The sequence below is a fragment of the Ornithinimicrobium tianjinense genome, assembly GCF_014636495.1.
Lineage (GTDB): Bacteria > Actinomycetota > Actinomycetes > Actinomycetales > Dermatophilaceae > Ornithinicoccus > Ornithinicoccus tianjinensis.
The window spans coordinates 171,251-282,503 of the sequence record NZ_BMEM01000001.1; the positions used below are offsets into that span (position 1 = coordinate 171,251).

Annotated in this window: 111 protein-coding genes, 2 tRNA genes and 1 pseudogene (1 of these 114 only partly in view); 70 read left to right on the forward strand and 44 right to left on the reverse strand. The window is 72.6% G+C overall.

What is annotated here, in order from left to right; all coding sequences use genetic code 11:
• Positions 1–50 precede the first annotated feature (50 nt).
• On the forward strand, positions 51–2,177 hold the full coding sequence (locus IEV65_RS00785; RefSeq protein ID WP_308642541.1) for a methylated-DNA--[protein]-cysteine S-methyltransferase: 2,127 nt from the start codon (positions 51–53) through the stop codon (positions 2,175–2,177).
• Positions 2,178–2,271: 94 nt separating this feature from the next.
• On the opposite strand, the gene IEV65_RS00795 is transcribed toward IEV65_RS00785, so the two are convergent.
• The 3 genes from IEV65_RS00795 to lysS form a co-directional block, all read right to left on the reverse strand.
• Positions 2,272–2,625: a histone-like nucleoid-structuring protein Lsr2 gene (locus IEV65_RS00795; RefSeq protein WP_188427727.1), complete on the reverse strand. Its 354-nt coding sequence runs from the start codon at positions 2,623–2,625 to the stop codon at positions 2,272–2,274.
• 129 nt (positions 2,626–2,754) lie between these two features.
• Positions 2,755–3,030, reverse strand: a complete 276-nt coding sequence (locus IEV65_RS00800) for a hypothetical protein (protein WP_188429613.1) — start codon at positions 3,028–3,030, stop codon at positions 2,755–2,757.
• 1 nt (position 3,031) lies between these two features.
• Entirely contained in the window at positions 3,032–4,492 is a 1,461-nt protein-coding gene (lysS, locus tag IEV65_RS00805) for a lysine--tRNA ligase (protein WP_188429330.1), read from the reverse strand.
• Between the two features lie 318 nt (positions 4,493–4,810).
• On the opposite strand from lysS, the gene IEV65_RS00810 reads away from it, so the two are divergent.
• The 6 genes from IEV65_RS00810 to IEV65_RS00835 are packed head-to-tail and all read left to right on the forward strand — an operon-like array spanning position 4,811 to position 11,531.
• Positions 4,811–6,523, forward strand: coding sequence for a nitrite/sulfite reductase (locus IEV65_RS00810; protein ID WP_188427728.1), 1,713 nt, complete (start codon positions 4,811–4,813; stop codon positions 6,521–6,523).
• Positions 6,520–7,296 carry a phosphoadenylyl-sulfate reductase gene (locus IEV65_RS00815; protein ID WP_229734763.1) on the forward strand — a complete coding sequence of 259 codons (777 nt, stop codon included), beginning with the start codon at positions 6,520–6,522 and terminating at the stop codon, positions 7,294–7,296. Before IEV65_RS00810 ends, IEV65_RS00815 begins: the two co-directional genes overlap by 4 nt.
• Positions 7,293–8,243: a sulfate adenylyltransferase subunit CysD gene (gene cysD / locus IEV65_RS00820; RefSeq protein ID WP_188427729.1), complete on the forward strand. Its 951-nt coding sequence runs from the start codon at positions 7,293–7,295 to the stop codon at positions 8,241–8,243. Before IEV65_RS00815 ends, cysD begins: the two co-directional genes overlap by 4 nt.
• Positions 8,243–9,568 (forward strand): sulfate adenylyltransferase subunit 1, encoded by a 1,326-nt coding sequence (locus IEV65_RS00825; RefSeq protein ID WP_188427730.1) that lies wholly within the window; start codon positions 8,243–8,245, stop codon positions 9,566–9,568. The genes cysD and IEV65_RS00825 overlap by 1 nt, the downstream gene beginning before the upstream one ends.
• A gap of 2 nt (positions 9,569–9,570) precedes the next feature.
• On the forward strand, positions 9,571–10,827 hold the full coding sequence (cobA, locus tag IEV65_RS00830; RefSeq protein WP_188427731.1) for a uroporphyrinogen-III C-methyltransferase: 1,257 nt from the start codon (positions 9,571–9,573) through the stop codon (positions 10,825–10,827).
• Positions 10,824–11,531 carry a sirohydrochlorin chelatase gene (locus tag IEV65_RS00835; RefSeq protein WP_188427732.1) on the forward strand — a complete coding sequence of 236 codons (708 nt, stop codon included), beginning with the start codon at positions 10,824–10,826 and terminating at the stop codon, positions 11,529–11,531. Before cobA ends, IEV65_RS00835 begins: the two co-directional genes overlap by 4 nt.
• 12 nt (positions 11,532–11,543) lie before the next feature.
• On the opposite strand, the gene IEV65_RS00840 is transcribed toward IEV65_RS00835, so the two are convergent.
• From IEV65_RS00840 to IEV65_RS00850, 3 genes are read right to left on the reverse strand one after another with little or no spacing between them, the layout of a single operon-like run.
• Positions 11,544–12,107 (reverse strand): dihydrofolate reductase family protein, encoded by a 564-nt coding sequence (locus tag IEV65_RS00840; RefSeq protein ID WP_188427733.1) that lies wholly within the window; start codon positions 12,105–12,107, stop codon positions 11,544–11,546.
• Positions 12,108–12,138: 31 nt separating this feature from the next.
• Positions 12,139–12,987, reverse strand: coding sequence for a non-homologous end-joining DNA ligase (gene ligD / locus IEV65_RS00845; RefSeq protein ID WP_188427734.1), 849 nt, complete (start codon positions 12,985–12,987; stop codon positions 12,139–12,141).
• Complete coding sequence (locus IEV65_RS00850; protein ID WP_188427735.1) at positions 12,984–13,967, reverse strand: ATP-dependent DNA ligase; 984 nt, start codon at positions 13,965–13,967, stop codon at positions 12,984–12,986. The genes ligD and IEV65_RS00850 overlap by 4 nt, the downstream gene beginning before the upstream one ends.
• An 18-nt stretch (positions 13,968–13,985) precedes the next feature.
• Between IEV65_RS00850 and ku the strand changes: the two genes are divergently transcribed.
• A complete protein-coding gene (gene ku, locus IEV65_RS00855) occupies positions 13,986–14,930 on the forward strand; it encodes a non-homologous end joining protein Ku (protein ID WP_188427736.1) in 945 nt (314 codons plus the stop codon).
• Positions 14,931–14,982: 52 nt separating this feature from the next.
• On the opposite strand, the gene IEV65_RS00860 is transcribed toward ku, so the two are convergent.
• On the reverse strand, positions 14,983–15,627 hold the full coding sequence (locus IEV65_RS00860; RefSeq protein WP_188427737.1) for a hypothetical protein: 645 nt from the start codon (positions 15,625–15,627) through the stop codon (positions 14,983–14,985).
• Between the two features lie 38 nt (positions 15,628–15,665).
• Complete coding sequence (locus IEV65_RS00865; protein ID WP_188427738.1) at positions 15,666–16,418, reverse strand: SDR family NAD(P)-dependent oxidoreductase; 753 nt, start codon at positions 16,416–16,418, stop codon at positions 15,666–15,668.
• A gap of 178 nt (positions 16,419–16,596) precedes the next feature.
• Between IEV65_RS00865 and IEV65_RS00870 the strand changes: the two genes are divergently transcribed.
• Together IEV65_RS00870 and IEV65_RS00875 are read left to right on the forward strand one after the other, a co-directional pair.
• Complete coding sequence (locus IEV65_RS00870; protein ID WP_188427739.1) at positions 16,597–19,170, forward strand: ATP-dependent Clp protease ATP-binding subunit; 2,574 nt, start codon at positions 16,597–16,599, stop codon at positions 19,168–19,170.
• 125 nt (positions 19,171–19,295) lie between these two features.
• A complete protein-coding gene (locus IEV65_RS00875; RefSeq protein ID WP_188427740.1) occupies positions 19,296–20,348 on the forward strand; it encodes a lipid II:glycine glycyltransferase FemX in 1,053 nt (350 codons plus the stop codon).
• Between the two features lie 15 nt (positions 20,349–20,363).
• Here IEV65_RS00875 and IEV65_RS00880 read toward each other — a convergent pair whose 3' ends face one another.
• A complete protein-coding gene (locus tag IEV65_RS00880; RefSeq protein WP_188427741.1) occupies positions 20,364–21,422 on the reverse strand; it encodes a lipid II:glycine glycyltransferase FemX in 1,059 nt (352 codons plus the stop codon).
• A gap of 33 nt (positions 21,423–21,455) precedes the next feature.
• Here IEV65_RS00880 and IEV65_RS00885 point away from each other — a divergent pair, with 33 nt between their 5' ends.
• A complete protein-coding gene (locus IEV65_RS00885) occupies positions 21,456–22,559 on the forward strand; it encodes a lipid II:glycine glycyltransferase FemX (RefSeq protein ID WP_188427742.1) in 1,104 nt (367 codons plus the stop codon).
• Between the two features lie 43 nt (positions 22,560–22,602).
• On the opposite strand, the gene IEV65_RS00890 is transcribed toward IEV65_RS00885, so the two are convergent.
• From IEV65_RS00890 to IEV65_RS00905, 4 genes are all read right to left on the reverse strand, one after another.
• Positions 22,603–23,493, reverse strand: a complete 891-nt coding sequence (locus IEV65_RS00890; RefSeq protein WP_308642542.1) for an iron-sulfur binding domain-containing protein — start codon at positions 23,491–23,493, stop codon at positions 22,603–22,605.
• On the reverse strand, positions 23,493–24,575 hold the full coding sequence (gene disA / locus IEV65_RS00895) for a DNA integrity scanning diadenylate cyclase DisA (protein WP_188427743.1): 1,083 nt from the start codon (positions 24,573–24,575) through the stop codon (positions 23,493–23,495). Before disA ends, IEV65_RS00890 begins: the two co-directional genes overlap by 1 nt.
• Positions 24,576–24,765: 190 nt before the next feature.
• Positions 24,766–26,178, reverse strand: coding sequence for a DNA repair protein RadA (gene radA / locus IEV65_RS00900; RefSeq protein ID WP_188427744.1), 1,413 nt, complete (start codon positions 26,176–26,178; stop codon positions 24,766–24,768).
• A gap of 69 nt (positions 26,179–26,247) precedes the next feature.
• Positions 26,248–27,057, reverse strand: coding sequence for a DUF3109 family protein (locus IEV65_RS00905; protein ID WP_188427745.1), 810 nt, complete (start codon positions 27,055–27,057; stop codon positions 26,248–26,250).
• Positions 27,058–27,087: 30 nt separating this feature from the next.
• Between IEV65_RS00905 and IEV65_RS00910 the strand changes: the two genes are divergently transcribed.
• The 15 genes from IEV65_RS00910 to IEV65_RS00980 all read left to right on the forward strand — a co-directional run bounded on the left by IEV65_RS00910 (position 27,088) and on the right by IEV65_RS00980 (position 39,963).
• Positions 27,088–28,029, forward strand: coding sequence for a Ppx/GppA family phosphatase (locus IEV65_RS00910; RefSeq protein ID WP_188427746.1), 942 nt, complete (start codon positions 27,088–27,090; stop codon positions 28,027–28,029).
• Positions 28,026–28,841: a sugar phosphate isomerase/epimerase family protein gene (locus IEV65_RS00915; RefSeq protein WP_188427747.1), complete on the forward strand. Its 816-nt coding sequence runs from the start codon at positions 28,026–28,028 to the stop codon at positions 28,839–28,841. Before IEV65_RS00910 ends, IEV65_RS00915 begins: the two co-directional genes overlap by 4 nt.
• 32 nt (positions 28,842–28,873) lie before the next feature.
• Entirely contained in the window at positions 28,874–29,839 is a 966-nt protein-coding gene (locus tag IEV65_RS00920) for a proline dehydrogenase family protein (RefSeq protein WP_188427748.1), read from the forward strand.
• Positions 29,840–29,852: 13 nt separating this feature from the next.
• Positions 29,853–30,656: a pyrroline-5-carboxylate reductase gene (proC, locus tag IEV65_RS00925; RefSeq protein WP_188427749.1), complete on the forward strand. Its 804-nt coding sequence runs from the start codon at positions 29,853–29,855 to the stop codon at positions 30,654–30,656.
• 74 nt (positions 30,657–30,730) lie between these two features.
• Positions 30,731–31,270, forward strand: coding sequence for a GNAT family N-acetyltransferase (locus IEV65_RS00930; RefSeq protein WP_188427750.1), 540 nt, complete (start codon positions 30,731–30,733; stop codon positions 31,268–31,270).
• A 22-nt stretch (positions 31,271–31,292) separates the two neighbouring features.
• Positions 31,293–32,483, forward strand: a complete 1,191-nt coding sequence (locus IEV65_RS00935) for an acetoin utilization protein AcuC (RefSeq protein WP_188427751.1) — start codon at positions 31,293–31,295, stop codon at positions 32,481–32,483.
• Between the two features lie 252 nt (positions 32,484–32,735).
• Positions 32,736–32,936, forward strand: coding sequence for a helix-turn-helix domain-containing protein (locus tag IEV65_RS00940; protein WP_058892081.1), 201 nt, complete (start codon positions 32,736–32,738; stop codon positions 32,934–32,936).
• Between the two features lie 161 nt (positions 32,937–33,097).
• Complete coding sequence (locus IEV65_RS00945) at positions 33,098–33,196, forward strand: 30S ribosomal protein bS22 (RefSeq protein ID WP_003792170.1); 99 nt, start codon at positions 33,098–33,100, stop codon at positions 33,194–33,196.
• Positions 33,197–33,283: 87 nt separating this feature from the next.
• Positions 33,284–33,574, forward strand: coding sequence for a glutaredoxin family protein (locus IEV65_RS00950; RefSeq protein ID WP_188427752.1), 291 nt, complete (start codon positions 33,284–33,286; stop codon positions 33,572–33,574).
• Positions 33,575–33,821: 247 nt separating this feature from the next.
• Complete coding sequence (locus tag IEV65_RS00955; protein ID WP_188427753.1) at positions 33,822–34,490, forward strand: redox-sensing transcriptional repressor Rex; 669 nt, start codon at positions 33,822–33,824, stop codon at positions 34,488–34,490.
• On the forward strand, positions 34,487–35,821 hold the full coding sequence (locus IEV65_RS00960) for a glutamyl-tRNA reductase (protein WP_188427754.1): 1,335 nt from the start codon (positions 34,487–34,489) through the stop codon (positions 35,819–35,821). The genes IEV65_RS00955 and IEV65_RS00960 overlap by 4 nt, the downstream gene beginning before the upstream one ends.
• The gene (gene hemC, locus IEV65_RS00965; protein WP_188427755.1) at positions 35,818–36,816 is read left to right on the forward strand and encodes a hydroxymethylbilane synthase; all 999 of its coding nucleotides are present in this window, start codon (positions 35,818–35,820) and stop codon (positions 36,814–36,816) included. Before IEV65_RS00960 ends, hemC begins: the two co-directional genes overlap by 4 nt.
• Positions 36,817–36,818: 2 nt before the next feature.
• Complete coding sequence (locus IEV65_RS00970; RefSeq protein WP_188427756.1) at positions 36,819–38,483, forward strand: bifunctional uroporphyrinogen-III C-methyltransferase/uroporphyrinogen-III synthase; 1,665 nt, start codon at positions 36,819–36,821, stop codon at positions 38,481–38,483.
• Positions 38,480–39,478: a porphobilinogen synthase gene (gene hemB / locus IEV65_RS00975; RefSeq protein WP_188427757.1), complete on the forward strand. Its 999-nt coding sequence runs from the start codon at positions 38,480–38,482 to the stop codon at positions 39,476–39,478. Before IEV65_RS00970 ends, hemB begins: the two co-directional genes overlap by 4 nt.
• Positions 39,475–39,963, forward strand: a complete 489-nt coding sequence (locus IEV65_RS00980) for a MarR family winged helix-turn-helix transcriptional regulator (RefSeq protein WP_188427758.1) — start codon at positions 39,475–39,477, stop codon at positions 39,961–39,963. The genes hemB and IEV65_RS00980 overlap by 4 nt, the downstream gene beginning before the upstream one ends.
• A 12-nt stretch (positions 39,964–39,975) precedes the next feature.
• On the opposite strand, the gene hemL is transcribed toward IEV65_RS00980, so the two are convergent.
• On the reverse strand, positions 39,976–41,307 hold the full coding sequence (gene hemL, locus IEV65_RS00985) for a glutamate-1-semialdehyde 2,1-aminomutase (protein ID WP_188427759.1): 1,332 nt from the start codon (positions 41,305–41,307) through the stop codon (positions 39,976–39,978).
• 104 nt (positions 41,308–41,411) lie between these two features.
• On the opposite strand from hemL, the gene IEV65_RS00990 reads away from it, so the two are divergent.
• Genes IEV65_RS00990 through IEV65_RS01015 form a run of 6 tightly spaced genes read left to right on the forward strand, consistent with a single transcriptional unit; the run spans position 41,412 to position 46,310 of the window.
• Positions 41,412–42,149 (forward strand): histidine phosphatase family protein, encoded by a 738-nt coding sequence (locus IEV65_RS00990; protein ID WP_188427760.1) that lies wholly within the window; start codon positions 41,412–41,414, stop codon positions 42,147–42,149.
• Positions 42,146–42,745 carry a TlpA family protein disulfide reductase gene (locus tag IEV65_RS00995; protein ID WP_188427761.1) on the forward strand — a complete coding sequence of 200 codons (600 nt, stop codon included), beginning with the start codon at positions 42,146–42,148 and terminating at the stop codon, positions 42,743–42,745. Before IEV65_RS00990 ends, IEV65_RS00995 begins: the two co-directional genes overlap by 4 nt.
• Positions 42,742–43,476 (forward strand): cytochrome c biogenesis CcdA family protein, encoded by a 735-nt coding sequence (locus tag IEV65_RS01000; RefSeq protein WP_188427762.1) that lies wholly within the window; start codon positions 42,742–42,744, stop codon positions 43,474–43,476. The genes IEV65_RS00995 and IEV65_RS01000 overlap by 4 nt, the downstream gene beginning before the upstream one ends.
• 1 nt (position 43,477) lies before the next feature.
• The gene (resB, locus tag IEV65_RS01005) at positions 43,478–45,133 is read left to right on the forward strand and encodes a cytochrome c biogenesis protein ResB (RefSeq protein WP_188427763.1); all 1,656 of its coding nucleotides are present in this window, start codon (positions 43,478–43,480) and stop codon (positions 45,131–45,133) included.
• Positions 45,130–46,038, forward strand: coding sequence for a c-type cytochrome biogenesis protein CcsB (gene ccsB / locus IEV65_RS01010; protein WP_188427764.1), 909 nt, complete (start codon positions 45,130–45,132; stop codon positions 46,036–46,038). Before resB ends, ccsB begins: the two co-directional genes overlap by 4 nt.
• Positions 46,035–46,310 carry a DUF4229 domain-containing protein gene (locus tag IEV65_RS01015; RefSeq protein ID WP_188427765.1) on the forward strand — a complete coding sequence of 92 codons (276 nt, stop codon included), beginning with the start codon at positions 46,035–46,037 and terminating at the stop codon, positions 46,308–46,310. Before ccsB ends, IEV65_RS01015 begins: the two co-directional genes overlap by 4 nt.
• A gap of 150 nt (positions 46,311–46,460) precedes the next feature.
• On the opposite strand, the gene IEV65_RS01020 is transcribed toward IEV65_RS01015, so the two are convergent.
• The 6 genes from IEV65_RS01020 to IEV65_RS01045 all read right to left on the reverse strand — a co-directional run bounded on the left by IEV65_RS01020 (position 46,461) and on the right by IEV65_RS01045 (position 51,781).
• Positions 46,461–47,348, reverse strand: a complete 888-nt coding sequence (locus IEV65_RS01020; RefSeq protein ID WP_188427766.1) for a 1,4-dihydroxy-2-naphthoate polyprenyltransferase — start codon at positions 47,346–47,348, stop codon at positions 46,461–46,463.
• A 13-nt stretch (positions 47,349–47,361) separates the two neighbouring features.
• On the reverse strand, positions 47,362–47,637 hold the full coding sequence (locus IEV65_RS01025; RefSeq protein WP_188427767.1) for a PLD nuclease N-terminal domain-containing protein: 276 nt from the start codon (positions 47,635–47,637) through the stop codon (positions 47,362–47,364).
• 34 nt (positions 47,638–47,671) lie between these two features.
• Positions 47,672–48,805 carry an AMP-binding protein gene (locus tag IEV65_RS01030; RefSeq protein ID WP_188427768.1) on the reverse strand — a complete coding sequence of 378 codons (1,134 nt, stop codon included), beginning with the start codon at positions 48,803–48,805 and terminating at the stop codon, positions 47,672–47,674.
• On the reverse strand, positions 48,802–49,464 hold the full coding sequence (locus IEV65_RS01035; RefSeq protein ID WP_188427769.1) for a hypothetical protein: 663 nt from the start codon (positions 49,462–49,464) through the stop codon (positions 48,802–48,804). The genes IEV65_RS01030 and IEV65_RS01035 overlap by 4 nt, the downstream gene beginning before the upstream one ends.
• A gap of 264 nt (positions 49,465–49,728) precedes the next feature.
• Positions 49,729–50,772 carry an L-glyceraldehyde 3-phosphate reductase gene (mgrA, locus tag IEV65_RS01040; RefSeq protein WP_188427770.1) on the reverse strand — a complete coding sequence of 348 codons (1,044 nt, stop codon included), beginning with the start codon at positions 50,770–50,772 and terminating at the stop codon, positions 49,729–49,731.
• 67 nt (positions 50,773–50,839) lie between these two features.
• Complete coding sequence (locus tag IEV65_RS01045) at positions 50,840–51,781, reverse strand: 1,4-dihydroxy-2-naphthoyl-CoA synthase (RefSeq protein WP_188427771.1); 942 nt, start codon at positions 51,779–51,781, stop codon at positions 50,840–50,842.
• Between the two features lie 97 nt (positions 51,782–51,878).
• On the opposite strand from IEV65_RS01045, the gene IEV65_RS01050 reads away from it, so the two are divergent.
• Positions 51,879–53,039, forward strand: coding sequence for an ATP-binding protein (locus IEV65_RS01050; RefSeq protein WP_188427772.1), 1,161 nt, complete (start codon positions 51,879–51,881; stop codon positions 53,037–53,039).
• A 37-nt stretch (positions 53,040–53,076) separates the two neighbouring features.
• On the opposite strand, the gene IEV65_RS01055 is transcribed toward IEV65_RS01050, so the two are convergent.
• The 6 genes from IEV65_RS01055 to IEV65_RS01080 form a co-directional block, all read right to left on the reverse strand.
• Entirely contained in the window at positions 53,077–53,496 is a 420-nt protein-coding gene (locus IEV65_RS01055; RefSeq protein ID WP_188427773.1) for a VOC family protein, read from the reverse strand.
• 518 nt (positions 53,497–54,014) lie between these two features.
• Complete coding sequence (locus IEV65_RS01060) at positions 54,015–54,527, reverse strand: hypothetical protein (protein WP_141336934.1); 513 nt, start codon at positions 54,525–54,527, stop codon at positions 54,015–54,017.
• Positions 54,528–54,948: 421 nt separating this feature from the next.
• Positions 54,949–55,863, reverse strand: coding sequence for a cation diffusion facilitator family transporter (locus tag IEV65_RS01065; protein ID WP_141336933.1), 915 nt, complete (start codon positions 55,861–55,863; stop codon positions 54,949–54,951).
• Positions 55,860–57,848 carry a heavy metal translocating P-type ATPase gene (locus tag IEV65_RS01070; protein WP_188427774.1) on the reverse strand — a complete coding sequence of 663 codons (1,989 nt, stop codon included), beginning with the start codon at positions 57,846–57,848 and terminating at the stop codon, positions 55,860–55,862. Before IEV65_RS01070 ends, IEV65_RS01065 begins: the two co-directional genes overlap by 4 nt.
• A complete protein-coding gene (locus IEV65_RS01075; RefSeq protein WP_229735030.1) occupies positions 57,845–58,267 on the reverse strand; it encodes an ArsR/SmtB family transcription factor in 423 nt (140 codons plus the stop codon). The genes IEV65_RS01070 and IEV65_RS01075 overlap by 4 nt, the downstream gene beginning before the upstream one ends.
• Positions 58,268–58,501: 234 nt before the next feature.
• Complete coding sequence (locus IEV65_RS01080) at positions 58,502–58,903, reverse strand: heavy metal-responsive transcriptional regulator (protein ID WP_141336931.1); 402 nt, start codon at positions 58,901–58,903, stop codon at positions 58,502–58,504.
• 61 nt (positions 58,904–58,964) lie between these two features.
• Between IEV65_RS01080 and IEV65_RS01085 the strand changes: the two genes are divergently transcribed.
• The 3 genes from IEV65_RS01085 to IEV65_RS01095 all read left to right on the forward strand — a co-directional run bounded on the left by IEV65_RS01085 (position 58,965) and on the right by IEV65_RS01095 (position 61,245).
• On the forward strand, positions 58,965–59,279 hold the full coding sequence (locus IEV65_RS01085) for a thioredoxin family protein (RefSeq protein WP_141336930.1): 315 nt from the start codon (positions 58,965–58,967) through the stop codon (positions 59,277–59,279).
• Positions 59,276–60,628: a dihydrolipoyl dehydrogenase family protein gene (locus IEV65_RS01090; protein ID WP_188427775.1), complete on the forward strand. Its 1,353-nt coding sequence runs from the start codon at positions 59,276–59,278 to the stop codon at positions 60,626–60,628. The genes IEV65_RS01085 and IEV65_RS01090 overlap by 4 nt, the downstream gene beginning before the upstream one ends.
• Before the next feature lie 206 nt (positions 60,629–60,834).
• A complete protein-coding gene (locus tag IEV65_RS01095) occupies positions 60,835–61,245 on the forward strand; it encodes a hypothetical protein (RefSeq protein ID WP_188427776.1) in 411 nt (136 codons plus the stop codon).
• Between the two features lie 121 nt (positions 61,246–61,366).
• On the opposite strand, the gene IEV65_RS01100 is transcribed toward IEV65_RS01095, so the two are convergent.
• A complete protein-coding gene (locus IEV65_RS01100) occupies positions 61,367–61,726 on the reverse strand; it encodes a type II toxin-antitoxin system death-on-curing family toxin (protein WP_188427777.1) in 360 nt (119 codons plus the stop codon).
• 3 nt (positions 61,727–61,729) lie between these two features.
• On the reverse strand, positions 61,730–61,933 hold the full coding sequence (locus tag IEV65_RS01105; protein WP_188427778.1) for a toxin-antitoxin system HicB family antitoxin: 204 nt from the start codon (positions 61,931–61,933) through the stop codon (positions 61,730–61,732).
• Between the two features lie 58 nt (positions 61,934–61,991).
• On the opposite strand from IEV65_RS01105, the gene IEV65_RS01110 reads away from it, so the two are divergent.
• Together IEV65_RS01110 and IEV65_RS01115 are read left to right on the forward strand one after the other, a co-directional pair.
• On the forward strand, positions 61,992–62,276 hold the full coding sequence (locus IEV65_RS01110) for a hypothetical protein (RefSeq protein ID WP_188427779.1): 285 nt from the start codon (positions 61,992–61,994) through the stop codon (positions 62,274–62,276).
• A 195-nt stretch (positions 62,277–62,471) separates the two neighbouring features.
• Complete coding sequence (locus IEV65_RS01115) at positions 62,472–63,026, forward strand: DUF2500 domain-containing protein (RefSeq protein ID WP_188427780.1); 555 nt, start codon at positions 62,472–62,474, stop codon at positions 63,024–63,026.
• A gap of 247 nt (positions 63,027–63,273) precedes the next feature.
• Here the strand turns inward: IEV65_RS01115 and IEV65_RS01120 are convergent, their stop codons facing one another.
• Complete coding sequence (locus tag IEV65_RS01120) at positions 63,274–63,516, reverse strand: hypothetical protein (protein ID WP_188427781.1); 243 nt, start codon at positions 63,514–63,516, stop codon at positions 63,274–63,276.
• 112 nt (positions 63,517–63,628) lie between these two features.
• On the opposite strand from IEV65_RS01120, the gene IEV65_RS01125 reads away from it, so the two are divergent.
• Positions 63,629–64,774 carry a tyrosine-type recombinase/integrase gene (locus IEV65_RS01125; RefSeq protein WP_229734765.1) on the forward strand — a complete coding sequence of 382 codons (1,146 nt, stop codon included), beginning with the start codon at positions 63,629–63,631 and terminating at the stop codon, positions 64,772–64,774.
• Between the two features lie 105 nt (positions 64,775–64,879).
• Here IEV65_RS01125 and IEV65_RS01130 read toward each other — a convergent pair whose 3' ends face one another.
• Positions 64,880–65,812 (reverse strand): NADP-dependent oxidoreductase, encoded by a 933-nt coding sequence (locus IEV65_RS01130; RefSeq protein ID WP_188427782.1) that lies wholly within the window; start codon positions 65,810–65,812, stop codon positions 64,880–64,882.
• A gap of 146 nt (positions 65,813–65,958) precedes the next feature.
• Here IEV65_RS01130 and IEV65_RS01135 point away from each other — a divergent pair, with 146 nt between their 5' ends.
• The 5 genes from IEV65_RS01135 to IEV65_RS01155 all read left to right on the forward strand — a co-directional run bounded on the left by IEV65_RS01135 (position 65,959) and on the right by IEV65_RS01155 (position 70,524).
• Positions 65,959–66,969 (forward strand): o-succinylbenzoate synthase, encoded by a 1,011-nt coding sequence (locus IEV65_RS01135; protein ID WP_188429338.1) that lies wholly within the window; start codon positions 65,959–65,961, stop codon positions 66,967–66,969.
• A 117-nt stretch (positions 66,970–67,086) separates the two neighbouring features.
• A complete protein-coding gene (locus tag IEV65_RS01140; protein WP_188427783.1) occupies positions 67,087–68,358 on the forward strand; it encodes an ammonium transporter in 1,272 nt (423 codons plus the stop codon).
• 145 nt (positions 68,359–68,503) lie between these two features.
• Positions 68,504–69,304, forward strand: coding sequence for a hypothetical protein (locus IEV65_RS01145; RefSeq protein ID WP_188427784.1), 801 nt, complete (start codon positions 68,504–68,506; stop codon positions 69,302–69,304).
• 69 nt (positions 69,305–69,373) lie between these two features.
• Positions 69,374–69,775, forward strand: coding sequence for a cold-shock protein (locus IEV65_RS01150; protein ID WP_188427785.1), 402 nt, complete (start codon positions 69,374–69,376; stop codon positions 69,773–69,775).
• Positions 69,776–69,777: 2 nt separating this feature from the next.
• Entirely contained in the window at positions 69,778–70,524 is a 747-nt protein-coding gene (locus tag IEV65_RS01155) for a DUF3027 domain-containing protein (protein ID WP_229734766.1), read from the forward strand.
• 28 nt (positions 70,525–70,552) lie between these two features.
• Here IEV65_RS01155 and IEV65_RS01160 read toward each other — a convergent pair whose 3' ends face one another.
• Positions 70,553–70,798, reverse strand: a complete 246-nt coding sequence (locus IEV65_RS01160) for a DUF2530 domain-containing protein (protein WP_188427786.1) — start codon at positions 70,796–70,798, stop codon at positions 70,553–70,555.
• Between the two features lie 272 nt (positions 70,799–71,070).
• Between IEV65_RS01160 and IEV65_RS01165 the strand changes: the two genes are divergently transcribed.
• The 7 genes from IEV65_RS01165 (at position 71,071) to IEV65_RS01195 (ending at position 77,792) form a co-directional block, all read left to right on the forward strand.
• On the forward strand, positions 71,071–71,499 hold the full coding sequence (locus IEV65_RS01165; RefSeq protein ID WP_229734767.1) for a MarR family winged helix-turn-helix transcriptional regulator: 429 nt from the start codon (positions 71,071–71,073) through the stop codon (positions 71,497–71,499).
• A 5-nt stretch (positions 71,500–71,504) separates the two neighbouring features.
• Positions 71,505–72,791 (forward strand): MFS transporter, encoded by a 1,287-nt coding sequence (locus tag IEV65_RS01170; protein ID WP_188429343.1) that lies wholly within the window; start codon positions 71,505–71,507, stop codon positions 72,789–72,791.
• A 98-nt stretch (positions 72,792–72,889) separates the two neighbouring features.
• Complete coding sequence (locus IEV65_RS01175) at positions 72,890–74,671, forward strand: gamma-glutamyltransferase family protein (RefSeq protein ID WP_188427787.1); 1,782 nt, start codon at positions 72,890–72,892, stop codon at positions 74,669–74,671.
• Positions 74,672–74,725: 54 nt separating this feature from the next.
• The gene (locus tag IEV65_RS01180; protein ID WP_188427788.1) at positions 74,726–75,112 is read left to right on the forward strand and encodes a hypothetical protein; all 387 of its coding nucleotides are present in this window, start codon (positions 74,726–74,728) and stop codon (positions 75,110–75,112) included.
• Positions 75,113–75,131: 19 nt separating this feature from the next.
• Entirely contained in the window at positions 75,132–75,815 is a 684-nt protein-coding gene (pdxH, locus tag IEV65_RS01185; protein ID WP_308642543.1) for a pyridoxamine 5'-phosphate oxidase, read from the forward strand.
• Between the two features lie 53 nt (positions 75,816–75,868).
• Positions 75,869–76,546, forward strand: a complete 678-nt coding sequence (locus IEV65_RS01190; protein ID WP_188427789.1) for an iron-dependent transcriptional repressor DtxR — start codon at positions 75,869–75,871, stop codon at positions 76,544–76,546.
• 439 nt (positions 76,547–76,985) lie between these two features.
• Positions 76,986–77,792: a C40 family peptidase gene (locus tag IEV65_RS01195; RefSeq protein WP_188427790.1), complete on the forward strand. Its 807-nt coding sequence runs from the start codon at positions 76,986–76,988 to the stop codon at positions 77,790–77,792.
• 104 nt (positions 77,793–77,896) lie between these two features.
• Here the strand turns inward: IEV65_RS01195 and IEV65_RS01200 are convergent, their stop codons facing one another.
• Entirely contained in the window at positions 77,897–78,985 is a 1,089-nt protein-coding gene (locus IEV65_RS01200) for a hemolysin family protein (protein ID WP_188427791.1), read from the reverse strand.
• Positions 78,982–80,433 (reverse strand): hemolysin family protein, encoded by a 1,452-nt coding sequence (locus IEV65_RS01205; RefSeq protein WP_188427792.1) that lies wholly within the window; start codon positions 80,431–80,433, stop codon positions 78,982–78,984. Before IEV65_RS01205 ends, IEV65_RS01200 begins: the two co-directional genes overlap by 4 nt.
• 106 nt (positions 80,434–80,539) lie before the next feature.
• On the opposite strand from IEV65_RS01205, the gene IEV65_RS01210 reads away from it, so the two are divergent.
• From IEV65_RS01210 to IEV65_RS01225, 4 genes are all read left to right on the forward strand, one after another.
• A complete protein-coding gene (locus IEV65_RS01210) occupies positions 80,540–80,950 on the forward strand; it encodes a fluoride efflux transporter FluC (protein WP_229734768.1) in 411 nt (136 codons plus the stop codon).
• Positions 80,950–81,309 (forward strand): fluoride efflux transporter FluC, encoded by a 360-nt coding sequence (locus IEV65_RS01215; protein WP_229734769.1) that lies wholly within the window; start codon positions 80,950–80,952, stop codon positions 81,307–81,309. Before IEV65_RS01210 ends, IEV65_RS01215 begins: the two co-directional genes overlap by 1 nt.
• A gap of 123 nt (positions 81,310–81,432) precedes the next feature.
• Positions 81,433–82,617: a metallophosphoesterase family protein gene (locus tag IEV65_RS01220; RefSeq protein ID WP_229734770.1), complete on the forward strand. Its 1,185-nt coding sequence runs from the start codon at positions 81,433–81,435 to the stop codon at positions 82,615–82,617.
• Positions 82,614–85,325 (forward strand): ATP-binding protein, encoded by a 2,712-nt coding sequence (locus tag IEV65_RS01225; protein WP_188427793.1) that lies wholly within the window; start codon positions 82,614–82,616, stop codon positions 85,323–85,325. Before IEV65_RS01220 ends, IEV65_RS01225 begins: the two co-directional genes overlap by 4 nt.
• Before the next feature lie 50 nt (positions 85,326–85,375).
• Here IEV65_RS01225 and IEV65_RS01230 read toward each other — a convergent pair whose 3' ends face one another.
• Together IEV65_RS01230 and IEV65_RS01235 are read right to left on the reverse strand one after the other, a co-directional pair.
• Complete coding sequence (locus IEV65_RS01230; protein WP_229734771.1) at positions 85,376–87,493, reverse strand: heavy metal translocating P-type ATPase; 2,118 nt, start codon at positions 87,491–87,493, stop codon at positions 85,376–85,378.
• Positions 87,494–87,531: 38 nt separating this feature from the next.
• Positions 87,532–88,041 carry an OsmC family protein gene (locus tag IEV65_RS01235; RefSeq protein ID WP_188427795.1) on the reverse strand — a complete coding sequence of 170 codons (510 nt, stop codon included), beginning with the start codon at positions 88,039–88,041 and terminating at the stop codon, positions 87,532–87,534.
• Between the two features lie 101 nt (positions 88,042–88,142).
• Here IEV65_RS01235 and IEV65_RS01240 point away from each other — a divergent pair.
• Positions 88,143–88,215 (forward strand) — tRNA-Arg (locus IEV65_RS01240).
• A gap of 17 nt (positions 88,216–88,232) precedes the next feature.
• Here IEV65_RS01240 and IEV65_RS01245 read toward each other — a convergent pair.
• Positions 88,233–89,375: a tyrosine-type recombinase/integrase gene (locus IEV65_RS01245; RefSeq protein WP_188427796.1), complete on the reverse strand. Its 1,143-nt coding sequence runs from the start codon at positions 89,373–89,375 to the stop codon at positions 88,233–88,235.
• A complete protein-coding gene (locus IEV65_RS01250) occupies positions 89,372–89,569 on the reverse strand; it encodes a helix-turn-helix domain-containing protein (protein ID WP_188427797.1) in 198 nt (65 codons plus the stop codon). The genes IEV65_RS01245 and IEV65_RS01250 overlap by 4 nt, the downstream gene beginning before the upstream one ends.
• A 305-nt stretch (positions 89,570–89,874) precedes the next feature.
• Between IEV65_RS01250 and mobF the strand changes: the two genes are divergently transcribed.
• From mobF to IEV65_RS01265, 3 genes are all read left to right on the forward strand, one after another.
• Complete coding sequence (mobF, locus tag IEV65_RS01255; protein WP_188427798.1) at positions 89,875–93,684, forward strand: MobF family relaxase; 3,810 nt, start codon at positions 89,875–89,877, stop codon at positions 93,682–93,684.
• A gap of 476 nt (positions 93,685–94,160) precedes the next feature.
• Positions 94,161–94,469: a matrixin family metalloprotease gene (locus tag IEV65_RS01260; RefSeq protein ID WP_188427799.1), complete on the forward strand. Its 309-nt coding sequence runs from the start codon at positions 94,161–94,163 to the stop codon at positions 94,467–94,469.
• A gap of 30 nt (positions 94,470–94,499) precedes the next feature.
• The gene (locus IEV65_RS01265; protein ID WP_188427800.1) at positions 94,500–95,090 is read left to right on the forward strand and encodes a hypothetical protein; all 591 of its coding nucleotides are present in this window, start codon (positions 94,500–94,502) and stop codon (positions 95,088–95,090) included.
• Positions 95,091–95,173: 83 nt separating this feature from the next.
• Here IEV65_RS01265 and IEV65_RS01270 read toward each other — a convergent pair whose 3' ends face one another.
• Positions 95,174–95,443 (reverse strand): hypothetical protein, encoded by a 270-nt coding sequence (locus tag IEV65_RS01270; RefSeq protein ID WP_229734772.1) that lies wholly within the window; start codon positions 95,441–95,443, stop codon positions 95,174–95,176.
• Positions 95,444–95,448: 5 nt separating this feature from the next.
• Positions 95,449–95,679: a hypothetical protein gene (locus IEV65_RS01275; RefSeq protein WP_188427801.1), complete on the reverse strand. Its 231-nt coding sequence runs from the start codon at positions 95,677–95,679 to the stop codon at positions 95,449–95,451.
• A 421-nt stretch (positions 95,680–96,100) separates the two neighbouring features.
• On the opposite strand from IEV65_RS01275, the gene IEV65_RS01280 reads away from it, so the two are divergent.
• The 3 genes from IEV65_RS01280 to IEV65_RS01290 are packed head-to-tail and all read left to right on the forward strand — an operon-like array spanning position 96,101 to position 101,249.
• A complete protein-coding gene (locus tag IEV65_RS01280; protein WP_229734773.1) occupies positions 96,101–97,378 on the forward strand; it encodes an MFS transporter in 1,278 nt (425 codons plus the stop codon).
• Entirely contained in the window at positions 97,375–100,968 is a 3,594-nt protein-coding gene (locus tag IEV65_RS01285) for a PDDEXK-like endonuclease domain-containing protein (protein WP_188427803.1), read from the forward strand. Before IEV65_RS01280 ends, IEV65_RS01285 begins: the two co-directional genes overlap by 4 nt.
• Positions 100,965–101,249 carry a hypothetical protein gene (locus tag IEV65_RS01290; protein WP_188427804.1) on the forward strand — a complete coding sequence of 95 codons (285 nt, stop codon included), beginning with the start codon at positions 100,965–100,967 and terminating at the stop codon, positions 101,247–101,249. Before IEV65_RS01285 ends, IEV65_RS01290 begins: the two co-directional genes overlap by 4 nt.
• Before the next feature lie 195 nt (positions 101,250–101,444).
• On the opposite strand, the gene mscL is transcribed toward IEV65_RS01290, so the two are convergent.
• On the reverse strand, positions 101,445–101,846 hold the full coding sequence (gene mscL, locus IEV65_RS01295; RefSeq protein ID WP_188427805.1) for a large conductance mechanosensitive channel protein MscL: 402 nt from the start codon (positions 101,844–101,846) through the stop codon (positions 101,445–101,447).
• A gap of 168 nt (positions 101,847–102,014) precedes the next feature.
• Positions 102,015–102,695 (reverse strand): SAF domain-containing protein, encoded by a 681-nt coding sequence (locus tag IEV65_RS01300; RefSeq protein ID WP_188427806.1) that lies wholly within the window; start codon positions 102,693–102,695, stop codon positions 102,015–102,017.
• A gap of 52 nt (positions 102,696–102,747) precedes the next feature.
• Between IEV65_RS01300 and IEV65_RS15875 the strand changes: the two genes are divergently transcribed.
• Entirely contained in the window at positions 102,748–102,921 is a 174-nt protein-coding gene (locus IEV65_RS15875; RefSeq protein ID WP_308642565.1) for a hypothetical protein, read from the forward strand.
• Positions 102,922–102,935: 14 nt separating this feature from the next.
• Here IEV65_RS15875 and IEV65_RS15880 read toward each other — a convergent pair.
• Positions 102,936–103,076 (reverse strand): annotated as a pseudogene (locus IEV65_RS15880) (FmdB family zinc ribbon protein); the annotation flags it as partial.
• A 59-nt stretch (positions 103,077–103,135) separates the two neighbouring features.
• Here IEV65_RS15880 and IEV65_RS01310 point away from each other — a divergent pair.
• Positions 103,136–105,829 carry a penicillin acylase family protein gene (locus tag IEV65_RS01310; RefSeq protein WP_188427808.1) on the forward strand — a complete coding sequence of 898 codons (2,694 nt, stop codon included), beginning with the start codon at positions 103,136–103,138 and terminating at the stop codon, positions 105,827–105,829.
• 6 nt (positions 105,830–105,835) lie between these two features.
• Here IEV65_RS01310 and IEV65_RS01315 read toward each other — a convergent pair whose 3' ends face one another.
• Positions 105,836–106,477, reverse strand: coding sequence for a 5-formyltetrahydrofolate cyclo-ligase (locus IEV65_RS01315; protein WP_188427809.1), 642 nt, complete (start codon positions 106,475–106,477; stop codon positions 105,836–105,838).
• 65 nt (positions 106,478–106,542) lie between these two features.
• Between IEV65_RS01315 and IEV65_RS01320 the strand changes: the two genes are divergently transcribed.
• From IEV65_RS01320 to IEV65_RS01340, 5 genes are all read left to right on the forward strand, one after another.
• On the forward strand, positions 106,543–107,808 hold the full coding sequence (locus IEV65_RS01320) for a molybdopterin molybdotransferase MoeA (protein ID WP_188427810.1): 1,266 nt from the start codon (positions 106,543–106,545) through the stop codon (positions 107,806–107,808).
• Positions 107,805–108,290: a cyclic pyranopterin monophosphate synthase MoaC gene (gene moaC, locus IEV65_RS01325; RefSeq protein ID WP_188427811.1), complete on the forward strand. Its 486-nt coding sequence runs from the start codon at positions 107,805–107,807 to the stop codon at positions 108,288–108,290. The genes IEV65_RS01320 and moaC overlap by 4 nt, the downstream gene beginning before the upstream one ends.
• A complete protein-coding gene (locus IEV65_RS01330) occupies positions 108,287–108,916 on the forward strand; it encodes a GNAT family N-acetyltransferase (RefSeq protein WP_188427812.1) in 630 nt (209 codons plus the stop codon). Before moaC ends, IEV65_RS01330 begins: the two co-directional genes overlap by 4 nt.
• An 83-nt stretch (positions 108,917–108,999) precedes the next feature.
• Positions 109,000–109,908, forward strand: coding sequence for a SepX/GlpR family protein (locus tag IEV65_RS01335; RefSeq protein WP_188427813.1), 909 nt, complete (start codon positions 109,000–109,002; stop codon positions 109,906–109,908).
• Positions 109,909–109,980: 72 nt separating this feature from the next.
• A tRNA-Ala gene (locus IEV65_RS01340) sits at positions 109,981–110,056 on the forward strand.
• A gap of 63 nt (positions 110,057–110,119) precedes the next feature.
• Here the strand turns inward: IEV65_RS01340 and IEV65_RS01345 are convergent.
• Positions 110,120–110,797 carry an arsenate reductase/protein-tyrosine-phosphatase family protein gene (locus IEV65_RS01345; RefSeq protein ID WP_188427814.1) on the reverse strand — a complete coding sequence of 226 codons (678 nt, stop codon included), beginning with the start codon at positions 110,795–110,797 and terminating at the stop codon, positions 110,120–110,122.
• 46 nt (positions 110,798–110,843) lie between these two features.
• Here IEV65_RS01345 and IEV65_RS01350 point away from each other — a divergent pair, with 46 nt between their 5' ends.
• Positions 110,844–111,253 carry the 5' portion of an aquaporin gene (locus IEV65_RS01350; RefSeq protein ID WP_229734775.1) on the forward strand. The gene runs 349 nt beyond the window's last position, so only the first 410 of its 759 coding nucleotides appear in the window; it begins with the start codon at positions 110,844–110,846; its stop codon lies beyond the right edge, outside the window.

Sequence of the window (111,253 nt, forward strand, 5' to 3'; positions counted from 1 at the left end):
ATGTCGCTTTTCTGCTAGATCACAGGTCCACCACCGGTGATGATGGGGTCATGGACCCCTCGACCTTCCACCTGGACCACGCGCGCTGCGCGGCGGCCGTGAGCAGCAGGGACCGCAGGTTCGACGGCTGGTTCGTGACCGCGGTGCTGAGCACCGGCATCTACTGCCGCCCGAGCTGCCCGGCCATGACGCCCAAGCTCGTCAACATGAGCTTCTACCGCTCGGCCGCGGCCGCTCAGGCGGCAGGCTTCCGGGCGTGCAAGCGCTGCCTGCCGGACGCCACCCCCGGGTCCCCCGAGTGGCACGTGCGTGGTGACGTCGTCGCCAGGGCGGTCCGGCTCGTTGCGGACGGAGTCGTGGAGCGGGAGGGCGTCGGGGGGCTGGCCGAGCGGCTCGGCTACTCCACCCGCCAGGTCGAGCGGCTCGTGGGAGCCGAGCTCGGGGCCGGTCCGCTGGCCCTCGCGCGCGCCCAGCGGGCCCAGGCCGCCAGGGTGCTGCTGGAGAGCACGGACCTGCCGATGTCCGAGGTGACCTTCGCCGCCGGTTTCGCGAGCATCCGGTCCTTCAACGACACCGTGCGCACCGTCTACGGGGCGACGCCGTCCGAGCTGCGCGCCGGCCGCCGGGGGCGCGGGGCCCGGGCGCGGAGGGGGCCAGCCGTGCGTGAGGTGCGGGGCGATCTCCCCGACGCCGGGGCGCTGGTGCTGCGGGTCCGTCTCGCCTTCCGGGCGCCGCTGCACGTTCCGAGCCTGTTCGGTCACCTGGCGGCGACCGCCGTCCCGGGCCTGGAGGTATGGCGTGCCGGTCGCCTCGAGCGCAGCCTGAGCCTTCCGCACGGCTGCGCCGTGGTGCGGCTGGCGGCCCCCGGCCCGGAGGACCGGCACGTGGAGGCCGAGCTGTCCCTGGAGGACGGCCGTGACCTCACGACGGCGATCCAGCGCTGCCGTGGGCTGCTCGACCTGGACGCCGACCCCGCGGCTGTCGATGCGCGTCTCAGCAGCGACCCCGCGCTGGCGCCTCTGGTCGCGGCCACCCCCGGGGTCCGCCTCCCGGGCACGGTCGACGCGGGGGAGATGCTGGTCCGGGCCGTGCTCGGTCAGCAGGTCTCCACCGCCGCGGCGGCCACCCAGACCGCCCGTCTCGTCTCGCGGCTCGGTGCCCCGCTGCCGCCGGAGCTCGTCCAGCCCGGTGGTCCGACTCACCTGTTCCCGACCGCCGCCGCCATCGCCGGCGCCGCCGACGGGGACCTGCCCGGTATGCCGTCCAGCCGGCGCCGCACCCTGCGCGCGGTGGCGGAGGCGCTGGCGGACGGCCGGCTCGACCTCGGGCCGGGCTCCTCCTGGGAGCAGGCCCGCGAGCAGCTGCTCGCCCTGCCCGGCATCGGTCCCTGGACGGCCGAGATCGTGGCCCTCCGCGGGCTGGGTGACCCGGACGCTTTCCCCTCGACCGACCTCGGTGTCCGCCTGGCCGCCCAGGCGGTGGGCCTGCCGTCGGAGAGCCGGGCGCTCACGGCGCACGCCGAGCGGTGGAGACCCTGGCGCTCCTACGCCGTGCAGCTGCTCTGGGCCTCCAGCGACCACGCCGTGGCCCGACTGCCCCAGACCTCGACCGAAGGAGACACCATGTCCACGACGTCCCCCACCCCCAGGCACACCCGGGTCACCATCGACTCGCCGGTGGGCCCGCTCGCCCTGGTGAGCGACGGTGAGCACGTCACCGGCGTGTTCTTCGAGACCCACAAGCACGCTCCTGCCGACCTCGGCACCGAGGTCGCGCTCGAGGACGCGCCGGCGGTGCTGCGATCGGCGGCCGAGCAGCTGGCGGAGTACTTCCGCGGTGAGCGACAGGAGTTCGACCTCCCGGTCGCCGCGGTCGGCACCGAGTTCCAGCGGCGGGTCTGGGCCCTCCTGCGCACCATTCCGTACGGCCAGACCTGGTCCTACGGGCAGCTCGCGACGGCGCTGGGTCAGCCCGGCGCCTCCCGGGCGGTGGGTCTGGCCAACGGCCGCAACCCCATCTCCATCATCGTCCCGTGCCACCGGGTCGTCGGGGCGGACGGGTCGATCACCGGCTACGGCGGCGGCATCGAGCGCAAGCAGCACCTCCTCGACCTCGAGCGCGGCGCCACCACCGCCACTGCCACCACCACCACGGCCACTACCACCACCCTCTTCTGACCGAGCGCGTCACGCGGTCGGTGGAAAAGGAACGGCGGGTCGGCTCTCCCTCCCCCAGGAGAGAAACCGACCCGCCGTCAGGCGTGCCTCAGCGTCAGTGCGCTGCGGCGTAGGCGTCCTGGAGCTCCTGCGGGACGCGGCCGCGCGAGCTGACCTTGTAGCCGTTGTCGCGGCCCCACTCGCGCATCGCGGCGAGCTCCTGCGCCCGCCCGGACGCGGAACCGTTGCTGGCAGCGGCGGCACCGCTGCCCCGTCGACGGGTCTGACGGCGGCCACCTGCACGACGGGCGTCGGCGATCCAGCCGGCCAGGTCGTTGCGCAGGCGGGTGGCGTTCTCGTCGTTCAGGTCGATCTCGTAGGTCACGCCGTCGAGAGAGAATTCGACCGTCTCGGTGGCCTCGCCACCGGTGACGTCGTCCTCAAGAATGACCTGCACACGCTGGACCATGAACCATCTCCTTGTTGCTTGTCCGTCCCGAGCTCGCCACACAGAGATTGTGGCAGGTCAAGTCTAGAGGAAATAGGCCGCACATGGCTAGGCAACCAGAAAACTGTTGAAAAGTACGTGATATCCCGGTCAGCCGGTCGCGTCGCCATTGTGCGGCGCGGACCCGTGTGGTTTGTGGGTGCGCGGCGCGCCGGACTCCTTTTCGGGCGTGCCCTCTGGGCTGATGTCCGCGGCGGAGGGACGCATGGTGTCCCTGTCGCGCTGGGCCTCCCATTCCCGCAGCGCAGCACGCTCCCGTCGGTCACCCTCGACGATGTGCTTGAGAATGACCCAGAAAAGGAAGAGCAGGCCGATGGACGGGAGGAGCGCGGCCAGAATCATCCAGCCGTCATAAAGAATGCCCATCTCAGGCCTCCGGGCGCAGCAGCGGGAAGAGGATGGTCTCGCGGATGCTCGAGCCGGTGAGCAGCATGATGAGGCGGTCGACGCCCATGCCGGTGCCGCCCATGGGCGGCGCGCCGTACTCCAGCGCACGCAGGAAGTCCTCGTCCAGCTGCATGGCCTCGAGGTCCCCACCTGCAGCGAGCTGGGCCTGCGCGGTCAGGCGCTCCCGCTGGATGACCGGGTCGACGAGCTCGGTGTAGCTCGGGGCCAGCTCGACCCCGCCGATGATCAGGTCCCACGCCTCGACGAGCCCCGTCTGGTCGCGGTGGCGACGGGCCAGGGGCCGGACCGACTCGGGGTAGTCGCAGACGAACGTCGGCTGGATCAGGGTCTCCTCGACCAGCTGCTCGAAGAGCTCGAGAATGATCTCGCCCGCGCCCCAGGCGGGCTGCAGCGCGATGTCCCGGTCGGCAGAGAGTCGCCGCAGCCGCGCGACGTTGTCCGGCGTCTCCTCGGCGTCCACCTGCTCGCCGAGCGCCTCGGAGACCGCGTCGAGAATGGGCAGCCAGCGCCATTCTCCCGAAAGGTCGATCTCGCGACCTCGGTAGTCGGTCAGGGTGGTGCCGACACCGACCGCCTCGGCCGCGTCGAGAATGATCGCGCGCGTGCGCTCGGCGGCGGTGAACTGGTCGCCGTAGGCCTCGTAGAACTCGAGCTCGGTGAATTCTGCAGAATGCGTCGAGTCGATGCCCTCATTGCGGAACACACGGCCGATCTCGTAGACCTTGTCGATACCGCCGACGACCGCCTTCTTGAGGGCGATCTCCGTATATCCACGCAGGTACATGTCGATGTCGAAGGCGTTGAGGTGGGTCTGGAAAGGAGCTGCCGCGCCGCCGTGGGTCGTGGACAGGATCGGCGTCTCCACCTCGACGAAACCGAAGCCGTCGAGCGTGGACCGGATCGAGCGCAGGACGGCGGCCTTGGTCCGCACCATCTGGCGCGCCTCGTCGCGGACGATGAGGTCGACGTAGCGCTGACGCACCCGCTGCTCCTCGGAGAGGTCCTTGTGCAGGACCGGCAGCGGGCGCAAGGCCTTGGAGACCATCTGCCACGAGCCGGCCATCACGGACAGCTCGCCGCGGCGCGAGCTGATGACCCGGCCGTGGACGAAGACGTGGTCGCCCAGGTCGACGAGCGACTTCCAGCGGTCGAGCGACTCCTGCCCCACCTCGGCGAGGGAGAGCATCGCCTGGAGGCGCGTGCCGTCGCCGGCCTGCAGGGTCGCGAAGCAGAGCTTGCCGGTGTTGCGGACGAAGACCACGCGGCCGGCGACGCCGACCTCGTCCTGCGTCTCCTCGCCGGTCTGCAGGTGGGCCCACTGCTCGCGGACCTCGGCCACGGTGTGCGTCAGGGGCACGCCCACGGCATACGCGTCACCGTCGGCGAGGAGGGCCTCGCGCTTGCCCCGCCGCACCTTCATCTGCTCGGGAAGGTCGACCTCGGGCACCGGCTGGGGGGACGCGTCACTCACCCCGCAAGGGTATCCGCCCCGCGCGCGGGTCCCGGAACGCTCCCAGGGGCACCGGCGTCAGTAACGACTTGTTCTCAGATTAATAAGGGTGCATGATGGTCCGCATGGATTCCCGGGGTCTGCGCCTCACGCGGCGCTACGAGCTGGACCTGGTGCGCGTCAGCAGCATGCTGATGCGGCCCTGTCGCTGACACCCCGACCCCGCCCGTCAGACCCGGCGCCACGGCCTGCCCGAACCCGCCGCGGACGAGACCCCCGAGGACACCTATGACCATCCATGCCTCTGCACCGCCGCGTGTCCGCCCCTCCCGCAGCACCCGCTCCCAGGGTCAGTGGGCGGTGGACGGCCGTGAGCCGCTCAACGCCAACGAGGAGTTCAAGGCGGCCGACAACGGCCTCAACGTCCGCGAGCGGATCGAGCAGATCTACTCCCGGACGGGCTTCGACTCCATCCCCACCGACGACCTGCACGGGCGCTTCCGCTGGTGGGGCCTCTACACCCAGCGCAGGCCCGGGATCGACGGCGGCCGCACCGCCCAGCTCGAGCCGCACGAGCTGGAGGACAGCTACTTCATGCTGCGCGTGCGCACCGACGGCGCCGCGCTGACGCCCGAGGCGCTCCGGGTGCTGGGCGACATCTCCACCGAGTTCGCGCGCGGCAGCGCCGACATCAGCGACCGCCAGAACATCCAGTACCACTGGATCCGCATCGAGGACGTCCCGGAGATCTGGCGCCGTCTCGAGTCGGTCGGCCTGGAGACGACGACCGCCTGCGGCGACACGCCCCGCGGCTTCCTGGGCAGCCCGGTCGCCGGCGTCGCGGCCGACGAGATCATCGACCCCACCCCGGTCATCGCGGAGATCAAGCGCCGCTTCATCGGCGACCCCGAGCTGACCAACCTGCCGCGCAAGTTCAAGACCGCCATCACCGGGCACCCCAGCCTGGACGTGGTCCACGAGATCAACGACGTCTCGCTCGTCGGCGTGGTCCACCCCGAGCTGGGCCCCGGCTACGACCTCTGGGTCGGCGGCGCGCTGTCGACCACGCCGCGGCTGGCCGAGCGTCTGGGCGTCTTCGTCAGCGAGGACCGCGCGGCGGAGGTCTGGCACGGCGTCGTCCGCATCTTCCGCGACTACGGCTACCGACGGCTGCGCAACAAGGCCCGGCTGAAGTTCCTCCTCGCCGAGTGGGGGACCGAGCGCTTCCGTGAGGTCCTCGAGACCGAGTACCTCGGCTACGCCCTCCCCGACGGTCCCGCCCCGGCCACCCCGACCACGCCCGGCGACCACGTGGGCGTGCACCTGCAGAAGGACGGCCGCTACTACGTCGGCGCCGCGCCCACCGTCGGCCGCGTCGGCGGCGACACGCTCGTTGGCCTGGCCGACCTCGTCGAGCGCGTCGGGGCGGAGTCGGTCCGCCTCACCGCCTTCCAGAAGCTCGTCGTGCTCGGCGTGCCGGCCGACCGCGTCGACGAGCTCGTGGCCGGCCTGGAGCCGCTGGGCCTCACCGCCCGCCCGAGCCTGTTCCGCCGCAGCACGATGGCCTGCACCGGCATCGAGTTCTGCAAGCTGGCCATCGTCGAGACCAAGGCGACGGCCGCCGCGGCGATCGCCGAGCTGGAGCGCCGCCTGGTCGACGTCGAGCCGCTCCTGGAGAGCCCGATCACGCTCAACGTCAACGGCTGCCCCAACTCCTGCGCCCGCATCCAGACCGCCGACATCGGTCTCAAGGGCCAGATCCTCACCACCGACGACGGGCGCCAGGTGCCCGGTTTCCAGGTGCACCTGGGCGGCGGGCTCGCCTCCTCCGACCGGGACGAGGAGGCCGGGCTGGGCCGCACGGTCCGCGGTCTGAAGGTCACCGCCGAGGAGCTGCCCGACTACGTCGAGCGGGTCGTGCGCCGCTACGCCGCCGACCGCGGCGCCGGCGAGGCCTTCGCCGCCTGGGCCCACCGCGCCGACGAGGAGGACCTGACGTGAGCACCGAGCGCCTTCGCGCGCTCGCCCTCGAGGCGCAGGAGAGGTATGCCGATGCCGGCACCGACGAGGTCCTCGCCTGGGCGGCCCAGCAGTTCGGCCGCCGCATGGCCGTGGCGTGCAGCATGGCCGACGCGGTCCTGCCCCACGTGGTCGCCGAGCACGTCCCGGGTGTGGACGTCCTCTTCCTCGACACGGGCTACCACTTCCCGGAGACCCTCCAGACCCGGGACCGCGTCGCCGACCTGCTCGACGTGACGATCGTGGACGTGCGGCCCCGGCTGAGCGTCGCCGAGCAGGACGCCGTCCACGGCAAGGACCTCTTCGCCCGCGACCCGGGTGCCTGCTGCCGGATGCGCAAGGTCGAGCCGCTGCGCGAGGCGCTCGCCGGCTACGACGCGTGGGTCACCGGCGTCCGACGTGAGGAGGGGCCGACCCGGGCGGACACCCCGCTGGTCACCTGGGACGAGAGCTTCGGGCTGGTGAAGATCAACCCGCTCGCGGCGTGGACCTTCGAGGAGCTGCTCGCCTACTCCGAGCGGGAGCTGCTGCCCGCCAACCCCCTGCTCGCGCAGGGCTACCCCTCCATCGGCTGCCTGCCCTGCACCCGCCCGGTCGCCCCCGGCGAGGACCCGCGGGCGGGCCGCTGGGCCGGCTTCGCCAAGACCGAGTGCGGGCTGCACCCCGCCACCGCCACGCCAGCCACCGCCACCGCCGCAGCCACCGCCACCATCCCGACCACCCCGACCCCCCAGACCACCGAGGAGGCGCGATGACCACGCTCACCCGCGAGACGGCATACCTCGAGGAGACCGCGGACCGCCCGACCGCCGGCACGGACCTGCTCGACGCGCTCGAGTCCGAGGCCGTCCACATCATCCGCGAGGTCGTCGCGGAGCTGGAGCGGCCGGTGCTGCTCTTCTCCGGCGGCAAGGACTCCGTGGTCATGCTCCACCTGGCCGCCAAGGCGGTGTGGCCCGCGCGCGTGCCGTTCCCGGTGATGCACGTCGACACGGGCCACAACTTCCCCGAGGTGCTGGCCTTCCGCGACGCCACCGTCGAGCGCCTCGGCGTCGAGCTGGTCGTCGCGAGCGTCCAGGACTACCTCGACGACGGCCGGCTGCGCGAGCGTGCCGACGGCACCCGCAACCCGCTGCAGACCCTCCCGCTGCTCGACGCGATCGAGGAGCACCGCTTCGACGGCGTCTTCGGCGGCGGGCGGCGCGACGAGGACAAGGCCCGCGCCAAGGAGCGGGTGGTCAGCCTGCGCGACGCCTTCGGCCAGTGGGACCCCAAGAACCAGCGGCCCGAGCTGTGGCGCCTCTACAACACCCGTCACCGCCCGGGCGAGCACGTGCGCGTCTTCCCGCTGTCCAACTGGACCGAGCTGGACATCTGGCGCTACATCGCCCGCGAGGGCATCGAGCTCCCCGAGCTCTACTACGCCCACGAGCGCGAGGTCTTCGAGCGCGACGGCATGCTGCTGAGCCCCGGCCCGTGGACCACCCCGCGCAAGGGCGAGGAGGTCACGACCCGGACGGTCCGCTACCGCACCGTCGGCGACATGTCGTGCACCGGCGCCGTGCTCTCCGAGGCCCGCGACGTCGACGCCGTCATCGCCGAGGTCGCCGCGACGACCATCACCGAGCGCGGCGCGACCCGCGCGGACGACCGGATCTCCGAAGCCGCCATGGAGGACCGCAAGAAGGAGGGGTACTTCTGATGAGCACCGCCACCCAGCACCCGACCACGCCCGCGGCGACGGCATACCCGAGCCCGAGCCTGCTCCGCCTGGCGACCGCCGGCTCCGTCGACGACGGCAAGTCGACGCTCGTCGGCCGGCTCCTGCACGACACCAAGTCGGTCCTCGCGGACCAGATGGCCGCGGTCGAGCAGGCCTCGCGGCGGCGCGGCTGGACCGGTGAGCTCGCCGATCTCGCGCTGCTCACCGACGGGCTGCGCGCCGAGCGCGAGCAGGGGATCACGATCGACGTGGCCTACCGCTACTTCGCGACGGCCCGCCGGTCCTTCATCCTCGCCGACTGCCCCGGGCACGTGCAGTACACCCGCAACACGGTCACCGGCGCCTCGACGGCCGACGTCGTGGTCGTCCTCGTCGACGCCCGCAACGGCGTCGTGGAGCAGACCCGGCGCCACCTTGCGGTCATCGGTCTGCTGCGCGCGCCGCACGTCGTCGTCGCGCTCAACAAGATCGACCTCGTCGAGGACGCGGAGGCCGTGCACGCTGGGGTCTCGGCCGACGTGGCCGCGCTCGCCCGGACCTTCGGGATCGAGGACGTGCGGGTGGTCCCGGTGTCCGCGCTGCTCGGCGACAACGTGGTGGAGCGGTCGAGCCGCACGCCGTGGTACGCGGGCCCCACGCTCCTGGAGCTGCTCGAGACGCTGCCCGCGGAGTCCGAGGTGGACGAGCCGCTGCGCTTCCCGGTGCAGCTGGTGATCCGCCCGCAGCAGGGCGCCGTGGACCCCGCATTCGTCGACTACCGGGGGTATGCCGGGCACGTCGCCTCGGGCGCGGTGTCGGTCGGCGACGAGGTCGTGGTGTCCCCGTCCGGCCTGCGGACCACGGTCACCGGCATCGACCGCGGCGGGGTGAGCGTCGAGCGGGCCGAGGCGCCGCTGTCGGTGACCCTGCGGCTGGCGGACCAGCTCGACATCTCCCGCGGCGACCTCATCGCCGGTGCCGCGGAGGCACCGCACCCGGTGCAGCAGGCCGAGGCGGTGCTCTGCTGGCTGGCCGAGGCGCCGCTGGTGCCGGGCGCGCGCGTGCTGGTCAAGCACGGCACCCGCACGGTCCGGGCCCGCGTCACCGCGCTGCACGAGCGCCTCGACGTGGCCGCGATGGAGGTCGTGCCGGTGACGGGGGGCGCCGAGCTCAACGACCTCGTGCGGGTCTCGCTGACGCTGGCCGAGCCGCTGCCGCTGGAGGACTACGCCCTCTCGCGCGACGGCGGGAGCCTGCTCGTCGTCGACCCCCACGACGGCACCACGCTGGCCGCCGGGATGGTCGGTGCGGAGCTGAGGGTCTGACGATGTCCACGACCCTCCTCGCCCTCGCGCTGTCCGGTCGGCGGGTGGTCCTCGTCGGCGGCGGGGCGGTGAGCGCCCGCCGCGCGGCCGACCTGGTCGCCGACGGGGCGGTGGTCACCGTGGTGGCGCCGCAGCTGGACCACGCTCTGGCGCGGCTCGTCGCGGACGGTCGCGCCGGGTGGGTCGCCCGCGGCTATGCCGGTCCGGCCGACCTCGAGGGTGCCTGGCTCGTGCACACCGCCACCGGGGACCCGCAGGTGGACGAGGCCGTCGCGTCCGACGCCGAGTCGGCGCGCATCTTCTGCGTCCGCGCAGGGGCGGCGTCGGAGGGCACCGCCCAGGTGCCCGCCCGTGGCGAGATCCCCACGCCGGACGGACCGGTCCGGGTGGCGGTCCACGCCGGCGGCGACCCACGCCGGGCCGTCGCCGTCCGCAACGCCGTCGTCGAGCACCTCGGTGCCGGCGTGGTCGACCTCCGCGTGCACCGTCCGCGGGCCCGCGGCGGCTGGGTCGCGCTCGTCGGGGCCGGCCCGGGCGACGACGGGCTGCTGACCCGCCGGGCCGCCACCCTGCTCGCGTCCGCCGACGTGGTCGTCGCCGACCGGCTGGTGCCGCAGGGTGTGCTCGCGGCCCTGCCCGAGAGCGTCGAGGTGATCGACGTGGGCAAGGTCTCCGGCCACCACCCGGTCCCGCAGGAGCAGATCAACCGCATCATCGTCGAGCAGGCGCGGGCCGGTCGCGGGGTCGTCCGTCTCAAGGGCGGCGACCCCTACGTGCTCGGCCGGGGCGGCGAGGAGCGGCTGGCCTGCGAGGCCGCCGGTGTCCGCGTCGAGGTCGTCCCGGGGATCACCAGCGCCGTCTCGGTGCCCGCCGCGGCCGGCATCCCGGTCACCCACCGGGGCGTCGCGCGCGGCTTCACCGTGGTCACCGGCCACGAGGAGGTCCCGGCCCTGCCCGGCGGCACGGACCACACGCTGGTCCTGCTCATGGGGGTCGCCGGCCTGCGGGAGACGGCTGCCCTGCTCGTGCGCCACGGGCGTCCGGCCCACTGCCCGGTGGGGATCGTCGAGCGCGGGTGGACCCCCGACCAGCGGGTCACCCTCGGCACGCTCGGCGACATCGCCGACCGGGCCGAGGCCGTCGGCGTCGCGTCCCCGGCCGTGGTGGTCGTCGGCGACGTCGTCCGGCTGGCCCACGCCTGGCGGGCGGCCGACGGGCTGGCGGCTCAGCTCGCGATGTCGGGAGGAGCCGTCGCGTGAGCGCCCCGGAGGGCAGCGGCGTGCCGGTCCTGAGACCGCTCGTGCTCGCCGCCCACGGGACCGCGAGCGAGGACGGCCGCAGGGTCGTCGAGCGCTGCGCGGCCGAGGCCGCGGCGCTGCTGGGTGTCGACCACACGGTCGGCTACGTCGACGTCTGCGGCCCGAGCCTCGAGGAGGCCCTCACGGACCTCGACAGGCCGGTCGTCGTCCCCTTCTTCCTGGCCTCCGGCTACCACGTGCGCCAGGACGTGCCCTCGGCCGTGGCCTCCGCCGCCCCCGGCGCCACGGTCACCCCGGCGCTCGGCGACGCGGACGAGGTCGTGCAGGCGCTCGCGGCTCGTGTGCTCGAGGCGGTCGGGGGAGACGGGCTCGACGCCGTGGTCCTCACCGCGGCCGGCTCGAGCGTCACCGCGGCCCGCGACGAGGTCGTGCGCGTCAGCACCCTGCTGGGCGAGGCGCTGGACGTGGCGACGGGCACGGCATACCTCACCGGGCCGGGTCCACGTCCGGACGAGGAGGTGGCGCGCCTGCGTGCCGCCGGCCACCGCCGGGTCGTCCTCGCCAGCCACCTGCTCTCGCCCGGACACTTCCTGGACCGGGCGCACGCGGCCGCGGCATCCCTTGGCACGATCTCCACGGACGCTCTCGGCACGCACCGCGCCGTCGCCGACCTCGTGGTGAGGCGCTACCGAGACGCGGGCTGAGTTCGCTCCTCCTCAGCGCCGGGTCTCGTACCTGCTCAGCACGACGCCGCCCGGTAAGGTGCGCGTCTCCAGCAGTCGGAGGCTGACCCAGGAGTCCAGGGCGGTGAAGAAGGGGAGCCCGCCGCCGAGCAGCACCGGCACCGTCGCGAGGACGTACTCGTCCACCAGGCCGGCACGCACCGCTGCCGCGGCGAGCGTGGCACCGCCGATGTCCATGCGGCCGTCGCCCTCGGCCTTGAGGCGGGTGATCTCGGCGACCGCGTCGCCGGTGACCACCCGGGTGCTCGGGTCGACCGCGACCTGCGTGGAGGAGAAGACCACCTTGGGCATCGCCGTCCAGCGGCGCCCGAACTCGACCTCCGCCTCGGTGACGCCAGGCTGCCCGGCGACCTCGGGCCAGTAGGGGCTCATGGTCTCCCAGAGCCTGCGCCCGTAGAGCGCGACGCTGGTCTGCGCCACCCGGTCCGACCACCACTGGAAGAGCTCGTCGCTCGGCACGCTCCACGTGAGGTCGTCCCCGGGCGCGGCGACGTAGCCGTCCACGCTGACGTTCATGCCGTAGGTCAGTCTGCGCATCTCGTCTCCTCCTGCTCGTCGGGACGAGGCCTCAGACCTCGTCGATCGTCCGCTGCACCAGCTCCAGCTCGCCCTCCGCCGCAGACTCGACCTCGTCCCACCCGCGGGGCAGCGCCACCTGGGGTCGGGTGCGCCCGCGCATCGACCACGGGCAGATCGTCGTCTTGGCACCGTTGTTCTGGCTCCAGTCGAGGAAGACCTTCCCGGGGCGCAGCGCCTTGGTCATCTTCGAGGTGACCAGGTCCGGGTGCTCGCTCTCCAGATGCTCCGCGAGCGACTTCGCGACCGCGCTGACCTCGTCGGAGGACCGCGTGCCCTCCAGCGCCGCATAGAGCTGCATCCCCTTCGACCCGCTGGTCACCGCCCGCGCGGTCAGCCCGACGGCCTCGAGCCGCCCGCGCACCAGCAGGGCGACCCGCGCGCACTCGGCCAGCCCGGCCCCTGGCCCCGGGTCGAGGTCCACCACCATCCGGTCCGGCGGTCGCGGCACGCCCTCGTCGTCCACCCGCCACTGCGGCACGTGCAGCTCCAGGCTGCCGAGGTTCACCAGGTAGACCAGTGCCGCCAGGTCGGTCACCAGCGGGAAGGTCAGCGTGTCCCGCCCCCGTGAGGACCCCGGCGTCGGCACCGTCACGCGCGGCAGCCAGTCCGGCGCCCCGGAGGGCAGGTTCTTCTCGAAGAAGCTGGCCTTCTCGACCCCCTCGGGCCAGCGGATGCGCGTCACCGGCCGCCCCTGCAGCTCGGGCAGGATCTGCTCGGCGTGCGTGACGTAGTAGGTGAGGACCTCGCCCTTGGTGGTGCCGGTCGCGGGGTAGAGCACCTTGTCCAGGTTGCTGACCTTCAGCGTCCGCCCGGCCACGTTCACCGCCTGCGAGGTCATGACAGCTCCAGCAGGTCGAGCGGCGTGAGGTCGGTGCGCACGCCCTGGTAGGACGGCTGGCGCAGCCGCCCCTCGCCCGGGGTGATCCCGAGCGAGGCGACGTCGATGACCACCCGCGGCTCCAGCCACGTGGACCCGTGCGCCTCCGCGCGCGGGATGTCTGTCGTGAAGGGGTATGCCGTGCGCGGCACCTCCCCGAGCAGCGCCGCGAGCTGCTCGCCGGCGCGTCCGGCCAGCCCCGAGCCCACCCGGCCGGCGTAGACCAGCCGCAGCCGGCCCTCCTCGTCGCACAGCGGCATACCGTCCTCGTCCGTCGTCGGGAGACCGACGTGCACGGCGCCGAGCCGGCCGGCCGTCCCGGTCTGCGGGCGCCACCCGCCGATCACGACGCTCATCGTGTCGCGGTGGGGAAACTTCAGCCAGTCGGGCGAGCGCACGCCTTCGGCATAGAGGGAGGACCGGCGCTTGCTCACCACGCCCTCGAGGCCCTGCGCGGCCGTCGCGGCCAGCAGCTGCGCGCCGTCGTCGAACACCGGAGAGACCTGCACCCTCGGTATGCCGTCGAGCAGGTCCTCCAGCGCCGCTCGTCGCGCGGACCAGGGGAGGGCGTCGAGCGGCATACCGTCCAGGCGGAGCAGGTCGAACGCGACGTAGGTGACCGGCCGGGTGGCGGCCAGCTTCTGCGCGGCGGTCGCCGACATGGTGTGCACGCGGTCCACGACGTGACCGAAGGAGGGCTTCCCGCCCACCATCGCGACCGCCTCCCCGTCGAGGAGGAGGTCGTCCGCGACGTCGGCGAGACCGGCGAGCTCGGGCAGGGCGACGGCGATGTCCCGGCCGCTGCGGGTGAGCATCCGCAGCCGCCCGTCGCGCACCTCAGCGAGCAGCCGGATGCCGTCCCACTTGATCTCGTGCGCCCACGCCGGACCGGTCGGCGGGCCGGTGCGGGAGTCGCCGGAAGTGGCGAGCATGGGGCGCATGGGTCCATCCTGGGTGGTGTGAGAGCGATCTGGAAGGGCGCCGTCAGCTTCGGCCTGGTCAACGTACCCGTGCGGCTGTACTCCGCCACCGAGAACCACGACCTGAGCTTCCACCAGGTCCGCCGCAGCGACGGCAGCCGCATCCGCTACAAGCGGGTGGCGCAGGCCGACGGCGAGGAGGTCGCCTACAAGGACATCGCCAAGGCTTACGAGACCGAGGACGGCAAGACGGTCATCCTCACCGACGAGGACATGGCCAGCCTGCCCAGCAGGTCCAGCAAGGAGATCGCGGTCGAGAGCTTCGTGCCGATCAGCCAGATCGACCCGATCCTCTACGACAAGGCCTACTACATCGAGCCCGACGCGATGGGCGCCAAGGCCTACGGGCTGCTGCGCGAGGCGCTGCGCGAGTCGGAGCGGGTGGCCGTGGTGACGGTCTCGGTGCGCACCCGGATGACGATGGCGGTCCTGCGGGTCGTCGACGACGTCATCGTGCTGCAGACCCTGCTGTGGCCGGACGAGGTGCGCGACTCCGGCCAGCTGGACAACCTCGACGAGGTCAGCGAGCCCAAGAAGGCCGAGATCGCGATGGCGCGGATGCTGGTCGACTCCATGTCGGGCGACTTCGAGCCCGAGGGCCACGTCGACGACTTCAAGGAGGCCGTCGACGCGCTGGTCAGGAGCAAGATCGAGGGCGGCGACGTCACCGAGAGCCCCGACCGCGAGGAGGAGGCGGACAGCGGCGAGGTCGTCGACCTGCTGGCCGCGCTCCAGCGCTCGGTCGACCGGGCCAAGGCCGGGCGCGGCGAGAAGTCGTCGTCCTCGTCCGCCTCCGACGAGACGGAGGACGGCGAGGACGAGAAGCCGGCCGCCAAGAAGGCCGCGGCCAGGAAGACGACCGCCCGCAAGAGCGCCGCGAAGAAGCCGGCCGAGAAGAAGACCGCGGAGAAGAAGGCCGGCTGAGCCCCGGCCGGCGCCCCGCGCCGGTCAGGTCAGTCAGGTCAGGTCAGTCAGGTCAGGGGGCGGTGGTGGCGGCCGCCTGGTCCTTGATGGCCTGCTTCGGCGCGCAGCCGAGGGACTTGTCCAGGCTCTGCGCTGCGCCGGCGAGCGTTGCGCGCAGGTTGGCGGTCGTGGCCTCGTCGACCTCGCCCGAGAGCTGCTCGGCGACGAGGGTGTAGGGCGCCTGGTCGGCGCGGTCGGTGGCGCCGGGCGCCATACAGCTGGTCAGGCCGGTGACCAGGCCGGGGGAGACGTAGGACAGGCCGAGGTACTCCGGCCCCGGGCGGACGCCGTCGGCGGCCTCGGCGCGCTCGCGGGCCTCGGCGCGGGCCTCCTCGCCGATGAGGATGGACACCCGCATCACCGGCTCCTGCTCACCCTTGCCGCCGTTGAGGACCTCGCAGGCCCAGCCGTCCTCGTCGTCCTGCACGACCAGCTCGCGCGGCGACTCCGCCGTCGTGCCCACCGCGGCGTCGATGGCCTTCGGCGCGACGTACTGGCAGAACCAGCCGCTGTCGGGCGCGCTCCCCTCGAGGCCGTCGTCGGTGGTGACCACGGCGTCGTCGGTCGTGGGGGTCTCCCGGGCGGGGTCCTCCGAGGTGCAGGCGGACAGGGCGAGGGCGGCCACGGCGGGCAGCGTGAGCAGGCGGAGCGTGCGCATGGGCCGACATGCTAAGCCGTGCGGCTGGTGGCTCCCGTTCAGCCGCGCCCCAGCAGGGTCCCGCCGTTGACCTGCAGGATCTGCCCGGTCGTCCACCCGGCGTCCGGCGAGGCGAGGTAGGCGACCGCGGCCGCCACCTCCTCCGGCGTGCCGGGACGCCCCGCCGGGATCGGCCGCACGCGGTCGTCCACGATCGTGGGGTCGTCGGCGATCCGCTGCTCCCAGAACTGCGTGTCGGGCACGAAGCCGGGCGCGACCGCGTTGACGGTGATCCCCTCGGGCGCCAGCCGGGTGGCGCGGTCGAGGACCCAGGCGTTGACCGCGGCCTTCGCGGCCCCGTAGGAGCCCGACCCCCGCAGCGCGGCGATCGAGCTCATCGCGACGATCCGGGCCCCCGGCCGGGTGAGGTGGTCGGTCAGCGCGTGCGCGAGCAGGACGGTGCTGAGCACGTTGCCGTCGAAGTCGGCCCGCCAGGCCTCGGCGATGTCGGCCAGCGAGCCCGTGGCGCCCACGCCGTAGTTGCCGCCCGCGTTGGCGACCAGCACGTCGATGGTGGGCCCCTGGCGCAGCGTCGCCGCCAGGCCCTCCACCGCCGCGGGGTCGGTGAGGTCGCATGAGTATGTCGTGACGTCCGCCTGCGGGTCGCTACGCCGCAGCTCGTCCGCGGCGTCGCCCAGGACCTGCTCGCGCCGGCCGACCAGGACCAGGGCGGGCCGCTCGGCCAGCAGCGTGCGGGCGACGGCCAGGCCGATGCCGGTGCCGCCGCCGGTGATGAGGATGCGTCGGGTCATCCCCGGGACGCTAGCGGAGGGCGCCCGGATTCCGCCGGGGGCGAACACGGCATACCGGAGGAACACCTGGGGGTGAACGGGACGTTGTGGCAGGCAGACGCGACGTAGAGTGGATGCACGCCCGTGAGCGGGAGGACCGCCACCCGCCGCGTGCCACGACGGAACTCAAGGAGTGACGATGTTCGAACGGTTCACCGACCGCGCACGGCGCGTGGTGGTGCTCGCGCAGGAAGAGGCGCGGCTGCTCAACCACAACTACATCGGGACCGAGCACCTGCTGCTCGGCCTCATCCACGAGGGGGAGGGCGTCGCGGCCAAGGCGCTGGAGTCCCTGGGCATCTCGCTCGACGCGGTGCGTCAGCAGGTCCAGGAGATCATCGGTCAGGGTCAGCAGAGCCCGACCGGCCACATCCCCTTCACCCCGCGGGCCAAGAAGGTCCTCGAGCTCTCGCTGCGCGAGGGCCTGCAGCTGGGCCACAACTACATCGGCACCGAGCACCTGCTCCTCGGCCTGATCCGCGAGGGCGAGGGCGTCGCCGCCCAGGTGCTCGTGAAGCTGGGCGCCGACCTCAACCGGGTCCGCCAGCAGGTCATCCAGTTGCTCTCCGGCTACCAGGGCAAGGAGGCCGCCACCGCCGGTGTCGGTCCCTCGGCCGGTCCCGAGGGGCAGCAGGCCGGCTCGCTGGTGCTCGACCAGTTCGGCCGCAACCTCACCCAGGCGGCCCGCGAGGGCAAGCTCGACCCGGTGATCGGGCGCTCCGCCGAGATCGAGCGGGTCATGCAGGTCCTGTCCCGCCGCACCAAGAACAACCCCGTCCTCATCGGCGAGCCCGGCGTCGGCAAGACCGCCGTCGTCGAGGGCCTGGCCCAGGACATCGTCAAGGGCGAGGTGCCCGAGACGCTCAAGGACAAGCAGCTCTACACCCTCGACCTCGGCGCGCTGGTGGCCGGCAGCCGCTACCGCGGTGACTTCGAGGAGCGGCTGAAGAAGGTCCTCAAGGAGATCCGCACCCGCGGCGACATCATCCTGTTCATCGACGAGATCCACACCCTCGTCGGGGCGGGTGCCGCCGAGGGCGCCATCGACGCGGCGAGCATCCTCAAGCCGATGCTGGCGCGCGGCGAGCTGCAGACCATCGGTGCGACGACCCTCGACGAGTACCGCAAGCACATCGAGAAGGACGCCGCGCTCGAGCGCCGCTTCCAGCCGATCCAGGTGGCCGAGCCCACGCTCAAGCACGCCATCGAGATCCTCAAGGGCCTGCGCGACCGCTACGAGGCGCACCACCGGGTCTCCATCACCGACGGGGCGCTCGTCGCCGCCGCCACGATGGCCGACCGCTACATCAACGACCGCTACCTGCCGGACAAGGCGATCGACCTCATCGACGAGGCGGGCGCGCGACTGCGCATCCGCCGGATGACCGCTCCGCCGGACCTGCGCGAGTTCGACGAGAAGATCGCGCACGCCAAGCGCGAGAAGGAGTCCGCGATCGACGCGCAGGACTTCGAGAAGGCGGCCCGGCTGCGCGACGAGGAGCACAAGCTCACGCAGGCGCGCGCCGAGCGGGAGAAGGAGTGGAAGAACGGTGACATGGACGTCGTCGCCGAGGTCGACGAGGAGCTGATCGCCGAGGTCCTCGCCGCCGCGACGGGCATCCCGGTCTTCAAGCTCACCGAGGAGGAGTCCAGCCGGCTGCTCCACATGGAGGACGAGCTGCACAAGCGGATCATCGGCATGGACGACGCGATCACCGCGCTGTCCCAGGCGATCCGCCGCACCCGCGCCGGCCTGAAGGACCCGCGCCGCCCCGGCGGCTCGTTCATCTTCGCCGGCCCCACGGGCGTCGGCAAGACCGAGCTGGCCAAGGCGCTGGCGGAGTTCCTCTTCGGCGACGAGGACGCGCTCATCACCCTGGACATGTCCGAGTACTCCGAGAAGCACACCGTCTCCCGGATGTTCGGCTCGCCCCCCGGCTACGTCGGCTACGAGGAGGGTGGCCAGCTGACCGAGAAGGTGCGGCGCAAGCCGTTCTCGGTGGTCCTCTTCGACGAGGTCGAGAAGGCGCACCCGGACATCTTCAACAGCCTGCTGCAGATCCTGGAGGACGGTCGCCTGACCGACAGCCAGGGCCGGGTGGTCGACTTCAAGAACACCGTCATCATCATGACGACCAACCTGGGCACCCGCGACATCGCCAAGGGCGTCTCGCTCGGCTTCTCCGCCGGGCCGGACACCCAGAGCAGCTACGAGCGGATGAAGAACAAGGTCACGGACGAGCTCAAGCAGCACTTCCGTCCCGAGTTCCTCAACCGCGTGGACGACACCATCGTCTTCCCGCAGCTCACGCAGGACGAGATCGTCCAGATCGTGGACCTGATGATCGCCCGTCTCGACGAGCGTCTCAAGGACAAGGACATGGCGATCGAGCTCACCGCGTCCGCCAAGGAGCTGCTCGCCAAGCGGGGCTACGACCCCGTCCTGGGCGCGCGGCCGCTGCGTCGGGCGATCCAGCGCGAGATCGAGGACCAGCTGTCCGAGAAGATCCTCTTCGGCGACATCGGCCCCGGCCAGATCGTGCTCGTCGACGTCGAGGACACCAAGGGCGAGGGCCGCACCTCCGACAAGGTGTTCACCTTCACCGGCTCCCCGAAGCCGGCGGAGGTGCCCGACACCCTGCCGGTCGAGACGGCCGCCACGGGCGGCGGCACGCCGCTCCCGGGCGAGGGCTCGGGCGAGCAGACCGGCTGACGGTCGGCACCGCATACCCCACCAGCGACGGGGCGCTCCGCACACGCGGGGCGCCCCGTCGCCGTGTCATGCCCCGGCCCGCGCGCATGGTCCGGGGGCCTCGCGGGCCCGGTTAGGGTTGCGCCATGACCCTGCGCGACGCGAACCCTGACGAGCTGGCCCGCTGGGACGACCTGGTGTGGGGCGCGCCAGGCGGCGTCGACCTCATGCAGCTGCCCCCCTACGCCGAGATCAAGTCCGGCTCGTGGTCGGCGCACCGCCAGGTGATCCACAGCGTGCCCGGGCACCCGGACGTGCCCGTCCTCTACCTGATCAAGAAGGTGCCCCCGTTCGGCCAGCTCTGGTACGCCCCGATGGGCCCGCGCGTCACCGACACCGCGCACTTCCGCGCGATCTGCGAGGACCTGCGCTCCTCGGGCGCGTTCGCGGTGATCATGGAGCCGTCGATCCCCGCCGAGGGGCCGCAGACGCGTGCGGAGCTGATCGCCTCCACCCCGGGGCTGGAGGACTTCATCTACCTCCAGCAGGGCAACCACACCGTCTTCATCGACCTGACCCCGTCGGAGGAGGAGCTGCTCGCGTCCTTCCGCCAGCGGGCCCGTCGCTCGATCCGCAAGGCCTCCGACGCCGTCATCGAGCACCGGACCGACGACGAGGCGCTCGAGGCCTTCTGGACGCTCTACGCGCCGACGGTGGAGCGCGCCGGACTGCCGCTGCGGCCCAAGGACTACTACCTCAAGGCCTGGCGCCTCTACCGCGACCTCGGCCAGGGCCACGTCGTCCTGGGCTACTCCTCGCCGGAGGTCACCGAGCCCGAGGCGGGCGCCTACATCTGGAAGCACCGCGACCACGGCTACTACCGCGATGGCGGCTCCGTCCGCACGCCGGCAGCCAACGGGCTGCAGTACCGCGTCCAGTGGGAGGCGATGCGCTGGTGCAAGGAGCACGGCGCCACGACCTACGACCTCTTCGGTATGCCGCCCAGCTGGCTCCTCGAGGACGAGTCCCACCAGCTGCACGGGCTCGTGCAGTTCAAGACCGCGTTCAGCACCGAGGTCAGCGATACGGTCGGCACGGTCCGCCTGGTGCTCGACCCTCTGCGCACGAAGGCGTGGGACCAGCTGGGGCTGCGCGTCTACAGCCGTCTCACGCGGCGCAGCAACCCGCTCTTCTACTGATCTCCCGGCGGCGGGTCACCAGAAGGCGTCGCCCGGTTCGCGGCGCTGCAGCCGGGTGACGACCCGCTGCCCGATCCGCTGCCACATGGCATACCGGCGAGGGCGCAGGACGAGGTCCCAGGCGCCGACCCAGTCGGTGACCTCCTTGGTGAAGCCGCGCTTGAAGACGCCCAGCCCGTGGCGCAGGTCGCTCTTGTCGTCGAGCCGCGTGCTGTGGGGGGTGCCGACGAGGTCGTAGGTGCGCGCGCCCTGCTCGATCGCCCAGCGCATCCCCTCGTACTGCACGAGTTGGCTGACGCCCGGCACCGGGCGGTCGCGCACGCTCGCACCCTCCTTGTAGGCCGCGACGTCGCCGATCACGGTCACCAGCGCCCAGGCGACCATCTCGCCGTCCACGCGGGCCACGATCGGCTGCGCCACGCCCGCGCGCACCATGGTCCGCCAGGACTCGACGAAGTAGTCCTTGCCGCGCACGCCGAGCCCCTGGTCGCGGACGACGCCCTCCCAGAGCGTCCACATCTGCTCGTAGGTCTCGTCGGTGTCTGCGGCGCGCTCGACCTCCACGCCGTCACGGATGGCCCGTCGGACCATGTTGCGCGTCTTGGACGGGTAGGTGCCCATCAGCTCGTCCTCGGACCCGGGCAGCGCGTGGACGACCGTGGAGGAGTGCGGCTGGACCGGATCGGTGCGCACCAGACCCAGGGCCTCCAGGGCGGCGACCGACTCCGGCGTCTCCCGGATCTCCGGCTCGACCTTCACGAACAGGACGCCCTCACGCTCGGCGGCCTCGCGCAGGTCCTCCAGGACCGGGCGCAGCGCCTCGACGGTGTCGACGCACGGGCCCTTGGGCAGGTACCACACCGTGCCGAACCCGGGAGCCTTCTTGCTGTGGATCGTCATCGCCAGGGGCGAGCCGTCGGGGAGCCGGCCCACGGCATACCGGGGCGTCCAGCGGGCCATCCGCTTGACCTGGCCGAGCGCATGGCTCTGGTAGACGTTGCCCCCGGTCGGGGTGGCGGCGATCTGCGCGTCCCAGTCGGTCGCCGACGGGGAGCTCACGAAGGTCAGGGGCATGGCGCCACCCTAACGGCCGGGTAGCGTGGGGGCGTGCCCGTCCTCGACCTCACCGACCCCGCCGCGACCGACCGCTACTCGGAGTTCGTGCGCTCCCACCCCCGGCGCTCGCTCACCCAGGACCTGCGGTGGGGGATCGTCAAGGACGACTGGGGCCAGGAGGCGGTCTACGTCGAGGAGGACGGCCGGATCGTCGCCGCGATGACCGTCCTGGTGCGTCGCCTGCCGGGTGGCTTCTCGGTGCTGTACGCCCCCCGCGGCCCCCTCGTGGACTGGGACGACAAGGAGATGGTGCGCCGGATCCTGGCCGAGGCCGACCCGCTCGTGCGCACGCACCGCGCGATCATGCTGCGCATCGACCCCGAGGTGCCCTTCAGCGAGGAGCTGGACACGTGGATGCGGGCCCAGCCGCGCTGGGTCGTCAAGAACGTCGGTGCGGGCAAGGACGACATCATCCAGCCGCGCTACACGATGATCGTCTACCTGCGCGACGAGGACGGTCAGTCCCTCACCGAGGAGGCGCTGATGAAGAAGTACGACGGGAGCGCGCGCAACCGCGTCCGCACCGGGAAGAAAAAGGGTGTCTACACCGTCGACGGCGAGACCGACGCGGACCTGGCGACCTTCCACGAGATCTACAGCCACATGGCGCGGCGCAACGAGATCACCGCCCGGGACCTGCCGTACTTCCACCGGATGCGCGAGGCGTTCGGGGAGCGGATGCGGGTGGTGCACGCGCGGCACGAGGACGACACGCTCGCCTCCTCCGTGACGATCGACTACTACGGCAAGCTCTACTACCTCTACGCGGGGTCCAACGACCTCAAGCGCAACCTGGGACCCAACCAGGTGATGAACCACGACCTCATGGCGTGGGGCCTGACCGTCGGCGCCGAGTCCTACGACATGGGCGGCGTGTTCGCCCTCGACAGCTCCGACGGGCTCTACGTCTTCAAGAAGGCGTTCTGCAAGGGGGACGGCGGCGCGACGGAGTTCATCGGCGAGATCGACATCGTCCACCACCCCGTCCTGTATGCCGTGCTCGCCCACGCCCTCCCGCGCGTGCAGCACGCCCGCCGGGCCGTGTCGGCCCGCGTCTCCCAGGCCCGCAAGAAGCTCGCCGCTCCCCGCTCCTGACCGCCCACCCCTCTCAGCGCCACCGAGCGCGTGGAGTGGTTGGTCACCCGGGGAGCCGGAACCGGTCTCCCTCCAGAGGCTCGACGAGGCCGTCGGCCACGAGGGCGTCCAGACAGCGGTCACGCTGCGCCTCGTCCTCCCACACCGCACGCAGCTGCGCGCCGCTGACCGGGCCGGGGCTGTCGCGCAGCAACTGCACCATCCGGCCACGACACTGTCGGTCGGTGCCCTCCCACCTCTGCCCGCGCCGGGGTGGGCCGTCGTAGGTCGGCGAGCCGGCCAGCCGCCAACGGCACAGGTGGGCGACCGGGCACTCGGCGCACCGCGGAGCGCGTGCGGTGCACACCAGCGCACCCAGCTCCATCACGGCGACGTTCCAGGTCGCGGCGTCGGTGTCGTCGTCCGGCAGCAGCGCCGTGGCCAGGTCGACCTCCGCGCGCGTGAGCGCGGGCGCGGGGAGCGCGTCGCCGGTGACGGCCCGCGCGTGCACCCTGCGCACGTTGGTGTCCACCACCGTGGCGCGCGCACCGAAGGCGAAGGCGGCCACCGCGGCAGCCGTGTAGTCGCCGACCCCCGGGAGCGTCCGCAATGTCGCCTCGTCCCCGGGCACCGCACCGCCGTGCGCGTCGCGGATCGCCGCGGCCGCGGCGTGCAGCCGCAGGGCACGTCGCGGATAGCCGAGCCGGCCCCACTCCCGCACGGCGTCTCCAGGAGTGGCGGCCGCGAGGTCGGAAGGGCTGGGCCACAACGACATCCAGCGCTCCCACACCGGCAGCACCCGGGCCACCGGCGTCTGCTGCAGCATCACCTCGGAGACCAGCACGCCCCAGGGCGAGCGCTGCGGGAGGCGCCAGGGCAGATCGCGCTGGTGCGCGGCATACCAGTCCAGGACAGGGCGGTGCAGCCGCCGTCCGGCGGAGGTCGGGTGCGGCACTAGGAGTAGCGCTCGAGGATGGACGCCTCGGCCAGGCGCGACAGCCCCTCACGCACCGCGCGGGCCCGGGCCTCCCCGACGCCCTCGACCTCCATGAGGTCGTCCAGACCGGCGGACAGGAGGGCCTGGAAGGAGCCGAAGTGGTCGACCAGCCGGTCGACGATCGCCCCGGGCAGCCGCGGGATCCGGTGCAGGAGACGGTATCCGGACGGGGTCAGGCTGTGGTGGTCCATGCCGTCGCCGATAATCGTGATGCCCATGCAGCGGGCCACCGCGCCCAGGTCGAGCAGCTCGGTGCTGTCCAGCTCGCCGAGGGCGGCCATGACCTGAGCGGGATCCGGCTCGCCGTCCCCGCTGGTCGCGTAGTCGCGGATGACGAGCTCGCGGTCGCGGCCGATGCCTCCGGTCAGCTCCTCCAGCTGCAGCCCCACGAGGCGACCGTCGACGCCGAGCTCCACGACGTACTGCTCGATCTCGGAGCTGATCCGGCTGACCATCTCCAGGCGTTGGAGGACGGCCGCGACCTCGCGGACGGTGACGAGATCCTCGATCTCCAGGGCGGAGAGGTTGGCGGTGACCTCGTCGAGGCGGGCGCGGTAGCGCTCGAGGGTCTGCAGCGCCTGGTTGGCCTGCGCGAGGATCTGCGTGCGCGCCTCCAGCACGTGGCGCAGCCCACCGACGTAGAGCGCCACGATGGACATCGACTTGCTCACCGAGATGACGGGCATGTGCGTCTGCTGGGCGACCCGCTCGGCGGTGCGATGACGAGTCCCGCTCTCGCGGGTCTCGATCGAAGGGTCCGGCACCAGCTGGCTCGCGGCCCGCAGGATGCGCGTGCCCTCTCGGTTGAGGATGATGGCGCCGTCCATCTTGGCCAGCTCGCGCAGCCGGGTGGCGGAGAACTCGACGTCCAGCTCGAAGCCGCCGGTGCTGATCGACTCGACCACGCGGTCGTTGCCGAGCACGATGAGCGCGCCGGTGCGGCCGCGCAGGATCCTCTCCAGCCCGTCGCGCAGGTCGGTGCCGGGCGCGACGGCCGCGAGGGTGGCGCGCAGGATGTCCTCGTCGGTGCGTTCTGCCACGTGGGCGACCCTTCTTCTCAGGAGCGCCGGAGGCGCTCGGTCGGCGTCCCCCCGCCGACTGCTCTTCGCACGGATACTAGGCCGTCAGGACCGCCCGCAGCGTGCTCGCGGACCGATCCTGACCGATTCGTGACCAAGATCGCGCTGATCAGGACGTCGGGTCCGTGGCCACGTGGCCGGCGCGGACCGCTCAGTCCAGCAGGGACGGGGCGCGTCGGTCGGTGCTCGCCTGGGCGGCGGACACGACCAGGGCGACGGCGTCCGCGAGCGTGGGGACCTCATGGACGCGCATCCCCGCCGGGGGCTGGCCCTCCGCGAGCGACCCGGTGGGCACGACCGCCTCGGTGAAGCCGATGCGGGCGGCCTCGGCGAGGCGGCGGGGCAGCCCGGTGACGGGGCGCAGGTCGCCCGCGAGGCCCACCTCGCCGACCGCGATCGTCCCGACGGGCAGGGCCAGGTCGAGCAGGGCGCTGGTGAGCGCCAGCGACAGGGCCAGGTCGGCCGCCGGCTCGCCCAGCCGGACGCCGCCCACCGTCGCGGCGTAGCAGTCGTGCCTGGCCAGCGGCACGCCCGCGCGCTGGCCCAGCACCGCCAGGACCATCGCCAACCGGGACGCGTCGAGCCCGCTGGTGGTGCGTCGCGGTGAGCCCGCCGACGCCTCGCTCACCAGCGCCTGCAGCTCGGCGACCAAAGGGCGTCGGCCCTCGAGCGTCACCGTGACGCAGGTGCCCGGCACCGGCCGGTCGCGAGAGGTCAGGAACAGCCCGCTGGGGTCGGGCAGCCCCACGATCCCCGAGTCGCCCAGGTCGAAGCAGCCCACCTCGTCGGTCGGGCCGAAGCGGTTCTTCACCGCGCGCACGAGCCGCAGCCGCGAGTGCCGCTCGCCCTCGAACTGCACGACCACGTCGACGAGGTGCTCCAGCACCCGCGGACCGGCGATCGAGCCGTCCTTGGTCACGTGGCCGATGAGGACGGCGGCGGTGCCCCGCCTCTTGGCGGCCTGGATGAGCGCGGAGGCGACCTCGCGCACCTGACCCACGTTGCCCGGCGCGCCGTCGACGTCGGCGGAGGCGATGGTCTGCACGGAGTCGACGACGACGAGCGCGGGGTCGGCCTGCTCGATCTGGCCCAGCACCGTGCCGAGGTCGGTCTCGGAGGCGAGGTAGAGGGTGTCGGCCAGGGCGCCCACGCGCTCGGCGCGCAGCTTGACCTGGGCCGCCGACTCCTCGCCGGAGACGTAGAGCACGGACGCCCCCTCCCGCGCGGCCCGCGCGGCGACGTCCAGCGCCAGGGTGGACTTGCCGATCCCGGGCTCGCCGGCCATCAGCACGACCGCGCCGGGCACGATCCCGCCGCCCAGCACGCGGTCGAACTCGCCGACCCCCGTCGGCCGGGCCCGCGCCGTCTGCGCGTCGACCTCAGCGATGGGGACGGCCGGTCGCGCCGGGGCCACGGCACCGGTGCGGACCGCCGTCGGCGCGCCGTGCTCCACGACGGTGCCCCACGCCTGGCACTCGCCGCACCGACCCACCCACTTGACCGCCGTCCACCCGCACTCCGTGCACCGGTAGGACGGCTTGCTCCCGGACCTGCTGCTCGCCACGGACCCCACAGTAGGTGCCCCCGCCGACAGGGTGCGCCCTCGCGCTCCGCGCGCGCGGTATGGCGCGGCTCAGGTCGCCCGCGCCGTCGCCGTCGCGGGGTGGACGAGCAGCGGGAGGAGCGTCCGACCGTCCGGACCGACGATGGGCGGGCGCCCGGCGAGGGCCTCCGCCGCGGCGAGGTGGTCCTCGCAGAGGCGGGCGAGCACGGCATACCCCGCCTCTCCGACGAGCTCCACGAGCTCGGCGCGCAGGGACACATAGAGAGGCTCGGCACCCGTGTGCGCCGCGGGCTCGTTCGTGCAGTACCAGTCGAGGTCGTGCCCGCCGGGCCCCCACGCGCGCCGGTCGTACTCCGTGATGGTGACCTCCAGGTATGACGTGCCGTCCACCTCCTCCACCTCCCGGTAGGTGCGGCGCAGCGGCAGCTGCCAGCACACGTCCGGCTTGGTGGTGAGCGGCTCCAGACCCTCGGCGACCGCGTGCTGGTGCAGCGCGCACCCCGGCCCGGCGGGAAAGCCGGGGCGGTTGAGCAGGATGCACGCGCCGTCCAGGACCCGGGTGGCGACGGACCCCTCCTCGTCACGCACGGTCCAGCCCTCCTCGAGGCCGGCGTCGCGGAGCTCCCACTCGTCGGGTCCGAGCCGCTCCACGACCGCCCGGACCCGCGCGAGGTCGTCGGCGTCGGTGAAGTGCGCCCCCAGGGTGCAGCAGCCGGCGTCCGGCTCGCCCGCGTCGATGCCCGGACAGGCCCCCTCCCCGAACAGGCACCGCCACCTGGACGTCAGCCAGGTGAGGTCGAGACGGAGCCGCTGACCGGGGTCGGCGGGGTCGGTGAGCTCGGCCCAGGCGCGGGCCGTGTCGAGCGGGGTCGGGGCCACGGCGCCAGCGTAGGTGGGATACTGGCCGATATGCGCCTGGGTGTGATCGATGTCGGTTCCAACACGGTGCACCTCCTGGTGGTCGACGCCTACCACCCCGGCGCGCACCCCATGCCGGACTACTCCCACAGCACCGTCCTGCGGCTGGCGGAGCACCTGACGCCCGAGGGCGACATCAGCACGGAGGGGGCGGCCACGCTGGCCCGCTTCGTCACGGAGTGCGTCGAGGTGGCCGAGGAGCGGGGCGTCCGGCGCCTGATGGGCTTCGCGACGAGCGCGATCCGCGACGCGGGCAACACCCAGCAGGTCCTCGACCAGGTCCGCGACAGCTCCGGTGTCGACCTGCAGGTCCTCGACGGCGACTCCGAGGCGCAGGTGACCTTCCTCGCGGCGCGGCGGTGGTTCGGCTGGTCTGCCGGGCGGCTGCTGCTCATCGACATCGGCGGAGGCTCCCTGGAGCTCGCGGCCGGCCTCGACGAGACGCCGGACGCAGCGGTCTCCCTGCCGCTCGGTGCCGGGCGTCTCACGCGGGAGCTGGCGGGCGACCCGCCCGACGCCGCGGAGCTGAAGGCGCTGCGCAAGCGGGTCCGCTCCGAGATCGCGAGCGTGCAGCCGCGCCTCGCCCGCGTCGGCGAGCGCCATCTCGCCGTCGGCACGAGCAAGACGATCCGGTCGTTGGCCCGGGCGTGCGGGGCCGCACCCCGCGCGGAGGGGCCCTACGTGCAGCGCACCCTCTCGCTGGCGGACCTCAGCGAGCTGGTGCCCCGGATCGCCGGCATGACCGCGGCCCAGCGCGCCGAGCTGCCGGGCGTCTCCGGCGCCCGCGCGCCCCAGCTCCTCGCCGGCGCGGTCGTCGTGGAGGCCGCCATGGACCTCTTCGGCGTCGAGTCTCTCGCCGTGTGCCCCTGGGCGCTGCGGGAGGGGCTCATCCTGCAGTTCCTCGACAGCCTGACAGGACGGCAGAACCCATGAGCGACCACATCCCGGTCCACCTCTCTTCGTCCTCGGTCTACCCCGAGAACGCCGCCTACTGCTTCGACCTGGCCCAGCGCCTCGGCTACGACGGCGTCGAGATCATGGTCTGGACCGATCCCGTGACCCAGGAGGCCGGCGCGCTGCGCGCGCTCGCCGACCTGCACGAGCTGCAGATCGGGGCGATCCACGCGCCGACCCTGCTCCTCGCGCAGCGGCTCTGGGGCTGGGAGCCGTGGGGCAAGATCGAGCGGGCGCTCGACCTCGCGGCCGAGGTGGGGGCCCAGTGCGTCGTCGTCCACCCGCCCTTCCGCTGGCAGCGGGGGTATGCCGAGGGCTTCGTCGAGGGCGTGGCCGAGCGGCAGGCGCGCTGGGGTGTCCCGATCGCCGTGGAGAACATGTTCCCGTGGCGCTCCGGCGCCCGGGCGATGCAGGCCTACCTGCCGGGCCCCGATCCGCGGGACTTCCCCTACGGGGCGGTCACCCTCGACATCTCGCACGCGGCCACGGCGGGCATGGACGCGCTGGAGATGGCCCAGGACCTCGGCGACCGGATCCGCCACGTCCACCTCGGCGACTCCTTCGGCTCGTTCAAGGACGAGCACCTGGTGCCCGGTCGGGGCAACCAGAAGTGCGCCGCGGTGCTGCAGCACCTGACCGACACGCACTTCACCGGGGTGGTGTCGCTGGAGGTGGGCACCCGCCGGCTGAAGACCCCGGCGCGGGAGGCGGCGCTCGCGGAGTCGTTGGCCTTCGCACGCCAGCACCTGGGCCAGCACGACCTGCCCGGGGCGGTGCTCCGGCAGCCGTGAGCGCGGCCGGGACAGGCCTTAGCCTTGTGCCCATGGACCTCGCCGATCTCAACCCCGCCGTCCTCCTGCGACAGACCATCCTCGGGATGAGCCGCAACGACCAGCTGCGCGACGTCATCGAGAAGGCCCCGGTGAGCCGCGACGTCGTGCGCCGCTTCGTGGGCGGAGTGACCAACCAGGAGGTCCTGGGTGTCGCCTCCGAGCTGGTCGACACGCACCGCCTGGTCACCATCGACTACCTCGGCGAGGACACCGTCGACCCGGCGATGGCCACGCACACGCGGGACTCCTACGTCACCCTGCTCGACGCGCTCTCGGAGGCCGGGATGACCCAGGGCGGCACGGTCGAGGTGAGCCTGAAGCTGAGCGCTCTCGGCCAGGCGCTGGGCAAGGACGGCAACGCCATCGCGCTGGAGAACGCCCGGGTGATCTGCCAGGCCGCGGCCAACGCCGGCACCACGGTGACCCTCGACATGGAGGACCACACCACGACCGACAAGACCCTGTCGGTGCTGCGCGACCTGCGCCAGGACTGGCCCTGGGTCGGCGCCGTGCTGCAGAGCTACCTCTACCGCACCGAGCAGGACTGCCGCGACCTCGCGCACGAGGGCTCGCGCGTGCGGCTGTGCAAGGGCACCTACAAGGAGCCCGAGAGCGTGGCCTTCCAGAGCAAGGCCGACGTCGACCTGTCCTACGTCCGGTGCCTGAGGATCCTCATGGAGGGTCAGGGCTACCCGATGATCGCCTCCCACGACCCCAGGCTCGTCGAGATCGCGACCGTCCTCGCCGAGAAGGCCCAGCGGGGCGCCGACTCCTTCGAGTACCAGATGCTGCTCGGCATCCGTCCCGAGGAGCAGCTGCGCCTGGCCGCCAGCGGTGCGCGGATGCGCGTCTACGTCCCCTACGGCGAGGAGTGGTACGGCTACCTCATGCGTCGGATGGCCGAGCGCCCGGCCAACCTGGCCTTCTTCCTGCGTGGCCTCGCGACCAAGGGCTGAGGTGGGTCCTGGTATGACGATCGCCGTCCTGGGTGCGGGGGTGATGGGCAGCACGCTCCTGGCCGCCCTGGTCCGCTCCGGCCACGACCCGGCCCAGCTGGTCGTCAGCGACAAGTCCCCGGGACGGGCGGAGGAGATCGCGGCGCAGCACGGGGTGCGGGCCGCGAGCTCGACGGCCGCGGTGGAGCAGGGCGACGTGGTCGTGCTCGCGGTCAAGCCGCAGGACATGGAGGCCCTCATCGAGGAGATCCACGACCACGTGCGGCCGCACACCCTGGTCGTCTCGATCGCGGCGGCGATCAGCACCGACTTCCTCGAGCGACGCCTGCCCGAGGGCACCTCGGTGGTGCGCGTCATGCCCAACACGCCGGCGCTGGTGGACCAGGGCATGTCGGGGATGAGCCCGGGCCGGCACTGCACCGCGGTGCAGCTGGACCAGGCCCGGGCCCTCATGGAGAGCGTCGGCCGGGTCATCGTGCTTGACGAGGCGCACCAGGACGCGGTCACGGCGATCAGCGGCAGCGGGCCGGCCTACATCTTCTACGTCGTCGAGGCGATGATCGAGGCCGGCGTGCTGCTGGGCCTGCCCCGCGACACCTCCACCGAGCTCGTCGTGCAGACGCTCTACGGCGCCGCGACCATGCTCCGCGAGACCGGGACCCACCCGACGGTGCTGCGCGAACGGGTCTCCAGCCCGGGCGGGACCAGCGTCGCGGCCCTGCGGGCCCTGGAGGACCACAAGGTCCGCGCCGCCTTCCTCACCGCCATGGAGGCGGCCGCGCGCCGCTCCCGCGAGCTCTCGCCGCCGGCGGGGTGACGCCATCCTGCGGTGTCACCTGGTGTGCACGGAGGCCTGCGCAACGTGTCACGGGCGTATGACACAGTAAGGCCATGACTGAGATCCGTGTGCGCCTCCTCGGCGAGGACGAGTGGCCTGCCTACCGGGATGTGCGCCTCCGGGCGCTCCGAGAGTCACCCGAGGCCTTCGTCGCGTCCGCGGACGAGGAGGCGGCCTTCGACGACACGGTCTGGCAGCAGCGCATGGAGCGGTCCCGTCGACTCCTGGCCGAGGCCGGTGAGGACGTCGTGGGCGTCGTCAGCGTCGGCACCGGCCACCGCACCAACATCCCGGGCGCGGGCGAGCTCTTCGGCCTGTGGGTCGAGGCGGCGCGTCGTGGCACCGGCGTCGCGCGCAAGCTGATGGAGGAGGCGGCCAAGGTCGGCCGCGACGAGGGTCTGCGCCAGCTCGTCTACTGGGTGGGCACCGACAACGGTCGCGCCGTGGCCTTCGCCTCCAGCTTCGGCTTCCGCCCGACCGACGACCGCCGCCCGATGCGGATCCGCGGCGTCGACGACGAGGACGCCGAGTCCGAGGAGATGATGATGGTCTACCCCCTCGGCGATCACGGGGGCGTTCCCACCTCGCTCTGAGCCGAGCGCGTACCGTGAGCCCATGACCGGCTCCTTGGTGATGTGGGACGACCGCTACACCGCGTACGACTTCGGCCCGGGGCACCCCATGCACCCGAGCCGGCTCGACCTGACCTATCGGCTGGCCCGTGGTCTCGGCCTCCTGGACCACGATGACGTGGAGGTCCGCGCGGTCGTCCCCGCGACCGACGAGCAGCTGCTGACCGTGCACGACCCGGAGTTCGTCGCGGCGGTCAAGGAAGCCTCTGCCGACCCGTCCGCCGCGACCGGCCAGTTCGGGTTCGGCACCGAGGACACCCCCGCGTTCGCCGGGATGCACGAGGCGACCGCGCTCGCCGTGGGCGCCACCCTCGGCGCCTGCGAGGCGGTCTGGTCCGGCGAGGTCAGGCACGCGGTCAACATCGCCGGCGGTCTGCACCACGCGATGCCCGGCGCGTCGAGCGGCTTCTGCGTCTACAACGACATCGCGGTCGGCATCCGACGGCTCCAGGAGCTGGGCGCCGCGCGCGTCCTCTACCTCGACCTGGACGCGCACCACGGTGACGGCGTCGAGCGGATCTTCTGGAACGACGACAGGGTCCTCACCGTGTCCCTTCACGAGACGGGTCGGGCGCTCTTCCCCGGCACCGGTTTCCCGGGTGACACCGGCGGCCCGCAGGCGCGGGACAGCGCGGTCAACGTCGCGCTCCCGCCCGGCACGGGCGACGAGGGGTGGCTGCGGGCCTTCCAGGCGGTGGTGCCGCAGCTGGCCCGCGCCTTCCGGCCGGACGTCGTCGTCAGCCAGCACGGCTGCGACTGCCACTACTCCGACCCCCTGGCGCACCTGTCGGTCTCCGTGGACGGCATGGCGACGGCGACCCGCTGGGTGCGTGAGCTGGCCGAGGACAGCACGGCCGGCGGCCGGTGGGTCGCCCTGGGCGGAGGAGGCTACGAGCTCGTGGGTGTGGTGCCGCGCGCCTGGACTCACGTCATCGGCGTCGCCACGGGGCGGCCGGTCGACCCCGCCACCCCCACCCCGCAGGAGTGGCGCGACCACGTCTACGACGTCTACGACCGCGAGGCGCCCGAGCTCATGGGGGACCGCGACGGCCGGCCGATCAGCTACGGCGACTGGCACCAGGGCTACCACCCCGAGGACCCCGTCGACTCCGCCATCATGGCCACCCGTCGGGCCGTCTTCCCCGGCTGGGGTTTGGACCCCTACCTCGACTGACCCCTACCTCGACTGACCCGCCCTCGCGAGCGACCGGCGCAGGCACCGCATACCCCAAGGGAACCACTGCGCACCAGAGGCCTCACGGGTTGCGTCTGTCACACTCTGCGTGTCGCGCTGGACAAATCTTCTGTCACGACTTTCGCAACCACCACATCTGCCCCTAGTGTTGGCCCGACAACACACACGGTGGTGGCGGTCCGGAGGGGAAGCCGAGCCCGCTCCACACCTTTGAGAGACGGGAAGCGTCCAATGGCAGATGAGCGTCAGCTCGCCGAGATGACCTTCATGACCGTGGCCGAGGTGGCCGCCGTCATGCGCGTGTCCAAGATGACGGTGTACCGGCTGGTGCACTCGGGCGAGCTCCCCGCGGTCAGGGTCGGCCGTTCCTTCCGCGTCCCGGAGAAGGCCGTGCACGCCTACCTCGAGGAGTCCTATCACGGGACGGCCTGAGACCGACCCGGCGTCGCCGGGCGCCGTTCCTCGAGTTTGGGGCGGCCGGTGCGCGCGCGCTATCCTGACCCGCATCCGTCGTGCGGGCTGAGACGTGGCAGTCGCCGCCACTGCGCGCGACACGCTGGCATGACCCCGACCGACAAGAAGAAGGACAGCCCATGGGCTCTGTGATCAAGAAGCGCCGCAAGCGGATGGCGAAGAAGAAGCACCGCAAGCTGCTGCGCAAGACGCGTCACCAGCGTCGCAACAAGAAGTGACCGGCTGACGCCGCACGAACGTCACGAGGGCGCCACCCCGCACGGGGTGGCGCCCTCGTCGTGCGTGGGGGCTGGCAGGATCCCGGTATGACCTGGTGGCGGCGCTCCCCGAGGCGGCTGGTGATCTGGTCGCGGGCCGGCTGTCACCTGTGCGACGACATGGAGCGGACGGTGCGCGGCCTGATGGGGACGCGCGGTGTGCCGCCGCTGGAGCTGGAGGTCCGGGACCTGGACGAGGCAGGCCGCGAGGACCCCGAGCTCCTCGCGCGCTGGACCACCAAGGTCCCCGTGCTCACCGTCGACGGCGTGGAGGCCGCTCACTGGGCGGTGGACGAGACGGACGTGCGCCGGCTCGTGCGCCGTCGGCCCCCACGGTGAGCAGAGCCGGGGCGCCCGTATTTGACGGAAAACGGGGTTTCTCTTGACGTGGCGGCACTCCGGGCGACGTCGCAGGTGGGGAGCGGTGTGCGGGCTACCGGAGGGTAATCTGTGCCGGTCGCCGCCTGTTTTGGTCGAATCGGGATCAACGCCTACAGTGAAGGGGTACGTGCCGACCGGGTCTGCAGGTCTGATATAAGCCTCCCCGCGGTCGGTACTCCCACCTGAGAGGAGCCGGTGCGCCGTGATGGCCGAGTCCCCCCGACGAGGTGTGCCGGAGGCCACCGTCGGACGACTCCCGGGCTACCTGCGTGCGCTGACCGAGCTCTCCGAGACCGGCCGTGACTCGGTGTCCAGCGACGAGCTGGCGGAGAAGACCGGTGTCCGCGGGGCCCAGGTGCGCAAGGATCTCTCGATCCTCGGCTCCTACGGCGTGCGGGGCGTCGGCTACGACGTGACGCGCCTCTCCGACCAGATCGCCGCCGAGCTGGGCCTGAGCCAGGTGCGGCCCGTGGTCATCGTCGGGATCGGCAACCTCGGCCGAGCCCTGGCCTCCTACTCCGGGCTGGCCACCCGAGGCTTCCGTGTCGTGGGGCTGGTCGACAACGACCCGGCCGTCATCGGCAGCGTGGTGGACGGGCTCGTCGTCCGACCCGTCTCCGCGCTCGACACCTTCACCGAGCTGCCCGACCCGGTCGCGGTCGGCGTCATCGCCACGCCCACCGCGGCCGCCCAGGAGGTCGCGGACCTCCTCGTGCGGCACGGGGTGCGCTCCATCCTCAGCTTCGCGCCCGGCGTCCTGCGGGTGCCCGCCGACGTCCACGTGCGGGCGGTCGACCTGGCCACCGAGCTGCAGATCCTCGCCTTCCACGAGCACCAGCGCGAGCTCGCCGACGAGGGGCAGGACGCCGGATGAGCGTGCTCGTGGTCGGGCTGAGCCACCGCTCCGCGCCGATGGACCTGCTCGAGCGCGCCGCGCTGGGCGACGCCGGTGCCGAGGCCCTGGCGGGCCGTCTCCACGCCGCCGACCACGTCAGCGAGTCGCTCGTGCTCTCCACCTGCAACCGCCTCGAGGTGGTCGTCGACGCGGGGACCTTCCACGGCGCCGTCACCCAGGTCGGGGAGGCGCTCTGCTCCGTGACGGGCCTGACGCAGGAGGAGCTGACGCCGCACCTCTACGTCCACTACGACGAGCGCGCGGTCTCCCACCTCTTCTCCGTCGCCTGCGGCCTGGACTCGATGGCCGTCGGGGAGAGCCAGATCCTGGGCCAGCTGCGTGCCGCCCTCGCCGAGGGGCAGCGCACCGGGCGGATCGGCTCGGCGCTCAACCCCCTCCTGCAGCAGGCGCTGCGGGTCGGCAAGCGCGCGCACGCCGAGACCTCGATCGACCAGGTGTCGCGCTCCCTCGTGGGCACCGGCCTGGAGCGCGCGCAGTCGGTCCTCGGCGATCTCACCGGGTCCAGGGTGGTCGTCGTCGGGGCGGGGGCGATGTCCGGCCTGGCCATCGCCTCCCTGGTGCGCGAGGGGATCACCGACGTCACCGTCGTCAACCGCACGCGCCGCCGGGCCGACCGGCTCGCCGAGCTGCACGGCGTCCGGGCCGCCGACTGGGACGACCTCGCCCACCTCGTCGGTGCGGCCGACCTGGTCCTGACCTGCACCGGAGCCCTCGGGTATGTCGTCCGGCCAGACCGTCTGGCCCAGGCCCGTGTCGACGGCGGACGGTCCGGGGCCCCCCTGGTCCTCCTCGACCTGGCCCTGCCGCGCGACGTGGACCCGGGGGTCACCACGCTGGCCGGCGTGCACCTGTGGGGTCTGGCCGAGCTGCAGGACGAGCTGGCCTCGCAGGCCGCGCGCGAGCTGGACGGACCCGTGGAGGCCGTCCGCGAGCTGGTGACCGGCGAGGTCGCCGCCTACCTGACCGAGCTGCGCGCCGCGCGCCTGGGCCCCACGCTCGCCGCGCTGCGTGAGCAGGCCAGCCGCGTCGTCGACGCCGAGATGACGCGCCTCGACCAGCGTCTGCCGCACCTGCCCGACGACGAGCGCGCCGAGGTCCGCCAGGCCGTGCAGCGCGTCGTGGACAAGCTGCTGCACACCCCCACGGTGCGCGCCAAGCAGCTGCACAGCGCCGACGCCACCAGCCCCGGTGACTACGGACAGGCCCTCCGCGAGCTCTTCGGCCTCGACCCGCACGAGGTCGCCGTCGTGTCGACACCTCCCGCCGCCGGACCCGGAGGTGCGGCATGACCCGCGCCCTGCGCCTCGGGACCCGCGCCAGCGCGCTCGCGACCAGCCAGTCGGGCTGGGTCGCCGACCAGCTCCGGGCCGCCGGTCACGAGGTCGAGCTCGTGCACGTGCGGACCGAGGGTGACGTCTCGCGGGCCAGCCTCAGCGAGATCGGCGGCACGGGCGTGTTCGCCTCCGCCCTGCGTGACGCGCTGCGTGCGGGCCGGATCGACCTGGCGGTGCACTCGCTGAAGGACCTGCCCACCGCGCCGGAGCCGGGCCTGGTCGTGGCCGCGGTGCCCGAGCGTGAGGACCCCCGTGACGTCCTCGTCGCGCGCGACGGCCTCACCCTCGAGGGGCTGCCGGCCGGGAGCGTCGTCGGCACCGGCTCGCCGCGCCGGGCCGCCCAGCTCGCCGAGGCCCGCCCCGACCTGGTCGTCCAGGACATCCGCGGCAACGTGGACACCCGCATCGGCCTGGTCCGCTCCGGCGAGCTGGACGCGGTCGTGCTGGCCCGCGCCGGCCTGGCCCGGCTGGGCCGGCTCGAGGAGGCCACCGACGTGCTGCCACTGGAGACCATGCTCCCCGCGCCCGGCCAGGGCGCGCTCGCGGTCGAGTGCGCCGAGGCGGACACCGAGCTGCGCACCCTGCTGGCGGACTGCCTCGAGCACGCCCCCACGCGGGCCGCGGTCGAGGCCGAGCGGGCCGTGCTGGCCAGGCTCGAGGCCGGCTGCACCGCACCCGTGGCCGCGCTGGCCACCACCGCGATGACTACCACCCCTGGCACCCCCTCCACCCACCGTGAGCCCGTTCGGGACGACGAGCTCACCCTCACCGTGTTCGTGGCACTTCCTGCCCTGCAGGGCCGCCACGTCGCGACCGGGAGCTCAGCCTTCCCGGTCTCGCTCGGACGCGCTGCGGCCGAGCACCTGCTGTCCCGACTCGACCCCGTCGACGCGGCCTCCGGATGTCCCGCCGGAGACCCCTCGCGTGGATCACTAGCCCACGGAGCATGACCATGAGCACCGACGCCGCCGCACTCACCACCGCACCCCTGCCCGAGCAGGCCCACGCCGCGAGGGTGGCGTTCGTCGGCGCCGGCCCGGGAGACCCCGGCCTCCTCACCGTCCGGGCGCGCGACTATCTCGCGGCCGCGGACGTCGTGGTGCTCGACACGCTGCACCGGGCCGACCAGCTCGCCCCCTGGGTCCGCGAGGACGCGGAGTTCGTGCTGGCCGCGCCGCAGGTCGCCGGCGGCAAGGCGCTGACCGAGGCTGCGCGCGCCAAGCTCCTGGTCAAGACGGCCAAGCGCTTCGCCGCGCCGAGCCACCTGGTGGTCCGGCTCATGGACGGCGACCCGAGCGCCTTCAGCGGGCTGGCCGCCGAGGCCCTCGCCTGCCGCCAGGCCGGCGTGGCCTTCGAGATCGTCCCGGGCGTCAGCACCGCGTGGTCGGTCCCGGTGTACGCCGGGGTCCCGCTCAGCGCGCACGAGGGCAGCGGAGAGCTGCACATGGTCACGGCCGGGGACAGCTCGATCGACTGGAGCCTGTCGGTCCGCGAGGAGATCACCGTCGTCGTCCTCGGTGGCGGCAAGGCGCTGCTCGACGCCCTGCGCGGCCTGGTCGCCGCAGGTCGCCCGGGCAGCACGCCGGTCGCCCTCACCGAGCACGGCACCACCGTCACCCAGCACACCAGCGTGCTCACCCTGGACGAGGCCGTCGCCGCCATGAGCAGCGGCACCAGCGAGGTCCCGGACGCCTCGGTCGCGGTGGTCGGGCCGCAGGTCCAGCTGCGCGCCGAGCTGAGCTGGTACGAGACCAAGCCGCTCTTCGGCTGGTCGATCCTGGTCCCCCGGACCAAGGAGCAGTCGGGCCCGATGACCGACCGCATCGCCGCCTACGGCGCGACCGCGTCGGTGGTCCCCACCATCAGCGTCGAGCCCCCGCGGACGCCACAGCAGATGGACCGGGCGATCCGTGGCATGGTCACCGGCCGCTACGAGTGGATCGGCTTCACCTCGGTCAACGCCGTCCGCGCCGTCCGTGAGAAGTTCGAGGCGCTCGGCCTGGACGCCCGCGCCTTCGCCGGGCTGAAGATCGCGGCCGTGGGCGGGGTCACCGCCGACGCGCTGCGCGAGTGGGGCCTGCAGCCCGACCTCGTGCCCTCCGTCGAGCAGTCGGCCCTGGGCCTGCTGCAGGAGTGGCCGCCCTACGACGAGGTCCTCGACCCGATCAACCGCGTCTTCCTCCCGCGGGCCGACATCGCCACCGACACGCTCGTGGCGGGTCTGCAGGAGATGGGCTGGGAGGTCGACGACGTCACCGCCTACCGCACCGTGCGCGCGGCCCCGCCGGCCGCCCCGGTCCGTGAGGCGATCAAGACCGGCGCCTTCGACGCGGTCTGCTTCACCAGCTCCTCCACGGTGCGCAACCTCGTCGGCATCGCCGGCAAGCCCAGCCCGAGCACGGTCGTGGCCTGCATCGGCCCGGCGACCGCCAGGACCGCCGAGGAGCACGGCCTGCGCGTCGACGTCATCGCCCCGGAGGCCTCGGCCGAGGCACTCGTGGACGCCCTGGCCCAGCACGCCCGCGTGCTGGCCGCCCAGGCGGAGGCCGACGGCGAGCCGGTGCGCCGCCCGAGCCAGCGCCGCGGCACGCCCCGACGCACCCGCGCCAAGCGGTGACGGCATACCCCGTCCCCGCGGAGCGACCGCGGCGGCTGCGCACGACACCGGCGCTGCGCCGGCTCGTGGCGCAGACCCGTCTGCACCCCGCGGACCTCGTGCTCCCGGTCTTCGTCCGCGACGGCATCGACGAGCCCCAGCCGGTGTCCTCGATGCCCGGCGTCCTGCAGCACACGCCGGACAGCCTGGTGGCGGCGGCGCGTGAGGCCGTCGATCTCGGCGTCGGCGGGATCATGGTCTTCGGCGTGCCCCGCGAGGCGGACAAGGACGGCACCGGCTCCTGCGGGCTGCGGCCCGACGGCGTCCTCAACACGGCGCTGCGGCACCTGCGCGACGAGCTCGGGGACGAGACGGTCCTGATGAGCGACCTGTGCCTCGACGAGTTCACCGACCACGGGCACTGCGGCGTCCTCGACGACCGGGGGCGGGTCGACAACGACGCCACCCTCGAGGTGTATGCCGAGATGGCCGTCGCGCAGGCCCGCGCCGGTGCCCACGTGGTCGGGCCGAGCGGGATGATGGACGGCCAGGTGCGCGTGGTGCGTGAGGCGCTCGACGCCGCCGGGCACCTGGACGTCTCCGTGCTCGCCTACACCGCCAAGTACGCCTCTGCGGCCTACGGCCCGTTCCGCGAGGCCGTCGCCTCCACCCTGCAGGGCGACCGCAAGACCTACCAGCAGGACCCGGCCAACCGGGCCGAGAGCCTCCGCGAGCTGCGCCTCGACCTGGAGGAGGGCGCCGACATGGTGATGGTCAAGCCGGCGCTGCCCTACCTCGACGTGCTCTCGGACGTGGCTGCGGTCGCGGACGTGCCCGTGGCGGCCTACCAGGTCAGCGGGGAGTACGCCATGATCGAGGCGGCGGCCGCCCAGGGCTGGGTCGACCGCGACCGGATGGTGCTGGAGACGCTGACCTCCATCCGCCGGGCGGGCGCGCAGATCGTGCTGACCTACTACGCCACGCACGTGGCGCGGATGCTCGGAGGGGGACGATGACCGGCGCCGTGGAGCCGCGCTGGCTGGACGAGGAGGAGCAGCACGCCTGGCGGGCCGTCCTCCGTGCCGGGCACCTGGTGCGCCTCGCGATGGAGGCCGCGCTCGACGCGCACGACGTCAGCCTGGGCGAGTACGAGCTGATGTCGATGGTGTCCGAGGCGCCCGGCATGCGGATGCGGATGGCCGCCCTGGCCGAGCTCGTCGTGCAGTCGCGCTCGCGGGTGAGCCACACCGCCAGCCGGCTGGAGCGGCGCGGCTGGGTGCAGCGGGTGCCGTCCGTGGAGGACGGGCGCGGTGTCGTGCTGGTGCTGACGCCAGAGGGTCGCGAGGTCCTCGAGGCGCTGGCGCCGGTCCACGTGGAGAGCGTGCGCGCCGCGCTGCTGGACCACCTGACCCGCGAGGAGTTCCTGGCCTACGGCGAGCTCATGAAGCGCGTGGTCCTGGCCAACCGCACGAGCGACGAGCAGGCGACCGACGCCGTCTGAGGCGCGCCGGCCTCAGGCGATCTCCGCCGCGCTCTCCGCGATCGCCTGCACGGTGTGCTCGACGGCCTCGTCGTCGTGCGCGGCCGACAGGAACCAGGCCTCGAAGCTGCTCGGCGGGAGGTGGACGCCCCGGCGCAGCATCGCGTGGAAGAACCGACCGAAGCGCTCGAAGTGCTGATCGCGCGCGTCGTCGTAGTTGACGACCTCGCCCTCGCGGAAGAACACGCTGAACATCGAGCCCGCACGCTGGATCCGGTGGGGGATGCCGTGGCGCGTGAACGACTCCTCGACCGCGGCGGTGAGCGTGTCGGAGACGGCCGCGAGACGGGCATACACCTCGTCGGTGCACTTCTGCAGGGTCGTCAGACCGGCTGCCGCGGCGACCGGGTTGCCCGAGAGGGTGCCCGCCTGGTAGACCGGCCCCTCCGGTGCGAGCATCGCCATGACGTCGGCGCGACCGCCGAAGGCCGCCGCCGGGAAGCCGCCGCCCATCACCTTGCCGAAGGTGAACAGGTCGGGAGCCCCGCCCGCCGGGATCCCCTCGAGCCCCAGCCAGCCGGTCGACGAGCAGCGGAAGCCGGTCATCACCTCGTCGCTGATGAGCAGGGCGCCGTGGGCGGAGGTGATCCGGCGCAGCGCGTCCGTGAAGCCGGGCGCGGGCGGGACGACACCCATGTTGCCCGCCGCCGCCTCGGTGATGACGGCCGCGATCTGCTGGCCGCGCTCGGCGAAGACCGCCTCGACCGCGGGGACGTCGTTGTAGGGCAGCACGATCGTCTCGCCGGCCGCGCTCGCCGGGACGCCGGGGGAGTCGGGCAGCCCGAAGGTCGCCACGCCCGAGCCCGCCGAGGCCAGGAGCGCGTCGACGTGCCCGTGGTAGCAGCCGGCGAACTTCACCACGACCGAGCGGCCCGTGAAGCCACGGGCCAGCCGGATCGCGCTCATCGTGGCCTCGGTGCCGGAGCTGACCAGCCGCACCCGGTCGAGGGGGCCGATGCGCCGCACGAGCTCCTCGGCGAGCAGCACCTCGCGCTCGGTCGGGGTGCCGAAGGAGAAGCCCGAGGACGCGGCCTCGATGACCGCCCGCAGCACGTCGGGGTCCGCGTGGCCGAGGATCATCGGTCCCCATGAGCAGACGAGATCGACATACCGCGTGCCGTCGGCGTCCCACATCCACGGCCCCTGCCCGCGCACCATGAAGCGCGGCGTGCCGCCGACCGACCGGAACGCCCGGACCGGGGAGTTGACCCCGCCGGGGATCACCTCGCGGGCGCGCTCGAGCAGCGCTGCGGAGGCGGGCGCGTCCGCGCCCTGGAGGTATGCCGTGTCGGTGCCGGTCGTCATGCTCCTAGCGTCGCACGCGGCGCCCGGCGCCCCTGCCGCAGGCCGGACCGGTCGCACTCCCGGCAGTCAGGAGGCGCACAGGATGGCGTGGGAGAATCCCGCGCATGCCCCAGCCCGACCGTGAGCCCAGCGAGCCCGCGGCCCCGCCGTCTGCCGCCGAACCGCGGCGGCTGCCCGACGGACGCGCGGTGACGGTCGTCCACGTCGTCCGGCACGGCGAGGTCCACAACCCCGGCGGCGTGCTCTACGGCAGGCTGGCCGGCTACCCGCTGTCCGGCCGCGGCCAGGAGATGGCGCGGGCCACCGCGGCCGCGCTGGCCGAGAAGGACATCACCTTCGTCGTCGCCTCGCCCCTGGAGCGCGCGCAGGAGACCGCCGCCCCGATCGCGGCCGCGCACGGGCTGACCGTCCACGCGGACGAGCGCCTCACGGAGTCGGCGAACACCTTCGAGGGGCTGACCCCGGGCCGTGGCGAGGGCGCGTTCTGGCGGCCGCGGCACTGGCGCGCCTACACCAACCCGCTCACCCCCTCCTGGGGCGAGCCCTACACCGAGATCGCGGCCCGGATGCGCCTCGGCGTCGAGGCCGCCCGGCAGGAGGCCGCCGGTCACGAGGCCGTGGTGGTCAGCCACCAGCTGCCGATCTGGACGCTGCGCCGCTTCATCGAGGGCCGTCGCCTCTGGCACCACCCGCGCCGCCGCCAGTGCACCCTCGCCTCGGTCACGAGCATCCTCTTCCACGGCAGCGACCCCGTGGGAATCACCTACACCGAGCCGGCCGCGCACCTGCTGGCGGGCGCCCTGGACGTCACGGGCACGTCGACCGAGGTGATCGGCGAATGAGGGTGCGGCACGGCATACCGGCGCTCGGGATGGCGCTCGCCCTCGCCCTGGCAGGCTGCTCCGACGACGGCACGAGCATCAACGCCCAGATGCGCCAGGGCGACGAGAAGGGCTACGTCGCCGGCGACGGCACCATCCAGCAGCTGACCCCGGACCAGCGCGACACCGTGATCGAGCTGACCGGCACCACCCTCGACGACGAGCCGTGGGCCGCGACCGACCACCGCGGCGAGGTCGTCGTCATCAACGTCTGGGGATCCTGGTGCGGGCCGTGCGTCGCGGAGACGCCCGCGCTGGTCGAGGTGTCCACGGCCTTCGCGGAGGCCGGCGAGCCGGTGCGCTTCATCGGGATCAACTCCCGCGACACGGTCGCCAACGCGCTCGCCTTCCAGCGCGCCCACGACATCCCGTACGACTCCCTCCAGGACGACGGCGGCCGGACCCGGGCGCAGCTGGGCGGCCTGGGCATCGCCACCCCGTCCACCGTGGTGCTCGACGGCCAGGGTCGGGTGGCGGCGCGCGTCAGCGGCGAGGTCGACGCCGCGACGCTGCGGGGGCTCGTCGAGGACGTGCTCGCGGACGAGGCCGCCGGGTGAACGAGCTCGTCCTCAGCGGCCCCCTGCTCCTCGCCGCCGTCGTCGCCGCCCTGGCCGGGCTGGTGAGCTTCGCCTCTCCGTGCGTGCTGCCCCTCGTCCCGGGCTTCCTCGGCTACGTCGGGGGTATGGCGTCGCCCACCCCCTCCTCGCGCCGTCGGCTGCTCCTCGGCGCGGCCCTGTTCGTGCTCGGCTTCACGGCGGTCTTCCTGCTCATGAGCGTGGTGATCTCCGGCCTCGGGCTGGCCCTCGTGCAGCACCAGGGGGTGCTGCTCCGGGTCGCCGGCGTCGTGGTGGTCGCGCTCGGGATCTTCATGCTGGTGCGGCCCGACGTGTCCTGGCAGGTGCGCTGGCGCCCGGCGGCCGGGCTGGCGGGTGCTCCGCTGCTCGGGGTCGCCTTCGGCCTGGGCTTCAGCGCCTGCACCGGCCCTGCCCTCGTGGCGATCCAGACGCTCGGCACCTCGATCCTCCCCGGCGACGACCAGGTGGGGCGCGCCCTGGTGCTGGGCACGGCATACTCCCTGGGCCTCGGGGTGCCCTTCCTCCTCATCGCGGCCGGGCTGGGCTGGGTCAGCCGCGCCTCGCGGGCGGTGCGCGACCATCACGTGCTCATCCAGCGGGTCGGCGGCGGGCTGCTCGTCGTCCTCGGCCTGCTCATGGTCAGCGGCGTGTGGGCCGGCCTGACCGCGTGGATCCAGGCGAGCCTGGTCAGCGGCTTCGAGACGGTGCTCTGAGATGACGACGGACCAGCAGGCGGACCTGCAGCCCGAGGGCAGCGAGCGGATCGAGCCCGACTACCCCAAGGACCGCACGACGATCGGCGGGCCGCGGCTCGGGCTCGTGGGCTGGGTCCGCTGGGTCTGGCGCCAGCTGACCAGCATGCGCACCGCGCTCGCGCTGCTCCTGCTCCTGGCGGTCGCGGCCCTGCCCGGCTCGGTGTTCCCGCAGCGCGGCGTCGACGCCGCCCGCGTGCGCCGCTACCTCGAGGACCATCCCGACGCCGGCCCGTGGCTGGACCGCCTCGGGATGTTCGACGTCTACTCCTCGCCCTGGTTCGCCTCGATCTACCTGCTGCTGATGATCAGCCTGGTCGGCTGCATCATCCCGCGCATCCGGCAGCAGGTCCGCTCCCTGGGCGCGCCCCCGCCCCGCACCCCGCGCAACCTCGAGCGCCTGCCGGTGCACCGTCATACCCTCCTCGAGGCGACACCGGCCGAGGCCGTCGCTGCGGCCCGGGCGGCGCTGGCAGGTCGCCGCTTCCGCCTGCGGGCCGAGGAGCCGGGCGCGCTCGTCGTCTCCGCGGAGAAGGGCTACCTCAAGGAGACGGGCAACATCCTCTTCCACCTCGCGATCCTCGGGGTGATCGTCTCGGTGGCGGTCGGGCACCTGTTCGGCTGGCGCGGGGAGATCATCGTCAAGGAGCGGGAGACGTTCACCTCCGGCGCCGGGGCCTTCGACACCCTCCAGCTCGGCCCGCTCGTCGACGAGGAGGACCTGCCTGTCTTCTCGCTGCGGCTGGACGATCTCGACGTGCAGTTCGAGGCGGAGGCGCAGGGGGCGCAGTTCGGCCAGCCGCGCGTCTTCCGCGGGGTCGCGACGGTCCAGCAGGGGGACGAGCCGGCGCTCGGCGAGGAGTTCGCGGTCAACCACCCGCTGCACGTCGACGGCACCTCCGTCTACCTCCTCGGCAACGGGTATGCCCCGGTCGTCACCGTGCGCGACGCGGACGGCCAGGTGGTCTACCAGGACGCGGTGACCTTCCTGCCGCAGGACAACACCTACTCCTCCTCCGGGGCGATCAAGGTCACCGGGCTGGAGCCCAACCTCGGCTTCGTCGGCGGTTTCTTCCCGACCTTCGCCGCGGACCCGACGCTGGGGATGGTCTCCTCCTTCCCCGACCTCGTCGACCCCGCGCTCGTGCTCACCGCCTTCGAGGGCGACCTCTTCCCCGAGGGGCGGGCCCAGTCGGTCTTCTCGATCGACACCGAGGGCATGACGCAGCTGATGAAGGACGAGGACCCGCAGACACCGTTCAGCGTGGCCCTGCGGCCGGGGGAGAGCGTCGAGCTGCCCGGCGGGCGGGGCACGATCGAGATGGAGTCGGTGATCCGGTGGGGCGGGCTGCTCATGCGGCACGACCCCGGGCGGCTGCCGGCGCTGCTGTTCGCCGGGCTGGCGCTCGTGGGCCTGGTCCTCATGCTCGGCGTGAAGCGGCGGCGCGTGTTCGTGCGGGTCGGGGCCGGCACGCATACTGAGGTGACGGTCGCGGGCCTGCCCAAGGGCACCGACCCGGGCCTGGAGGAGCTGGTCGAGCGGATCCTCGCCCAGACCGTGACAGCGGCGGGCGGCCGTGCCGTGCCCGCCGACGACGTGACGAAGGACGACAGATGACCGACCCCACCCTGGCGATGGCCTCGGACTACGCCGTCTGGGCCTCGACCGCCGTGCTCGCCCTGGCGCTGCTGGCCTTCTGCGCGCACCTGGCCGTGACCGGTGCCGCGCCCGCCACTGCCGCGGGCGCGCCCGTCACTGCCGCGGCCGCCCCGTCGCGGCGCTGGGGCGTCGTCGGGCTGCAGCTGACCTGGCTGGCCACCTTCCTCGTCGTCGGGGGCACCGCGCTGCGGGCGCTCGCGGTGACCCGCGCCCCGCTGGGCAACATGTACGAGTTCGCGCTGATGACCGCCTCGTTCGCGCTCGTCATCTACTCCGTGTGGAGCCTGCGCAAGGAGCGCCTCTGGCTGGGTGCCTTCGTCGTCCTGCCGGTCCTGCTCATCGTCGGCGCGGCGCGGCTGGGCTGGTACACCGAGGCCTCCCAGCTCATGCCGGCGCTGAAGAACGTCTGGCTCGTCATCCACGTCACGATCGCGACCCTCTCGGTCGGCCTGTTCACGATCGGGGCGGCGCTGGCCACGGCATACCTGCTCCGGGACCGGGCCGAGGGGCGCGGCGAGGTGCGCGGCTGGCTCGCGGCACTGCCCGGTGCCCAGGCGCTGGAGCGGATGACCTACGGCATCCATGTCTTCGCCTTCCCGCTGTGGACCTTCGCGGTGATCTCTGGCGCGATCTGGGCCGAGCAGGCCTGGGGGCGCTACTGGGGCTGGGACCCCAAGGAGACCTGGAGCTTCGTGATCTGGGTCGTGTATGCCGCGTACCTGCACGCGCGCGCGACCACCGGCTGGACCACCCGCCGCTCGACGTGGATCGCGATCGCCGGCTTCGTCTGCGTCGTCCTCAACTTCACGGCCGTCAACCTGCTGATGACCGGTCTGCACAGCTACTCAGGAGTGAGCACGTGATCGCGTTCCGTTACACCGTCATGCGGCTGATGGTCTTCGCGGGGTTCCTCGCGCTGCTGACGCTGCTCAAGGTGCCGATGCTGTGGGCCGCCATCGGTGCGGCGCTGCTGTCGGCCCTCGCCTCCTTCTTCCTGCTCGCCCGCGACCGGGAGGTCCTGGCCGCGGGGATCGAGCGCCGCGTGGAGGACCGGGTGGCCCGTCGGCAGGCCAAGGTGGACGCGGGTCGGACCGCCGAGGACGACGAGGACGACGAGGTCGAGGGCCGCGCGTAGCGGCTGGCTCTGCGCGGCCTTCGGCGTGGACCGCCAGGCGCGCCGCGGGCTCGCCGCGGGCTGGCGAGAGAGACAAGATGATGCACCTGATGCGCCGTCGTCGACGCTGCACCAGGTGCAGAATCTTGTCTCTGCCGCGCGGGTGTGCGCTCAGCCCAGCAGCAGCGGTGCCAGCACGAGGCCGAGGCTGAGGGCCACGGCATACCCGAGCTGGAGGACGCCCGTCTGGGCGAGGGCGGGCAGCAGGTCGCGGCCGTAGGTCTCGCCGCGGACCACCCGCACCGGCCGCACCGCGAGCGGCGCGGCCAGCAGGCCCAGCAGCGCGGTGGGGTGCGAGAGGGCGGCCACGCCCAGCATGAGGAAGGCGATGACGATCAGCCAGGTGTAGAGGCTGCGCGTCCGGCGGAAGCCCAGCCGCACCGCCACGGTGCGCTTGTCGACGGCGCGGTCGCCCTCGAGGTCGCGCAGGTTGTTGGTGACCAGGATCGCGCAGGCCAGCGCGCCGCAGCCCACGGCGCCCCCGAGCGTGGCCCAGTCCAGCCGCTGGGCCTGCGTCCAGGTGGTGCCGAGCACGGCGAACAGCCCGAAGAAGATGAAGACCATGACCTCGCCCAGGCCGCGGTAGCCGTAGGGGTTGGACCCGCCGGTGTAGTTCCAGGCCGCCCAGATGGCCGCGGCGCCCAGGACCAGCAGGACCCACGAGCTGGACAGCGCGACCAGCGCGAGGCCGAGGACCGAGGCGCCGAAGAAGCACGCGAACGCGGCCGCCTTGACGTTGGCCGGGTCCGCGAGCCGCTGCCCGACGAGCCGCACCGGCCCGACGCGGTCCTCGTCGGTGCCGCGCACGCCGTCGGAGTAGTCGTTGGCGTAGTTGACGCCCACCTGGAAGCCGACGGCGACGAGCAGCGCCAGCAGCGCGAACGTCGCGTCCGCCGCGCCGAGGGCGTAGGCGGAGGCGGTGCCCACCATGACGGGGGCGACGGCGGCCGGGAGCGTGCGGGGGCGCGCTCCCTCGATCCACTGGGCGAGGGTTGCCACGTATCTGTTTCCTTTACAGGCCCTTGAGGAAGGTCGGGTCGTCGTCAGGACCGATCGGTCCCTGCGGCGGCCCGCCCTTGCGCCGCCCGTCCAGCAGTGTGTCGAGGATGCTGGTCGGCCGCCCGGCGATGAGCCAGGCGCTGCCCCCCACCAGCGGGAACAGCAGGATCATCAGCAGCCACAGCGGCTTGGGCAGCCCCCGCACCCGCTCGTCCTCGGTCTGCACCGCGTCGACGACGCAGTAGATCGTGAAGGCGAGCAGCGCGACCGCCGCGATGACGCGGAGCACGTGGACACCTCCTGCCGGCCGGGGACTGAGCCCCCTATTCTGCCACCGCTTCCTGAGGGGCTCCTGCGGCGAGGTCCTCGCGCGCCGTCGCCCGGTCCGGCTTGCCCGGCCCGAGTTGGGGTATGGCGTCGCGCCAGGCGACCTGTCGCGGCAGGGCGTGCGGGGGCAGGGTGGGGGAGAGGGCGATGCGCAGCTCGTTGAGGGTAGTGGGGGTGCGGGCGCTGTCGGCCACGAGGAGGGCGGCGACCCGCTGGCCCCACTCGGGGTCGGGCAGGCCGACGACGAGGGCGTCGCGCACCTGGGGCAGTCGCCGCAGCGCGGCCTCCACGTCGCGCGGTTCCACCTTGTGGCCCCCGGTGACGATGACGTCGTCGAGGCGGCCCAGGACGGTCAGCCGGCCCTCGGCCTCGTCCCACCTGCCGCGGTCGTCGGTAACGAACCATCGGGTGCCCTCGGCGTCGACGAGGAACCGCTCGGCCGTGAGGCCGGGCCGGTCGAGGTAGCCGCCGGCGACCACCGGTCCACCGAGGTGGACCCGCTCGTCGGCCGGGTCGATCCGGACCCGGACGCCGGGCAGCGGCACGCCGTCGTAGACGCAGCCGCCGCAGGTCTCGCTCATCCCGTAGGTGGTGTGCACGCGCGCACCCGCCGCGCGTGCCCCAGCGAGCAGGCCCGGGTCGGCCGCCGCGCCCCCGAGCAGGACGGTCACCCGCTGCAGCGCGGCGACGCCGACCGGGTCGTCGAGCAGCCGGGCGAGCTGGGTCGGCACCAGCGAGGTCAGCACGGGGCGTGCGTGGTCCGTGCGTGTCCCCTGCCCGGCGTGAGCCTCCGCCACCGCCGCGGCGAAGGGGGCGGGGCGGAACGGCATACCCGGGTCCAGGGCGACGGGGACAGGACTCGTGCCGGCCAGGACGGACCGGGCCAGCACCTGCAGGCCGGCGACGTGGTGGGTCGGGAGCGCGAGCACCCAGCGGCCGTGGCCGACGAGCCGGGCGGTGGCCTCGCCGGAGGCGCGCAGGGCGGGCCCGGGCAGGCGGACCCGCTTGGGCTCGCCGGAGGAGCCCGAGGTCTGCACCACGACCGCGTCGTCGGCCGAGTCGAGGACGCGGCGCAGCAGCGGCGCGAGCTCGGCCCAGGTGGCGCCCTGGGCGATGAGGTGGTCGGTCACGGTGCGGTCGTCTGGAAGGAGCGGTCGAGGTCGACGTACCAGGTGCCGTCCACCTTGCGCAGGGCGATCACCTCGTCGCCGAGGACGTCCTGGAGCAGCTCGGAGAGGTTGTCCCTGTCGACGACCGCGGAGTCGCCGTCGACCGCGGCGCCCCGGATCTGCGTGGCCTCGAGGATCTCGGCCTGCTCCTGGGCGTCCACCTGCTGGGCGTCGACCTCCCCGCTCACCGCGGCCGGCAGGACCTCCCGGCACACCTCCAGGTCGTCCTCGGCGTCGGCCATCGGCACCGACGGGTCGGAGAAGGACAGCAGGAGGTCGCAGGCGTCGGGGTCGGCCTGGATGTAGGCCACGAAGAACGCCTGGGCCACGTCCGCCGCCGCCTGACCCTCCTCGCCGCCCTCGGCCTCGCCGCCCTCGCCGTCGGAGGGTGCCGCGGTGCTCGCTGTGGCGTCGCCGGTGGGTCCGCCGGTGGCGGCGGTGTCGTCGGCGGTCTGCGTCGCCCCGTCGGTGCTCGGGGGATCGACGGTGACAGCGGTCCCGTCGCTCGTGGAGCTCGTCGAGCTTGCCGGGGGTGGCGTCGTGCCGCCGTCGTCGCCGTCGCTGCAGGCGGCGAGGAGCAGGGTCGGCACGGTCAGGGCGGTGGCGATGGCTCGGCGCATGGTCCCCTCCTGAGCAGGTCGGTCGAGGCTCCGGCCAGTGTCGCACGGCCGGTCGGGCGGGCCCTCCGGACGCGAGGGCTCGTGTGGGGCCTCTCTCGCAGTCGTCTCTCTTGCCGTCGTCTGCGTCGCGTAGTCCCCCGCGCGCGCCTGGCACCGGGCCATCCCATGCTTGTGCATTTCTGTGGTGTCACATCGGTTGCTCTGGCGATGAATGTGACACGACAGCGGTGCACATCCATGCTCCGCCGGGCTGTGCCGCGTGGCTCAGGCCTGGGACGAGCGGCGCCAGAGGTCGATGCCGGACTCGACCGCGTGCTCCTCGATGCGCGCCAGCTCCTCGGCGGAGAAGTCGAGGTGCTGCAGCGCGCCGAGCGAGTCCTCCAGCTGGCGCACCGAGCTGGCCCCGACGAGGACCGAGGTGACCCGCTCGTCCTTCAGCAGCCAGGCCAGCGCCATCTGGGCCAGGGACTGGCCGCGCTCGCGCGCCATACCGTCAAGAGCGCGCACGTGGGCGAGCGACTGCTCGGTGAGCAGCGCCGGGTCCAGCGACTTGCCCTGCGCGGCGCGGGAACCCTCGGGGACGCCGTGGAGGTACCTGTCCGTGAGCATCCCCTGCGCGAGCGGGGAGAAGGCGATGCACCCGGTGCCCGTCTCGCCGAGGACGTCGAGCAGCCCGTCCTCGACCCAGCGGTTGAGCATCGAGTAGGACGGCTGGTGGATGAACAGGGGCGTGCCGAGCTCGCGCAGGATCTCGTAGGCCTCACGCGTGTGCGCGGGGCCGTAGGAGGAGATGCCCACGTAGCGCGCCTTGCCCTGGCGGACGGCGGTGTCCAGGGCGCCCATCGTCTCCTCGAGCGGGGTGTCCGGGTCGTAGCGGTGGCTGTAGAAGATGTCCACGTGGTCCAGCCCCATGCGGGTGAGCGACTGCTCGAGGGAGTCCAGGACGTACTTGCGGCCGCCGCCGCCCTGGCCGTAGGGGCCCGGCCACATGTCGTAGCCGGCCTTGGTGGAGATGACCAGCTCGTCCCGGTAGGGGGCCAGGTCCTCGCGGAAGAGGATCCCGAAGTTGCGCTCGGCCGCTCCGTAGGGCGGGCCGTAGTTGTTGGCCAGGTCGAAGTGGGTCACGCCGAGGTCGAAGGCGCGGCGCACCGTCGCGCGCTGGCGCTCCAGCGGCACGTCGTCGCCGAAGTTGTGCCACAGCCCGAGGCTGATCGCAGGCAGCGCCGTGCCGCTGCGACCCACCCGCCGGTAGGTCATCGAGTCGTAGCGGTCGGCGGCGGGGGTCCAGGGCTCGGAGTAGACGTGCATGGACCCATCGTGCCGGACGGCCCTGCGGGCCGGTCTCCGCCTCAGCGGGCAGGGAGCGTCGGCGGACTCAGAAGTACCAGGGGAACGGCGACCAGTCCGGCGCCCGCTTCTCCAGGAAGGACTCCTTGCCCTCGACGGCCTCGTCGGTCATGTAGGCCAGGCGGGTCGCCTCGCCGGCGAAGACCTGCTGGCCCATGAGCCCGTCGTCGGTGAGGTTGAACGCGAACTTCAGCATCCGCTGCGCGGTCGGGCTCTTGCCGAGGATCTCGCGGGCCACCTGGATCGACTCCGTCTCCAGCTCGGCGTGGTCGGCGACGATGTTGACTGCGCCCATCCGCTGCATCGTCTCGGCGTCGTAGGCGCGGCCGAGGAAGAAGATCTCGCGCGCGAACTTCTGCCCGACCTGCTTGGCGAGGTAGGCCGAGCCGTAGCCGGCGTCGAAGCTGCCGACGTCGGCGTCGGTCTGCTTGAAGCGCGCGTGCTCGCGGGAGGCGATCGTCAGGTCGCAGACGACGTGCAGGCTGTGCCCGCCGCCGGCCGCCCAGCCGTTGACGACCGCGATGACGACCTTGGGCATCGTGCGGATGAGCCGCTGGACCTCCAGGATGTGCAGGCGCCCGCCCTCGGCCTTGACCCGCGCCTCGTCCACGCCCGACGCGGTGTCGTCGGCGGTCCCCTCGGCGGCGTACTGGTAGCCGCTGCGCCCGCGGATCCGCTGGTCGCCGCCGGAGCAGAACGCCCATCCGCCGTCCTTCGGGGAGGGGCCGTTGCCGGTGAGCAGCACGACGCCCACGTCGGGCGTCATCCGCGCGTGGTCGAGCGCGCGGTAGAGCTCGTCGACGGTCCCGGGCCGGAAGGCGTTGCGCACCTCGGGCCGGTCGAAGGCGATGCGCACGCAGCCGAGCTCGACATGGCGGTGGTAGGTGATGTCGACGAGCTCCTCGAAGCCCGGGACGACGCTCCACTGCGTCGGGTCGAACGGGTCCTGCGTCTGGGGTGTGTCGGTCACGCCGACCACACTATCCAGCAGTCCGCGGATAGGTTTGGACACCTATCCAGAAGTATGCGAAGCCAGAAGTATGCGAAACCGCTCGGGAGGAGCCGCCATGGAGCCGAACCCCTACACGCCGGGCGACATCCCGCGCTACCTGGCCGGGCGCGACAACGAGCTCGCCCGCGTGGAGGTCGTTCTGGACCGCGTCGCCGAGGGCGGCCCCGCCGGTGCCCCGCTCGTCTTCGTGGCGCCGCGCGGTCTCGGCAAGACCTCGCTCCTGCGCGCCTCGGAGGACCTCGCCCTGCCCAAGGGGTATGCCGTCGCCTGGGTCCCGTGCGTCAAGGGCCAGCCGGTCCTCGCCGACCTCGTCTCCGCGGTCGAGCGAGGTCTGGAGCAGGTCGGCATCACCCCCGGTATGACGTCGCCCCGGTGGGAGTCCCTGCGCGTCGAGGTCGGTGGTCGGGGGCTGAAGGCGACGGGTGAGTGGGTGCGTCCGCCCCAGGAGGAGAGCTCGCCCGGCCGGGTGCTCGCCACCGAGGAGGTGCTGCGCTCGGCGGCGCGCACGGTGCGCGAGCGCGGGGGAGCCGGCCTGTTGCTCTGCCTCGACGAGCTGCACGCCCCGGCCCTCGACGAGACCGGCGTGCTCCTCAACGCACTGCAGGCCCTGGCCAACGAGCGCGACGTGAACCCGCTCGTCGTCCTAGGGGCCGGCCTCCCGTCCACCCCGGGACACCTGACCTCGGCGGCGACCTTCGCCGAGCGCTGGGACTATGCCGTCCTGCCCGCCCTCGACGCCGGGGCGTCCGCGCGGGCCCTCGTGCAGCCGGCCGCCGAGGCCGGTGTCCGGTGGGCGGCGTCAGCCCTCTCGCTCGCCGAGGGCTACGCCAACGGCTACCCGTACCTGCTGCAGCTGGTCGGCGCCGCGACCTGGGACGTCGCGAGACCCGACGCGGGAGGCTCGATCGGGCCACGGCATACCGAGGAGGGGTGGGAGGTGGCGCGGGAGCGGCTGCGCACGCTCTTCCAGGGACGCTGGGACGCCGCGACCGCGGCGGAGCAGGCCTTCCTCACCGCGATGGCCACCGCCGGCGTCTCGCCCGTGCCGCGCTCGACGGTGGCTGCGGCGCTGGGCGTGCCGACGAGCTCGATCAGCCAGACGCGCGCGAGCCTGATCAACAAGGGCATCATCGCCCGCGTCAGCCACGGGCATCTGGAGTTCACGATGCCCGGCTTCGCCGAGCACGTGCGTGAGGTGTCCGGGAACGGGGGCTAGAAGCCTCCCAGCCCTCATCGCCCGGCCGTGCCGGCGGTCACTGGTCGCGGCTGGACAGCACGCAGAACTCGTTGCCCTCCGGGTCGGCGAGGACCGTCCAGCTGACCTTGTCGACGTCCTGGCCGACGTCCACCTTGGTGGCGCCGAGCTCAAGCAGCCGCTGGATCTCCGCGTCGCGGTCCTGGGACGTGTGCGGCGCCAGGTCGATGTGCAGGCGGTTCTTGAGCGTCTTGCCCTCGGGGACCGGCACGAAGACCAGGCCCTGGCCCCGCCGCATCCACGTGTCGAGGTGGGTGACCGGCCCCTGCTCGTGCTCCTCCAAGGCGTGCCGGGGGACGATGACCGCCTCGTCGGGGGTGTCGTAGACCGTGGTCCAGTCGAGGACCTGCGCCCACCACCGAGCCTGGGCCTGAGGGTCGAGGGAGTCGACGACGATCGTGTACCACTTGAGTGCCATGCGCTCAGCCTGCCCTGCGATGCGGACAGCAGGTGTCCGCCACGTGCGCGGCCCGTCGCTCTCGATGCTTCTTGTGCCCTCGGGCGCGAGGGCGGCTATCCGTGCCAGCGCCCCTGCGTTTCTCTTGAGGCCGAGGCCATGAAAGTCACGCGCTCCGCGTCAGCGCTTGGCCAGGTGACGAGGACACCCGCGGGAGGGTCGTGACAGACCGGATCCGCCGAGAGTCGGATGCTTCGGCAAGGGCCTGACCACGGCCGGCCACGCCGAGTAGCGGACGCTTCTGTTGAGCCCTGGATGCAGTTTCCGGCAGGGCAGTCGGTTCATAGACGAGCTAGTCCTACGTGATGTCGTAATTATCACACCCCATGACGGTTCGATGCCCTATCGCACCGCCCAAGAGGGGAGGATCGTTGGAAGTGACCGGATTCCAGAGGTCTGGTCACAGCCAAGGAGCAGTCATGAGAACCCCCACCCTCCCGCGGACCTGCGTTGCGCTCGCTGCGGCGATCATGAGCGTCTCAGGCGCCACTCCCGTGGTCGCCGTCCAGGCCGACCTTCCGGTCGCGGAGGCGTTCGCACCGGGGCCGCACCATCCCGACTCTGGCCTCGTGGAGGGACTGCACATCGGACAGGGATCCTGTGCCGACAGTCTCGTGGACTACGAGCGGCGTCACGTTGAGATGTTGGAAAGGGACGGCGGCGGGAGCACCGACTCTCCGGTGTGGCACCACCTCGACGCTGACCTCGTCGAGGGACTGCATATCGGACAGGGATTCTGTGCCGACAGTCGCCTGGACCACGAGCAGCGTCACGTTGAGATGGCCGAAACGCAGGGCCGCGGCATGGCCGACGCTCCCGTGTGGCACCACGACGGCGCGCCAGCCCCTCAACGCGACGACGCTCCAGCGTGGCACCACGAAGACGCGCCAGACCGCCAACGCGACGACGCTCCGGCGTGGCACCCCGACGGGGCTCCGGGCGCGGGTCACGACGAAAGGCCCGCTGACCACCACGGCGCCACCGGACGTCACGGCTGACCTCGCCTCCCGCCCTGACACGCTGCGCAGCGGTCAGCGCGCGCAGACGGTTCATCGCGACCGCGCCGGGGCCGCCGACCGCCGGACCCGTCATCCTCCCGCAGGGGTCAGGTTCAGGTGGTCGTGTTCCTCCGGATCACAATCCGCAGGTAGGGCCGCCACCCTGTTGGGACCAGTTCGGCGGGGCTCTGCTTCACGCAGCGCCCTTTGTGGCGCAAGCCATGGGGGGTAGGTCTGGTGTGCCGGCAGCCTCCCACGCGGTAGAAGAGCCACTACAAGACTGTGGGGCAAGATGTGACTGGCCGTCGGGGGCGGGCAACACGGAGCGCGTCCCGTCCGCCGGTCGAAGGTAGCGCGAAGTGTTCGGGGCCCATGAGAAGGACCGTAGTGAGCGTCACGGACTGCTCTCGCAGGGTCAGGCGTGGGCGGTGTGTTCGCGATCGGCGTGGCCGGGTGGTTCGAGCTGGAAGGTGGAGTGCTCGATGCTGACCTCGAAGTGGTCAGCCACGCAGTCCTGCAGACGGGCCAGCATCTCGGCGGCGTGACCGTCCGTGAAGCACTCCTCGTCCAGGACGACGTGAGCCGTCAGCACGGGTAGGCCGGTGGCGATGGTGGAGGCATGCAGGTCGTGCACGTCCTGCACGTGCGGGACCGCCAGTACGTGAGCGCGGACGTCGTCGAGGTCCAGCCCCTTGGGGGTGGACTCCAGCAGGATGTGGCCCGCCTCGCGCAGGATGGTGACGGCGCGGGGCACGATGAGGGCGGCGATGAGCATGCCGGCGATGGCGTCGATGCGGACCCACCCGGTGGTGGTGATGACGATGGCGCTGATGATGACGGCCACCGACCCCAGGGCGTCGTTGACGACCTCCAGGAACGCGGCGCGCATGTTGAGGTTGGCGCCGCGTCCGGAGCTGAGGACCAGCACGGAGGCGATGTTTCCGGCAAGGCCGACGATGCCGAAGATCAGCAGGCCGGTGGAGCTGACCTCATGCGGCTCGTACAGGCGGCGGACGCCCTCGACGAAGGCATAGATCCCGACACCCAGGAGCACGGCCGCCTGCGCGCCGGCGGCGAGGACCTCCGCCCGGCGGAACCCCCAGGTCCGCTCGGCGGTCGGTGGGCGCAGCGCCACCGACGCGGCGACCAGCGCCATGCCCAGCCCGGCAGCGTCGGTGAGCATGTGCCCGGCGTCCACCAGCAGGGCCAGGGAGCCCGTCCACAACGCTCCGATGACCTCGGCGACCAGGATGGTCGCGGTGATCGCGAACGCGACCGCCAGCCGGCCCCGGTGGGTGGTGACGGTCCCGTGGTCGTGACCTGCGCTCATGCGTGAGCTCCTTCCAGGTGGGCGCGGTCCTGCGCCGCGCCGGGGGCGACCAGGTGTCTGCTGCGGCCGGCACGGACGCCGTTGGCGATGACCAGGACCTCGGCCAGCTCGTGGACGAGGACGACCGCGGCCAGACCCAGCACGCCGAGCAGGGCCAACGGGATCAGGACCGCGATCAGGACCAGGGAGACCACGACGTTCTGCAGCATGATGGCGCGGGTGCGGCGGGCGTGCTCGAACGCATACGGCAGCAGCCGCAGGTCATCACCCATGAGGGCGACGTCGGCGGTCTCGATCGCGACGTCGGTGCCCATCGCGCCCATCGCCACGCCGACGTCCGCGGTGGCCAGCGCGGGCGCGTCGTTGACACCGTCACCGACCATCGCGGTCGGCCCCTGGGCGCGCAGGCAGGTGACCACCTGCGACTTGTCCTCCGGGCGCAGGTCGGCGTGCACCTGCTCGATGCCGGCCTCGGCGGCCAGGGCCCGTGCGGTGACCTGGTTGTCCCCGGTCAGCATCGCCACGGTGTAGCCGTGGTCGACGAAGCGGGCGATGACCTCGGCGGCCTCGGGCCGCAGCTCGTCCCGGACGGCGATGGCACCGACCGGCTGACCGTCGACCTCGACCACGACCGCGGTCGCGCCGGCCTGCTGCATCCGCCGCACGTCACCCGCCAGGTCACCAGGGTCGACCCAGCCCGGTCTGCCGAGCCGGACCCGCGCACCGTCGACCGTGCCGACCAGGCCGGCGCCGACCACGGCCCGCACGTCCTGCGCGGCGGGCACCGTGGCGGAGGCGGCCAGGATAGCTGCCGCCAGCGGGTGCTCGCTGCGGGCCTCCAGCGCGGCCGCCCACCCCAGCACCTGGTCCCGGTCGCTCACCGGTGCGGTAGCGACGTCGACCACGGCCGGCCGGTTGCGCGTGAGTGTGCCGGTCTTGTCCAGGGCCACGGTGCGGACCCTGCCCAGGGCCTCCATCGCCGCACCGCCCTTGATCAGGATCCCGCGGCGGCTCGCCGCGCCGATCGAGGCCACCGCGGTGACCGGCACCGAGATCGCCAGCGCGCACGGGGAGGCGGCCACGACCATGACCAGGGCCCGGTGCACCCAGACCGACGGGTCACCGAGGAGCGCGCCGAGCAGCGCGGTCAGGAGCGCGGCGACCAGGATGCCGGGCACCAGCGGGCGGGCGATCCGGTCCGCGAGCCGCTGCGTGGCGCCGCGCCGGGACTGCTCGGTCTCCACGACGTGCACGATGCGGGCCAGGGAGTTGTCCTGCGCGGTGGAGGTCACCGTGACCTCCAGGGCGCCGGTGCCGTTGATCGAGCCGGCGAAGACCTCCTGACCGGGGCCTGTCTCCACCGGCATCGACTCCCCGGTGATGGCCGAGGTGTCCATGCTGCTGCGCCCGCTGCGCACGGTACCGTCGGTCGCCAGCCGCTCCCCGGGCCGGACGACCATCACGTCCCCGATCGCCAGCCGGGCGGGGTCGAGGACGACCTCGCGGCCCCCGCGCAGCACCGTCGCCTCCTTGGGCACGAGGTCCAGCAGCGCCCGCAGGCCGTGCCGGGTCCGGGCCAGGGAGTACTCCTCCAGGCCCTCGCTGAGGGAGAACAGGAACGCCAGCGCGGCGGCCTCCTCCACCTGCCCCAGCAGGGTGGCACCCACGGCACCGATGGTCATCAGCAGACCGACCCCGAGCTTGCCGCGCGCCAGCCTCCGCAGCGCCCCGGGCACGAACGTGGACCCGCCCACCAGCAGCGCCGCCGCGGCCAGCACCAGTTCCACAGTCTCCCAGCCGCCGAGCCCGGCCAGGAACCCCGCTCCGAGCAGGGCGCCGGAGAGCAGGCCCAGCTGCACCTCCCGCACGTCCCACAGCCGGGTGACCGGCTCCTCGACATCCCCACCGCCGGTGGCTGGCGGCGGGATCTCGCACCCGCACGCGTCCACGACCACCTCCCGCTGCGGGGTCTCCTCGCGGCTCACGCGCCCTCCCCCTGCCCCGTGTGCGTGCGCAGCTGCTCCGGGGCGGGGTTGCCCTCGGTGCCGATGCCGTAGTTCGGGCACAGCGCCACGGCGGACCCCGTGGAGGCGAGCAGCCGCTCCGCCGCGTCCAGCACGCCCAGCAATTCGGGGGCACTGGTCAGCGAGAACATCGAGGCCCGGCCCTGCGGCCGGGACACCACCAGGCCGCAGTCGCGAAGGCACGCCAGGTGGGCGCTCACGGTCGACTGCGCCAGCCCAAGGTGTTCCGTGAGGTCACGCACCCGGTGCTCGCCCAGGCTCAGGTGCTGCAGGATCGCCAACCGCGACGGGTCCGACAGGCCGTGGAACAGCGCAGCCGCCACGGGGAGCCCTGCATCGCGCTCCGGACCTTCATGGCCGATCGGGACCTTCGCTGTCATCGTCATAGAGCGATGTTAGCGCACTGCCGCGTGCCGTGCGTCACGGGGGGCCAGGTGGACTGGCGTACCGCGGCGGGCCGCGACAGACCGGCCCCCTGTGGATGCACACTCACCTGCTGCGCCCGCGCCATCGGCCATGCTGGTGCTGCAGTGGGCGGACGGGACAGCCCGCCTTGTTCCGGCGTGTTATGGCTGGCGCGCGAGGTCGGGGTCCGGGTCGTGCCTGGGCGAAGACTACTGCGACGGGGACAGGATGTGGCAGATGTCCTGGTCTGCACAGTCGCCGGGGTCTAGCAGTCGGCTGCGCTGGAGCAGGGTCTCGAGCTCTGTCTGCAGCGTGAGGAGGTCGCGGATCCGTCTCCGGACGTCGGCGAGTCTGGTGTCCAGGAGTGTGGTGACGTGCTGGCAGGGGGTGGTCCCTTGGTCACGCAGGTCCAGGATGCTGCGGATCTGGGACAGCGTGAGCCCGGCGGCCTGCGCCATGGCGATGAAGCGCAGCCGTGTGGCTGCGGACTCCTCGTAGACGCGGTAGCCGTTCGCCCCGCGCGCGGGCTCGGCCAGCAGGCCCTGGCGCTCGTAGAAGCGGATGGTCTGACTGCTCACTCCGGCCGACTCGGCCAGCTCTCCGATCCGCATTCGCGCTGTCCTACTCTCACGCTTGACCTTGTACCAGGGTACAAGGTCTAGCGTCGCGGGTATGGACGTCTGCCTGCTCTACTTCGAGGACTGCCCCAACTGGAAGGTGACTGACCGCAGGTTGGTCGCGATCGCGGCCGAGCACCCGGAAGTCAGGATCCGGCGTCAGCGCGTCGAGACCCTCGAGCAGGCCCAACAGGTGGGCTTTCGCGGCTCACCCACAGTGCTGGTCGACGATACCGACGCGTTCTGCGCCCCAGACTCAGCAGGGGGCCTGTCGTGCCGGGTCTACCACACGGCGGACGGCCTGGCTGGGGCACCGACCACGGGACAGCTGTACGCAGCGCTGGGGCTGGCCCAGGAGGCCACGCGATGACCTACGACTACGACCTGATCGTCATCGGTGCCGGCATGGCCGGCGTCACGGCGGCGAACAAGTGCGCCTCCGCGGGGTGGAAAGTCGCGATCGTCGACGCCCTGCCCTACGGCGGCACGTGTGCCCTGCGCGGGTGCGACCCCAAGAAGATCCTGCGCCGCGGTGCGGAGGTCATCGACAGCGCCCGCCTGATGCGCGGCAAGGGCATCGACGACGACGGCCTGTCGATCAACTGGGCCGACCTCATGGCGCACAAGCACGGCTTCACCGACCCCGTCCCCGCGCAGATGGAGGAAGGGCTGTCAGGCAACGGGGTCACCACCTTCCACGGGACGGCGCGGTTCACCGGTCCCAACACCGTGGCCATCGACGACGCCCCCTACACCGGCCGACACTTCCTCATCGCCACCGGTGCCCGCCCGCGCCCGCTGGACCTGCCCGGGCACGAGCACCTGGTAGACAGCACCGGGTTCCTGGACTTGCCCGAGCTGCCGCGACGGATCCTGTTCGTCGGCGGTGGCTTCATCTCCTTCGAGTTCGCCCACATCGCCGCCCGGGCCGGCAGCACCCCGGTCATCCTGGACCGCAAACCTCGACCGCTGAAGGCCTTCGACCCCGACCTCGTCGACCTCCTCATCGACCGCAGCGCCCAGGTCGGGATCCAGACCTGGCGCTCTGCGACGCTCACCGCGGTGGAGACGACCGCCACCGGCTATCAGGTAAGCGTGGATGAATCAGGGCGGTCAAGGACAGCCGAGTTCGACCTGGTCGTCCACGGCGCAGGCCGGACCCCCGAGCTGACGACCCTGGACCTGGACGCCGCCGGCGTCCAGTCGGACGAGGACGGGGTCCGCGTAGCAGCCCACCTGCAGAGCACCAGCAACCCGGCGGTCTACGCCGCCGGCGACGCGGCCAGCACCCCCGGCATGCCACTGACCCCGGTCGCCGTGTTCGAGGGCAAGGTCGCCGCGTCGAACATGCTCAAGGGCACCACGACCGCCCCGGACTACACCGGCGTGCCCACCGCGGTGTTCACGATCCCCGAACTCACCCGGGTCGGCCTGCTCGAAGACGAAGCCCTCGCCCGGGGCATCGACATCAACGTCCGCTACTCCGACACCAGCAGCTGGTACTCCAACTACCGGATCGGGGAGACGACCGCCGCGGCCAAGATCCTGATCGACCGCTCCACCGACACCATCGTGGGAGCCCACCTGCTCGGCCCCGAATACGCCGAACTCGTCAACACCCTGGCCCTCGCCATGAAGCTGGGACTCACCACCCGCCAGCTGAAGTCGATGACCGCCGCCTACCCCACCGTCGGATCAGACCTAGGCTCCATGCTCTGAACCAGGACCAACCAGCGACCCCCAGATCGCGGACCAGGGGACAAAGGCCAGTCGGACCGGTCTTGCCCGCCCGCTTCGCGATTACCGGATCTGCCGCAGGTCGCTCGAGGTCGGAGGTGTCAGTCCCAGCACGGGACCGGCGCCGCCGTCTCAGGGTCGCTGTTAATGCACGTGCTTGGCCATCGCGCTCCCGCCAGACTGGGCAGGTGAGCATTGACATGAACGCCCTCCTTCTGAGGGTCGCTGGAGACGTCTTCGGCGACCGCGTCTCGATTGAAGCAGAGGGCAACAGCCCGTCGATGCCGCACGCGTATGTCGTGCGCCGGCGCGAGGGCGGCCGAAATGCTGTCCTGGTCGCCAGTCACGAGTGGTCCGAAGCACACATCGTGGACTTCAGGGTCACTTGCACGGTCTTCCACTACGGCGATGACGAGATGGAGAAGGAGTCTGCCCTCAGGGCGCTGGCAGTGGTCCTGCGCGCCTACATGGCCGGGCAGGGCCAGGTTGAGCACCGTCCTAGCCTCCTATGGTGGCGACCCGACGTGCCGCGATACACGGTGACGATCGACGGCTTCGAGTGGCGGCTCGGTCGTCACGGCTGGGTCACGCCCATCTAGAGGACTACAAACTTGTCAGCTGGCGAAGACGACCACCTGCTCGGCCGAGGTCCGCGAATCACTGGCGCTCACCCAAGCCGGCGTCGACCCATCCGCTCATGCCGCGAGCCGATCACCGGCACTAGTGCCACTTGGCCAAGTGGCGAGCTGCCACCTGGTGATCGGCCGTGCCGCTGGCGACAGCGATGACCAGGTCGTAGGCGTCGTCGTCAGGCGCCTCGAGATCGACGCCGTTGATGCCGTAGAACACGACTACCGCGAGCCACCCCAGCCGCTTGTTGCCATCAACCAGCGGGTGGTTGACGACGATGGATTCCAGCAGCGCACCCGCCTTTGCGTCGATGCCGGGGTAGGCGTCACGACCGAAGACGCTGGCGCGGGGACGGTGGGCGGCGGAGTCCAAGAGGCCAAGGTCCTGGATCGGGCCTACGCGCAGGTCCGATGCCAGGGCGAGCAGGTCCTCCGTAGTCAGGTACTCCAAGGGTCAGCCCCCGAGACGCTCGAGCAGATCGGCGTACCGCTCTCGCCCACGTGCGGACAACTCGCGCACACGCTCCTCGTGCCCACGTCGCGCGGCCGCTTCACGGATCGCCCGCACCGTCGCCTCCTGCTTGCTCACACCCTCGGCCTCGGCCAGCGCCGCCAAGGCTCGCTCGTCCTCCGGAGACAGCCGCAGAGTCATCGCCATCCCCTGACGGTATCACTCTGGTATCTAACGCTCATGCCGCCGTGCGCAAAGATGTGGCATGGCTCGAGTGGTCCGGTTCATGTTCGACCACGGACACGTCTGGCCGCTTTGGGAGGACGGCACCGACAAGTACGCCATGGAACCCGCCGATTACGGATTGTCACCCGAACTCACGGAGCGGTTGCACTCCTGTTACGCGTACTGGGAGGCCCACCGCAACCTTGACGGGCAGTGGGATGCACCCGAGAACCGTCACCTGTGGCACGCTGAGGCGGACCAAGCCATCGCCATCCTGCGGTGGGAGGTCTCCGACCTCGCAGACGTCCGAGACGAACGCGACTGAACATTCCGTACCCATCCGACTTTGCCGCTTGGAGGGCGTTAGGTCTTCGGGGCGTCCGCCTGGCCGAACACGTGCTTGGCCCGGCACGGACAGCGCTTGCCGGGGACCCAAGAAAGGTTCTTGACCCGATCGGGGGGTGCTGGCCGTGGGAACCCGTCGCCGGACGGTAGCGTCCGACCTGGGCCGAGTTGAACCTTGGCACTCATCGAGGAGGTGGGCCTGATGCATACGACCATGTGGCGGCCGCTGTGGGCAGGCGCCAACGGATCGGGCCCGGCCATGGATGCTGACGTGCAGTTCGATCCGGGGGTGTCTCTCGACCCTATTGCTGGACCGGGCGAGGGGTTGTTCTCCGCAATGCCGGTGCTCATGGGCATCTTCTTCATCATCTTCGTAATCGTGGTCGTCGTGAAGCTGGTCCAAGCCGGGCAGACCTTCGCCAACAATTCCGCGTTGCCCGAGCAGACCGTCGCCGCACGGGTGGTCGGAAAGCGGACCCACACCGAGGGTGGAGCGGGCGACAGCGCGGTGCAGACCGCTTACTTCGCCACGTTCGAGGTTGGGAATGGTGAACGCATCGAGGTCAAGATCCCACCACGCGAGTACGGCCAGTTCGCGGAGGGGGATCAGGGGCAACTTACCCATCAGGGCACGTGGTATCGCGGGTTCGAGCGCAGGCGCGTCATCCCAACGGACGGCTCGTGGGAAGCGCCCGGCGGCCCCTCCCTCCGGCCGCCGAACACAACCTGAGGCCAACCGCAACGTTTCCCTGAACCACTCCGAGCGGCCAGCCTCGCGCCGTCAGCTCTTGCCGCGTGGAGGACGGCTACGCTCGTCCGACTCTGCCGCGTGGAGCCTGCCGCTTGGGGTACGTCGTTGGACCAGCGGCCGAGCAGTCGGTAAACCACTCGGGCCTTCCCTCAGGGGGTAAGAGAAGGGCCCGCAGTAGACCCCGGTGGTGCGCCGCTCCACATTCACATGCCGCTGCCCGAGTAGGTTAATTTCCCCCGAATCGTTGCTGGGCTGCCTGTCGGGTGATGTTCAGAGCGGCGCCAATGATGGTCCAGGAGTCACCTGCGTCGCGGGCGGCCTGGACGGCTTCGCGCAGGTCGTCCTCGGCGGCGCTCAGGTTGGCGCGGGCGGTCTGGATGCGGCGGAAGTGGACGGCGTCGCGGGCGGGGTTCATGCCCGGGTCCAGCTCGTCCAGACCGGTCTCCTCGGGGCGGGTCCTTGTGCTCATGTGCTGCTTCACCTCATCTCAGGTAGTCGTAAAACTTGGGTCGTAGTCGGTCGGCGTGGATGATGCGGACCGGTGCATGAGCGGGCACAGCGACCAGCTCCAGCAGCCGGCCGTGACGGTCAGGGCCGATCACCAGGAGGCGGTCCTCACCCAGGTACTCGTACTCGACCAGGCGCATGGCGTTCCTCCAGGCGTGCTGGATGTCCGCGTCCTCGACCTCGGTTTGCGAGCCGACGGCGTGACCTCCACCCGTCAAGTGTCTCTTGACGGCAGGCGGGGCGTCAAGCCCTCCTTGACGGCCGGAGATGCGGTGGCGGCACGATGGTTCATGACCACAACCCAGCCCTCCTCCGCCCTCGTCCCCGTGAGCGTCATCGACCCCGCAGATGCCGCGCTGCGCCAGGCCGTTGCCGCCCACCTGGCCCGCTACACCGGCCAGACGCGCACCCACACCGAGTCCGACCTACGTGCCTTCCTGAACTGGTGCGCCCAACGGGGCCTGGACCCGCTGGCCGCCCATCGGGTGCACGTCGAGCTGTACGTGCGGTGGATGCAGGAGACCCGCCGGTACAAGCCGTCCACGATCTCGCGGCGGCTGTCGGTGGTGATCGGTTTCTACCGCACGGCCGTCATCGACGGCGTCCTGACCGCCTCCCCGGCCGACCACATCCGCCGCCCGCACGTGCCACCCGAATCACCTACCTTGGGCCTGTCCCACCTGCAGTTCGAGGCGATGCTGCAGGCCGGCCGGGCCAGCGTCAACGTCAACGACTTCGCCCTCGTCACCATGCTCGGCCTGCTTGGACTGCGGATCTTCGAGGCGTGCGGCGCGAACGTCCAGGACCTTCGCGAAGAGCACGGCCACCGGGTGCTGAAGGTCCGCGGCAAGGGAGGCAAGGTCGTCCTGACGCCCCTGCCGCCTGCGGTGCAGCGCGCGATCGAACGCGCCGTCGACAACCGTGAGGAAGGGCCGATCCTGCGCAACCGGCAGGGAGGCCGGATGGACCGGCACGCCGCGACCCGGCGGCTGCATCACCTGGCCGACGACGCCGGGATCACCATGCCGCGGATGCATCCACACATGCTCCGGCACACGTTCGTCACCACGATGCTCGACGCCGGCGTGGACCTGCGCGACGTCCAGATTGCCGCTCGTCACGCCGACCCCCGCACCACCATGCGCTACGACCGAGCACGCAAGAACCTTGACCGTCACCCCAACTACATCCTCGCCGCCTACATGGCCTCCGGCACCTGACCAACGGCCGGTCCGTGCGCCGGCGAGCCGGGTTCCGGCCGGGACCCTTGCCTGCGTACCACCTCGTCAGGGAGCCCGGCCGACCACGTCCGACGGCCTACCTGCCTAGATCTGGTCGCCCACGGTGATGGCGAGCTTGCCGCGCACGTGTCCCTCCATGCTCCTGCGGAAGGCGTCGCTCGCGCGCTCCAGCGGGAAGGTGTCGGCGAGGATCGGCTTCACCCGCCCGGCCTCCACGAGCTCGGTGAGCGCAAGCAGGTGGACAGGGTTGGGACGGACGAACACGTAACGACCACCGTGCTCCTTCACCGTGTTGTCGGCCACGGACGCAACGCGCTCGGGTGTCTTCAGGTGCGGTAGGGAGGCCCTCCAGTCGTCGCCTCCGACAAGGTCGACGACGGCGTCAAGGCCCTCGGGTGCCGCCTCGACGATGCGCTCCCCGAGCCCCTCGCCGTACGTCAGCGGTTCGGCGCCCAGCGAGCGCAGGAAGTCGTGGTTCTTCCCGGACGCAGTGGCCAGGACGCGCGCCCCCCGCGCCGCGGCGATCTGGATGGCGTAGGTCCCCACGCCGCCGGCTCCGTTGTGCACCAGGACGGTGTCACCCTCGGTCGCGCCCACCGCCTCGAGTGTCTGGTATGCCGTCAGTCCCGCCAGGGGAATGGTGGCTGCCTCGGCCCAGGACACGTTGCGCGGCTTCCTGGCAAGGCCCCGCACCGGAGCCGCGACCCGCTCGGCGAACGTACCCAACCCCACCGTGTCCATCCGGGCGTAGCCGATGACCTCGTCACCGGCCTGGAACTCGGTCACCGACGCTCCAGGCTTGACGACGACCCCAGCCAGGTCCCACCCCGGGATCACCGGGAAGTAGGTCGGCAGGGCCGCGTCCAGGTACCCGGCGGTGATCTTCCAGTCGACCGGGTTGACCGAGGACGCCCGCACCTCGACGAGCACGCTGTCCGGCCCCACCTTCGGCTCAGACTGGTCGCCGTACTGCAGGACCTCAGGGCCCCCGTACACGTCGTAAAACACGGCCTTCATCGTTCTCCCTCTCTGAAAAATGTGCCCTTGACCGGGCTCCTGATTCTTCCGGCGGCAGCAACCGACACTTCCCGGTGCGCATTCCCGGCGACGGCCCGCTCACGACGGCCCGGCTCGTCACCACCCGACCCGCCTACCCTGATCGGGTGCTGCCCGACCTCGCCGACCTCCTCGCCGCCGCCCACGTCGTGACCCTGCCGATGCGGGTGCGCTTCCGCGGGGTGACCGAGCGCGAGGCGGTGCTGCTGCGCGGGCCGCGCGGCTGGGCGGAGTGGGCGCCGTTCCCGGAGTATGACGATCACGACGCCTCGCGCTGGCTCGAGGCCGCCGTGGAGCTGGGCTGGGGCGAGGTCCCGCCACCGGTGCGCACCGAGGTCGGGGTCAACGCCACGGTGCCGGCGCTCGCGGCCGACCAGGTCGAGGGCGTGCTCGCCCGCTACGACCTCGCGGCGGACCCGGCCCGCCGCACGGCCAAGGTCAAGGTGGCCGAGAGGGGCCAGACTCTCGACGACGACGTGGCGCGCGTCACCGAGGTCCGCCGCGTCCTCGGCCAGGAGGCCCGCATCCGCGTCGACGCCAACGGCGCCTGGTCGGTCGACGACGCGCTCGCGGCGCTCGCCCGTCTCGCCCCGCTGCACCTCGAGTACGCCGAGCAGCCCTGCGCCACCGTCGAGGAGCTCGCGGAGCTGCGCGTGCGGCTCGCCCGCACAGGCGTCGACGTGCCGGTCGCCGCCGACGAGTCGATCCGCCGCGCCGAGGACCCGCTGCGCGTCGCCCGCGAGCACGCCGCCGACCTCGTCGTCGTCAAGGCGGCCCCCCTCGGCGGGGTCGCGCGGGCACTGGAGATCGTCGACGCCTGCGGCCTGCCGGCCGTGGTCTCCTCGGCGCTGGACACCTCCGTCGGCCTGGCCGCCGGCGTCCGGCTCGCCGCGGCGCTCCCGCGGCTGGACCACGACTGCGGCCTGGGCACGGCCGCGCTGCTGGCCGCGGACGTCGTGCCCGACCCCCTGCTCCCGCACGCGGGGACGCTCACGACGGACCGGGCCGACGCGGCCCGGGACGGGGTCGACCCCGCCAGCCTCGCGGCATACCGGAGCAGCGCGGAGCGCGAGACCTGGTGGCGGGACCGGCTCACCCGCGCCCACGCCCTTCTCTGAGAGGTTTTACGCGCTCGAAACGTGCGCAACGCAACGTTTACACGCAGGGGGCGGCCACCGAAACATCTCTCACCTTGACTGGGGCGATCACGCACCACCCCCGTGAAGGAGACAGAGATGGAACTCACCGCAGGCGATGTCTGGGTCATGGTGTCGGCGGCGCTCGTGCTGCTGATGACGCCCGGGCTGGCGTTCTTCTACGGCGGCATGGCCCGCGCCAAGGCCGCCCTCAACATGATCATGATGAGCTTCGTCAGCGTCGGGGTCGTCGGCGTCGTCTGGGTGCTGTGGGGCTACGGCATGACCTCGGCCCCCGGCATCCTCGGCGGCCTCGTCGGCAACCCGGTCGCGGACCTCGGGCTGGCCGCCCACGTCGGGACGGGCGAGCTGATCGGCATCGGGTATGCCGCCACGTTCGCGATCATCACCGTCGCCCTGATCTCGGGCGCGGTCGCGGACCGGACGCGGTTCGGGTCGTGGTCGCTCTTCGTGCCGGTGTGGGTCACGCTGGTCTACTGCCCGCTGGCGTTCATGGTCTGGGGCGGCGGGCTGCTGTCCGCGGACGGTCTGATCGGGCGGACGTTCGGCGAGGCGATCGACTTCGCCGGCGGCACCGTGGTGCACATCAACGCCGGCCTGGCCGCGCTCGTGCTGGTGATGATCATCGGCTCGCGCGCCGACTTCGGTCAGACCAAGGGCTACCACCGGCCGCACAACGTCCCGCTCGTGATGATCGGCACCGCGATGCTGTGGTTCGGCTGGTTCGGCTTCAACGGCGGCGCCGCGGGGACCGCCGAGGAGGCCGGGCTGATCTGGGTCAACACGATGGTCGCCCCGGCCGCGGCGATGCTCGCCTGGCTGCTGACCGAGCGGGTCCGCGACGGACGGCCCACCTCGATCGGCGCCGCCTCCGGCGTGGTGGCCGGGCTGGTCGCGATCACGCCCGCCTGCGCGTCCGTGTCACCGCTCGGGGCCGTGGTGATCGGCGCCCTCGCGGGGGTCGGTTCGGCGCTCGCGGTCGGCTGGAAGTACCGGTTCGGGTATGACGACGCTCTCGACGTCGTCGGCGTGCACCTGGTCTCCGGTGTGATCGGCACCCTCGCCATCGGCTTCCTCGCCCTGCCGGTGGACGGCGAGGGTGGCGGCCTCTTCTACGGCGGCGGAGCTGGGCAGCTGGTCGCGCAGGTCGCGGCGACCGTGTTCACGCTGGTCTTCACCGGCGTGATGACCGCGGTGATCGGCCTGGCGATCGCCCGGACGCTGGGCTTCCGGGTCAGCGCCGAGGACGAGGCGCGGGGCGTGGACCTGTCGGAGCACGCCGAGTCGGCCTACAGCTTCGGTGAGGAGTCGGCCTCCTACGAGCCGCTCGTCGAGGACGCCCGCGCCTGAGGAGGATGTGCGGGTGGGGGACGGTGGCGCACCGCAGGGGGGGCGTGGCGTCCCGCGGAGACCGTCACGCGAGAGTCGGGAGGGGTCCTGACTTCCGCGTGACGGTCTTTGCGGGACGTCGGCAGGAGCGTGGTGGACTGGTCGCATGATGATCCGGCCGGCCGAGCTCGCGGCGATCAAGAAGGGTGAGATCGACCTGGCGTTCCGGCGCTGGGACCGGCCGCGGGTCAAGGTCGGCACGAGGATGCGGACGGCGGTCGGGGTCGTCGAGGTGACCGACGTCCAGCAGGTCACGCTCTCCTCGCTGCGCGCCGAGGACGCGCGGCGCGCGGGCGCCTCCTCCCTCTCGGCGCTCAAGGAGGGGCTCAGCGCGAAGGCCGACCGGCCGGTCTTCCGCGTCCAGCTCAGGTATGCCGGGGCCGACCCTCGCGAGGCGCTCCGCGAGAAGGTGCCGGACGAGGCGGAGATCGGCGAGATCCTCGCCTGGCTCGACCGGCTGGACGCGGCGTCGAAGCACGGCCCGTGGACGCGGGCGACGCTGGCGATCATCGACCGCTCGCCCGAGGTCCGGGCTCCCGAGCTGGCGGCGGAGCTGGGCCGGGAGACCCTGGAGTGGAAGGCCGACGTCCGCAAGCTCAAGGAGAAGGGGCTGACCGAGTCCCTGGCGATCGGCTACCGGCTCTCCCCGCGCGGCGAGGCGGTCCTCGACCACGGCGGCCCGCGGCGCGAGCGGGCGCCCCGGCCCACGGGCACCCCGCTGCCGCGCACGATCGGCGCCCCGGCCACCCGGGCGCTGCGCGCCCAGGGCGTCACGACCCTCGAGCAGGTCGGGCAGTGGTCCCTCGAGGACCTGCGCGCCCTGCACGGCGTCGGACCCGTCGCGATCCAGCGCCTCGAGGAGGCGCTCGCCGAGCGCGGGCACGGCATACCTCACCGAACGCGTTAGGCAGGCTGGCACGGGGGCGATATCCTCGGGTGACCCATTTTCCACCCCCACTACTTCGTGAGGTGCCCCGTGCCTAGCGGCAAGGTCAGGTTCTACGACGAGGAGAAGGGCTTCGGCTTCCTCTCCAGCGACGAGGGACAGGATGTCTACGTCCCTCGCTCCGCCCTGCCCCAGGGCGTCTCCGCCCTCCAGCGCGGTGCCCGGGTCGAGTTCGACATCGTCGCCGGCAAGCGCGGCGACCAGGCGCTGCACGTGCGACTGCTCGAGCCGGCCCCCTCGGTCGCGCGCGGTCTGACGCTGCGCGACCGCAAGCCGGCCGAGGACATGGTCGTCGTCGTCGAGGACCTCATCACGCTGCTCGACCAGGCCTCCAACAGCCTGCGCAGGGGCCACTACCCGGACCGCACGCACGGTTCCGCCATGGCCAAGGCCCTGCGTGCCGTCGCCGACCAGTTCGAGGCAGGCAGCTGACCGTGGCCTCCGTCAAGCCCGACGCCGTGCTCACCTCCGCCGTGGAGATGGCGCGGGCCGCCGCCGAGGAGATCGCCGAGCCGGGGACGGTCGGCGAGCACCAGGGCGCGGTGATGGAGGGCGACCGCGTCGCGACGCACTCGTTCGCGTGCACGGCCGCCGCCTACCCGGGCTGGCACTGGGCGGTGACGCTCTCGCGCGTCCCGCGGGCACGCAAGGCGACCGTGAGCGAGGTGCACCTGCTGCCCGGCACCGGGGCGCTCCTCTCCCCGGCATGGGTCCCGTATGCCGAGCGCCTCGCCCCGGGCGACATCGGCGCCGGCGACCGCACGCCCTACCTCGAGGACGACCCGCGGCTCGAGGCCGGGTGGGAGGCCACGGGCGAGGAGGACGTCGACCAGGTCGCCCTCTGGGAGCTCGGGCTCGGGCGTGAGCGCGTGCTGTCCGCCGAGGGTCGCGACGCGGCCGCCACCCGCTGGGTCTCCGGCGACCACGGCCCCGACAGCGAGACGGCGCGGAAGGCCCCCAAGCCGTGCTCCACCTGCGGCTACTTCGTGCCGATGGCAGGGGCGCTCCGGTCGGTCTTCGGGGTGTGCGCCAACGAGTGGTCGCCCGCCGACGGCACGGTCGTCGCCCTGGGTTTCGGCTGCGGTGCGCACAGCGAGGTCGACGAGGAGAAGCGTTCACCGGAGCGGATCGACCCGCCCGTCCTCGACGACTCCCGCGAGATCGAGTTCGTCGAGCGCTGAGGCGCAGTGTGCCGGGCGCGGGGGCGACTCAGGCCATAGCGGCGTTGCCGCGGCCACGGCGTAGGTAGACGTAGCCGGCGGCGCCGAGCACAAGTCCCGCGACGGGGACCCACACCCACCAAGACCGCTCGCCCGTGCGCAGCGTGGGCACGACGAGGATGACCAGCAGGGCGACGGCCCAGGCGACCAGGCCCACCTTGGCGAGCGTGACCGTGCGCAGAGGCACCTCCGGGGGAACGATGCCGGTCGCTGTCGGGGTCGTGCGCTCGTCCACGCAGCCCACGCTAGCGCCCACCGCTGCTGGGAGCGTGCGCAAGCCACTCCGGTGAGCGGGTCGTGCACGGCATGCGCACCCAGAGCGTGCGCAAGCCACTCCCGTGAGTGGGTCGTGCACGGCATGCGCATTCAGAGCGTGCCCAAGCCACTCCCGTGAGTGGGTCGTGCACGGCATACCCACCCAGAGCGTGCCCAAGCCACTCCCGTGAGCGGGTCGTGCACGAGGACCAGCAGGTCGTTAGATCAAGTAATGAGTTAGACTAACGAACTGTGCCGCCCGATCTCACCCCTGCCCCCGCCCTCGCCCACGACCTGCGGATCGCGTGCATGAGGGTGGCGCGGATGGTGCGTTTCGACGGCGACAACCTCATCGCACCGCACCTCTTCTCGGTCCTGGCGCGACTCGCGGACGGGCCTCGCACGGTCGGCGAGCTGGCCGCGGCCGAGCTGATCACGGCTCCGAGCATGAGCCGCTCCTGCACCCAGCTGTGCGAGCTGGGGCTGGTCGAGCGGCACTCGGACGAGCACGACGGCCGCCTCGTCCGCCTGTCGCTCACCGACGCAGGCCGTGAGCTCGTGGCCGAGGAGCGGGCCCGGCGTGACGCGTGGATGGGCGAGCGCCTCGAGGGGCTCACCCAGGAGGAGCGTGACGTCCTCGAGCGCGCCACCGTCATCCTCGGGGCGGTGATCGCCCGGTGAGCGCGATGTTCAGCGCCCTGGGCGTGCGCAACTACCGGATCTACGCGACCGGCGCCCTCATCTCCAACACCGGCACCTGGATGGGCCGCGTCGCCCAGGACTGGGTGGTCCTCACCGAGCTCACCGACAGCTCGGCGACCGCCCTCGGCGTCGTCACCGGCCTGCAGTTCCTGCCGATCGTGCTCCTCACACCGGTCGCCGGTGCGCTGAGCGACGCCTTCCCCAAGCGCAAGGTGATGATCGCCAGCCAGTCCCTCATGGCGTTCTTCGCGCTGGTGATGGGGCTGTGGGTGATGCACGGCTCGATGGAGCTGTGGCACATGTACGTCCTGGCCTTCCTCTCCGGCTGCGCCGCCGCCATCGACGCCCCGGCCCGGCAGGCCTTCGTCTCCGAGATGGTGCCGCAGGACAAGCTCACCAACGCGGTCGGCCTCAACAGCGCGTCCTTCCACTCCGGCCGGCTCATCGGGCCGGCCACCGCGGGGCTGCTCATCGCCTGGCTCGGCACCGGCCCCACGCTCGTGGTCAACGCGGCGACCTTCCTGGGCACGATCCTGGCGCTGCTGCTCATGGACGTCCGCCGCCTCGCGCCACCCCCGGACCGCACCGGTCTGGGGCGCGCGCGGGTCCGTGACGGGGTGGCCTACGTCGCCCGCCGTCCGGACATCATCCTCATCATGATCGTGGCCTTCATGCACGGCACCTTCGGCATGAACTTCCAGATCACCAACGCCCTCATGGCCACCGAGATCTACGGCAAGGGCGTGGAGGAGTATGGCGTGACCGGCTCGGTGATGGCCGTGGGCTCCCTCGCCGGGGCCCTGCTCGCCGCGCGTCGGGAGCGGCCGCGCTGGCGCCTGCTGCTGGGCTCGCTCGCGGCCTTCGCGGTCTTCACCTTCTTCCTCGCGATGGCGCCGAGCTCCACGGCCTACCTCATCCTGCTCGTGCCCACCGGCCTGACCGCGCTGACCGTGATGGTGAGCGCCAACGCCATGGTGCAGCTGTCGGTCGACGCGGAGGTGCGGGGCCGGGTGATGGCGCTCTACATGGCGGTCTTCTTCGGCGGGACGCCGCTCGGCTCGCCGATCATCGGCTGGATCGGCGAGGTGCTCGGGGCGCGCTGGACCATCCTCGTGGCGACCATCGCGTGCGGTCTGACGGCGGTCGCTGCGATCATCTACGTGATGCAGCACGACAACCTGCGTCTGCGCCTGCGCGCCAGCTGGGTCCGCCCGCTCGTGCTCGAGCGGGGCGACGTCGTGCTCGAGCCCCTCCCGGAGAAGGTGACCTGAGCTGTGAACGCCCATACCCGACGGATCGTCGTCCTCCTCGCCCTGGCGGCCCTCATCCTGGTCCCGATGCTGGGGGCCATCGGCGGCGCGCTCCGCTGATGACGTTCACCACCAGGCCCACGCTGACCGGCACGTTCGGGATGGTGTCGAGCACCCACTGGCTGGCCTCGCAGGCCGCGATGCGGATGCTGGAGCTGGACGGCAACGCCGCCGACGCGGCGGTGGCCGCCGGGCTCGTGCTGCAGGTCGTCGAGCCGCACCTCAACGGCCCCGGCGGCGACCTGCCGCTCATCGTCGCCTCGGCGGACGACCCGACGCCGCGCGTCCTCTGCGGCCAGGGGCCGGCGCCCGCCGGGGCCGCGCCCGAGCACTTCGCCGCCGTCGGGCTCGACCGCGTGCCGGGCTCCGGTCCCCTCGCGACCGCCGTGCCGGGTGCGTTCGACGCGTGGATGGTGCTGCTGCGCGACCGGGGCACGATGACCGCCCGTGAGGTGGCCGGCCCGGCGCTCCACTACGCCCGCCACGGCCACCCCTTCCTGGCCCGGGCCAGCGCCACGGTCGCCGCGGTGGCCGAGCTCTTCACGCAGGACTGGACGACCTCGGCCGACCAGTGGCTCGTCGACGGCCGGCCCCCGGCGCCCGGCTCGCTCGTCACCAACACCGCCTGGGCGGACACCCTGGACCGGCTGCTCGGCGAGGAGGACGCCGCGTCCGGCACCCGCGAGCAGGGCATCGACGCGCTCCGCCGCGCCTGGTCCCACGGCTTCGTGGCCCAGGCCCTGGAGGACTTCCAGCGGCGGGACTTCCGGCACAGCGGCGGACAGGTGCTCCCCGGCGTGCTGACCGCCCAGGACCTCGCCGAGTTCGAGGCGACCTGGGAGGACGCCGTCACCCTCGACTGGCGCGGCCACACGATCGCCAAGACCGGACCGTGGGGTCAGGGCCCGGCCCTGCTGCAGGTGCACCAGACGCTCGACGTCCTCGCCCCGGACGGCCCGGACCTCGACACCGCCGACGGCGTCCACACGCTCGTCGAGACCTGGAAGCTGGCCATGGCCGACCGCGAGGCGTGGTACGGCGACAGCGCCGAGGTGCCCCTCGACGAGCTCCTCGACCCGGGGTATGCCGCGCAACGCGCCTCGCTCGTCGGGCCGACCGCCAGCCGGGAGGTGCGGCCCGGCGCGCCGGGCGGACGCACGCCCCGGCTCGCGGCCCAGGCGCTGCGCGTCCACGGCGCCGCCGACCGCGACGCGACCGTCGGTGAGCCGACCGTGCAGCGGGACGGCCGGACGCGCGGCGACACCTGCCACGTCGACGTCGTCGACCGCTGGGGGATGCTCGTCTCGGCGACCCCGAGCGGCGGGTGGCTGCAGTCCTCGCCGTTCGTGCCCGAGGTGGGCTTCGCCCTGGGCAGCAGGCTGCAGATGGCCTGGCTGGAGCAGGGCCTGCCCGCCTCGCTCGTCCCGGGCCGCCGGCCACGGACCACCCTGACGCCCACGCTCGTCCTGCGTGACGGCATACCGGTCCTGGCGTGCGGGAGCCCCGGGGGCGACCAGCAGGACCAGTGGCAGAGCGTCTTCCTGCTCCGCCACCTCGTCGGTGGCGCCGGGCTGCAGGAAGCCATCGACGCCCCGTCCTTCCACACGACGAGCTTCCCCGGCAGCTTCCACCCGCGCGCGACCGAGCCGGGCGTCCTGGTCGCGGAGTCGCGGCTCGGCGAGGAGATCCTCGACAGCCTGCGCGAGCGCGGGCACGAGGTCGTCGTCGAGGGGCCCTGGTCCCTGGGCCGGCTCTGCGCCGTAGCGCGCGACCCCGGGACCGGCGTGCTGTCCGCCGCCGCGAACCCGCGGGGAATGCAGGGGTATGCCGTCGGGCGTTGACCCTCTGCATCACCTAGCGTGGTGCTCGAGCACATCCCCCGAGCAGGAGAACCCGTGGCAGCCACGAACCTCGCCAAGCTGGCGCTGAAGTACGGCCCGATCGTCTACACCCTCGCCCAGAAGTACGGCCCCCAGGTGGCCGAGCAGCTGCTGAAGCAGCGGGAGCCTGCGCAGCGCCTCGTCGCCGCGCGGCGCGAGCGGGGCACCGCGCGCAAGCAGGCCCTCGCCCACGCCGACTCCGTCGTCGAGGGCACCGTCCAGCAGGTGTTCCACGGCGGGCAGGCCTACTGGGTCGTGTTCTCCCGCAACGAGCCTGTGGGCACGCACCCGCACACCAACATCCCGTTCGACGCCCTGCTGCTCAACGCCGACCCGGCGCGCCGCGCGCGGCCGGAGGAGCTGCGCCGGACGGTCCACCTGCCCAGGCGTCCTGGGCGCTGACGGTCGAGGGAGGTATGCCGTGCAGCTGAGGCACGTCCGCACCGAGTACGACGCTGAGGGGCTCGATGAGTCGGTGTGCCCCGAGGCCCCGCTCGAGATCCTCCGCGCGTGGGTCGAGGCCGCGATCCAGCGGCAGGCCGACCACGGCGACGTGCCTGAGCCCACCGCGATGGCGGTGGCCACCGTCGACGCTGCCGGAGCTCCCGACGTGCGCACGGTGCTCATGCGTGGGCTCGACGCGCGCGGCGTGTGCTTCTACACCAACACCGCGTCCGCGAAGGGGGAGCAGCTGGCCGCGAACCCGGCCGTCGCGGCGACCCTGACGTGGGCCGGCCTGCACCGCGCCGTGCGGCTGCGGGGCAGGGCCGAGCTGCTCTCCGAGGCCGAGGTCCACGACTACTTCGTCACCCGGCCGTGGGGCTCGCGGGTCGGCGCGCACGCCTCGGCCCAGTCGCGACCGGTGCCGGACCGCGCGAGCCTGGAAGCGGCATACCGGGAGAGCGCGGAGCGCTTCCCCGACACGGGCAGCCCTGAGGACGTGCCGGTGCCGCAGACCTGGGGCGGCTACCGCATCGTGCCGGAGCGCGTCGAGCTGTGGGCCGGGCGGCGCAGCCGGCTGCACGACCGGATCGTGTGGGAGCGCGTGGGCCCGGGCGGGCTCGACGACCCCACGGCCTGGAGACGCTCGCGGCTCGCGCCCTGACCCCTGGACGCTCGGGCGGGTCGGTGTCGGTGCCGCCTCCTAGAATGACGCGTGTGAGCGAGCTGATCGACACCACCGAGATGTACCTCAAGACCATCCTCGAGCTCGAGGAGGACGGGGTCGTCCCGATGCGTGCGCGGATCGCCGAGCGGCTCGCCCAGTCCGGCCCCACCGTGTCGCAGACCGTGGCCCGGATGGAGCGCGACGGGCTGCTGGAGCTCGCCGAGGACCGTCAGCTGCTGCTCACCGAGCGGGGGCGGCTGGCAGCCGTGCGTGTCATGCGCAAGCACCGGCTGGCCGAGCGGCTGCTGACCGACGTCATCGGGCTCGACCCTGCCCTCGTCCACGACGAGGCGTGCCGCTGGGAGCACGTCATGAGCGAGCAGGTCGAGGCCAAGATCCTGGTGCTGGTCTCGGACCCGACGACCTCTCCCTACGGCAACCCGGTCCCCGGGCTCGAGGAGCTGGGCCACACGGCCGCCCCGGCCGCCCAGGGCCGTCCCAGCCACGAGCTCGCCGCTGCGGGCGGACGCGTCGAGGCGACGGTGTCCCGGATCGGTGAGCCCGTCCAGGTCGACCCCGAGGTGCTCGGCCTGCTGCTCGACTCCGGGATCCGGCCGGGCGCCCGGGTCGTGGTGTGGGCCGAGGACGAGCGCACGATCGTCGAGTCGCTGGACGGCGAGGCCGTCTCGCTGCCGACCGACGTGGCGGCGCACATCTTCTGCCTCTGACGACGCTGGTGCCGACAGTCTCCTGGGTCGGCGATCGAGTCTCGGGCGGATGTTTCCCAGCGGTAATGTGACATCTGTCACGTAGACGCGGAGCCGGGAATATGCCTGCGCGCGGCCCTTCCCCAAAGTCGCAGGTGGGCGGGCTGGGTCGCGGTCCGTCTCCACCTTTGGTCGTCCACAGGTCTCCGACCCCGGTATGACGCGGGGGGCCTCAGGTGTGTACGGTGGCGACTGCTCCTCTCCCCTGGAGGAGACCCCAAGCGCGTGCCGCCGAGTCCTGTCTGCGCGCATGGGACCTGCCCGAACGACCCGCAGACAGGAGCGGGGGACCCACTCCCGGAGCCGTGAGGTTCCTCGGGGCTAACGGTCCGGCGCCCACCGGATCGGGGTTTCTCCACCCAGCCCGACAGCTGACCCCGCAGGCACTGGAGGATCCCACGTGACCCATCGCCATGTCGCCCGGCACCGCAAGCCGGGACGCATCAGCACGGCCAGTACCACCCTGTCCCGCACCGCTGCCGTCGCTGCGACGTCGACCGGTCTCATCGCCGGCGCCGCCGCGTCCGCCACGGCAGCGCCCGCCCCCAGCGACCAGGCTCCCGGCCTGGCAGGCGGTTCGCAGGCCCTCCTCGATGTCGTCGACAAGGTCGTCGCCGCCGAGCGTCCTGCGGTCGCCGCGAAGGCTCCCGCCGAGGTTGACGCCGCTGTCGCCTTCGGCACCGCGGGCTTCACCGGCTCCGAGGTCGTCCAGCAGCAGGCCCAGACCGCGCTGGCCGACCGTGAGTCCGACGCCGCGAGCCGCACCTCGCAGGAGCGCACCGCAGCCCCGGCCCCGGCCGCGACCCCCGCCGCCCCCGCTCCGGCCGCGACCCCCGCCGCCCCCGCTCCGGCCCCGGCTCCGGCGCCCGTCGGCGGGAGCGTCCTGGACGTCGCCGCCGCCTACACCGGCATCTACTACGTCTGGGGCGGCACCACCCCCGCAGGCTTCGACTGCTCCGGCTACACCCAGTGGGTCTTCCGGGAGGCGCTCGGGATCGAGCTGCCGCGCACCGCCGCGCAGCAGCAGGCCTACGCCACCCCGGTGAGCAACCCGCAGCCCGGTGACCTGGTGTTCTACGGCTACCCGGCCTACCACATCGGCATCTACGCCGGGAACGGCATGATGTACGACTCGGGCAAGCCCGGCATCCCGAGCCAGCTGCGCCCGATGTTCGACGGCGTCTCCGGCTTCGGCCGCGTGGGCTGACCGAGAGCAGACGCACCAGCAACGACGACCACGCCCCGGCGGTCCTGGACCAGGACCGACCGGGGCGGAGTCGTCTGCGCGCCCCTCAGGGCGCGACCGACGGGTCAGGCGGGGGAGTCCTCGGTCTCGACGGTGGCTTCGTCCGACTCGTCGTCGAACTCGCCGAGGATCTGCTCGAGGATGTCCTCCATCGAGGTCATGCCGACGACCCGGCCGTTGTCGTCCCGCACGAGGGCCAGCTGCGCCCGCTGCTGGCGCAGGCTGGAGACGGCGTCGATCAGCGGGATCGTGGCCGGCAGCGAGGCCACGGGCTGGATGAAGTCGCCGACGCCACGGCGCAGGCCCGCCTCGCCGTCCGCGCTCGCCAGGATGGCGTCACGGACGTGGACGATGCCGCGGATGCGGCGGTGGCCCTCGCGACCGACCGGCTCGACCACGAAGAGCCGCGACCGTCCGCTCTCGCGGCTGATCCGCTCCACGTCGGCGGCCGTGGCCGTCCGGGGGATCGTCACCGCGGCCGTGGTCGGGAACATCACCGAGGCGACCGTCTCTTCCTCCAGGCGGAGCGCGCCCGTGAGGATCTGGTGGTCGGCGTCCTCCAGCACCCCGTGTTCGTGGGACTGGGCCAGGAGGAGCTGCAGCTCGGCGGGGGTCTGCGCGGTCCCGAGGGCGTCCACGGGGTCCACGCGCACGAGGCGCAGCAGCAGGTTGGCCAGCGCGTTCATGAGCCACAGGACGGGACGGACGATCCAGGCGAAGGCTCGGAACGGCAGGGCCAGCAGCATCGCCGAGCTCTCGGGGTGGGAGATGGCCCACGACTTCGGGGCCATCTCGCCCACCACCATGTGCAGGAAGACGACGATCGACACGGCGATGACCACGGCGATCGCGTGCACCATGACGTCCGGGACGCGGAGCGCATGGATGAGCGGCTCGAGCAGCGTGGCGACGGCCGGCTTGGCGAGGGCACCCAGCGCCAGGGTGCACAGCGTGATGCCGAGCTGGGCGCCCGCGAGCATCAGCGAGAGCTCCTTGGACGCGTCTACCGCGGCGCGCGCGGCCCGGCTGCCCTCCTCGGCGCGCTCCTCGAGCCGGTGGCGCTTGGCCGAGATCACCGCGAACTCGGCACCGACGAAGAAGCCGTTGGCCACCAGGAGCAGCAGGCTCACGAGCAGGGCGGTGGGCGTGCTCACCGGCTCACCTCCGTGGTCCGGTCCTCGGCGTCCGAGGGGATCACCATCGTCTCGTCCGTGGACAGGCGGACGCGCTCGTCCTCGGTGAGCTGGGCCCACTCGTCGGCGGTGCGGGTCACGACGGGGTGCAGCGCCACCGTGTCGGGGACGTAGCGCTGGACTGTCACGACGTCGATCCGCGTCTGGTGGACGTACTCGTCACCCTCCCCGTCGCGGCTGGTCCAGCGGACCAGCACGCTGTCGCCCTCCTCGGCGGTCCGGCCGAGCCGGTCCAGCACCAGCCCGGAGAGCGTGTCGTAGTTCTCGTGCTCGGGCAGCTCGACACCGGTCACCTGGGCCGTCTCGTCGATGCGCAGGCGGGCCGACAGGTCCCAGATGCCGTCGCCGCGGACCTGGCTGGTCGACTCGTCGTCGTCGTCCTCGTCCCAGATCTCGCCGACGACCTCCTCGGCGACGTCCTCGAAGGTGACGATGCCGGCGAAGCCGCCGTACTCGTCGACGACGACCGCCAGCTGCGTGTGCCGCGAGCGCAGCGCCTCCAGCACCTTCGGCAGCGGCAGCGACTCCGGCACGATCAGCGCGTCGTCCGCCAGGTCGCGCACCAGGGTGCTCGTCCGGTCGGCGGGGTCCACCTGCAGAAGGTCGTGCAGCCCGATGACGCCGACGACGTCGTCGATGTCGCGCCCCACGACGGGGAACCGGGAGTGTCCGGTCTGGAGGGCGACGAGCACGGTCGCCGCCGTCTCGTCGGCCTGGATGGTCTCCACCGACGTGCGCGGGGTCATGACCTCCTCGGCGACGCGGTCGCGGAAGGCCAGGCCGCGCTCGAGGAGGGTCGACAGGTCCTCGTCGAGGGTGCCCCCGCTGTGCGACTCGGCGATGATCCGGGTCAGGTCCTCGGTGGTCGCGCCCTGCGGCAGCTCCTCGACCGGCTCGATCCCCACCGAGCGCAGCAACGCGTTGGAGGCGGCGTCGAAGAGGCGGATGACCGGACCGAAGACGGTGAGGTAGACCAGCGTGCTGGCCGAGAGAGCGCGCGCCAGCGGCACCGGCCGGGCGATCGCGAGGTTCTTCGGGCCGAGCTCGCCGAGCACCATCTGCAGGACCGTCGAGAACACCAGGGTGCCGATCGAGAACAGCGAGATCATCGCGGCCCGCGCGAGCCAGCCGATGTCGGCATACTCCTCGGTCAGACCGCGGACCAGCAGCTCCTCGCCGAGGTAACCGACCAGCAGCGCGGTCACGGTGATGCCGAGCTGGGCGCCCGAGAGGGTGAAGGACAGGCGCGAGGTGATCCGCAGCGCCCTCTGGGCGGCCCGGTCACCCTCGTCGGCGAGCGCGCGGAGCCGACCGCGGTCGACGCTCACGTACGCGAACTCCTGGGCCACGAAGTAGCCGGTCAGGAGCGTCAGGACGAGGATGACGACGAGGCCCGTCGCGATCAGCACGAGGTGCCCCCTGCACCTCCGGTGAGCCGGGCACTGCCCGGCCCAGGACTGTCAGACACGTCGGAAGTCATGGGGTCCAGTGTACGGGCGGGATACGCTCCCGCCCGTGTCCTCGTCCACAGGTGCCCACCACCACTGGCACCCCAGCCACCCGCGCACGCTCCTGGCGGTGGCCGCGGGCGGTGCCGTCGGGGCCGTGCTGAGGTGGGCGCTCGAGGTGGCGCTGCCCACCACGGGTCTGCCCTGGGTCACGCTCCTCGTCAACGTTGTGGGCTGCGCGGCGCTCGCCGTGCTGGTGGTCCACGACGACCGGCACCGTCACCCGCGCTGGCTGCGCCCCGGGGTCGGGACCGGGCTGTTGGGCGGGTTCACCACGTTCTCCACGTATGCAGTGCAGGTCGCCGCGCTCTCCGGTCCGCAGCCGCGGGTCGCGCTCGTCTACCTCGTGGTGACGCCCGTCCTGTGCGTCGCGGCCGCCGGCGTCGCCGGTGCTCTGGCTCTGCGGGCAGGTCGTTGATGGGTATGCCGTGGGCCTGGGCCGCGCTCGTGGTCGCCGTCGGCGGGGCGCTGGGCGCGGTGGCCCGGCACCTGCTGTCGATGCCGCCGGCGGGGCCGTTCCGCGGGGTCCTCGTGGCGAACGTGGTGGGCGCGGGGGCGCTCGGAGCGTTGGTCGCGACGGCCGATCGCGTGCCGCCTGCCGTGGTCCTGCTCCTGGGCACCGGGCTGTGCGGGGCGCTCACGACGTGGAGCACGCTCGCGGTGCAGACCTGGGAGCTGGGGCGGCGCGACGTGGGACGGGCCGCGGCATACCTGGCCCTCACCCTGGCGCTGGGGCTCGCGACCGCAGCGACGACCTACGCCGTGCTCGCCCGCTGACGCGCGGGCCTGTGACCGACACGGCAGGCGTCCTCCCGGGGTCTGTCGGCGGTCTCTCCTACGGTGGTCGCAGCAGTCAGGACACGCCGACGGACGAGAGGAGGGGCCGCGATGGTGAGGTTCGTGCACACCGCCGACTGGCAGATCGGGATGACGCGCCGGTTCCTGTCGCCGGAGGCCCAGGCCCGGTTCGCGGCCGCCCGCATCGACGTCGTGCGACGCCTCGGGCGGCTCGCGAGCGACGAGGGGTGCGACTTCGTGCTCGTGTGCGGAGACGTCTTCGAGCACGACCAGCTGACGCCGCAGACGCTGCGCCGGACCCTCGAGGCGCTGCGCGCCGTGGAGGTGCCGGTCTACCTGCTGCCCGGCAATCACGACCACCTGGGCCCCATGTCGGTGTGGTCGACGTCGTTGATGAGCGAGGAGCTGCCCGACCACGTGCACGTCCTCGACCGTCCCGGCGTGCACGAGGTCCGTCCCGGGGTGGAGATCGTGGCGGTGCCCTGGCAGGGCAAGCACCCGCAGGAGGACCTCGTCGGGCCCGTGCTGGACGACCTGTCCGACCCGGCGGAGGGGACGGTCCGGGTCCTGGCGGCCCACGGGATCGTCGACCTTCTCGACCAGGAGCGGCGCCACCGGGCGGCCATCCCGACGGACGTCCTGCGCAGCTCGCTCGACTCCGGCCTCGTGCACTACGTGGGGCTCGGTGACCGGCACTCGCGCACGGAGGTGGCGGACGGTATCTGGTACTCCGGGGCTCCCGAGCCGACCGCCTGGCGCGAGGTGAGCCCCGGGGACGCGCTCGTCGTCGAGGTCGAGCCACCCGCCTCCGGGAGGGGTCGTGGGACGGTCAGGGTCACCCCTCACCACGTGGCGGCCTGGTCGTTCGTCACCGTCGAGCGCCGGGTCGACGGCGACGCCGACATCGACGCCCTCGACGCCGAGCTCGCGGCCCTGCCGGACAAGGACCGCGTGCTGGTGCACCTGGGCCTGCGCGGCACGCTCGGCCTGGCCCAGCACGCCAGGCTGGAGGAGCTGCTGGCGCGCCACGAGGACGTGCTCGGTGCACTGCACCGCCCGCCCCAGCACTCGGACCTGGTCCTGGCCGGCGACGACGACATCGCCGAGCTGGGGCTCGGGGGCTTCCTCGCCAGCGCGGTCGAGGACATGCGGTCGATGGCCGGCACCGGCGACCAGCCGGACCCCGAGGACGAGGCGGCCTTCGCGGCTGGACGTCCTGACGACGGCAGCAGCGCCCGCGACGCCCTGCAGTTGCTCTACCGGTTGGCGCGGGGAGGTGCCCGATGAGGCTGCACCGGCTCACGCTGCGCGACGTCAAGGGCGTGCGCGAGCGCACCGTCGACCTGCCCGACGAGGGGGTCGTGGTCCTGGAGGGTCCCAACGAGGTCGGCAAGACCACGATGCTCGAGGCCTTCGACGCGCTGCTCCGCTACAAGGCGAGCTCGCGGGCAGCGGAGGTGCGGGCCCTCCAGCCCGTCGACCGTGACGAGGCCCCGTTCGTGGAGGCGGAGTTCACCGTCGGCTCGACCCGGCTGCGCTTCGCCAAGCGCTGGCTGCGGCAGCCCTCCACGACCCTGCACGTCCTCTCCGGCCGTCCCGAGCAGCTCACCGGCGACCAGGCTCAGCAACGGGTCGACGCCCTGCTGCAGCAGCACCTCGACCGCACGCTGTTCGACGCGCTGCGCTACACGCAGGCCGGCGACGGCACGGTCGCGCCGCTCGTCGCCAGCACGGTCCTCACGGAGGCGCTCGACGCCGCGGCCGGCGCGAGCCAGCACGCCGACGGTGCCGACGCGATCCTCGACGCCGTCGAGAAGGAGTACCGCCTCTACTTCACGCCCACCGGTCGGCCCACCGGCGACTACCGCGCGGCGATGACCCGTCACACCCAGGCACAGCAGGACGTCGTCGAGGCCCACCGGCGCGTGGAGGAGGCCCGGGAGCTCCTGGATCGTCACCAGGCCGCCCGACGGCGGGTCGCCGAGGTCGAGCCCCGGCTGGCCGCCGCTCAGGCCGCGCTGGAGCAGGCCGAGGACGCTGACGCCAGGGTGGAGCTGGTCGTCAGCGCCCATCGGGAGGCCGTCGAACGGTCTGCGCAGGCTCAGGAGCTGCACCGCGCTGCTGAGCGCGGGGTCGAGCAGCGTCGGGCACTGGCCCAGGAGCAGCAGGACCTGGCCGCGTCGCTTGCGCGCGCCCGGGCCGCGCAGCAGCAGGACGCGCGCGCCGCGGAGGTCCGCGGCACGGCGTCGGTCGCGGCCGAGGAGGAGCTCGCCAGGGCGGCGACCGCCGTCGAGGAGTCCACCGTTGCGCTCGACGAGGCAAGGGCGCACGCCGACCACCTGGCGGACGTGCGCGAGCTGGCCTCGGTCGAGGAGCTCTTCGCGCACACGACGGCGCTCGTCGGGGATCTGGACCGGGCTCGCGAGGCGCTCCCGGCCCGGCCCGTCACCCGCGAGACGGCGCGCGGCCTGCGCCGTCTGCAGGACCGCTACGACGCCCTCGTCGCTCAGCACTCAGCCGCCACGCCGGTCGTCGAGGTCGAGTCGCTCGGCGCCTCGATCGAGGTCACCGTGGGGCAGCGCGAGCGCGGCACCGCCGTGGGCGCCGGTGAGCGCGGGCGGGTCAGCGTCTCCCACGACACCACCGTGGAGATCCCCGGACAGGCGCGCCTCCGGATCTTCCTGCACGAGGAGGCCCTGGGTCGTGCGAGCGAGATCCACGGACTCCAGGAGCAGCTCGCCGCCGCCCTCTCCGACCTGGGCGCGGCCGACGTCGACGGGGTGGACGCGCTCGCCGACGCCACCGAGGCAGCGGAGAGCGCGGTGCGCGAGCGGCAGGGTGAGCTCGGTGCCCTGCTCCGGCCGTTCGGTGCCGCGGTCGCCGCTGAAGCCGCTCGGGGCGCCGTCCCGGGCGCGATCGACGAGCGGGTCGAGCTGGCTCGCCGACGGGTGCGCGAGCACCGGCAGGGGCTCGGCGACCGGCCCGGCCAGGCAGAGCAGGGGGAGGCGCTGCCCAGCGACGAGCCGGCGGCGCGTGCGGCCGTCGACCGTGCCACGGCAGCGCTGCGGGCGGCGCGTGAGCGGCACCGGGCGGCAGGGTCGGTGGCGGCCACCACGCGGCAGGAGGTGGCGGCACTGACCCGGCGGCTCGACCACGCACAGGGGAGGATCGACGCCGACTCCGCCAGGTGGGAGGCGCTCGGTCAGCACCTGGCCTCCGTGCGCGCCGAGCGCCCGGACGACCAGCTCGTCGCCGACGCCCAGGCCTGGGCTGAGCGGGCCCGGGCAGCTGCGGTGCAGGTGAGCCAGGCCGAGGCCGCCCTCGTGGCGGCGGACGTGGCCGCGGTTCGAGCGGCTCTGAGCCGGGCCCGCGACGAGGTGCAGTCGGCCGCCGCCGAGCGCGACGACGCCCGTGCGGCGCTGCATACCCTGGCGGGGCAGGTCGAGATGGTCGCGGGTGAGGGCCGGCAGGAGCTCTACGACCTGGCCGTCGCCGACCTGGGCGATGCGGAGCGCGAGCTGCGCGCCGTGGACCGCCGTGCGCGTGCTGCGAGGCACCTGCGGGAGTCGCTGACCCAGCACCGGGACGCCGCGCACCGGCTCTACGTCCGTCCTTACACGCAGGCGATCGAGCAGCTCGGCCAGCGGGTCTACGGCCCCAGCTTCCGGGTCACCGTGGCGGAGGACCTCAGCCTCGCTGCCCGCACCGTCGACGGTGTCACGGTGCCCTACGCGCAGCTGTCGGGTGGGGCCAAGGAGCAGCTGGGGATCCTGGCGAGGCTCGCGGTGGCGCGGCTGGTCGACCCTGAGCACGGCGTGCCCGTCGTCATCGACGACGCGCTGGGCTACTCCGACCCGGTGCGGCTCCGGCAGATGAGCCAGGTCCTGGGTGCCGCGGACGGCGACGCCGCGGGCGTGCAGGTCATCCTGCTGACCTGCACGCCCGAGCGTTACGCCTCGATCCCGCACGTACGGACCGTGCGGCTCACGGCCTGACCCGGTGTCCGGGGCCGTCGGGAGGGGCCGGTGCAGGGGCCGCCGCCCGGTCAGCTCGACAGGATCTCCCGCGCGCTGACCTCGGGGCGCAGGTCCAGACGTCGCAGCAGCTGGGCGTTGAGCGCGACCACCACGGTCGAGACCGACATCAGCATCGCGCCCACGCTCATCGGCAGGACGAACCCCACCGGGGCCAGGATGCCTGCAGCGAGCGGCACGGCGGCCAGGTTGTAGCCGGCGGCCCACCACAGGTTCTGCTTCATCTTGCGGTAGCTGGCCCGCGACAGCTCCATGACCGACAGCACCGAACGGGGGTCGGAGCTGGCGAGGATGACGCCCGCGGAGGCGATCGCCACGTCCGTCCCGGCACCGATCGCGATGCCGACGTCGGCCTGGGCCAATGCGGGAGCGTCGTTGACGCCGTCGCCGACGAACGCCACCGACAGACCCTCGCGCTGCAGCTGGGCGACCTTGGCGGACTTGTCCTCGGGACGGACCCCCGCGAAGACGCGGTCGATGCCCAGCTCACGCGCCACCGCCTCGGCCACGGGCTGCGCGTCGCCGGTGATCATGACGACCTGGACCCCGAGCGTGTGCAGGGCCTCGACCGCCTCGCGCGACTCCGGGCGGATCTCGTCGGCGACCCGCAGGGCCCCGACCACCTCGCCGTCGACCACCACGTGGAGGACCGTGGCACCCTCCGCGTGCCAGGCCTGCGCCACCGGCAGCTCCTCAGCCTCGTGCTCGGCGAGCAGGTAGGGGCCACCCACCCGGACCGTGCGGCCCTCCACCGTGGCCGTGACACCCACGGCGGGGGAGGAGGTGAATCCGCTGGAGTCCAGGATGCTCAGCCCGCTGCTCTGTGCCGCGGCCACGATGGCCCGCGCGAGCGGGTGCTCGCTGTCGCTCTCGGCCGCGGCGGCCAGCGCGAGGATCTCCTCCACCGTGCGCCCGTCCACCGGCTCGGTGGCCGTGACGGCCGGCTCGCCCTTGGTCAGCGTGCCCGTCTTGTCGAAGAGGACCGCCTCGACGGTGCGCATCCGCTCCAGGGCCAGCCGGTCCTTGACGAGCACGCCCCCACGGGCCGCGCGCTCGGTCGCGATCGAGACGACGAGCGGGATGGCGAGCCCGAGGGCGTGGGGGCAGGCGATGACGAGGACCGTGATCGCCCGCACCACCGCGCTGTCCGGCAGACCTACCAGGCTCCAGACCACCGCGGTGACGCCTGCGGCGACCAGGGCGAACCAGAACAGCCAGCCGGCGGCGCGGTCGGCGAGCCGCTGGGCGCGCGACGACGAGCTCTGGGCGTCAGCCACCAGCCGCTGGATGCCGGCGAGGGTGGTCTCGTCGCCGGTGGCCGTGACCTCCACACGCAGGCCCGAGTCAGTGGCGACGGTGCCCGCGACGACCGGGTCGCCGACCTGGCGCCGCACGGTCACCGACTCTCCGGTCACCATGGACTCGTCCATGCTCGCGCTGCCCTGCACGACGCGTCCGTCCGCCGGGACCGACCCGCCCGGGCGCACCAGCACGACATCGCCCATCTGCAGGTCGGCCGGAGCGACGCGGACGACCTGATCGCCCTCGACGCGCTCGGCCTCGTCGGGCAGCAACGCCGCCAGGGAGTCCAGGGCCGACGTGGTCTGCGCGAGCGAGCGCATCTCGATCCAGTGCCCGAGAAGCATGATGACGACCAGCAGGGTGAGCTCCCACCAGAAGTCCAGCTCGTGGTGCAGCACGCCGAGGCTGGCGCCGACCGACGCGACGAAGGCGACCGTGATGGCCAGGCCGATCAGCAGCATCATGCCCGGCTTGCGGGAGCGGATCTCGGAGATCGCGCCCGTCAGGAACGGCCGGCCTCCCCAGAGGTAGACGACAGACCCCAGCACCGGCGAGATCCACGTCGTCCAGCCGTCGTGCGGGAGCTCGTAGCCGACCAGGTCCGCGAACATCGGGCTGAAGGTGACCACCGGCACCGCGAGGGCGAGCATGATCCAGAACAGCCGACGGAACTGACCTACGTGGTCGCCATGACCACCGTGACCCGCGTGCGCGTCGTGACTTGAGTGCGCGTCGTGACCGGCGTGCGCGTCGTGACCGGCGTGCGCGTCGTGACCGGCGTGCGCGTCACTGGGGTCCTTCTCCGCAGCGTCCTGGACGGTTGGCATGGGGGGCACGTGCCCCGCTCCGTGGTGCTGGTGCTCGCTCATATCTGCTCCAACCGCATACCCCTGGGGGGTATTCCTTCGGACGTGGCGACGAGGGTCTCGACCTCGTGCTCCACGGGGAAGTTCACCGACGAGGCGATGAAGCAGGCCCGGTTGGCCTCCTCGTGCAGCTGCGGCATGAGCCTGACGTGCGCCGCCTCCGTCACTGTCACCGTCGGGCGCAGCAGGACGCGGGTGAAACGCCCGCCGATCCCCTCCTGCTCCATCCAGCCCAGGGGCCGGTCCTGGTATGCCGTGACCGTCACCCCGTGCGTGACCGCGACGTGGAGCAGCGAGAGCAGGTGGCACTCGCTCAGCGCGGCCAGCAGGAGGACCTCGGGGTTCCACCGGGCCGCGTCGCCGCGGAACGGCCGGTCGGCGGAGAGCTCGAGGTCGGGCCGCCCCTCGCTGCGGGCCAGCACCCCCCTCCCGTAGTCGCGGTAGCCGGACGTCCCTGTCCCGGTGTTCCCGGTCCAGGTGACGGAGAGCTCGTAGGTGTGCGTCGCCATACCTCCACTCTCGCAGGGCAGAACTGCGGCTGCAGGTGTCCGCAGGAGCCGGCCCGGGGTCATGAGACGATGTTCCTTGCGTCCGGCGCCACGCCGGGCACGCCCTCGTAGCTCAGGGGATAGAGCACCGCTCTCCTAAAGCGGGTGTCGCAGGTTCGAATCCTGCCGGGGGCACTTTGTGTTTCTGCAGTTCAGATGCCTTCTCCCGTCTGCAGTGGCAGTGGTCGGCCTGAGGTTTGGCCCGGACTGGTGCCTGATTGGTGCCCGAAGGCGCGGTTGATCCGCTCGATGGCGGCCCGCTCGGCGTCGGTGCCCATGAGGTGCCCGTAGGTGTCCAGCGTCAGCTTCGTGGAGCTGTGACCGAGCCAGACCGCGATGGTCTTGATGTCCACGCCGGCCGCGATCCACAGGCTGGCAGCCGTGTGCCGGAGGTCGTGCGGCCGGCGGCCGTCGGTCGTCTCGTTCCACCGAACAGCGCGCCGCCAGTTCTGGGCGTGCAGGTATCCACCCTGGCTGGCCGGGAAGAGCAGCTCGTCGGGGCCCAGTCCCTCAACACGTGCCTTGACCAACGGAAGCGCCAGCGAGAGCAGCGGCACTATCCGGCTGCGCCCGCTCTTGGTGCTGGTGCGCTCGATCACCTTGCCGGTGCGCCCGGACTGAGGCAGCGACCTGGCGACGACGACCGCCGGGTAGGGAACGTTGGTGACGTCCCGGGCTCGAAGACCGCGCAGCTCGCCGAAGCGGAGCCCGGTCAGCCCGAGGAACAGCGTGACGTCCGCCTGGGCGCCTGCGTGCTGGCGCTGCTCCTCCACCACGGCCAGCAACTCGTCCATCGTGAAGGGCCTGAACTCCCCGCGGCGGCCGCCGGAGTCCGGGCGGGGCAGCCGGACCGCCGCCGCTGGGGAATCGCGGATGACCCGTGACCGCACGGCGTAGTCGAACAACCCTCGTAGGGTCGTCCGCACGCGTGCCGCCGTTCCCACCGACCGAGTGCTCGCGACCGTGCCCAGGAAGCGCTCGATGTGGACGCGGTTGACGGACCCGATGGGGCGATGCCCCAGCGCCGGCACGATGTGGACACGCAGGGCGCTCTCGTCGGACTCCCAGGCGCGGACCGAGACCTGGTCGCGCCTGGCCTCGAGGTAGGTCTTGGCCAGCTGGGCCACCGTGACCCGGCCGGCCGAGGGAGGCACGAAGTCGCCCATGAGGATGAGCTGCTTCTGCTCGCGCTCCCAGACCAGCGCGTCGGTGCGGCGCTCGAACGACCGGTCGGCGACGACGATGCCCCGGTGCTTGACCTGGACGCGGTAGCGCCTGCCCCGCTTCTGGATCACTCCGGCTCCTCACGCTGGGCCTCCAGCCAGTCGTTGAGGTCAGAGGGCGTGAAGAAGACCCGCCGCCAGATCCGGATGGCGGGGGCGAACCGGCGCTGGACCCGCAGGTAGTTCAAGGTGTTCGGGGAGATGTGGCACCAGCGAGCGGCCTCCTCGACGGTGAGGAGCTCGATGGGGCTGACGGTCTGAGACATGATCTTTCCTTCCGTTCACTCGTGATCAGCGAAGAACCGCTGTGTCCCCTAAAGCGTCGAGACCCACCCCAGGGACTCACGGTGCCTCTTCATTCAGTCACTTCTTCTCGTCCGACGCACGACCCTCCCCCAAGCCTGTGGACAGCCCCACCCGCCGACCCAGCGCGTCCCCGACCACCAAATCCGCACCTCTGACCGCGTCCCCGCCCCATAAGGATCTGCCGAGGCAGATCCAGGACACACCCGGTGCACTCGGTCGCCGTGGTGAGACCCTGGGCCTCGCTCGTCCGCTTTGTATAAGCGTGATGACGTTGCACAAGCTCGCCGCAGGGAGCGGGTACACGTACCTGACGAAGCAGGTCGCCGCTCACGATGCCACCGAGAGCCGGCAGGCCGGCCTCGCCTCCTACTACGAGGAGAAGGGCGAGGCGCCGGGTCGGTGGCTGGGCACCGGCCTCGCCGGGCTCGACCTCGCCGTCGGGGACGTGGTGACCGAGGAGCAGATGAAGCTGCTCTTCGGTCAGGGTCGCTACCCACGCTCCGACGAGCCCGGGGCGACCGCGAACGGGTGGGGCGCGCTGGGCCGGGCGTTCCCGACCTTCGACGCCACGACCCTGCGCCAGGTCACGGCCCGGGCCTTCAGCGAGCACAACACCTCACGGGGCCTGCCGTGGAACGCCTCCATCCCGGCGCAGGAGCGGGCAGCGATCCGCACCCGGGTCGCCCTGGAGGCGTTCGAGCAGCGCCACGGCCGCGCACCCGTGGACGAGGGCGAACTGACCAGGTTCATCGCCAGGGCGTCACGGCCGGCGCAGGTGCCGGTTGCAGGGTTCGACCTGACGTTCTCCCCGGTGAAGTCGGTCTCGGCCCTGTGGGCCCTCGCCACTCCGGAGGTCGCCCGGCAGGTGGAAGCCGCGCACCAGGACGCGGTCCGCGCCACGCTGGCGATGCTCGAGGCCGAGGTCGCGTACACCCGGGTCGGCAAGGGCGGCATCCGCCAGGTGCCCGTCACCGGCCTCATCGCAGCAGCCTTCGACCACCGCGACTCACGCACCGGCGACCCGGACCTGCACACCCACGTCGTCGTCTCCAACAAGGTCCAGTCCCTGCCCGAGGAGGGCGGCCGCTGGCTCACCCTCGACGGACGGATGCTCTTCAAGGCCAAGGTCATGGCCTCCGAGCACTACAACACCCACCTCGAAGCCGGGCTCGTCGACCGGCTCGACGTCCGCTTCAGCGAGCGTCCGTCACCGGAGGGCAAGCGGGCGGTGCGCGAGATCGACGGCATAGACCCGGCCCTGCTGGACGCGTGGTCGTCCCGTCGGCAGGCGATCGAGACCCGCCAGCGCGAGCTCGCCGCCACCTTCCGGGCCGACCACGGCCGGAATCCCACGACTGTCGAGTCGCTGGCGCTGGCGCAGCAGGCGAACCTGGAGACCCGCCCGGGCAAGCACGAACCCCGCTCGGAGGCCGAGCAACGCCAGACCTGGCGGGCGCAGGCCACCGCCGTCCTCTCCCCCGCGGGACGCAGCCCGGAGGAGATGGTCGCCAGTGCGGTGGGGGCGGGGTGGGGACGCACCCGGGAGCGTGGTGGAGACGTTCGTATTGCCGCAGGTCAGCGGGTGGAGACGCTCCAGGGACGCATACCTGCGCTCAGGGGTGGGGGCGTGCGCCCCCAGCTCCTCGCCGCCCGCGTCGTAAAGGTGCTGGAGGGGTCGCGGGCGACGTGGCAGGTGTGGCACGTGCGGGCCGAGACGCTGCGCCAGCTCCGCACCGCCCAGGTCCCCCTCGCCCGGATCGAAGAACACGCGCGTGAGGTCGAACGCTGGGTCCTGCACCGCTTCTCGGTGCCCGTCGGGGTGCCACCGGAGCTGGGTGAGCCGGAGGTGCTGCGCCGCCCGGACGGCCAGTCCGCCCACGTCGTTCACGGCAGCCAGGCCTACACCTCCCGGGCAATCCTGGCCGCCGAGGACGAGCTCCTCGCCCTGGGGTTGCGGCGCGACGGCCGCCAGGCAGACCCAGTCGTCGTGGAGGACGTGCTGGCCGCCCAGTCTGCGGACGGTCCGAGCCTAGACCGGTCGCAGACGGCGATGGTCCGCACCCTGGCCACGAGCGGGTGCCGGGTGCAGGTCGCCCTCGCCCCGGCCGGCGCCGGCAAGACCGCCGCCCTACGCGTCCTCGCCCGGGCCTGGGAGACCTCCGGCGGCACCGTCCTCGGATTGGCACCCACGGCGGTCGCGGCCGAGGAGCTCGGCCACGCCACCGGCATCCATGCCGACACCCTTGCCAAGTACCTCCACCAGACCACCGTCGCAGGTGCTTCACCGGGAACGAGCACGACGACTGCCGTAGGTGGAGCGATCGGCCCAGGGACGTTGGTGCTGATCGACGAGGCCGGGATGGCCGGCACCCGGAACCTCGCGGCCGTGGTCCGCCACGTGGTCGACGCCGGTGGCAGCGTGCGCCTGGTCGGGGACGACCAGCAGCTGGCCGCAGTCGCGGCCGGCGGGATCTTCCGGGACCTGGCTGAGCAGGGCTACGCGCACGGCACCACCGCCACGCTGACCGAGCTGCACCGGTTCACCGACCCCGCCGAAGGCACCGCCACCCTCGCGATCCGCGACGGCGACCCCACCGCGCTGGAGCACTACCTCGACCGAGACCGGGTCCACGCCGGCGACACCGGGGACGTGGTCGAGGCGGCGTACGCCGCCTGGGCGGCCGACCAGCAGGCCGGGCTGTCCAGCCTGCTGCTGGCCGCGACCCGCGACACCGTGCGCGAGCTGAACCAGCGCGCCCGGACCGACCGCCTCGACACCACTGGGCAGCCGCCTGGGCGCGAGGTGACCCTGAGCGACAGCACCCGCGCCAGCGCCGGGGACACCGTGATCACCCGCCGCAACGACCGCAGTCTGCGTACCGCCGACGGGTCCTGGGTCAAGAACGGTGACCGATGGCACGTCCTCGAAGTCCGCCCCGACGGTGCCGTCCTGGTCGAGGGCCACTCTGCCCGGCGCGAGAGCGAGCCGGGTCACGTCACCCTGCCGGCCGGGTACGTAGTCGAGCACGTGCAGCTGGGGTACGCCAGCACCATCCACGGCGCCCAGGGCGCGACCGTCGACACCACGCACACCGTCCTCGCCGGCTCCGAGTCGCGCCAGGCGTTGTACGTCGCGCTCTCCCGCGGGCGTCAGACCAACCACCTCTACCTCGCCACCCCTGCCGCCTCACTGGACGGTGTCGGGCCCGAGGTCCCGGACACCACGGTGGAGCCGCGTCAGATGCTCACCGACATCCTCGCCCGCGACGGCCGCGCCCCGTCCGCCACCACGGTCGAGCGCGGCGACGCCGCCCAGCTGCTACGACAGGCGGTGCTGGCCTACCAGGACGCCCTACCGGTCCTGGCCCAGCAGCACCTCGGACACGAGCGCATGGCGCACCTGGACGACGCACTCGAGCGGAGGATCCCCGGCCTCACCGAGCAGCCTGCCTACCCGCACCTGCGGGGCCAGCTCGCGCTGCGCTGGGTCGACGGCACACCACCGCAGCAGGTGGTGGAAGAGGCGACCTGGTACCGCGGCACCCAATCGCTCACCGAGGCCGACGACCCCGCCGCCGCCCTCGCCTGGCGGGTCGCGGGCTCCACCTCGCCGTCCCACCGGGACGCCCCCCTGCCCTGGCTACCGGATGTCCCACCGGCGCTCCGGCAGGACGCGGGCACGAGCGACTACCTCGACCGGCTCACCCAGCGGATCGACGACCTGGAGCAGCGCGTCGCCGACGAAGCCCGGCGGGCGGGCACCTCCGACCGGGTGCCCTGGCATCGCACACTCCCCCCGCACGTCGACGGCCAGCTCATCGGCGACCTCGCCATCTGGCGAGCCGCCCACGACATCCCACCCACGGAGCCGAACCCGACGGGGCCGCCGACCAGAGAACCCCAGGAAGCCAGGCACCAGTCCCGGCTCATCCGCCGACTGGCAGTACCGTCACCCGTCTCCTCTACGGCCACCGCAGACGCCGCCACCGAAAGGCTCCGAGCCAGTCAACGACGGGCAGAGCGTCAACGACTCCATGACGGCACTTCCCGCCACCTGCTTGGTCCGTCACGATGACCGTATCCACCACAAGAGTGCGGAAGGGCACGGTCGATACATCGCTGTAACGCCGAATACAGGACGGTGGCCGCTGACAGACCACATGTGCTACCGTAAGAAGCCTCTGCCGAGGGGCATGGGACAATATCAGACATTGCGATCGAGACGCCGCTCTTCGAGGCCGAAGAGTAATGATTGCGGTAGGTCATATGCTTCGGCACTGCGCGTTCCTCGAAGGAGTAGTTGTGGTCATTCGATGGCAAGGGGTAGCGATAGTCGGCAGCGTTGTAGCAGCCACCGTTATTCCGGCCGGGCCAGCCAGCGCCTGGGTAGATAGCAGGTGCGGTCTGTGGACTGCGACGGCGTCTTACCGTCACGCATCTGGGCTGTCAAGCGTTTACATCACGGCGAACGTTGACGCCAAGGGCCTGTGGAATAGCAACAGTGACGTCAATTTTGTACCAGCCGCCAGTGGTCAGACGGAGAAGGTTTACATGACGGCCTATAACGTGTGGAGCGCTGACTACGACGGTCTTTGGACTGCTGACGATTGCAACGCAAATGGACACTCCATCGGCACCGTGAACGTGATGTTGAATCGGGTATACACCGACTCATACTCGTCCAGCGGTAAGAAGCAGGTGATGGTGCACGAACTTGGCCACGCCATCGGCTTAGGTCACACCGGAAGTGCCTCGTGCTCTGGTCAACCGATTATGTATGGCTCAAGCGACCGATACTTCACCTGCGGGCATATTGCACCGCAAACCGACGACATTAACGGAGCCAACGCTCTTGTCTGAGATGAGAGAATGATGTCATGCTCAAGAATCGTGGCGGTGCCCATCGTACTCCTTACAGCACTGACCTCTGCATGTTCGACAACGAGCGAAGAAACTGTTTCGGAAGAGTGGGGTGCCACGCCGACGACCGTCCAACAGATCAATCCGAGATCCAGCGGGAGTCGTGCGTTCTATGTTGAGTCCATCGAGGAGTTGGCAGCGCGTGCCGATGTAATTGTTGTCGCCAGAATGGGGGACGATGTCATCGAGGAGCCCGCTGACGAGGAGGGGAAAAGCGGCCTGACCGCGCTGACGACGAGCGCTGATGTTGCCGAGTGGCTAAAGGGCGACGGTGCAGCTAATCTTCCCGTCACGCAACTGCCGTTGGGCGACATGGCTCATGAGATTTCGCGCCTCGATCCCGGCTTCACCTACGTGTTTTTCATGCATCAGAGACGTTTTGAGGGCTCCTCACGCTACATTCTCGTGGGAGGGGTCGGGGCGTACAGGTTTGAGCCTGACGGAAGTTTGGTGCGGTCGGACGAGTCTTCCCATGATACATTCCCGAACCGCTATGCCTCGCTAGAGGCGCTGAAGCAGGACTTGTCTGACGCGCCGGCAAGTTGGGTTGGGTCGCCCTAGTAACTATACCGCCCGCGAGCGACTGCCACCTTTGGCTTCAGTGGCTCCTAGGCCGAGGGGCGCCCTCCGGCGCGCTGTGCCAGTCAAGCGACCTTGCCGCCGTAGCGCTGGCGCGCCGCTTCACCGGTAGTCCCGACCAAGGAGCCGATCGCAGACCACGACAAGCCGGAATCACGGGCGGCGCGGACCGCCTCGAACAGGTGACGCTCGGCCTCTGACCGTTCGGCGACCGCGGTGCGCAGCATCGCGACCGCACCTGCGTCCAGCTCGTTGTCAGGGTTCGGCTCGTAAGACTCGAACCGTGCGGCCAGCTCATCGGCGTGGGCCAGGATCTCTTCAACGGTGCGCGGCATGTTCATCACCTCAGGAACTTCTCTCGGGCCACCATCGCGTGGACGATGACCTGGGTCTGGTCGCCATCGACGTAGCCGACCTCCAAGAAGATCGCCGCCTGGTTGGGGCCGACGATCATGGTGAACCCGTCGCCCAGGTCCCAGACCCGGACGGGGTTGCGGTAGGCGTGGAGGATGTCGTCTTCTCCGAGTCCGTGTTTGAGTGCGGACGGGGCGATGATCGGATCATCCGTCACTCTCCCAAGGTAACTTGCCTTAGGGTGCGGGTCAATGGGTCGGTCGCTCGCCGAGCACGCACTGACGGACTGGTGCCTCAGTGGTGCCCGGCGGGCCGCACGGCCCCGCCGGCAGTCACAATGGCGCACCACCGCAGCCCAGTAACCACGCGGAAATTGCCCGATGCCGTGCGGTCTTCTTCGACCCCGGTCGCCCTCCTAAAGCGGGTGTCGCGCGTTCGAATCGCGCCGAGGGCACCGATGTGCCGCGGCACCGGGACGGCACTGGTCACCCATCGGTCCGTGCCGTCGACACGCCGGTCCCGACCGGCCCGAGCGCGCACGTGCGCGCCGGAGCCGGTGTCGCTCGGCGTGTCACCGGGACCCACCCCCCGCGGGAGTCAGGCGCTGGGAGGCCGTCGCCGCTGCGAGAATGGGCCGGGTGACCCAGACCGACGCCCTCCAGCGCGAGGCTGACACCGTCCAGCGCCGCACCGTCCCGACGCTCATGGCCAGCCAGACCCTCGGCGGCATCGGGGTGGCGGCAGGCATCGCGGTGGGCGCCATCGTCGCCGCCGACGTCAGCGGCAGCGACGCGCTGTCCGGGCTGGCCACCACCACCCAGGTCCTCGGCGGCGCGCTGTTCACCATCCCCGTCGCCGCGCTCATGGCCCGGCACGGCCGCAGGGTCGGCCTCGTGACGGCATACCTCATCGGCACCGTGGGGGCGGCGCTGGCGATCACCGGCACCGCCACCGGCAGCTTCCTCGTGCTCCTGCTCGGCACCACCCTCTTCGGTGCCTCGACGACCGCCAACAGCCAGGCCAGGTATGCCGCCACCGACCTCTCCCCGGCCGCGCGCCGCGGGCGTCAGCTGAGCTGGGTGGTGTGGGCCGCCACGATCGGCTCGGTCCTCGGCCCCAACATGGTCGGGCCCGGCAAGAGCCTCGCGGCCGGGCTCGGCATCCCGCCGCTGGCCGGTGCCTGGGTCTTCTCGCTCGCCGGCTTCCTGCTCGCCGCGGCGGTTCTCCAGGTCGCCCTGCGCCCGGACCCGCTGCTCTTGGCGCGTCGGCTCCACGCCGCCGACGCCGCGGAGCAGGACGTCCCTGTCACCGCCCGCCGCGGTTCCGTCGGCGAGGGCCTGCGGCTCATCGTGCGCACCCCCTCCGCCCTGTGGGGGACGGTCGCCCTCACGGTCGGGCACGTCGTCATGGTCTCCGTCATGGTCATGACCCCGCTCCACATGAAGCACGGCCACGCCGAGATCGAGGTCATCGGCCTGGTCATCAGCCTGCACATCCTCGGCATGTACGGCCTCTCGCCCCTGACCGGCCAGCTCACCGACCGGATCGGCGCCCGGCGGGTGGTGCTCCTGGGCGTGGCCGTCCTCGTCCTGGCCTGCGGGCTCGCCGCCTTCTCCACCAGCGGTGAGTCGACGCTGCTGACCGCGGCGCTCGTCCTGCTCGGGCTCGGCTGGTCCTGCACCATGGTCGCGGGGTCCGGGACCATCGCGGGGTCCGTGCCGGTCGGCGAGCGCGCGGCGGTCCAGGGCGCGGCGGACCTCGTCATGGGTCTGTCGGCGGCCACGGCCGGTGCCCTCGCCGGCGTCGTCATGGACTTCCTCGGGTATGACGTGCTCGCCGCCCTCGCGGGGGCCGCCGCACTCGCCCTCGGCGCCTTCACGGTGACGCGAGGGTCAGTAGTTAGCCTGAAGGGGTGACCTCCCGCCGCCCTGCCCACGCGCCCGACCCCGCCCGGGTCGAGGCGGTCCAGAAGGCGCGCGCTCGCTGGCGTCACCAGGTCGCGGACCTCGGAGGGTCCAACACCCTGCTCTGGCACCGCACGTCGCTGACCGGCACCTTCGACCTCAACCTCGCCCACCCGGGCGGGGTGGCCAAGCTGCTGTCCGGCCGCCCGACGCTGCTCTCGGAGCTGGTCCGGGAGCACGTCGCGTTCCTGGACGCGGCGCGTCGGATCGGCGCCATCCGGGACAAGGTCGTCGAGCTGCGCACCGAGCACGGCGTCGAGACCGGCTACCTCGCGATCGGCCTGGCCACGTGGACCCTCCACCGCGTCCCCGTCCCGCCCCGGGCCCCGGTCCTGCTGCGTGGCTGCGCGATCCGGCCCGTCGACGCGGCCCACAGCGACTACGTCATCGAGCTGCACGAGGACGTCATCTTCAACCCGGTCCTCGAGCACTACCTGCGCAGCGAGGTGCACCTCGACCTCGACCCGGCGATGCTGGCCGGTCTGTCCGCGCAGAGCCACGGGTTCGACCCCCGGCTGACCTACCAGGCGCTGGAGGACATCTGCCGGGAGATGACCGGCTTCGGGATCGGTCCGCAGATGGTCGTCGGCACCTTCCCGACCGCCAAGCTGCCCCTCGTCACCGCCTACACCGGCGACGTGCAGCGCCTGGCCGCGCACGACGTGGTCGCCGCCCTCGCCGGCGCGGACGTGTCGGTGACCTCCGAGGGGCCGGACGCCGAGCGCGCCGAGGACCCGGAGCGCGAGCTCTCGGCGCTCGACGCCGACCATGCGCAGCGGCTCGTCCTCGACGAGGTGGTCGCCGGCGCCAGCGTCGTCGTCGACACCCCGTCCGGCACCGGCGCCACCCAGACCATCGCCAACATCGTCGTCGCCTCCTTGTCCGAGGGACGCACCGTCCTGGTCTCCGCGGAGGAGCGAGGTGCGCTGGAGGCGGTGCGTCGCCGCCTCGACCACGTCGGCCTCGGCGACCTGTGCCTGCACCTGGCGGAGGACCCTGCGTCCGGGCGCGCCGCCCTCGACGCGGTCCGGCACGCCCTGGACCACCTGCCCGGGGAGGCCGAGCCGGAGATCGGGCCCGACCCGCTGCCGGCCCGGGCCGAGGCGCTCGCCCTGCTGCGGCGCGAGCACGAGGTGCTCCACCACGAGCACGCCCCGTGGGGGCTCTCGCTGGCCACCGTCGAGGACGACCTCGCGCACCTCGCAGCGCTGGACAGCCCGCCCGCCTCGCGCGTCCGTCTGCCCTTCGACGTCCTGCGCACCCTCCGCGAGGAGGAGCTGTCCGAGGCCACCGACGCCCTCATCGAGGCGGCGGCTGCGGGTGCGTGGGCGCGCGGCCGCGGCGAGGACCCCTGGTATGGCGCTCGCCTCACCTCGGCCGACGACGCCCGCCGCGCCCAGGAGGTCGTCGCCCGCATGGTCACGGGGGCGCTGCCCGCGGCCCGCGAGCTGGTCGACCGCCTCTGCCGCGACGCGGGGATGCCACCGCCCGCCAACCTGCGCCAGTGGGGCGAGCGGCTCGCGCTCGTCGCGCGGGCCAGCGAGACCCTCGACGTCTTCGCACCGGGCATCTACGACGCGCCGCTCGACGACATGGTGGCGGCCACCGCCGCGCGCGAGGAGGTGGCCGAGCGACCGGGCGCAGTGACCCGTGCCCGCCTGCGCCGCCAGGTGCGGTCGCTGCTGCGACCCGGCACCCCGCCGCCCGACCTGCCCCAGCGGGTCCGGCTCGCCCGGGACGAGCGCGACGCCTGGGAGGAGGTCGCCGGCAAGGCGGCCCGCCCCGCGGCGCCCGAGGGCTGGGAGGAGGCGCTCGCGGCATACACGCCGGTCGGGGAGGACCTGGCCTGGCTCGGGAGCGTGCTCGAGGGGACGGCCGCGGGCAAGGACCTGCAGACGGTGCACCTGGACACCGTCCTCGAGCGGCTGGTCATGCTCGACGCCCGCGTCGACCGGGCGTCGGTCGCGGCGACGGCGCACCCGCTCCTGCACCCCCTGCGCGAGCGCGGGCTCGGTGAGCTGGTCGACGACCTGGCACGGCGCGGCATCGTCGCCGACCGCGTGGGGCCGGAGGTGCGCTTCGTGCACCGGTCCTCGGTGCTGAGCCAGCTCCGCTCCGACGGCGTGCCCCAGCAGCTGGAGGTCGAGGCGGTGCGCGAGGCCGAGCGCACCTTCCGTCGGGCGGACCGCGCGCACCTGCGGCGCAACGCGGCCCGCGCCCGACGCGCCGTGCTTCGCCGCCTCGGTCGCACGCTCGCCGCGCAGCCCTCGCAGGTCACGGCCTGGCAGCGCGCCATGGAAGGCACCCGCACGGGCGCCGTCGACGTCCGCGACGTGATCAGCCGTGCGCCCGATGTCGTGCTCGCCGCGCAGCCGGTGCTGCTCGTCTCGCCGCTGGTGGTCCCCTCGGTGCTGCCCCCGGACATGATGCTCGACGTCGTGGTGGTCGACCGTGCCGGTCGGACGGCCACCTCGCGGACCGTCCCCACGCTGGCGCACGGGCGCCAGGTCGTCGTGGTCGGTGACGGCGGCGGCGCCGGGCCGTCGTCCTTCTCCGTCGTCGCGGACCCGCGGGTGGAGAAGGAGCGTGAGCCGTTCGAGGGCACCTCGCTCCTGGAGGACGCCGCCGCGGTGCTGCCGGTCCGCCACCTGAAGACGCACTACCGCGCTCTCGACCAGGGGCTGGTCGCCCCGCTCGCCCCGGTCATGCCCGTGCCGGTCCACAGCTTCCCCGGGGTATGGCGCTCGCCCGCCGTCGTCGAGCACGTGGTCCGGGGCGGGGCGCAGGAGCTGGTGTCGGCCGCGGTGTCCCTCGCCCTGGAGCACGCGCGGCAGGACGCGGACGCGAGCCTGCTCCTGCTCGCCGACGACGAGATCGTCGAGGACCTCACGATCGCGGTCCGCGCAGCGGCTGCCGAGGGGCACGAGGACGCTGCGGTCCTGGCCGGGGTGGCTCAGGACGGGGAGACGACCCTTGAGCCGCTCGTCGTCCGCCCGGTCGGCCGGATCGCCGGCGAGGTGCGGGACCGGGTCGTCTGGCTGACCGGCTCGCACGCGGCCGCCGACGCACGGGGCGCGGGCTCGGTGCTGGCCTCGGCCCGGCGCTCGGTCGACGTGGTCACCCCCGAACGCGTCGAGCACTGGCCCCATGGCCCCGGCCGCGACGTGGTGCGCCAGGCGGTGGACTTCGACGCGCAGCCGGGACGGGGCAGCCGGTCGGCCGTGCTGGCCGAGCTGGTGCGCCGGCTCCGCGCCGAGGACCTCGACGTCATGGAGGGGCTGGGCCACGGGCCGCACGCGGTCGACATCGCGGTGTCCGAGAAGGGCAGCCCTCGGTGGACGGTCGCGGTGGACGGCGACATGCACCGGGGCGGCCCCGAGCCCGCGCCGGGACGCGACGGGCTGCGGCTGCGGCACGACCAGCTGGCCCGGCTGGGCTGGGTCCCGCTGCGGGTCCGCAGCACCGACGTCTTCACCGATCCCGCCAAGGAGGTCGCGCGGGTCCTCCAGGCGCTCCGCGACGGAGAGCAGCGCGCCCGGTGAGCGTGGACGAGGACCCGGCGAGTCACGTGGCGGCGAACCACGTGGCGGCGGACGAGCAGGCGGCGGACGAGAGGGTGGCGGACGAGAAGGTGGCCACGAGCCGGCCGGTGCCCCCTCGTCGCGCGCGCCGGCGTCACCGCCGGGTCATGGCGCCCCCGACCAATCCCGACGCGGACGGCTCCGACGACCTCGTCCGCCAGCGCGACCAGCCCGGCGCCGGCGAGCGGGAGGACCCCCGCGACGCGTGGATCCGCGCTCAACGCCCTCCTCACTGGGACTGACCGGGCCAGGGCGTCCCTCGGGCCTCTCGCGACCGGACTCTGTGCTGTGAGCCAGATGCATCCGACTCACAGCCCAGAAGCCGGTCGTGAGTCGGGTGCGGGATGCTCAGCGCAGCGGGCGGCCCAGGCGCGCGGGAAGGCCCCGGCACGCGATGCGTGCCGGGGCCTTCCGGTTGTTCAGGTGTGTCGCGTCGCTCAGACGTCGCGACGGACCGCGAGCAGGTCGCGGATCTCGCGGAGGGTGGCCACCTCGTCGGAGACGACCTCCTCGTCCTCGATGCCCAGACGAGCCTTGCGGCGCTCGTTGTACTTGTTCATCGGCAGGACGAGCACGAAGTAGACGACCGCGGCGGTGATCAGGAACACGATGAGCGCGTTGATGATCGCGGCCAGGTCGATGTAGGTGTTGTCCTTGCCCGCCAGGATGTGGAAGCCCAGGCCCGACGCCTGCGCGCCCCCGGCGGCGTTGAGCAGCGGGGTCACCAGGGAGCTGACGATGACCTTCACCACCTCGGCGAAGGCGGCGCCGACGACGACCGCGACCGCGAGGTCGATGACGTTGCCGCGCATGATGAAGTCCTTGAAGCCCTTGAGCATGGTGGCCTCTCCTTTCTGGTCCGGGCAGGCCTTGTCGTCCCTGCCTGCCCGGGTCGTGTGGATTCGGCCCCAGCTCTGGCTCGGGCCGTCGAGCACTTTAGGGGATGGTGCGGGGCGCTCGCAAGATTTTGCAGAGACGTCCGGGCCGTCGGCGGGCCGCGGAAGGGCTCAGTTCCGCAGGCTGACCAGCAACGACCCGCCGGCCGGGTCGGCACCTCGAGCGGCAGCCAGCGCGCCCGCGCCGTCGTCCGTCACGGCGAGCCACAGGCCCCCGTCCTCGCCGGCGTGCACAGCCAGGACGAGCGCGTCCTCGACGACCCGGGACCCGTCCACGGGTGAGCGGACGTCCACCCGGTCGCCGCCGCGCAGGGCCGCCAGCAGGGGTGGCTCGGGCACCGGCAGGAAGACGCCCCGCGTCCCGCCCGGCTGGTCGGTCAGCAGCGAGGACCCACCTAGGTCGCTCGCGGTCACGACCTCGCCCGGCACCAGCACCGAGCTGGCCGCGCGCCCGCTCGCCGAGCCCACGTCACGGACCGCTCCCTCCGGTATGGCGTCACGCGCCAGGTGCCGCACCTCCAGCAGCGCGGGGGTCAGGGTGGTGCCCACGGCCACCGGGCCGACGGCCACGACCACGGGTTCGGTCCCGGGGGCTGGCCGGGCCAGTGCCAGCCGACCGACGGCCAGGACCGCCGCGGCCGCGAGGACGGCGGCGACAAGCCGGCGCACCGTCGGCCCGGCCGTCCGGCCCTGACGCGGACGCCGCGCCCGGGCTGTCGGCGAGGACGGTCGGGCAGCGGGGACCCGGCGCGTCGGCGACGCGGAGGCGGGGGAGGAAGGAAAGAGGGGCACACCGCGACGCTAGGCGCGCGGCGGCATACCGTCAGCGGCTCAGGCGGAGGCTGTGGACGACGTCGAGCTCGAGGACCCGGATGTGGACGACGAGCCCGAGGACGACGAGCCGGACGACGAGGAGGAGGCCGTGGTCGAGCTGGAGGAGGTGTCCTTCGCCGCCGAGGAGGTCGTGGCGGGGACCGTGCTGGCGGAGGTCCCGGAGCCCCGGGAGTCGGTGCGGTAGAAGCCGGAACCCTTGAAGACCACACCCACGGCGCTGAACACCTTGCGCAGGGTGCCGCCGCAGCTGGGACACGTCGTCAGCGCGTCGTCGGAGAACGCCTGCTGGATGTCGAAGGCGTGTCCACAGTCCTTGCAGGCATACGAGTAGGTCGGCACGGGGGTCGATTCTACGTGGCGTCCCGACCGGCGAACACATCGTCGCCTAGGCTGGCTGCGTGTCTCGACCCCTGTGGCAGCGCGCGGCTGTCCCCCTGGCGGCCCTCCTCGTGGTGATTGTCGTCGCCGGGGCGGTGCTCGGGGTCGGGCTTGCGCGTCGTTCGTTCCCGAAGACCGGCGGCACGCTGGAGCTCGCGGGGCTGGACGGCGGGGTCGAGGTGCTGCGCGACGCGCTCGGGGTGCCGCACATCTATGCCGACACCCCCGAGGACCTCTTCCGTGCCCAGGGCTTCGTCAGCGCCCAGGAACGCTTCTTCCAGATGGACCTGCGCCGGCACATCACCGCCGGACGGCTGAGCGAGCTGGTGGGGGAGGGCGGCGTGGCGACCGACAGGGTCATCCGCACGCTCGGCTGGCGCCGCGTCGCCGAGCAGGAGCTGCCGCTGCTCAGCCCCACCGCACGCTCCTACCTGCAGGCCTACAGCGCCGGCGTCAACGCCTACATCGAGCAGCAGGGCAGCCCGTCCTCGATGGCCCTGGAGTATGTCGTGCTCGCCACCTCCGCCCCCGGTTACCAGGTCGAGCCATGGGACGAGGTCGACTCGCTGGCGTGGCTCAAGGCGATGGCCTGGGACCTGCGGGACAACTACGACGACGAGCTCGCCCGCGGCCGCCTGGTCGGCTCCGTGCCGCTGACGCAGCTGAACACCCTCTACCCTGACTACCCCTACGAGGAGCACCCGCCGATCGTCGGCGTGGACGAGTGGTCACCGCCGGCGAACGGCGAGACGGCCCCGGGCGACGGCCGCGGCGGCACCAGCGGTCCGGTCGACGGCGAGCCCGGCGGACCGTCGGACCCCGCCGACGCGGCGCGGCTCGGGCCGCCCGGCCCGCCCGCACCCCCCGCGGGCAGCCCGACCCAGAGCTGGATGGCGGCGCCGGCGGTCGACGACGCGCTGGCCGGCGCGCAGGCCGCGCTCGCCGCGGTCCCCGAGCTGGTCGGGCGAGGCGAGGGCATCGGCTCCAACTCCTGGGTCGTCTCCGGTGAGCACACGGCGAGCGGCAAGCCGATCCTGGCCAACGACCCGCACCTGTCCGGCAGCCAGCCAGGAGTCTTCATGCAGACCGGGCTGCACTGCCGCCAGCTGTCCCAGGACTGCCCCTTCGACGTCAGCGGCTTCAGCTTCGCCGGCTTCCCGGGCATCATCATCGGGCACAACACCCAGATCGCCTGGGGCTTCACCAACATGGCCCCAGATGTGACCGACTTCTACCTGGAGGACGTGCGCCAGGACCGCGTCATGCGCGAGGGTCAGTACGTCCCGATGGAGGTGCGCACCGAGACCATCAAGGTGGCCGGCGGTGACGACGTCCAGCTGACGGTCCGCGAGACCGTGCACGGCCCGATCGTCTCCGACGTGCTCCCGGAGGTGGCCGACCTCGGGACCGACGCCCCGCAGGGCGGGGTGCAGACCTCCCAGGACTTCGCGGTCTCGCTCGCCTGGACGGCGCTGGAGCCGCACCCGACGGCCGAGGCCGTGTTCGCCATGAACGCCGCCACCGGCTGGGAGGACTTCCGTGACGCGGCGCGTCTGTTCGCCGTGCCCGCGCAGAACCTCGTCTACGCCGACACCTCCGGCACGATCGGCTACCAGGCGCCGGGGGTGGTCCCGGTCCGTCGGTCGGCCACCCACGGCACGCCGCCGGGCTTCTACCCGGCACCCGGCTGGGACCCGGCCTACGACTGGACCGGCTACGTCGACTTCGAGGACCTGCCCCACACCGTCGACCCGCCGGACGGCATCATCGTCGCCGCCAACCAGGCCGTCCTCCGGGGCAACCGTCCTTTCCTGACCACCGAGAACGACAAGGGCTACCGCTCGGCCCGCATCGGCGAGCTCCTCCAGGAGCACCTCGCCCAGGGTCCGCTGACCGTGGAGACCATGCAGCAGATCCAGCTCGACGACCACAACAGCTTCGCGGAGACGCTGCTGCCCTACCTGCTCGACGCCCAGCTCGAGGGGGAGTTCTACACCGAGCCGCGCGACCTCCTGCGAGCCTGGGACCTCACCAACCCGGCCGAGGGCGAGCAGGCCGCGGCGGCGGCCTACTACAACGCCATCTACGACCGCCTGCTCGGCATGGTCTTCGACGACGAGCTCCCGCCCGGCCTCGGCGCCACCGGCAACGCCCGCTCGATGCTGCTCGTCAGCCAGCTGCTGGACGACCCCGACAACCCCTGGTGGGACAACAAGGGCACGCCCGGCGTCGTGGAGACCCGCGACGTGGTGATCCGCACCGCCATGATCGACGCCCGGCACGACCTCACGAGCAGGCTCGGCAAGGACCCCCGGGGCTGGGAGTGGGGCGAGCTGCACACCGTGGCGCTGGAGCACTCGGTGCTCTCGGGCGACGAGGTGCCGGGCGTGGTCCGCTCGATCTTCAGCCAGAAGCCGGCGCCGGTCTCCGGCAGCACCGCGATGGTCAACGCCATGAACTGGGACGCCACCACGGCCGACTACACGGTCGTCACCGCGCCGGCCTTCCGGATGGTGGTCGACCTCGCCGATCTCGACGCCTCGACGTGGGTCAACCAGACCGGCGTCAGCGGTCACCCCTTCCACCCCGCGTGGGACGACCAGACGGCGGCCTGGGTCGCGGGCGAGACCTATCCCTGGCCCTCCAGCCGCGAGGCGGTCCTGGAGGCCGCGGAGGACACCCTCACGCTGACACCGGCCTCCTCGACCCCCTGAGGCTCGTCACGCCTCCGGTATGCCGACGGGCACCTCGCGCACGCCCGTCGCCGGTCGCAGCACGGCGGTGACGACGGCGTCGTGCCCGTCCGCCGGCACCGCCTGCACGACCTCGTGGTCGTGCAGGCAGATCACCACCGGCGGGTCGCCCGCGAGCGGCCGGACCCGGGGCAGCGTGGAGTCGTAGTAGCCGCCGCCCTGCCCGAGCCGCACGCCCTCGCGGGAGATCGCGAGCCCGGGGACGAAGAACACGTCCACGTCGGCCAGTGCGGCCTCGCCCAGTCGGCGGCGCTCCGGGTCGGCCAGGTCGACCCAGTCCAGGTCCGGCTTGGCCAGCGTCACCGGCACCAGCACCCGGACCCCCGCCTCCCGCAGGGCGGTCGTGAGCCCGTCCACCGGCGGCTCGGTCCGCATCGGCTCGAAGGCTGTCACGCACATCCCGGACACGTCGTCGCGGCCCTGCGCTGCGGCATACCCGCGGAGGAAGGCGAGCCCCTCCCGGGCGAGCGCGTCCGCGGCGGCCGCCCGGCCCTCCTCGCCCCAGCCGTCGACGAGGGAGCGGCGGGCGGCGCGCACGAGCGCGCGCCAGGTGACCTTGTCGGCGACGACGTCTCCGGTCGGCTCATAGGTGGGCAGGGTGACGTCCATCGCGCCATTGTGGCGCGGGCGGGACCGCGCTGCCGGGCGGGGTGGGCCGCCGTAGGGTTGGGCCCATGATCAGCGTTGAGGAGCACCTCGAGAGCATCCTGCGGCAGGTCGGGCGCGTGGGGACGGTCCGCCTGCCGGTGCCGCGCGCGCACGGGCTCGTCACGGCGGCCGACGTCGTGAGCCGGGCCGACCTGCCGCGCTTCGACAACTCCTCCATGGACGGGTATGCCGTCCGCCGGGCCGACCTGGCGGGCGTCACCTCCGAGCAGGTCCGGCTGCTGCCGGTGGCCGGCGACATCGCCGCCGGCGAGGGGGAGCCGCGCACGCTCGAGCCGGGCACGGTCTGGCGGATCATGACCGGTGCCCCGGTGCCCGCGGGCGCCGACGCGGTCGTGCGGGTGGAGGACACCGACGGGCACCCGCGCGAGGCGCAGTTCCGGGTGGAGCCGGAGGAGGGGGCCAACATCCGACGGGCCGGGGAGGACCTGCGGGTCGGTGACGTGGTGGTGCCTGCGGGGACGCGGCTCGGCCCGGCGCAGATCGCCGCCGCGATCTCGGCCGGCGTCCAGGAGGTCGAGGTCGTCGGGCCGGTGCGGGTCGTCATCCTCTCCACCGGTGACGAGCTGGTGCCCTTCGGGGGAGGCGAGGTCGGGCCGGGCCAGATCATCGACTCCAACGGGCCGATGCTGGAGGCTCTCGTGCGCGAGGCCGGCTGCTACCCGGTGCACGTCGGCCACCTGCCCGACGACGAGGCGCTCACCCGCAAGGAGGTCCGGCGCCACCTCGACCACGCCGACGCGATCATCACGACGGGCGGGGTGAGCAAGGGCGCCTACGACATCGTCAAGAAGGTGCTCACCGGCGAGGGCTCGATGGAGTTCACCGAGGTGGCGATGCAGCCGGGCAAGCCGCAGGGCTTCGGCGTGCTGGGCAGGCGCAAGGTCCCGGTCTTCACGCTGCCGGGCAACCCGGTGAGCTCGCTGGTCAGCTTCGAGGTGTTCGTGCGACCTGCCCTGGAGGAGCGTGCCGGTCGGCGCGCCGGCGGGTCCACCGCGACCGGGCTGGCCACCGTCGGGTGGCGCACCGCGTCCGGACGCCGCACCTTCACCCGGGTCCGGCTGGAGCGGGACCCTGCCGGCGGGTATGCCGTCTCCCCGGCGGGCGGTGCCGGCTCCCACCTGCTCGGCGGGCTGTCGATGGCGGACGCGCTCGCGGTCTCGCCGGAGGACGCCGAGGACGTGCTGCCCGGCGCCGAGGTCGAGCTCCTGCTGCTGAGGCCCAAGAGCGAGATCGACGCGCGCCTCGCGGCGACGGGCGGGAGCGACGCGTGAGCGACGCCCCCGACGGGCTGACGCACCTGCGTGCGGACGGCACCGCGCACATGGTGGACGTGACGGCCAAGGAGGTCACGGTCCGCACCGCCACGGCCGAGGGTCTGGTGCTGCTGTCCGAGGCCGCAGTCGCCGCGCTGCGCGGCGGCACGGTGCCCAAGGGCGACGCGCTCGGGGTGGCCCGGGTCGCGGCGATCCAGGCCGCCAAGCGGACCCCCGACCTCGTCCCGCTCTGCCACCCGATCGCGATCCACGCCGTCGAGGTCGACCTGGAGGTCCTGGACCAGGGGGTGCGGATCACCGCCCTGGTGCGCACCGCCGACCGCACGGGCGTGGAGATGGAGGCGCTGACCTGCGTCAGCGTCGGGGCACTCGCTCTCATCGACATGGTCAAGGCGGTCGACAAGCTCGCCACGATCACCGACGTGCGGGTCACGGCCAAGTCGGGCGGGCGGTCGGGCGACTGGACCCGTCCCGCGTGAGCTGGCGCTGGCCGGTCACCCTGACGGCGACCCTGCCGGACGGTCGGGAGCTGCGGCTGCGCCCGCTCGAGCGTTCGGACCGGGCGGCGTGGGAGGCGCTGCGCTCCCGCAACGCGGCCTGGCTCGAGCCGTGGGAGTCCCGAGCGCCGGGTGAGCGCCCGACGCCGCTGCCGTTCGGGAAGCTGCGGCGGGGCTACGACCGCGGTGCCCGGCTGGGGGCGGTGCTGCCGTTCGTGATCGACGTCGACGGCCGCCTGGTCGGCGTCATGCACCTGTTCGACGTCCTGTGGGGGGCCCGCCGCACGGCGTCGGCCGGCTACTGGCTCGACGAGCAGGCCACGGGCCACGGCTACGCCACCTGGGCCCTGGCGCTGCTCGTCGACCACGCCCTGCTCGAGGCGGGTCTGCACCGCGTCGAGATCGGGATCCGCCCGGAGAACACCGCCAGCCTCGCGGTCGTCGCGCGCCTCGGCGTGCCTGAGGAGGGCGTCGGGCGGGGGCTCATGCACGTGCAGGGGGCGTGGCGCGACCACCGGTGCTTCGCCGTGGTCGCGGAGGACCTCGCGCCTGGAGGGTGTGCCGCGGGCGGGTTCGTCGAGCGGCTGCGCCGACGGCATACCACCTGAGCCACCCCAGTCACACGAGAAACTTCAGCGACACTCCGCCCGCCTCACGCGTTCGGGTGGGGCGGCCGCCTAGCGTGACGCATGTGCCACCCGCCAGCAGCTTGATCTTCGTCGTCATCGTGGCGGTGTGGGCTGTCTACCTGGTGCAGCACTGGGTGCGCCGCCGTGATCACCTGGCCACCGCCCGGTCAGTCGACCGGTTCTCCGAGGCCATGCGGGTGCTCGAGCGTCGTCGGGCGCTGCCCAGCCCGGACCTGTCCGAGCCCACGCCCCGCTCCTACTCCGTCTCCCCTCTGCGCCCCGCGCGTCCGCAGGTCGTCGTCAAGCGTCCGGCCGGCGCGACGGCCGTGGCCCCGCCGCCGAGCTACCGCCGCGCCAAGAAGGCGGCCCGTCTGCGCGCCGTGGCGCTGCTCGCCGGGTCCGTCACGCTCGTGACGCTGGTCGCGCTGCCGATCGCGGGCGTGCTGGCGAGCTGGTGGGTCTTCGTCGGGATCGGCTCGCTCGTCGCCTCGCTCGGCGTGGTGCGCTGGTCGGTGTCCCGCGAGCGCGCCCGTCGGCGCGCCGAGGCACGCGAGCGCGCCAGGGCCAGGACGGCCGCCGCTCGGCCCGCAGCCGCTCGGCCCGCAGCCGCTCAGCCCGTCCAGCAGCACGTGTTCGCCCGCCAGTCCGTCGCCGCCACGACGCGCACCGCCCGCCGGTCGGTCCGGACGGCGCATCTCTACGACGTCGTCGAGGTCGAGGCTGCGCTCAGGTCAGACCCGGTCGAGCCCGACCAGCTGCCCTCGGCCGACGTGGTCGTCGACGCCGCCGAGCAGGCCGCGTCCGGGTGGCAGCCGGTGCCGGTGCCTCCGCCGACCTACACGCTCAAGGCCAAGGCCGTGCGCGGGGTGGCCACGGCTCCGACGGGCTCGGCCCAGCTCCCGGCTGACGGCGCGGAGATGGCTCTCGACGAGGAGTTCGAGGACCTGCCCCGCGTCGAGTCGGCCGGCTGACGCGCAGGTCAGCCGACCTCCCGCCGTTTTTGGACGTCCCGATCACGGTGCTATAGTCGGTAGCCGCACCACGGGGCTGTGGCGCAGTTGGTAGCGCGTCTCGTTCGCAATGAGAAGGCCAGGGGTTCGAATCCCCTCAGCTCCACCACCACACAACCCGCCGGTCCTGCATCTCCGCAGGACCGGCGGGTTGTGTCTTGTCCGGCGTCGATCACGCCGCAGCGCGAAGGCGGGGCGCCAGGTCGTGCACCCGTCCCGCCAGCACCTCCAGCGTGTGGTCGAACGCTGCCTGACCGCCGCCCACCGGGTCCGGGACCGACCAGTGGGCCCAGTCCGCTCCGTTCAGTTCTTCGTGAGCGCGGTCGCAGACAGTGATGACCAGGTCCCCTCGGCGCTGCACCTCCGCAAGGGGCGCCGGCGGCACCACAGGCAGGTCCACGCCCTGACGACGTGCTGCCGCCACCGCACCTTCATGGATCCGCTCGCCCGGCAGGGTGCCCGCTGACACGGCCTGGATCGGGCTGGCGGTCCGCCAGAGGGCAGCGGCCAGGTGGGAACGGGCCGTGTTGGCGGTGCACACGAAAAGCAGGCGCTGCGGTCGGGCTGCGATGACGGGGGACGCCGCTGCGGGCATGGCGTCCCGCACGAGCGTCAGGTAGGTGCGGCGCCCGTCACCCTCGGACTTCCGGCGGGCCACCAGGCCGGCCTGCTCCAGCACCTTCAGGTGGTGCGCGAGCAGGTTGGAGGGGACGTCGAGCAGCGCACCGAGCTCGGAGGCCGACGCGTCGCTGACGCAGAGCCGATCCACGACCCGCAGGCGGGTGCTGTCCGCGAGCGCAGCGTGCCCGCGGACGCGCCGCTCCACGTCTCTTGTTTCCTCAATGTTCATTGACTCAATTTTGACTGAGCGGTCATGGCGGTGTCAACATCGGGGCGTGACCTCTCCTGCACCACTGGCCCGTCGCCTCCTGGCTGAGCTCGTCGGCACTGCTCTCCTCGTGACCGTCGTGGTCGGCTCGGGCATCGCCGCGGAGCGGCTGTCCCCGAACGACGTCGGGCTGCAGCTGCTGCAGAACAGCATCGCCACCGCGCTGGGCCTCACGGTGCTGATCCTGCTCCTCGGCCCCGTGTCGGGGGCCCACCTCAACCCCGTGGTCTCCCTCGCGGACTGGTTCCTGGGACGCCGAGCGGGGCGCGGGCTTCCCGCGTCGGACCTGGGTGCCTACGTCGTTGCCCAGACACTCGGCGCCGTGGGTGGGGCCGTGCTGGCGAACGCGATGTTCGACGTGGGCACCGCCGTCTCCGGAAAGGACCGCTTCACCGCGGGCCAGGGTCTGGGCGAGGT

Bases quoted from the DNA above. Each gene is read 5' to 3' on its own strand.
- IEV65_RS00785 (WP_308642541.1), top strand. From the start codon at position 51: ATGGACCCCTCGACCTTCCACCTGGACCACGCGCGCTGCGCGGCGGCC.
- IEV65_RS00795 (WP_188427727.1), bottom strand. From the start codon at position 2,625: ATGGTCCAGCGTGTGCAGGTCATTCTTGAGGACGACGTCACCGGTGGC.
- IEV65_RS00800 (WP_188429613.1), bottom strand. From the start codon at position 3,030: ATGGGCATTCTTTATGACGGCTGGATGATTCTGGCCGCGCTCCTCCCG.
- lysS (WP_188429330.1), bottom strand. From the start codon at position 4,492: ATGAAGGTGCGGCGGGGCAAGCGCGAGGCCCTCCTCGCCGACGGTGAC.
- IEV65_RS00810 (WP_188427728.1), top strand. From the start codon at position 4,811: ATGACCATCCATGCCTCTGCACCGCCGCGTGTCCGCCCCTCCCGCAGC.
- cysD (WP_188427729.1), top strand. From the start codon at position 7,293: ATGACCACGCTCACCCGCGAGACGGCATACCTCGAGGAGACCGCGGAC.
- IEV65_RS00825 (WP_188427730.1), top strand. From the start codon at position 8,243: ATGAGCACCGCCACCCAGCACCCGACCACGCCCGCGGCGACGGCATAC.
- cobA (WP_188427731.1), top strand. From the start codon at position 9,571: ATGTCCACGACCCTCCTCGCCCTCGCGCTGTCCGGTCGGCGGGTGGTC.
- IEV65_RS00840 (WP_188427733.1), bottom strand. From the start codon at position 12,107: ATGCGCAGACTGACCTACGGCATGAACGTCAGCGTGGACGGCTACGTC.
- ligD (WP_188427734.1), bottom strand. From the start codon at position 12,987: ATGACCTCGCAGGCGGTGAACGTGGCCGGGCGGACGCTGAAGGTCAGC.
- IEV65_RS00850 (WP_188427735.1), bottom strand. From the start codon at position 13,967: ATGCGCCCCATGCTCGCCACTTCCGGCGACTCCCGCACCGGCCCGCCG.
- IEV65_RS00860 (WP_188427737.1), bottom strand. From the start codon at position 15,627: ATGCGCACGCTCCGCCTGCTCACGCTGCCCGCCGTGGCCGCCCTCGCC.
- IEV65_RS00865 (WP_188427738.1), bottom strand. From the start codon at position 16,418: ATGACCCGACGCATCCTCATCACCGGCGGCGGCACCGGCATCGGCCTG.
- IEV65_RS00870 (WP_188427739.1), top strand. From the start codon at position 16,597: ATGTTCGAACGGTTCACCGACCGCGCACGGCGCGTGGTGGTGCTCGCG.
- IEV65_RS00875 (WP_188427740.1), top strand. From the start codon at position 19,296: ATGACCCTGCGCGACGCGAACCCTGACGAGCTGGCCCGCTGGGACGAC.
- IEV65_RS00880 (WP_188427741.1), bottom strand. From the start codon at position 21,422: ATGCCCCTGACCTTCGTGAGCTCCCCGTCGGCGACCGACTGGGACGCG.
- IEV65_RS00910 (WP_188427746.1), top strand. From the start codon at position 27,088: ATGCGCCTGGGTGTGATCGATGTCGGTTCCAACACGGTGCACCTCCTG.
- IEV65_RS00915 (WP_188427747.1), top strand. From the start codon at position 28,026: ATGAGCGACCACATCCCGGTCCACCTCTCTTCGTCCTCGGTCTACCCC.
- IEV65_RS00920 (WP_188427748.1), top strand. From the start codon at position 28,874: ATGGACCTCGCCGATCTCAACCCCGCCGTCCTCCTGCGACAGACCATC.
- proC (WP_188427749.1), top strand. From the start codon at position 29,853: ATGACGATCGCCGTCCTGGGTGCGGGGGTGATGGGCAGCACGCTCCTG.
- IEV65_RS00930 (WP_188427750.1), top strand. From the start codon at position 30,731: ATGACTGAGATCCGTGTGCGCCTCCTCGGCGAGGACGAGTGGCCTGCC.
- IEV65_RS00935 (WP_188427751.1), top strand. From the start codon at position 31,293: ATGACCGGCTCCTTGGTGATGTGGGACGACCGCTACACCGCGTACGAC.
- IEV65_RS00940 (WP_058892081.1), top strand. From the start codon at position 32,736: ATGGCAGATGAGCGTCAGCTCGCCGAGATGACCTTCATGACCGTGGCC.
- IEV65_RS00945 (WP_003792170.1), top strand. From the start codon at position 33,098: ATGGGCTCTGTGATCAAGAAGCGCCGCAAGCGGATGGCGAAGAAGAAG.
- IEV65_RS00950 (WP_188427752.1), top strand. From the start codon at position 33,284: ATGACCTGGTGGCGGCGCTCCCCGAGGCGGCTGGTGATCTGGTCGCGG.
- IEV65_RS00955 (WP_188427753.1), top strand. From the start codon at position 33,822: ATGGCCGAGTCCCCCCGACGAGGTGTGCCGGAGGCCACCGTCGGACGA.
- IEV65_RS00960 (WP_188427754.1), top strand. From the start codon at position 34,487: ATGAGCGTGCTCGTGGTCGGGCTGAGCCACCGCTCCGCGCCGATGGAC.
- hemC (WP_188427755.1), top strand. From the start codon at position 35,818: ATGACCCGCGCCCTGCGCCTCGGGACCCGCGCCAGCGCGCTCGCGACC.
- IEV65_RS00970 (WP_188427756.1), top strand. From the start codon at position 36,819: ATGAGCACCGACGCCGCCGCACTCACCACCGCACCCCTGCCCGAGCAG.
- IEV65_RS00980 (WP_188427758.1), top strand. From the start codon at position 39,475: ATGACCGGCGCCGTGGAGCCGCGCTGGCTGGACGAGGAGGAGCAGCAC.
- hemL (WP_188427759.1), bottom strand. From the start codon at position 41,307: ATGACGACCGGCACCGACACGGCATACCTCCAGGGCGCGGACGCGCCC.
- IEV65_RS00990 (WP_188427760.1), top strand. From the start codon at position 41,412: ATGCCCCAGCCCGACCGTGAGCCCAGCGAGCCCGCGGCCCCGCCGTCT.
- IEV65_RS00995 (WP_188427761.1), top strand. From the start codon at position 42,146: ATGAGGGTGCGGCACGGCATACCGGCGCTCGGGATGGCGCTCGCCCTC.
- resB (WP_188427763.1), top strand. From the start codon at position 43,478: ATGACGACGGACCAGCAGGCGGACCTGCAGCCCGAGGGCAGCGAGCGG.
- ccsB (WP_188427764.1), top strand. From the start codon at position 45,130: ATGACCGACCCCACCCTGGCGATGGCCTCGGACTACGCCGTCTGGGCC.
- IEV65_RS01035 (WP_188427769.1), bottom strand. From the start codon at position 49,464: ATGCGCCGAGCCATCGCCACCGCCCTGACCGTGCCGACCCTGCTCCTC.
- mgrA (WP_188427770.1), bottom strand. From the start codon at position 50,772: ATGCACGTCTACTCCGAGCCCTGGACCCCCGCCGCCGACCGCTACGAC.
- IEV65_RS01050 (WP_188427772.1), top strand. From the start codon at position 51,879: ATGGAGCCGAACCCCTACACGCCGGGCGACATCCCGCGCTACCTGGCC.
- IEV65_RS01055 (WP_188427773.1), bottom strand. From the start codon at position 53,496: ATGGCACTCAAGTGGTACACGATCGTCGTCGACTCCCTCGACCCTCAG.
- IEV65_RS01065 (WP_141336933.1), bottom strand. From the start codon at position 55,863: ATGAGCGCAGGTCACGACCACGGGACCGTCACCACCCACCGGGGCCGG.
- IEV65_RS01075 (WP_229735030.1), bottom strand. From the start codon at position 58,267: ATGACAGCGAAGGTCCCGATCGGCCATGAAGGTCCGGAGCGCGATGCA.
- IEV65_RS01080 (WP_141336931.1), bottom strand. From the start codon at position 58,903: ATGCGGATCGGAGAGCTGGCCGAGTCGGCCGGAGTGAGCAGTCAGACC.
- IEV65_RS01085 (WP_141336930.1), top strand. From the start codon at position 58,965: ATGGACGTCTGCCTGCTCTACTTCGAGGACTGCCCCAACTGGAAGGTG.
- IEV65_RS01090 (WP_188427775.1), top strand. From the start codon at position 59,276: ATGACCTACGACTACGACCTGATCGTCATCGGTGCCGGCATGGCCGGC.
- IEV65_RS01105 (WP_188427778.1), bottom strand. From the start codon at position 61,933: ATGGCGATGACTCTGCGGCTGTCTCCGGAGGACGAGCGAGCCTTGGCG.
- IEV65_RS01110 (WP_188427779.1), top strand. From the start codon at position 61,992: ATGGCTCGAGTGGTCCGGTTCATGTTCGACCACGGACACGTCTGGCCG.
- IEV65_RS01120 (WP_188427781.1), bottom strand. From the start codon at position 63,516: ATGAGCACAAGGACCCGCCCCGAGGAGACCGGTCTGGACGAGCTGGAC.
- IEV65_RS01130 (WP_188427782.1), bottom strand. From the start codon at position 65,812: ATGAAGGCCGTGTTTTACGACGTGTACGGGGGCCCTGAGGTCCTGCAG.
- IEV65_RS01140 (WP_188427783.1), top strand. From the start codon at position 67,087: ATGGAACTCACCGCAGGCGATGTCTGGGTCATGGTGTCGGCGGCGCTC.
- IEV65_RS01145 (WP_188427784.1), top strand. From the start codon at position 68,504: ATGATGATCCGGCCGGCCGAGCTCGCGGCGATCAAGAAGGGTGAGATC.
- IEV65_RS01170 (WP_188429343.1), top strand. From the start codon at position 71,505: ATGTTCAGCGCCCTGGGCGTGCGCAACTACCGGATCTACGCGACCGGC.
- IEV65_RS01175 (WP_188427787.1), top strand. From the start codon at position 72,890: ATGACGTTCACCACCAGGCCCACGCTGACCGGCACGTTCGGGATGGTG.
- IEV65_RS01215 (WP_229734769.1), top strand. From the start codon at position 80,950: ATGGGTATGCCGTGGGCCTGGGCCGCGCTCGTGGTCGCCGTCGGCGGG.
- IEV65_RS01225 (WP_188427793.1), top strand. From the start codon at position 82,614: ATGAGGCTGCACCGGCTCACGCTGCGCGACGTCAAGGGCGTGCGCGAG.
- IEV65_RS01230 (WP_229734771.1), bottom strand. From the start codon at position 87,493: ATGCCAACCGTCCAGGACGCTGCGGAGAAGGACCCCAGTGACGCGCAC.
- IEV65_RS01235 (WP_188427795.1), bottom strand. From the start codon at position 88,041: ATGGCGACGCACACCTACGAGCTCTCCGTCACCTGGACCGGGAACACC.
- IEV65_RS01250 (WP_188427797.1), bottom strand. From the start codon at position 89,569: ATGTCTCAGACCGTCAGCCCCATCGAGCTCCTCACCGTCGAGGAGGCC.
- mobF (WP_188427798.1), top strand. From the start codon at position 89,875: ATGACGTTGCACAAGCTCGCCGCAGGGAGCGGGTACACGTACCTGACG.
- IEV65_RS01260 (WP_188427799.1), top strand. From the start codon at position 94,161: ATGACGGCCTATAACGTGTGGAGCGCTGACTACGACGGTCTTTGGACT.
- IEV65_RS01270 (WP_229734772.1), bottom strand. From the start codon at position 95,443: ATGCCGCGCACCGTTGAAGAGATCCTGGCCCACGCCGATGAGCTGGCC.
- mscL (WP_188427805.1), bottom strand. From the start codon at position 101,846: ATGCTCAAGGGCTTCAAGGACTTCATCATGCGCGGCAACGTCATCGAC.
- IEV65_RS01315 (WP_188427809.1), bottom strand. From the start codon at position 106,477: ATGGACGTCACCCTGCCCACCTATGAGCCGACCGGAGACGTCGTCGCC.
- IEV65_RS01320 (WP_188427810.1), top strand. From the start codon at position 106,543: ATGATCAGCGTTGAGGAGCACCTCGAGAGCATCCTGCGGCAGGTCGGG.
- IEV65_RS01345 (WP_188427814.1), bottom strand. From the start codon at position 110,797: ATGAACATTGAGGAAACAAGAGACGTGGAGCGGCGCGTCCGCGGGCAC.